Here is a 114,689-nt window from a genome sequence, read left to right as displayed (position 1 = left end):
AGTCACGCGCAGAAACGCCCGCCGGCCATTGCAGGTTCAGCGCCAGGGGTCTTTGCCGTTGTCGGCTGTCGCGCAAAGCACGTAGCAGGTCCAGGGCGCCGACACCGCGGTGAAACTTGCCGATATCCACTTGGCCCTGATCCAGCACGCCTTGGTCACGACGCTGGCGCCACTCGCGGGCGGGATGAATGAGAGTGAGCATGGCAGTCTCCGGGGCTGGCTACGGTGGGTCATTGTCCGGTGCGACCGGACAGCGCACCTTGATATGCATCAAGGCCGAAGGACACCAGGCTTGAAAAAAGCCGGCGGCGACTACCAGGTGAGGTAGAACATGCCCTTGGCCAGCAACACAATGGCGACCATATGGCAAAACAGGCTGAGGTGGACGAAACGCAGGTACGCCGCACTGGCTCGACGACGGCGTATCAAGAGCATTGTCAGGAGGAAGTGCATCAGCACGCTGCCGGCCAGGATCAACTTGAGCGTCAGCAAGGCGCCGAACGCGGAACTGGAAGGCGCTGCCAACGCCGGCAAATAACGTAGCCAGAGCATGCCGATACCCGCGCCGAACAGTACCAGCAGCACCCACGGCATCAAGGCCCTCGCGCGCCGGCCAATGCCCTGCTCCACCAGCAGCATGACCCGCGCCGGCAATTGCTGGTGCAGGCTGGCGAGGATCAGCACTTCGAAGAACACCGTGCCGATGAAGATCAGCGCGGCAAACAGATGGGCCAGCAGGAACAGGAGATAGAGCATTCAAGCCTCACGGAAACGGACCCTGGTACCGTGACTGTGCCTGACAGAGGTGGGGGTTGCCTTGATGCCAATCAATTGAACTTGCCCAGGCAAGTTCAAGACGGTATCTACGGATGTCTGTGGCCTGGACGTGCGACAGCTTGCCACAGACGCAATCACCGCCCCGGCTGGTATGGTATCGACCGCCCCTGTGGCAGGACGTCGCAGATTTTCAAGAGTGTTCGAGGTGATCAGCATGCCTGCCCTTCTCGCTCGCCTCTTTTCAAGGCCTGACTTACCTGTTTTATGCGCAACCGTCAGGCGTTTCACGGGACGCACACGCCATGAGTACGTTATTCACCCGCCGCACAGTTCTCACCGGTATGGGCCTGCTGGGCCTGGGTCTGCTGAGCGGCTGTGACACCGGTCCCAAACTGAACTTCAGGTACGGCAAGGATCTCAGCGACAAGATCATGGGCCGTACCTTCAAGCTCAAGAACACCGCAGGCGAAACCGTGACCCTGAGTTCGTTCCGGGGTTTGATGCCGGTGGTGTTCTTCGGCTTCACTCAATGCCCGGCCGTCTGCCCCACCACGTTGGGGCGTATGGCCCAGGCCAAGAAATTGATGGGTCGCGACGGCGAAATCATGCAGGTGATCTTCATCACGCTGGACCCGGAGCGCGACACGCCCGAAGTGCTCGACGCCTATGTCAAGGCCTTCGACCCCAGCTTCGAAGCACTCTACGGCACACCGGAAGAAATCGCCGTGGCCGCCAAGGAATTCGGGATCTTTTATGAAAAGATCCCCGCCGGCGACACCTACACCCTGTCTCACACATCCACCAGTTTTGTCTTCGACACCCGTGGCAATTTGCGCCTGGGTCTGTCCGCATCCCTTAACGCCAAAGAGTGCGCAGAAGACCTGCTCACCGTCATGGAGGTCTGCTAATGACTGCTGTTCAACACCTCAAGCGCCTTGCCCTCGGTCTTTCCCTGCTGGGTCTCGCCGCCCACGCCAGCGCCCAGGTCCAAGTCAGCGAGGCCTGGGTGCGCGCCACAGTGCCCGGCCAGCAATCGAGCGGTGCCTTCATGAACCTGACCGCCGACAGCGACAGCAAGCTGCTCAGCGTCAAGTCACCGGTGGCCAAGGATGTACAGATTCATGAAATGAGCATGAAGGACGACGTGATGCGCATGGGACCGGTCGACGCCGTGGCGCTGCCGGCCGGCAAGACAGTCAAGCTCGACCCTGAGGGTTACCACGTGATGCTGATGAGCCTGACCGGCCAGATCAAGGAAGGCGACCAGGTGCCACTGACCTTGACCGTGGAAAATGCCAAGGGTGAAAAACAGGACATCGCGGTACAGGCGCCGGTTCGCAGCTTGAACAGCGCCGACGGCCACCACATGCACTGATTTGAGGTCGCTAAGGATCGACTGTAGGCACTGTCGGGCCCCGGCGAGGCAGTGCCTGCAACAATCGGCTTCGTCAGGTGCTCAGTCCACAATAAACAACTTCGCCCCCGTGCTGGTAAACGACCGGTGCCCTTCCATGTCATTGCCCACCTGATAACTCATGCCCGCTGTCAGCGTGAACTGGCGTCCGTCTTCAAGCTCGGTGTGCAGCTCGCCCTCCAGGCACAACAATATGTGCCCGCGCCAACACCAGTGATCGGCCAAGTAGCCTGCGGTGTATTCCACCACGCGTACGCGGGTCGTGCCGAAGTGGCAGGTTCGCCACAGGGCGCTCCCCGTCTCGCCGGGATGCACCTGCGGTTCAATAGCCGACCAATCGGTGGTGCCAAACGGGGTTGCCAATAGATCCATGAGTACCTCGGCGATATCAGCGTAGCGCTGGACGTTAGCCATAAGCCAAGGCATTCGATAGACACAGATTGCATGCTTTTGTGGGATACAGAGAGACTCTCTTGATAGTCTGCGACTTTACTCCGTCTGGACAGGTGCCCGTGAAGATCGACCCATCATTTATCCTCCACGAGACCGAGCACTGGCGGCTTAACCATCACATGCGTTCCTCGCTGCCGGGGTACTTGATGCTGGGCGTAAAAGAGCCTGTCCCTTCGCTGGCGGATCTGCCCGAACCCGCCCTGGCAGAACTGGGCGGCCTGCTGGCCAACACCCAGCGAATCGTCGAGGCGCGACTGCAGCCGAAGTGGCTGTATATCAGCCGCTTCGGGCACATGCCGGACTTCCCGCTGCACTTTCACTTCATCCCGGTGTATGACTGGGTAGAGGCGCTGTTCTGGCAGGATGAACGCTATCGCCTGTTGGAAACCTTCGCCGCGCCCACTGCCGGGCAAACGCTGACGGATGGGGCCGAGTTGACGCTGTTCATCTGGCGTGAGTTTGGGGAAAGCCCTACGCCGCCAGCTCCTCAAGGACCATCGGTACAGGTGGTGATCGAGCGCTTGCGCGAGGCGTTCAAGCCGACAGGCGCTTGATCATTGGAATACACGCCAACTGCAGCCCCGACGGCGAATGGTAGATCGCCTGCTCGCTGCCCACATAACCCTGAGCGCGATAGAAGTCTGCGGCGTTCATTGTCGAGTCCAGCACCACCTCGCGGATGCCCAGCGCCAGGGCCAGGCGTTCAAGGTGCGCGAGGAGCTTTTTGCCGAAGCCGCGACCGGTGAACCCTGGCAGCACAAACAGTGCACCGATTTCCCGCTGATCCGGGTCCAGCATGCCCGTGGCAACCGGTTCGCCGTTGACGCATCCCAGGTAAAACGGCTTATCCAGCAACGTGCCATAGCCGTCCTCGGCCGAGCCTCGAGTCCAGGTCATCATCTGCTCGACGGTGTAGGCGCCGATACACTGGCTGCGAATCGCCTGCAGGCGAATGTCGAATGCGGCCGGGCCGTCGTCGGGGGTAGCTCGTCTGATTTCCAGCATTGTCATCTCCATGAATAAACCGCGTCGCCAATGACCTCAAGGTGCCATTAGCCCATTTGTGCTAATCGACCCTTGCTCAGGCCGGCGCTATATTTCCCGGCAATCCCAATGCTTTCCCCACACACGGCGAACCCGCTGTGAAGGGGATCGTTGCGCGTCGAAAAACCATAACAACCCCAAGGAAGAAGCACCATGAAACTGCACGCCCCTTTTACTCGTCTCGCCTTGCTCGGTGCCTTAGTGATCGGCGTCGCCGGTTGCAGCAACATCAAGCCCAGCGAGGACCACCTCAAGACGCTCTCGGAAACCAACCTGGGCGAGCCGGTCAAGCGCATCTCCAATGTGCGCAGCGACTCTATGCAGACCTATTACGTCGCCAGTACCGCCTCCGGCGACTACAACTGCCAGGTGCCAAGCGGCGCCAGCGGCGGAATAATGGCAGTGGGGAGTTTTGGCCTGATGAAACCCAGCGCCCTTTGCCAGGCCAAGGGTGCCAAGGGCGGCCAGTTGGCGCCGTTCATGCAATAGGCATTCGTGCAGTGGCCGGGCGCTGACTGAGGTCACGCAGGGCGGCCCGCAACTCAGTCGGGCGCACCGGTTTGGAGAGGATCGCAATCTGACGGTCGTGCAACGCCGCCTGGATCTTTTCCACGTCGTGCCCGGTGAGAATCAGCGCCGGTACCGCCTCGCCGCGCATCTGGCGCAGGTGATCAATACACTCGATACCGGTGGCGTGGTTGCCCAGGTCATAGTCGGCAACGATGATGTCGCAATCGCTGACCAGGTCGCGCCCACTCGACTCGGCTTGCACCTCGCACCCCCACCGTTCGAGCAACGCCTGGGTCGCCAGCAGCACGTTATGGTCATCTTCCACCAGGCACACTTTCAACCCGGTCAGCAGTCCGGCCTGGCGCGTCTCGTCGAGCTGGACCGTTTGCCGGGGTGCCATCGCCAGCGTCAAGCCCTGCAGACTGACCGACGTGCCCCGGCCAAGCCGTGAGCGCAACACCGCCTGTATGCCCATCAACTGTCCCAGGCGCTTGACGATGGACAGGCCCAAGCCGACGCCTTCGACATCCTTGTCGCGCAATTGACGCACCCGATAAAACTCTTCGAAAACCTTGGACAGATGCTCCTCTGCAATCCCCCGGCCCTGATCATGAATCTCCAGCACCACACCCTCGCCACGCTTGCGCACGCCGATCAGCACCGGACGTTGCGCGCCGTATTTGAAGCAATTGGAGAGCACGTTCTGCACCATCGTCGACAGCAGTGCCGGGTCCACCTGAACCCAGTGGGGACATGTTCGCAGCCGCAGTTCCACGCCGGCCCAGCGTGCGGCCTCGGCATTCTGGCGCACCAGTTCGGCCAGCAGTTGCCCCAGATGCACCACCTGGTACTTGGGCAACAGCCGACCATTATCCAGGGTGTAAAGGTCGAGAATGGAACGAAACAACTGCGACACGTTGAGCAGCGAGCGGTCGATATTGTCCACCAGCCGCCGCTCCTCATCCCCCAGCCGCGCCTCGCGCAAACAAGCGGTGAACAGGCCAATGGAGTGGATCGGCTGGCGCAAATCATGGCTGGCCTGGGCCAGAAACCGCGATTTTTCCAGGTTCGCGGCGATGGCTTCTTCCGATGCCTTGCGCGTTCGCTCCAGCAGCAAATGGGCGTAGACCGGAATCACCGTGCTGGTGATCATCAACATCAGCACCATGAACGGTTGCGCCTGCCACAGGGGGGTCAGCCGATAAACAATGAGCAATGCCAGCAACGCCAGCGCCGTGGCAATCGCCAGGTAGCGCGAGCCGTAGCGCATGCCGTTGCCCAGATTGACCCAGACCATCACCGCATACAGCGGCAATGCCGCTTCGCCGCCCACGACCAGGCCGAACGAAGTGCCGGTATAGTCATGGATCATCCCGAAAATCCGCCGCGCCGGATAATGGCCGGGCCAGCGAACGATGGCTTGGCGCAGTACAACCGAAGCCAGCAGGAACACGGCGATATAGAAGATGATCGGCAGGTAGCGCTCCGGCGACTGCCCCGGCAAAAAGCCGAGTACCCCGATGTACACAATGGCGCAGGCGGCCACCAGAATACGCAGGTTGGCCTGGTCGAGTTCGGCGTCTTTCTCGAACTTCATGGGTAACATCCTTGTGCGGTAATCGTCATATCCATCACACCCTGCAAGCAGCCGGCGAACGGGATGTTAAAGTAGCACGCAACAGGATCACCTTGCCCAGGGAGGCGCACACCATGACATGCCGGATCATCATAGCCGACGACCATCCGATGTTTCGCGAAGGCATGCTGCGCACCGTGCAACGCCTGTTGCCCGAGGCGACGGTGGAACAGGCCGGCGACCTGGAAACGGTACTCGAGCTGCTCAAGACCGGTCCCGAAATCGACACCCTGATCCTCGACCTGCGCTTCCCGGGCCTGACCGGCATGCACCAGTTGGCCGAGCTGCGCCAGCAACTGCGTCGCACCACGCTGATTATCGTGTCGATGGTCGACGATCCGGGACTGATCGAGCAGGTCATGCAAATCGGCGTCGACGGCTTCATCGGCAAGAACATCGCCCCCGACGACATCGGCCAAGCCTTGCTCGCCATCCGCCAGGGCGAAGTGCTGGTCAAGTTCGAGCCGTCCGGGCTGTTGCCGCTGGACACCAACGGCCTGACGGCCCGCCAGCGGGAAGTGCTGCGGCTGATCGCCCAGGGCAAGACCAACAAGGAAATCGCCAAGGCGCTGGATATCTCGCCGTTCACCGTCAGGATCCACGTGTCGTCGCTGTTACGCAGCTTGAACGTACCTTCACGGGCCGCCGCGGCGGTGAAGTATTCGGGTGAAGTCTAGGCCCACTGCGTTCCCCTACGAGACGCTGGATGTGTGGGTATACACAGAGACATGCATGGAAGGACCTCATGAAAAAAACCGTAAGAATCGCCAACCAGACTGATATCGCCGCAGTATTTGATATTCGCACCAGCGTGAAAGAAAACCACTTGTCCCGCGCGCAGTTGACTGAAATGGGGATTACTGCCGACGCCATACAACAGGCAATGCTGGAAGCGCCCTGTGTGTGGATCGCAGAGGTCGATGGCATCGCGGCAGGCTTTTCCATGGCGAACCGCGAGGACGGGTGCGTATTTGCAGCATTTGTCCGGCCTGAATACGAAGGGTATGGACTGGGGCGCAGCTTGATGGAAAAAGCCGAGGGTTTTCTGTTCCAGTATCATCCAAAGATATGGCTGGAGACTGCAGAAGCAAGCCGTGCCAGCGGTTTCTATCAAAAGCTTGGCTGGCTGTTGGTGCAGCGTTTACCGCAAGGGGATATCCGCATGGAAAAGCGTCCGATCTAGCCAATCGGCGTCGCCCGTGGGTTTTCGCTCATGGGCTGGCACCGCTATCATGCGGACCTTCGTACAACCACCCTGCCCTGGACGTTCTATGCCCGCCCTCACCTTCCGCAACGCCAACCCGCAAGACGCCGCCCGCTGCCATGAGATCGAAATATCCGCCTATGAGGGCGATGAAGCCGCGACCCTGGAGAAGATCGCCACGCGTATCGCGTTGTACCCGCAAGGTTTCCTGATTCTGGAGGCGGATGGCGAAGTGGTGGGCTTTATCAACGCTGGCTGCGCCGATGAAGTGGTGATGTCGGATGAAGCCTTCAAGGAGTTGGTGGGGCATTCCGCGGATGCGCCGAATGTGGTGATCATGTCAGTGGTGGTCGACCCGGCGTATCAGGGCAAGGGCTATTCGACGCGGTTGATGGAGACGTTTGTGCAGCGCATGCGCGAGATGCACAAGAAGACCATTTACCTGATGTGCAAAGAGCAGCACATAGAGCTGTATAAACGCATGGGCTACCTGTACGCACGGCCGTCGGCGTCGGATCATGGCGGAATGGCGTGGCATGAGATGTTGATGGATATCTAGCTTGCCGCCGCTACTGTTGGGGAACGTCAGACCAGTAGCAGACCGGTGAACTCGCATCGCCCCGGCGGTCCAGCTCTTCTTCCAGCCACTCGGCAAGCACCCGCGCATTGTTCGCCTGGGTGTCGTGAGCCGAGTAGACCAGCGTGAGCGTACCGGTCTGGGCAATATCCAGCAGCTTCCACCAGGCCGCGGGCCGTGCGCCCAGTTCCTGGCGATACGCCAAGGCAAATTGCGCGAAGCTCAAGGTGCCGGACTTGAAGGCCTTGCGCAGTGCGGTGGTCGGGGCGACGTCAGGCAGCCACTCGTCCAGCAGCAACGCATCCTTGCGGCAATTGCGCGGCCACAGGCGGTCGACCAGAATGCGTTTGCCGTCATCCGGCCCCGGCGGGGTGTAAGCGCGTTTGCATTGGATCATGACCACAGACTCATGCGTTCAAAAACCCGTTCAGCATACCCCTACCAACTCCCCGACGCACCGCCGCCGCCACTGGAACCGCCACCGCCGGAGAATCCGCCACCGGAGCTGGAACTGGAGCTTGAGCTGGAACTGCCACCGGAGCTGGAGCTTGCACCCCCCGCGCCCTGGCCAAAGATAAACAGCGCAGCGAAGGAGCTGATCGGCACGGCAAACAGCCAACCCTCCATCCCCATCTCCAGTAAATGACCCGCCGCCCCGTACACCCCCAGCACCGCCGCCAACTGAAAGAAAAACCCCATGCGACTCTTTGTCCAGGCGGCTTTCATTATCGCGAACAGAATCAGGTACAGGCCGAGCACCGCCAACCCCGCCAGCGGCAACGCCAGCCAGTTGATAAAGGACACCTCGAACAGATAACGATCGACCAGGCCCAGCCCGACGCTATAGCCGATCACCGCCAATACGAAGTAAAAAGCACCTTTCGCCTGCCACAACGCACCGAAAATCGCGCTGCCAATCAGCATGAAAAATGGCATGGCCACCAAATATATCGGCCAGCTCCGTCCGGTGACGGCAGCGAGTACCGTCAGCAGCACCGTCAAGCCCCCAATGGCGATCAGCGCGCGGCGCCAATGCAGCTTGCCCGAGGCCAGCAGCACGCCGCCAACCGAGCCGGCGAGCAGTGCCAGCAAGACCACGTAGATCTGGATCGTCTCCGTGGTTTCGCTCACTGCCGGTAAATCACCACCCTCTACGAGCAGGATCAGGTCATCCACCGCCAACTGCACACCGCTGGCGTAGTCGCCCTGGCGGAAGGCCGGCGTCATGTGTTCTTCAATGATGCGGTGGGTCAGCAGATCGGTGACCACGCCCTCCAGGCCGTAGCCGACTTCGATCCGCACATGCCGGTCGTCCTTGACCACCAGCAACAGGATGCCGTCGTCGATACCTTTGCGCCCCAGTTTCCAGGCACGAAACAATTGATTGGTGAAGTCTTCAAGCGAGGCATCGCCGATGGTCGGCAGCAGCATCAGCGCAATCTGCGCGCCCTTGCGCTGCTCCAACTCGGCAAGCTGGAGGGTCAAGCGGGCCTTGGTGGCCGTGTCGAGCGTGTTCGTCAGGTCGATCACCCGCTGGTCCAACGGGACAGGCACCCGCTCCGGGGGCAGCGTTTGAGCCTGGGCCAGGGCAGCAAACAGGCTGGCAAGAACCATGACCCACAGGCTCAAACTGGATTGCCGCAACAACGTCCGCATGTTTGTTACCTGAGTTTCATCCTGAATCCGCCGACTTTACCCTATCCGCGCTGTAGCACGTGAGCCTCTCTACACTGGGCCCCACATCGTATTGCACCACGCCCGCCAGAAAGCGCACATGCCGCGTTATTTCGAGCATTTGCGCACTTGGTGGACGTCGGTCTGTTTGACCTCAGTGCTCGTTTGAGGTGGGCCTTGCGGCCCGCGCTCAAGGGTAGGTCAACGTCACCAGGTAAGCCCCGGACTGCAGCGGCTTGCCAGCAGCATCGCTCAACAGGTAATGGCGCTCGAAGTAACGGTCCTGGCCAGCCGTGTCGAGCAACAGCTTCAAGTTCACCGGGGAACCATCCGGCGCGCTGACCTCGCGCGTGGGTTCGACGCTGTTGGCGCTGATGGTGGCAGTACGTGCGAAACCCGGACACTCACTGAACGCCACAGTCGCCCCCGCCCCGCTGGTGGTCTGGCATGCCGGCTCGACGATACTGCCGTGAAACTGGATAACACCCGTGGCGGCCAGGCAACTACCGCTGACGATGGCGAAACACAGACTGATGCCGGCTGCTAGACGTGGACTGCTCATGGTTGACGCTCCTGGGTATGTATTAACCCTGTCGGCACGTCCAGGCAGTTTCTTGAGTCTTTAGGAATTGTCTGATGGCTATTTCTTGAAAATGCCAACCTTGTCGCATCCGGATGCGCCGGGCCTCTGCGCTGCGTTTACACAGCGGTCCGGGACACTCTACAACACCGCCCCCAACGCCTTTAGCAACGCCGGATCTCGTCCGTAAATGTCCGGCGCGTACAACAAGGCGCCCTGGCTATCCACTTGCACCGTCCAATACCCCAGCAATACCGGCACCGGGTTGGCCAACCTGAATTCGTGAGTGACGCCGGTGGCCAACAATTGCTCGGTTCGAGCCTTCTCCGCGGGACTCACCAGCAGGTCGCGCAGCACCATCGGCTGCTCTACCCGCACGCAACCTGAACTGAATGCCCTGGGTCCCCTGCTGAACAAGGGTTGGCTCGGGGTATCGTGCAAGTACACCGAGAACGGATTGGGAAAACGCAAGACGATCCTGCCCAGCGGATTACGCGGACCGGCGTCCTGGCGCAGCAGAATATTGCCGGGGTGCGACCAGTCGACTTGCTCAGGGGACAATGGGCGCCCTTCACTGTCGAGCACGTTCAGATTGTGTTGGCGCAAGTACTCCGGGTTCAGGCGAATGGCCGGGAGCTTGTCCTCGCGCATGATGGTCGGCGGAATCGTCCAGGTGGGATTCAGGGTCAACCGGGTGATTCGCGACTTGAGCAATGGCGTTTGCCGATCGGCACGCCCGACTTGCAGACGCGTCTGCCAGACTGCGACGCCCCCCTGATAAACGCTCAACTGGGCGGCAGCGACGTTGACCAACAGGCCGTTGGGCTCCAAGTCCCGGGACAGCCAACGAAAGCGCTCCAGGTTGACCCGCAGTTGTTCGCGACGCATCGTCGGGCTGACATTGAGCTGCGTCACAGTGTCCGGGCCAATCACACCATCGGCTTGCAAGGAGTGGCTTGCCTGGAAGGCCTTTACCGCCTCCACCAGCTCATCCTCATATTTATCGGCAGCGCCTTGGGGCAGGCTCGTCAAGTAGCCACCGTTGAACAGCCGCCGGGCCAACTCCGGTACCCGAGGATCTGCCCGGCCCGGGCGCAACAACGGCCCACTGGCGACCACGCCCCATTCAGGCAAGGGTTGCCGGCGCTGGGCGGCATACGCATCGCGCAAGCTGCGATACAGCGCGGCACTCGGCCGCGCCTGATCAAACCCCGCCGCCATGTCCACCAGCCCGGCGCTCGCCAGTGCCAGCACCTGGGCGACAGGGTCCTGCTCCGGAGGCCGGGAATGCCAGAGCGGCTCGAACTGCGCTTGCTGCAAGCGGCCGTAATGCAGATCGTGCAGGGCTTGAAGATACGTCTGGCTGGTCGCGAAGTCGGTACAGAGCACATTGTCGGTGGTGACCGCGTCAGGCAGGCGATAATGCGCCGGGGCCAGGCCGTCGTCGGCCAACAGCTGCAACTGTTCCTCCAATGCCGGGCGACGCTGGCCTTGCGACCACACGCCCAGATTGCCCTGCTGCTGATAAAAAGCCTGTAACCGCAACTCGGCTGGCACGTCCAACCGCGCCGCTAAACCCGGGCAAACACTCGACAATTGCGCAAGAGCCAGCTGTACTGGGTTTGGCGGCTCAATCAGGCCCTCGTCGGCTGTGGCGACCAATGGTGCTACGAGCAAGCAAAGGCTCAAGTAACATGCGTGTTTTTTGAACAACGGCTTAGCTCCAATTCACGGCGGAGATGCTTGATAAAATGCTGACTCTTTACTGCCGACCCGGTCTGATCGCCGCTGTCCTGGCTGCGTTCTGCCCGGGTGCCTTCGCAGAAAATGCCCAACCTCACACCTTGTATAACAGCCTGGCGCGCTCGGCTCCAGAACTCAATCCCAGCGTGCTGAAACGCGCCCTGAGTGCGATGCAATGTGCCGTCAATAATGGACAGGAACGTTCCGAACGCCTGGCTGTGATCGATTATTCGCAACCTTCGACCGCCCGTCGGCTGTGGATTTTCGATTTGCGCCAGAAGAAGCTGGTATTGCGCGACCTGGTGGCCCACGGTCAGAACTCCGGGGAAAACTTCGCCACCCAGTTCTCCAACCGTGAAGGCAGTTACCAATCCAGCCTGGGCTTGTTCCGCACTCAGGAAAGCTACAACGGCGCCCATGGCTACTCGCTGCGCATGGACGGCCTGGAGCCGGGGTTCAATGATCTTGCCCGGGATCGCGCCATCGTGATTCACGCTGCCGACTACGTGAACCCGTTGTGGAGCAAGCGCCAGGGCCGCATCGGCCGCAGCCAGGGTTGCCCCGCCGTACGGCCGCAAGTGGCGCGCCAGGTGGTGGACAAGCTCAAGGATGGCCAATTCATGTTTTCCTGGTACCCCGACCAGCGCTGGCTGAAGTCCTCGGCCTACCTCAACTGCAAGCCAAGTCAGATCGCCAGCGCCGGTTGAGGTAGTATCGGGCGAGCCAAGCCTGATCAGAGAGAGAACTTCCCATGCTTTTGCACCAATCCACCTGGATCGAGATTGGACAATTTCTCGAACGCAGCCGCACCGTGGTGATTCCCATCGGTTCCAACGAACAACACGGCCCCACCGGCCTGTTGGGAACCGATTGGATGTGCCCGGAGATCATTGCCCACCAGGCGCAAAAAAATGCCGACATCCTGATTGGCCCGACCTTCAATATCGGCATGGCCCAGCATCATTTAGGTTTTCCCGGCACTATCTCCCTGCGCCCTTCCACCTTTATCGCCGCCATTGGCGACTGGACACGTTCGCTGGCGGCCCACGGCTTCGAGAAAATCCTCTTTCTCAACGGTCATGGCGGCAATATCGCGACCATTGAAGCGGCATTTTCCGAGCTCTACGCCGAGGCCAGCTTTGCCCGGCGGCCGGCCGGATTCGCGTTGAAACTGTGCAACTGGTGGGACCTGGAAGGCGTCGGCGAACTGGCGCGCGCGCAGTTTCCGACAGGGCATGGCACCCACGCCACGCCTTCAGAAATCGCTATCACCCAGTGGGCCTATCCCGATTCGATCAAGACCGCGGATTACTCGCCACAGATCGCGCCCTCCGGCCCGATCCGCGAGGCCCGGGACTTCCGCGCCCGCCATCCGGACGGTCGCATGGGCTCTGACCCGGCGCTGGCGACACCCCAAAAAGGCGCAGAGCTGGTGGCGTTGGCGGCCAACGGGTTGGTGAAGGCGGTAGACGCATTCAGTCGCGAAGCCCTGCCGAGCTGAGGTTTTCCCACAGGATCGGCTTCGTCGACGAGGTCTTTGGAGGAGAAAACGAACTTGCACGCCTTGAAAGTGACTATTTATTGAGGCGCTCGTGTCACGCCGCCTGAGACCCACAAGACTTATAAGGATCAATCCATGAAGCCCCACCAGAAAACCTTCGATCGCATCCGCGAAGCCGTGTTACCGGAGTTCCGCGATCGGGTGGCCGACTATCTGGTCGAGTATGAAACAGTCTTGCAAAACCCCACGGCCGATGCAGAGCGGATAGCGGCTACCGCGCAGCAATTGCGCGGCTACTTGCGCGGCTTGAATACGACCCGGGTGCTGGGCATGGCGGATTGGGAGGACCTGGATCGCCGGGTCGCACAGCTGTAGGGATTACAAGTCAGGCCGTGGCTGGTTGAGCCACGCCTGAACCGATGGCCGCTGCCACACGCGTTGTGCATATTCCACCAAGGGCGTGGGCACCGGATCGCCGTTGAGGATCAGCCGGTTGAGCATCACCGCCAGGTCCACGTCGGCGATTGACCACTGGCCGCACAGGTAGTCGTGCCCTCCAGCCAACAGCAACTGCGCGGCGTCCAACAGCTTGTCGGCCGCCAACTGAGCGGCAGGCGACAACGGCGCGTACTGAACCCCGTAAAACACCACCAAAGTGGAGCGTTCCTGGCGAATCGGCAGCAGATCGCTGCGCAACCACGCCTGGACCTGTCGCGCCCGCGCACGTTGTTGGGCGGCTTGCGGATACACCGGCACCTGCGGGAACACCTCATCCAGGTACTCGGTGATTGCCGAGGATTCGGACAAGGCAAAGTCGCCGTGCTCCAACGTTGGCACCCGCTGGGTCAGAGAAAGCCCGGCGTAGTTTTTCGACTGATTCTCCAGCGCGTTCAGGTCCAGCATGCGGACTTCGAACGGCAGGCCTTTTTCCCGCAGCGTCACAAACACAGACATCGCGTAGGGGCTGGTGAACTGGGTATCGACATACAAGCGCAGCGGATGGTTGCTCACGGCACGATCTCCTTGGGTGAGCAACCACGCTACGAGATGCCGCGCAGTAAATACAATGGCGGTTTTTTATGGGGGCATTCCCGGCGGGAATACCCCAGGCCGCCTAGCCGGAAAAGCCTCCGCCGTTCAAGAACGCCTGCTCTTCCTTGGTTGTCAGCCGTGCCAGTACGCTGTTGCGATGGGGAAACCGGCCGAAGCGCTCAATGATATCGGCGTGTTCCCTGGCCCATTTATAGGTATTGGCATCCAGCTGTCTGTTCAGCGCCAGCGATCGTTGCTGATCCTCGAGGTGTTCTGAATGTTCAAACGGCAAATAGCAAAACGCGCGCAGTGCCGGGTCAATCAACTGATCCAGGCCTGCGTCCACCATGCGGCTCGCATAGGCCCGGGCCAGCGGATCGGTGGCGAACATATGGGCGGTGCCGCGAAATGCATTGCGTGGGTACTGATCAAGCAGGATCAGCAACGCCAGCGCGCCTTCCGGCTCCTCCAGCCAGTGTTCCAGTTCGCCCCGGGCGGCCTGAAAGTGAGTGTCCTGGAAAGTCTCGCGAAACCTTGTGTCGAACGCCTCATTCTTCTTGAACCAGCGTGATGGCCCGGCGGCTTTCCAGAAGGCCACGACCGACTGCGGTGTCTCGCCAGTCGCCGGTGTTTCACGCGCCTCAGACAGGTCGGATTGCGCCACCGCCATGGCACGACTCAAGCCGGCCATGACCGCCCTTTCCAGTCCACCCTCCTGCATCCCGGCAATCCCCGCAGCGCTGACGCCCCGATAACCCTTCAAGGTCTCCAGCCACTCGGCGAACCCACGCTGGTCATCGATCATTTGACTGGCCTGCAGCACGCCATTGACCGCACGCCGTGCCACAGTTTCGGGCAACCCTTGCGCAACCGCGTCGCTGTACAGCGCCTGGGCCATTAGCGCCGGATAGGACGGCCCGGTGCCGGACAAGCCGGTGAGGTAGTCGAGGTGCTGTTCGCTGGCGACTTCATCCGCCTCGCCGCAGGTTTCGAACAGCTGTTGCACCATCGCTTTGGCCGCTTCATCGACAGTCGGACTGGCCAGCCATGGCGTGTAGGAGCGCCGGATCTCCAGGGCCGCATTAGGCATGGCGCGCACTAGCCGGCGAGCGCCCGTCAGGGCCTGAATGTCCTCAAGCGAAACGCCAGCCACCAGGGAAATCAGCAAACCGTCGCCCATCTTGATACGCACCTCACGCACATCCTCGGGGCGAACCGAGAGAATCACCACATCGCTCTGATCCACCAACCGTTGGTTGTCAGTGGTGATATTGACATCGCCCGGCACGCCCCCGGGTTCACCAGGCCGACCCGAACGACGGGAGAGTGTCAGTGAGCCGGCGCGTACAAAACCACTGTCCACCAGCGCAGTCGCGATGGAGCAGCCGAGCCAGCCGGTGCCGCCGATGATGCCGATTGAGCCCTGCATGGGAATCTCCACTGTTACTGAAATCGATGCTCCCTACCCTAGCATCTGCGAACTTGAGCAGCGTAATGCGCCTCGAAAAACCGCTACAACGCATACGCATGCCGCGGCTGCAACCCACCTGTAGAGGGGGCACGCGGGTCTAAAGCACTACCCGGCAGCATTGCTCGACAGGATGTTATAAGATAACCACCCTTACCCACCTCAACCCGGCGATTTCCTTCCATGAGTGATGCTGTTCCCGCTGGCCGCTTGCGCCAACGCCTGTTGTCCATCGATGCCCTGAGAGGCCTGGTGATCCTGTTCATGTTGCTGGACCACGTGCGCGAGACCTTTCTGTTGCACCGCCAGGTCGGTGACCCGATGAACATCGACACCACCGAACCTGCGCTGTTTGTCAGCCGCACCCTCGCCCATTTGTGCGCACCGGTATTCGTGTTGCTGACCGGTCTGTCGGCGTACCTGTATGGCGAGAAATACCAGGGAAGAGCCGATGTTTCAGCGTTCCTGTTCAAGCGTGGAGTGTTCCTGGTGGTGCTGGAGTTCACCTTGGTGAACTTTGCCTGGACCTTTCAGTTGCCGCCCAGCGTTATCTATATGCAAGTGATCTGGGCGATCGGCGTGAGCATGATCGCCCTCGCCGTGCTGGTCTGGCTGCCCCGTCCGCTGCTGATCGGCCTGGCGCTGACGATCATTGCCGGCCATAACCTGCTCGATGGCCTGCACTTCGCCGCCGGTTCGGCGATGCATATTCCGTGGGCGATTCTGCACGACCGCGGCTGGATCGATGTCACTGACAGCCTGCGCTTGCGCACCTCATATCCGCTACTGCCGTGGATCGGTGTGATTGCGCTGGGTTACGGCATCGGCCCGTGGTTTGCCGGGGCCATGCCGGCGTCGCTGCGCCAGCGCTACTTGCTGCTGGCGGGTGCGAGCGCGCTGCTGGGTTTCTTCCTGCTGCGGGTCATGAACGGCTACGGCGAAGCGCCTTGGCAGGCCTACGACAGCGGCGTGCAGACCTTGATGAGTTTTTTCAACGTCACCAAGTACCCGCCTTCGCTGCTGTTCCTGGCGCTGACGCTGGGTGTGGGGCTGTTACTGTTGCTGGCCCTCGAACGCCTCGGGCAGTCGCGCTGGATCAGCACACTGGCAGTGTTTGGCGCCGCGCCGATGTTCTTCTATTTACTGCACCTGTATGTGCTGAAGGTGCTGTATGTACTCGCGGTGGCGCTGTTGGGCCTGAATCAGGGCACTCACTTCGGCTTCGACAGCGTCGGCGCGGTGTGGCTGGTGGCGCTGTTGTTGCCGTTGGCGCTGTACCTGCCGGTGCGCTGGTTCGCCGGGCTTAAAGCCCGTCGACGGGATATTGCGTGGCTTAAATACCTCTGATCCAGGAAGCCCCCCTCACCCTGACCCTCTCCCCCTGGATAGGACTGTTGTGGCGAGCGGGCTTGTCCCGCGCTGGGCTGCGAAGCAGCCCCAAAACCAGCCGCTACGGAGTATCTGATACACCGCATTCGGCTTACTGGGACTGCTTCGCAGTCCAGCGCGGGACAAGCCCGCTCGTCACAGGGAAATCGTCAGTTTCTGAAAGTTGTATAGGTACCTATGCCAGGGAGCGAGGGGACTGAGCGAAGTGTGCTGAGAAAATGGGCGACCTGAAAGACCGTTTTGATTGTGGATTCAAAGCCGATCTTCCAGGTCGCTGTAAACCGCCAATATCCCTCGGTCAGTCCCCTCTCCCTCCGGGAGAGGGGTGGTTCTCAAGCCAGCCACAAAACCCGCGTCCTTTCTGCACTGTTATCAGCCCAGCTCGCTACGCAGTTGACGCGCAGCCGTGACCATGTGGATCAACGCCGCTTCAGTCTCGGGCCAGCCACGGGTTTTCAGGCCGCAGTCAGGGTTGACCCACAACCGTTCGGCTGGGATACGCTTGGCGGCCTTGCGCAGCAGGTTGGCCATTTCCGACGCTGGCGGCACCCGTGGCGAGTGGATGTCGTAGACACCCGGCCCTATATCGTTCGGATAAGCGAAGGCTTCAAATGCATCCAGCAACTGCATGTCCGAACGCGAGGTTTCGATGGTAATCACATCGGCATCCATCGCCGCAATGGACTCGATGACATCGTTGAACTCGCTGTAGCACATATGAGTGTGGATCTGGGTGTGATCCTGCACGCCGCCGGCGCACAGGCGGAACACTTCGGTGGCCCAATCCAGATAGGCCTGCCATTGCGCCTGGCGCAACGGCAAACCCTCGCGGAACGCCGCTTCGTCGATCTGCACGATCTTGATGCCAGACGCTTCCAGATCCAGTACTTCGTCACGGATCGCCAAGGCCAATTGCCGGGCTTGCACCTCGCGGCTCACGTCGTCGCGTGCAAAGGACCACATCAGCATGGTGACCGGGCCGGTGAGCATGCCCTTCATCACCTTGTCGGTCAGGCCTTGGGCGTAGCGGATCCATTCCACAGTCATGGCTTTCGGGCGGCTGAGATCGCCATAAATTACCGCCGGTTTTACACACCGCGATCCGTAGCTCTGGACCCAACCGAAACGGGTAAAGGCGTAGCCGTCCAACTGCTCGGCGAAATACTCGACCATATCGTTACGCTCGGCTTCACCGTGAACCAGTACGTCCAGGCCAAGATTTTCCTGCACTTCAACCGCGTGGCGAATCTCACTCTGCATCGCCTCCACGTATTCCGCCTGGCTCAACCTGCCGGCCTTGCAGGACTGGCGCGCCAAGCGGATCGACGCGGTTTGCGGAAACGAACCGATGGTGGTGGTCGGGAACAGCGGCAGGTTCAGGCGTGTGCGCTGTCGCTCGATACGCTGGGCGAACGGCGACTGACGCTGGCTGTCCTGGGCAGTAAGCGCCGCGACCCGCGCTTGCACGGCGGGTTTGTGAATACGCGGCGACACGGCGCGGGCAGCCTGGACGGCACGGCTTGCGGCGAATTTCGCGAGCACCTTCGGCGCCTGCGGCTGCGTCACTGCCTGGGCCAGGACGGCGACCTCTTCACACTTCTGCACGGCGAACGCCAGCCAGCTTTTCAGTTCGCTGTCGAGCGTGTCCTCGCGGTCCAGGTCCATCGGGCTGTGCAGCAACGAACAGGAAGGTGCGACCCACAGCCGGTCACCCAGGCGTTCATGCGCATGCTGCAAGGTCTGCAAGGCTTTTTCCAGGTCACAGCGCCAGACGTTCCGGCCGTTGACCACGCCCAGGGACAGCACCTTATAGGCCGGCAAGCGATCGAGAATCGTCGGGTACTGCTCGGGAGCGCGCACCAGGTCAATGTGCAAACCATCAACCGGCAGATTGGCCGCCAGGCCGAGGTTCTCTTCCAGGCCACCAAAATAGGTCGCTAGCAGTTTCTTCAGGGGGTCGCGCTGGATCTGGTTGTAGGCGCGCTCAAACGCATTTTTCCAGTCCTGCGGCAAGTCGAGCACCAGAATCGGCTCGTCAATCTGCACCCACTCCACGCCCAGCTCAGCCAGGCGCTGAAAAATCTGCCCGTACAACGGCAGCAAACGGTCCAGCAACTCGAGCTTGTCGAAGTCCGCGCCCTTGACCTTGCCCAACCACAGATACGTCAACGGCCCGAGCACCACCGGCTTGACAGTGTGCCCCAGTTCGCGGGCTTCCTGGACTTCCTCGAAGAGCTGATCCCAGCCTAGGTGGAACTGCTGGTCGGCGCTGAACTCGGGCACCAGGTAGTGATAGTTGGTATCGAACCACTTGGTCATTTCCTGGGCGTGGGCACCGCCGCAGCAACTGTCGCTGACACCCCGCGCCATGGCGAACAGGGTGTGCAACGTGGCATGCCCGTCAGCCGGGCGAAAGCGCTGTGGAATCACACCGAACATCAGCGAGTGCGTCAACACTTGGTCGTACCAGGCAAAGTCCCCCACAGGCAGCAGCTCGATACCCGCCTGTTGTTGCAAGGCCCAATGGGTCTTGCGCAATTCACGGCCCACGGCACGCAGGCCGGCTTCGTCGAGTTCGCCCTTCCAGAACGCTTCCTGCGCTTTTTTCAGTTCACGATCGCGTCCAATGCGCGGAAATCCAAGGGAATGAGCGACAGCCATGACAAGAAACTCCAATGTGTTGATCTGGGCTCATTGTCGGCAGTCACCAATAGTGAAACAAACTCATTTTATTCTAGGTGATCACGAGCTTTACTCATGATGGCGTGACACACCAAGCCTCGGTCTGCCACGCTGTCGCCTTGACCGTCACATTGAGCCACTACCCTCATCTACCGAACGCGCAAAAACCGCTGACTAACCTTTCGATCTGAATCAAGTGCGGGCACAATGCGTGTCCTTTTTTGGCAGGCTCCGCCACAGGCTCTGAAAAATGATCAAGACACCGTATTACCTCATTGATAAGCAGAAGCTGCTGGTCAACATGCAGAAGATTGCCTACGTGCGCGAGCAGTCCGGGGCCAAGGCCCTGCTGGCACTCAAGTGCTTTGGCACCTGGTCGGTGTTTGACCTGATGCAGCAATACATGGACGGTACCACCTCGTCTTCGTTGTATGAGCTCAAGCTCGGTCGCCAGAAGTTCGCAGGCGAGACTCACGCCTACAGCGTCGCCTGGGCCGACGACGAAATCGAAGAGATGCTCGCCAACTGCGACAAGATCATCTTCAACTCCATCGGTCAGTTGCAGCGCTTTGCCCAAGCCTCCGAAGGCAAGGTCCGCGGCCTGCGTGTCAACCCGCAGGTGAGCAGCTCCGATTACCTGCTGGCCGACCCGGCGCGTCCGTTCAGCCGCCTCGGCGAATGGGACCCGGTGAAGGTCGAGCAGGTTATCGAACAGATTTCCGGCTTCATGTTCCACAACAACTGCGAGAACGCTGACTTCGACCTGTTCGACAAGATGCTCGGCACTATCGAGGAGCGTTTTGGCCATCTGTTGCACAAGGTCGAGTGGGTCAGCCTGGGCGGCGGCATTCACTTCACCGGTGAAGGCTATGCCATCGACGCCTTCTGCGCGCGGCTCAAGGCGTTTTCGCAGAAGTACGGCGTGCAGGTCTACCTGGAACCGGGTGAAGCGGCGATCACCAACAGCGCCTCCCTGGAAGTCACCGTGCTCGACACCCTCTACAACGGCAAGCATCTCGCCGTGGTAGACAGCTCCATCGAAGCCCACCTGCTGGACCTGCTGATCTATCGCCTCAACGCCAAACTGGCACCGAGCGACGGTGAACACACTTACATGGTGTGCGGCAAATCCTGCCTGGCCGGGGACATTTTCGGTGAATACCAATTTGATCGTCCGCTGGCCATCGGCGATCGACTGTCGTTCATCGACACGGCAGGCTACACCATGGTCAAGAAAAACTGGTTCAACGGCCTGAAAATGCCGTCCATCGTAGTGAAACAACTCGACGGTACAGTCGAAGTGGTTCGTGAGTTTGGCTTCGAAGACTACCTGTCCAGCCTTTCGTAGGCTGGCGGATAAAGGAGAGATAAAGCAATTGAAAAAGAACGTTCTTATCATTGGTGCAGGAGGTGTCGCCAAGGTGGTGGCCCACAAGTGCGCGCAGCACAACGACGAACTCGGTCGTATTGCCATCGCGTCGCGCAACATCTCCAAATGCCAGGCCATCATCGACAGCGTCAAGGCCAAGGGTAGCCTCAAGCAACCCGCGGATATCAAAGCCTTCACGCTGAACGCCCTGGACGTGGAAGCGACCAAGGCACTGATCCGCGAGACCGAATCGCAGATCGTCATCAACGTCGGCTCCGCCTTCCTCAACATGTCGGTGCTGCGTGCCTGCATCGATACCGGCGTGGCTTACCTGGACACCGCCATCCACGAAGAGCCGGGCAAGGTCTGCGAGACCCCGCCGTGGTACGGCAACTACGAATGGAACCACCTGGAGGAGTGCAAGCAGAAGAACATCACTGCGATCCTCGGCGTGGGTTTTGATCCAGGTGTCGTCAACGCCTATGCGGCGCTGGCGCAACAACAGCATTTCGACCGCATTGATTCGATCGATATTCTCGACGTCAACGCGGGCTCCCATGGCAAATATTTCGCCACCAATTTCGACCCGGAAATCAACTTCCGCGAATTCACCGGACAGGTGTGGAGCTGGCAGAACAGCCAGTGGACCAGCAACACCATGTTCGAAGTCAAACGCACCGACGACCTGCCGGTAGTCGGTTCGCAGAACCTGTACCTGACCGGCCACGATGAAGTGCACTCGCTGTCGAAAAACCTCGACGTGCCCAACGTGCGTTTCTGGATGAGCTTCGGCGAGCACTACATCAATGTGTTCACCGTACTGAAAAACCTCGGCCTGCTTTCCGAGAAACCGGTCACCACCGCCGAAGGCCTGGAAGTCGTGCCGCTGAAACTGGTCAAGGCCGTGCTGCCTGATCCGTCTTCGCTGGCACCGGGCTACACCGGCAAGACCTGCATCGGCGACCTGGTCAAGGGCACCAAGGACGGCCAGCCACGCGAGCTGTTCATCTATAACGTGGCCGACCACGAAGACGCCTACGCCGAGACCGACAGCCAGGGCATTTCCTACACTGCCGGCGTACCGCCGGTCGCCGCCGCGCTGCTGGTCGCCCGTGGCGAATGGGATGTGCAACGCATGGCCAACGTTGAAGAACTGCCGGCCGAGCCGTTCCTCAAGGCGCTGGATGTGATGGGCCTGCCGACTCGGATCAAAGACGAGCACGGCGACCGTCCGTGGGACGCTATCGCCTGATAGTGTGCTGAAAGCAAGCTGCGCCCTGATCGGGCGCAGCTTGTTGTTGAACGTTCATGGGCTGCGCCAGCTCACGCCGGGCTACGATAACGCTCCGCGACTTGCCCTTGACGCAACTGCCCCAGCAAACCCTGACGTGCGCTCTGCAGCGCGTCCCAACGCTGCCCATCGTGCAGCGGTGGAATGGTCACCTGCTCGCGGCGATCAAAGCCCACCAGCGCAGCGTCTACCAGATCACCCACCTCCATCACCTCAGGCAGCGTATTGATGTCGACGCCCGAGCGTTCCCAGATTTCCGTGCGCGTGGCCGCCGGCAGCACCGCTTGCACATACACGCCTTGAGGCGACAGCTCCAGGCTCATGCCTTGAGACAGGAACTGCACAAAAGCCTTGGTCGCTCCGTAGACCGTCATTCCGAGTTCCGGCGCCAGGCCCACGACCGAGCCGATATTGACGATCGCGCCCTCACCCGCCTTCGCCAAGCGGGGTGCGATGGCGCTGGCCAGACGCACCAGCGCGGTGGTGTTGAGGGTGACCAACTGTTCCAGGCTGGCGGGAGTCTGCGCGAGGAAATTCCCGGTCTGAGCCATGCCGGCGTTGTTGATGAGGATGCCGATTTTTGTGTCTTCGCGCAGCCGCGCTTCCACACCGCTCAAGTCATCCGCCAGGGTCAGGTCAGCCTGGATGATATCGATGCTCACGCCGTGTGCCTGGCGTAGACGCGCGGCCAGCACGTCCAGGCGCGCCTTGTCGCGGGCGACCAGCACCAGATCGTGACCACGTGCGGCGAAGCGTTCAGCGTAGACGGCGCCAATGCCGCTGGAAGCGCCGGTGATGAGTACAGCTGCGGAAGTCGTCATATAGGAAGTCTCTTGCTCGGGGTAGGACAGACCGCAACATGCGATCTGTCAGAGGGCGAAATTATGATTACAGTCATAATCTAAACCGTCAAGCATTTTGATGATGAGCATCATCCATGTATAGTGAGCGGCGTATGACCGTATTCAGCGGCAAGAGGTAAAACCCAATGAAAGTCACCAAGGCGCAGGCGCAGGCCAACCGGGCGCACATCGTCGAGACAGCGGCCCGCTTGTTTCGTGAACGGGGTTATGACGGCGTGGGTGTGGCGGACCTGATGGCAGCGGCCGGCTTTACCCATGGCGGGTTCTACAAGCACTTCACGTCCAAGGCCGACCTGATGGCCGAAGCGGCGGCCTTTGGCCTGGCGCAGTCAATCCAGGCGGCCGCGCAGAGCGACGCCGCCGGCTTTATCGCGTACTACCTGTCCCGCGAACACCGCGACGCACCCGGCGCCGGCTGCGCCTTCGCGGCCCTGAGCGGCGATGCCGCGCGGCAATCGGCGGAGCTCAAAGCCACCTTTGCCGACGCGATCGAACGGATGCTGGCGCAGCCGGCACCCGCCGACACTGCACTGGACGAAGCCGCCTTGCGCTGCGTGAACATCCAGCGCATGGCGCAAATGATCGGCACGCTGATACTGTCCCGCGCCTGCCCGGATGACTCGCCGTTGGCGGATGAGATTCTCGAGGTGGGTCGCCACTGGGCGCTGGCGCCCTGCGACGCAGTATAGATATCGAAGAGTTTCAGGAAAAAATACACGCTTGGTTTTTGCCAAACCTGCCTTTGGGGTGATAAAGCGACATATAACGACCTTGTTTTCACTCATCCTGATGCTATTTCTGAACGTCACTCTCTTTACCATGGCAATAAAGAGTCCCGTCGCGGTGATGCGCAAAACTTATCCGGTCTTGGGGATTTTTCCGACAACCCTTTCGGGTTGTCGTTCGGAAGGTGGCCGACTACTCTTCGCGCTGTCGCTGCCAATTCAGCGACCGGATTTGACCGTCCAAGTAAACCAGTGCGCTACAGCGCCCAAGACCTATTTCAGGCGTTTTTTTTACGCCTGAGGTATTGTGTCGCGGCAGTTGTGCGCGGGATACCTTCGGGTATGCCGGATCACTGGTTCCGGTCGGTCAACCCGCGTACAGCTGCCACCCTATTCGTTTGACCGCGAACAGTGGCGGCTCCACCTACCAGGAGCTTCACCATGATCAAAGACAGCCCCAACCCCGCCTCACCCAAGCCACGACACCAGCGGGCTTCACCAAGCGGCTCATCGTGCGATCAACCATTATCTGAAACCTGAAACCGACAAACCCACCGCACCAGCGTGCGATGGCTTATTTACCGTGCGTGGGGATCTGGACGGCGAGACCTTACTGGTCAACGCCGCACAGGACCTGGCATCAATCAACGTGATCGCGGCGCACCTGGCCTTTGAAGTCGACGGCACTCAACGCAACATAGCGCTGGGTATTTGCCGGATGCTGGAAGGTGTACAGATGCTGGTAGACAAGGCGCTCGCCGAATGCGCGCAACGTGGCTGAAGACAGCGTGCCGGATCGCTTCCAGGCACGCGGGAGCGATCCATCCCGTTAAAACACCGACCACCCGATCCGCTCGCTCAACAACTCCAGGGCCTTCATCCCCGCCAACGAATTGCCCGCCGCATTCAACTCCGGCGACCATACGCAGACCGTAAACTGCCCCGGCACCACCGCGACAATGCCGCCACCGACACCGCTTTTGCCCGGCAACCCGACGCGATAAGCAAAATTACCCGCCTCGTCATACAGCCCGCTGGTGGCCATGATCGAGTTGACCTGCTTGGTCTGTCGCGGCGTCAGGATGCGTTCGCCGCTGTGGGTACACACGCCTTCATTGGCCAGGAAACAGAAGGCCTTGGCCAGGTCCAGGCAGCTCATCTGCAGGGCACAATAGTTGAAGTAACTGTGCAGCACCGCGTCCACATCGTTGTGAAAGTTGCCGAAGGATTTCATCAGATAAGCCATGGCCGCGTTGCGCGCACCGTGCTGGGCTTCCGATTCGGCCACCACGCTGTTGACCAGTACTTGCGGGTTGCCCGATAAGCGCCGGACAAAGTCGCGCATGGACAGGATCGGCACGGCAAAGCGCGACTGGTTGATGTCGCAGATCACCAGGGCGCCGGCGTTGATAAAGGGATTGCGCGGGCGACCGCGCTCGAACTCCAGCTGCACCATCGAATTGAACGGCTGCCCGGATGGCTCGTGTCCCAGGCGCTCCCAGATGGCTTCGCCGGAATGCTCGATGGCCTGGACCAGGCTGAAGACCTTGGAAATGCTCTGCACCGAAAACAGCGTATGGGCATCGCCGGCACAGTAGTACTCGCCGTCGTTGCCGTAGACCGCAATCCCCAATTGCTGGGCCGGTACATCGGCAAGGGCGGGAATGTAGTCGGCGACTTTGCCTTGTCCGATCAGCGGACGAACTTCGTCGAGGATCGATTCCAGCAGCGCCTGCATGTGTAGTCCTGTCATGGTTAAAAAGAGCAGTAATGAGCGGGGCGTGGAGGATACCTGAAATACAGGCCGCGCTTGACAGCCGCGCAGCGTACACATAAAGATACAGGTCTAACTCAGGGTGTACGCCGTCATGCCTGCAACGTCCGACTTCGACTTTTCCGTCATTGGCTTGAACGCCAAGGCGCAAGGTTGCGTTGCGCACGCCCTGAAATCGAAGAAACAGTCGCTCATGTGACCGGGGCGCGCTGTCCCGTCAGATGAGCTGACAGGACATCGAGCGCGACGGACCCCACCTCCTCTTGCTTATCCCCTCTGCCCTTCTGACGGTGACTTGATCGGTCAACCATCAGGAGAGTGTGCATGTCAGCGTTTCAAGGTATCTGGGTTCCCGTCGTCACGCCGTTCCATCACGGCGCCATTGATTTCGTCGGGCTGCGGCGGCTGGTCGGCCACCTGCTGGAAAAGGGTGTGCACGGGATCATGGTCTGCACCACCACCGGCGAAGCCGCGGCCCTGGCCAGGCAGGAGCAATTAGCCGTGCTGGATGCGGTGCTCGAGCTCGTGCCGGCACACCGCGTGGTGATGGGGCTGTCGGGCAATAACCTGATTGAACTGCTGCAGTTTCAGCAGCAGCTCCAGACGCGGCCGCTGGCCGGGTTGCTGGTGCCGGCACCGAGCTATATCCGCCCGTCCCAGGCCGGGCTCGAGGCCTTTTTCCAGACCGTGGCGGATGCCTCCAGGGTGCCGATCATTTTGTATGACATCCCGTACCGCACCGGGATTGCCTTCGAACGGGCCACATTGCTGAACATCGTGAGCCATGAGCGGATCGTCGCGATCAAGGATTGCGGCGGCAACCTGGCCACTACTTTGGCGCTGCTGGACAGCGGCCAGGTCGATATCCTGTGTGGTGAGGACGTGCAGATGTTCAGCGCCTTGTGCCTTGGCGCCACGGGGCTGATCGCGGCCTCGGCGCATATTCACAGCGAGAAATTCGTAACCCTCTACCAGCAGATCCGCGACGGCCAACTGGACGCGGGCAGGCAGACTTTCTTCAGGTTGTTGCCGCTGATCAACGGCCTGTTCAGTGAACCCAATCCCGCACCGGTCAAAGCCGCCTTGGCCCTTGAAGGCCTGATCGACAGCGAACTGCGGGCGCCGATGCAAGGTGCCAGCGAAGCATTGAAAGCGCATTTGCGAAGCGTGCTTGGCACCCTGTAAGGCCTACTTGATCCGGTAATGGAAGGTATTGCGCACCGCCGGTACGGCGACCGCCTTGCCAGCAATCACCCGTGGCTGATAACGAAAGGTGCTGGCCGCCGCCAATGAGGGCCGGATAAACAGCGGATGGCAGCCGTCCAGCACCTTGGGGTTTTCCACCCTGCCTTGGGGATTGACGGTGTACTCCACCGAACAATCGCCCTCGAGGTTCTTGTCCAGGGCGCGTTGAGGGTAGTCTGGCGCTTCCTTGCTCAGGGGCAGGTATTGGCGGCTATCGGCAGCCGCTTGGGCGGCGGCTTGTTGCCGGGCGCGGTCCGCGGCCAGTCGCGCTTGCTGCTGTGCCTGTTGTTGCGCCTGTTGTTGCGCCCGTTCCTCGGCCTGGCGCTGCTGTTCCATCTCGCGGTTGTGCCGTGCGGTTTCCTGCTGCTGACGCTGTTGCTGGATTTTCTTGTCCTCGACCCGCTTGCGCGCCAGCGCGGCCTGTTCCATTTTTCGTGCCTGGACGTGCGGGTCGACAACCGGTTTCGGCGGGGCGGCGACCACGGGCTCCGGCGCTGGCGTGGGGGCAATGGCCGCCGGGACCGGAACAGGCGCCGGGGGTGGCGGGGCTGGCGACAACATCACCAACTGCGTATGCAAAACCTGTGGCGACTCGACCGGCGGCGGCTGAAACCCGCCGCGCACCAGCAACCCCAGCACAGCCACGTGCAACACCACGGCGAAACCGGCAGCGAAACCCTGTCGCCAGAAACCGGCACGCTGTGCAACGGCCAAGGTCAGGCTCGGCCCCGGCATGATCATCGAGGTCATTGCGGCGCCTCGGTCACCAGCCCCAGGTTGCTCACGCCACCCTTCTGCAAGACGGCCATGGCGGCCACCACCTGACCGTAACCGGCGCTTTCATCGGCGCGGATATAGACCTGGGTGTCGCTACGCTCGGCAACGATGCGCGCCACCTTGGCGCCCATGTCATCAAGCGTCACGGCGCTGTCGGTCTGGTGCTCAGTGTCCAGTTCGCCGCCCAGGTTCCAGTAGTAACCGCCGTCGGCCTTCACCGACACGGTAAGGATCTGCTGGCGGGTATCCGTGGCCAGGGCCTCGGCGGCGACCTTGGGCAATTCGATTTTCACGCCTTGGGTCAGCATCGGCGCGGTGACCATGAAGATCACCAGCAGCACCAGCATCACATCGATATAGGGCACCACGTTCATTTCCGCCTTGGGCCCGTGCTTGCGTTGCGGCTTGACTAACATGGCAAGGCTCCGGTTCAGGCGGCTGCGGCCAGGTTCGAGGAATGGCCGCGCACGCTGCGATGCAGACGCACCTGCAGTTCGTTGCCGAACGCGTAGTAGCGGGTCAGCAAGGTTTGGCTGCGCGCCGAAAAACGATTGTAGGCAATTACCGCGGGGATCGCCGCGAACAGGCCAATCGCGGTGGCAATCAGTGCTTCGGCAATGCCGGGTGCCACGGTCGACAATGTCGCCTGCTGCACCTGGGACAGGCCGATGAACGAATTCATGATGCCCCACACCGTGCCGAACAATCCGATGTAAGGGCTGACCGAACCCACCGTGGCGAGAAACTGCAAGCCTTTCTCCAGTTCCACTTCCTGCTCGGTGATCGCCACTTGCAGCGCCCGCTCCACACCCTCCAGCACGCCCTCGCCATGGCCTTGCAAATGCTCGAATTCCTGAATCCCGGCAACGAAGATCGGCGCAATCCCACCTTCGCTTTCTTGCACGGTTTCGCGGTACAACGCGTGGACCTCAGCGGTGCCGCGAAAGCGCTGCACGAACTGGTTCATCTGGCGCTCCATGCGCCGCAGTACGCTGGCGCGCTGCACGATCAAGTACCAACTGACCAACGAGGCCGCGAGCAACGTGAGCATCACAGCCTTGACCAACAGGCTGGCGTCACTGATCAGTCCCCAGATCGTCATATGTTCCAATGTGGCGTGCATGAAGAAACTCCTAGAGCGGCTATTCGATAAAAAAACGGTGACCGATTGATGACAGGCTCAAGGCAACTTCAGCGCCTTGGTGACCTCGGCCCAGGGCACGAACTTGAAGTTCTGGGCCTGTTCGGGCATGCGCTTGCGGCCGTCCTGCACCACCAGCATGCCTTGGCTCCACGGCCCGCCGAGGTTGATCGCGGTGACTTCGAGGCCGTCGGTTTCCGAGGCCCCATCGATACCCGCCGAAGCGTTCAGGCCCACGCGAAATGCCCCACGGCTGACAAACGGCGGCTCAGCGTCCAGCACCAGATAGCTGTCATTGCCTTGGCTGGAGATCACCAGGTAGTCGCGACCATTGCTCTGGTACAGCGCCAGGCCTTCGACATCGGCCTGCAGTTGCTCTGCGACCTTGATCACGATGCTCAACCGCGCCGGCTGATCGGCACGGGCATCCACCGCCCAGACCCCAACATCTTCTTCACCAATGAACAGACGCTGGCGCTGGTCGTCGGCCACACAGCCTTCAGGCTGGCTGTCGACCTTGAATTGGCGCACCAGTTGCCCTTCTACCCGACCCTGCGGCGCGCTCAAACGGTATTGCAGGAAGGTGCCGTCCTTATCGTTGGCGATGGCATATACCTCGCCGCTGGCTGGCTGGAACAGGCAGATGCCATAGATCGCTTGCAGCGGTGTCGGAATGTCCCCGGCCTCGCTGATCTGGCCTGTACGCCGGTCAATGCTGAACAGACTGAGGCTGTTGTGATCACGATTGCTCGCCACCGCGAGGTCGACCGTGCGTTGGCCGAGCTTGAAATTCGGGCGCACATCGACGTTATTCAAGCGCCCTACCGCCAGTTCCTGCAACAGCTTGCCATCGAGGTCATAGGCCAACAGGCCTTGCTTCTTGTTGGTGCCCAGCACTCGGCTTTGGGCGGGGTGCTCGGGGTGAATCCAGATCGCCGGGTCATCCGCCGCATCCCCCTGACGCCCCACCGGCGCGCTCTGGCGGATCGCGGCCACTTCCGGCAACACCGGCGGCAATCGCACAGGCTTGGCTTGCCAGTTGAGTGTCGTCTGATAGAGACGCCCGTCCTCGTCATCGCGCAGCAGCACGTGCAGGCCGCTGGCAGTGGCCCGCACGGCAAGGTTTTCCGGTTCTTTCAGTTCTGCAAGGGCAAGGCTCGACGCGAGGCTCCAGCGCGTGCCTTGCTGCTGATAAAGGTGCAACTTGCCGGCCTTGGGGTCCAACGCCACGACGCCTCCGGGCACCACCGCCATGGCGCCGGCGGCATGTTTTTCAGGCGTGTCGAAAATCGCCACGGGACGGCGAGTGGCATCGGCTTCCGGGTGTGCCGGGTAGGCCCACCAACCGACGTTTTCTTCGTTGACCAGCAGTTGCTGGGCGGCGTCGTCCACCTGACAGAACTGCGCCGCTGGCGGCAACGGCAACCCCCGTACGCGCTGTGGTTCGGCCAGCAATGTCGAGCCGTTTCCGACTAGCCATTGCTCGCCCTTGCCTTCTTCACCGACCAGGAACAGAAACAGATTGGCCGCCGAGTCGCGGGACAGGCACACGCCGTTGACCGCATAGTCGCGACTCGGCAAATACAGCGGCGTTCCCCACTCGCCCGTACTCGGATCAAGGCTGATCAGCAGCGCTTGCTGACGATCGTTGTCCAGGCTCGCCAGCAGTACCTGTTGACCAGCGGCGCGGCTGTCGAGGCTACTGAAGTGACCTTTGAAGCGGGCCAGTTCGGCGCCCTTGGCATCCAGCAACAGCAGGCCATCGCGCTCGCTGGCGGCCAGGCGCTGCTCGGCATTCGGCAGGAAGCTCACGGCCTGGGCGTCGAGCGCAGGCGCCCAAGGCGTCAAGGGCACGTCGGCGGCCACAACGTGAGCGCACGTCAGGCTGATCAGGGCGGTTAGCAAGTAAGGCTTGGAAAGTCTCATGAACAGGGAAAATCCTTATCAAATACAACAAGGCGATACCTCGTAGATACCGTCTTGAACTTGGCCGGGCAGGATTCAAGACGCTATCTAAGTGGGCTCACGTCTCGACCTATGGGTGCGACGCACTTCAGAAATGGGTGAAGGTCAGGCCCAGCTTGTAGGTCGGGCCGTACTCTTCGTACTGGGCGTTGTAACTACGGTGGCCGGTGTAGACGAAGTACGATTCGTCCGTGAGGTTCTGCGCCTCGAAGCTCACTTGCAGGTCTTTGGTCAGCGCGTAGCGAGCGCTGAAGTCCACGAACGTCTGGGAGTCGACGTGCAGGTCGTGCGCCTTATCGTTGATGGATGCCAGTTCGTACAGATAGGCCGACTTGTAGTTGGCCGACAGGCGCAGGCTCAATGTGTCGTCCTCCCAACCCAGCATCAGGTTGCCGACCGTGTCCGACTGGTTGGGCAGGTTGATGTTGCGCTTGCGATTGACTCCACTGGCCGCGTCAAAGCCTTCGATATCGGCACTGGAACGACTGAAGGTGGTGTTGGCCCCGACCAGCAAACCGTTCCACGGCGCCGGCAGCCAATCGAATTTCTGCGAGTAGGCCAGTTCCAGGCCATAAAGCTTGGCGCTGTCACCATTGGCAAAGGTATGGGCCTCGGCGAAATCGGCCCAGGCGCCCGTTCCCGCGACGTCGGTGTTGTAGACGAAATTCTGGATGTCCTTGTAGAACACGAATGCCGACACGGTACCCGCGTGGCCCATGTAGTGCTCGATGCCGAGGTCCAGGTTGCTCGACTCCAGCGGCTTGAGGTCCGGGTTGCCGAACGTGGCCTCGTCATCGTCGATGACGAACCCCGGCGCCAGTTGGCCGAATGTCGGACGCACCACGGACTTGGTCCAGGCGGCGCGCACCTGGGTGTTTTTGTCCAACTGGTAACGCGCGTGCAACCCCGGCAGCCAGTGATGGTAGCGACGCTTGGTCTCGGTATCGCTGAACTGGCCATCGGTGGCGCCGGTGCCCTTGGCTTCGAACTCGGTGCCTTCGTAGCGCAGACCGGCGATAAAGCGCCAGTCGTCGATATCAAGGGTGTTCATCAAGTAGCCGGCGTTGATGTCCTCGCGCATGCTGAAGTCGTTAACCCGCGACTCCGTGGCGTCATAGAAGTCCGCCGGATTCAGGCCGCCGATCAGTTGCCGGATGCCGCTGCCACTGATACCGGGGCCGAAGCGGCCAAGGCGATAATCCACGCTGCCTTTCTGCAACTGGCCGAGGTTGAGCTGTTCATCGGTAAACCCCAGGTCATCGAAGTCTTCATAGACCCATGCTTCCAGGTCGTTGTCTTTATTGCGTCGGCTGACCTTGCCGCCGAACTTGAGCTGTGACGCGTAGCCATTGAGGTCGTAATCACGGGCCAGGTCCAGGCGCAGGTTTTTCTCGGTGTCCTTGGTGTTCTGTTTCTCCCAGTCGACCTTGTCCAGGGTGTAATTGTTGGCGTCATAGAAGCCCGCGCCGATGATCGGACGTGGCTTGTCCTTGTCGTAGAAACCGCTGTCGGCAAAATCACCACCGTCGAAGGTCGCACCGGCAATGTGTGCCGGACTGTCTTCGCTGGAACGGCTGTAGCCGGCCTGGCCGCTGAGTGTCCAGAGGCCGAACATGCGCTCGCCACCGAACACGTAGGACTGGATTTCCTGGGTTTCCTCACGCTGCTTGAGCGTGCGCTTGGCTTCGGCGTCGCCCAGCTCTCCGGCGGCCAATGGGTCGGCGAACTCGAGGCTGGCGGCGTTGCGGGTCTCGCTGTCCTTGTAGCGGCTGTACAGCGTGCGCAGGTAGTAGCTGCTCAGATCGTCGGGCTTGTAATCGAAGTTCAGGCCACCGCCGGCGCGCTCGCGGCTGATGTCGTAGTCGCGCATCTCGAATTCATTGAGTCTGGCGCCTTGCTCGAAATCCCAGGCGCCACCGGTCTCGACGTTGTCCGAGCCGAAATCTCGCTTCTGCCAGCTCAAGGCGGCCGCCACGCCAAAGTTATCGATACCCTCGCCAAGGCTGAAGCGATTACTGACCGCACCGGAGAACTTGGGGCTGGTCTGGCGGGTGTTCTTGTCGTAACTGGCCTCGGTGCTGCCGGTGTAGAACAGCCCTGTGTGATCGAACGCCGACAGGCTTTGCACATCGACGGTGCCCCCCAGGGAGTTGGCATCCATGTCCGGGGTCAGGGTCTTGATCACTGACAGCGACTGCACCAGTTCCGACGGCAGCACATCCAGGGCCACGGCGCGGCGCTCGCTTTCCGGCGAGGGCACGAGGGTGCCGTTGATGGTCACGCTGTTGAGATCCGGGCCAAGGCCGCGCACGCTGACAAACCGCCCTTCCCCCTGATCGCGCTCGACACTGATGCCCGGCAGGCGCTGCACGGCTTCGGCCACGTTGTCGTCCGGCAACTGCGCCACGCCGTCGGCATGCACCACGCTTTTGATGCTGTCGGAAACCCGCTGTTCCTTGAGCGCCTGATCGATGCTGGCCGCCTGTCCCACCACGTCGACGTGCTCGGTGTTGGCCACGGCATCGGCGGCACTCAGCCGTTCGCTGGCAACCGCCAGAGCCAGGGCGGTAAGCGTGAAACTGACGAGCCCGCTGCGCTTGTACATGAAGTCTTCCCCAAGAGTCCGTTACGCCAGGCAACAAGCCCGGCAACTGGGAGGGCAAGCTAGGGGTGAGGAATGACGGTTCTGTGACAGAGGTTGCCGGGGTGCTGGAAAAGCCCGGGGTTTGCGGGGATTTCGAGGTGGAATGAGCTGATATGACTCTGGTCAGAGTCCCTCACCCCAACCCTCTCCCAGAGGGCATAGGTATCTACACAACTTTGGTTGGGCCCTGCACCTGTGGCAAAGGAGCGTGCTCCCGTGACGGCTTGACAGTTGTCGGATAGCGGCCTGATGCACCTGGGTAAATGTGGGAGCGGGCTTGCTCGCGAAAGCGGTGTGTCAGAGAAGAATAGGCTGACTGACACTTTGCATTCGCGAGCAAGCCCGCTCCCACATTTACCCAGGTGCATCAGGCCGCTGTACCCAATAGGGGTGTAGATACCTATGCCCTTTGGGGTGAGGGGCTCGGCTGTTGAATCTCCCCTACACTCCCATGAGCTGATTCGACCCCTCCCCATCGTCATCCAACTGTCACATCCATCTGCTGTGCTGGCCTCCATCGCGCGACCGCCCAAGGATCCCGGCCATGTTCTCCGTGCTCAAACCCCACCGCTGGAAACTCACCCTGCTGCTCCTCGCCGCGAACCTCGGCCTGTTGCTGCACCTGGCCTGCGGCGATTTGAAAAGCGTCAGCGAATGGGTCTGGCTGGACATCGTCGGTGAAGGTGGCACGGCCCTGCTGGCGCTGGTCTGGTTGGGGCTGGTGCTGAAAAGTCGTCCGGCGGGACGGGTCACCAACTATCTGGTGCTGGGCCTGAGCTGCATCTTTTTCTCCTGGTGGATCGACAGCCTCGACGAATTCATCCGCCTGCCCGACAGCATCACCTGGGATCACTGGCTGGAGTCCGGGCCAATGCCGGTCGGCATGATTCTGCTGACGTTGGGCATTTATCACTGGCACCGCGAGCAATTGGCGATCAGCGCGCAAATGGAAAAACGCGAACGCTTGTTTCGCGAACATCGCTTGTTCGACAAGCTGACGCCCCTGGGCGGCGCCGATTACCTCAAGCGACAGCTGGCCGAGACCCTCGGCAACAGCCGGGAGCGCCAGCAACCTTTGTCCTTGCTGGCGGTGGACCTGGACCACTTCGCCGCCATCAATCAGGCCTACGGGCATGCCGAGGGTGATGCGGTGCTGCAAGCCCTCAGCCATTTGTTGTTGCTGAACTTGCGGCGCCAGGACCTGCTGTGCCGACTGGCCGGTGATCGATTTGTGGTGCTGTTGCCGCACACCGGTGAGCGCCAGGCACAGTTGCTCGCCGCAGAGCTGCAACACGCGGTGGACAGCCTGGCGCACAAGACCCGGCAACACGGTGAGCGCTTGCAACTGTCGGCCACCACCGCCGTGGTCATGGCGCTGGAGGAGACCCCCGAAGCGTTGCTCAAGCGCTTGAACCTGGCGCTGGCGCGTGCCAAACAGCCCCTGGCAAAAACCGCCTGAGGCCCGGCCATGACCCTGAAAACCACGTGGTACGAGGCCGACAGTCGCTTTATCGCCGGCCATTACCAGCCGGCGATGCTGATCGACCTGGCGCTGTCACGGGACATCGACAGTCACCGTCTGTTGCGCGGCACGGGACTGTTCCATGAGGACATCCTGGCCGGCAGCGCCCGCCTGAGCCCGCAACAGTTTCTGGCGCTGATCGGCAACAGCCGGCGCCTGCTGGATGCCGATGACAGCAGTTTTCTGTTCGGGCAGCGCTTGCTACCGGGGCATTACGGCGCCGCCAGCCATGCCTTGGGTCACGCACAAAACCTGCATCAGGCCATCGATACCTTGCTGGAGCAGCAAATACTGCTCAGCCCTCTGGTAACCCCGCAACTGCTACTGGACGAACACCACGCGTATCTGTTCTGGCGTGACAGTTGCGGGGCCGGCGAACACTGGCGCTTTCTACTCGAAGCCAGCATGACGTCAATGGTCGCGATGAGCCAATGGCTCAGTGGCCAGCGCCTGCCTTGGGAGTGCCACTTCAGCCATGCGCAGCCGCGTTATGTCGAACAGTATTGGGTGCATCTGGGTGAGCAGACGCGCTTCGAGCGACCGCTGGACATGATGTGCATCGAGCGCCGGTTTCTCTCCCAGACCTGGCCCGGCGCATCAGCCACCGCCGGTCAGGTCGCCCGTCAACAGGCGCGCGAACAGATCGAGCAACTGGGCTTCGCCACCAGTTTTCTCGACTGTCTGTACCAGTACCTGCAATCCCATGTGCGCCAGCCACCCAGCCTGGAACAGACAGCCCAGGATTTCGCCATGAGCCCGGCGACCCTCAAGCGCAAACTGCACAAGCACCACACGGGCTACCAACAACAGGTCGACCGGGTGCGCAAACACATGGCGCTGTATCTGTACCAGGTCAAGGGCTTGAACAATGAAGAAGTGGCGACGTACCTGAACTTCAGCGATGCGGCGAATTTCCGGCGTTCATTCAAGCGCTGGACCGGCAGCACGCCGAGCCTGATCCGCCAATTATTGTCCTAGCAGCGGTTCAACCAATTGCTCGCGCAGATACTCCACCAGCGCCTGCACCGGCCGCGAACCTTGACGGTGTTGGGGATACACCGCCGAGAGGGTCAGCGGTTCGGGCGCAAAATCCTCCAGCAGCGTCACCAATTGGCCCGTTTGCAGGGCGTGCGCGACGATAAAGGTCGGCAGATAAGTGACGCCCAGCCCGGCGATGGCCGTGTCGCGCAGCAACTCACCGTTGTTGACCCGCATGCGCCCGCTGACATTCAGGCTCTGCGGCTTGCCCTTGACCTGGAAGCGCCACTGCACCTGGCGGCTGTGGCCGTACGGCAGGCACTGATGATCGACCAGTTCTTCGGGAGTGCGCGGTGTACCCTGTGCGGCCAGGTACGCCGGACTGGCGCAATAGACCCGCTGGATACTGGCGATACGCCGCGCAATCAAGGTCGAGTCTTCCAGAGTGCCGATGCGCAGGACCAGGTCGTAACCCTCGCTGATCAAGTCAACCGGACGATCACTCAAGTCCACTTCCACCGACACCTGCGGGTAACGTTGCAAAAACCGTGGCAGCAGGCAACCGAGGTGCGCCATCGCAAACGACAGCGGCGCGCTCAAGCGAATCGTGCCCCGGGGTTCACTGTTCTGGCCGCTGATGCCCTGCTCCACTTGCTCGACTTCACTGAGCAGGCGCAAGGCGGATTCGTAATAACTCTGGCCCAGAGGCGTCACATCCAGACGGCGTGTGGAGCGATTGAGCAGGCGCACGCCCAGGCGATCTTCCAACTGGATCAGGCGGCGACTGACAAACTGTTTGGACAGGCCCAACTGCTCAGCGGCGGCCGTGAAGCTGCCGGACTCCATGACCTGACAGAACAGGCGCATGTCTTCAAAGGGGTTCATTGTCGCATCTCGGTGGACATTTGGCTGTTTTATAGCCGCTCAGTCATGAAACCACAACCGAACGTTCCCGCGCGGTACGCGGGAACGAGCATCACCGGATGTGCAGCGCCAGGTTACTTGGCGGTAAACGCCGAGTAACTGTTCATCAGGTTGCGGTAGTTGGGAATGCGCGGCGACAACAAGTTAGCCAGGCCTTCCATGTCATTGCGCCAGTCAATTTGCAACTCGCAGGCTACCGAGAACCAGTTGACCATTTGCGCACCGGCTGCGGTCATGCGCGCCCAGGAGGCTTGCTGCACAGTCTCGTTGAAGGTGCCGGAAGCGTCGGTCACGACGAACACTTCGAAACCTTCGGCCAGGGCTGACAGGGTCGGGAATGTCACACAGACATCGGTCACGACGCCGGCGATGATCAGTTGCTTGCGCCCGGTGGCCTTCACGGCCTTGACGAAGTCTTCGTTGTCCCAGGCGTTGATCTGGCCGGGGCGCGGAATGTACGGAGCGTCCGGAAACAGTTCTTTCAACTCGGGCACCAACGGGCCGTTGGGGCCGGTTTCAAAGCTGGTGGTGAGGATGGTCGGCAACTTGAAGAACTTGGCCACATCGGCCAGGGCCAGCACGTTGTTCTTGAATTCGTTGGGTGAGAAATCCTGGACCAGCGAGATCAGCCCGGTCTGGTGATCCACCAGCAATACCACGGCGTCGTCTTTGTTAAGGCGCTTGTAAGTCATCGGTGTAACTCCTTTGTGGTTGATTCAGAAAGCGAAACACGAGCAGCCAAACGCCCCCCAGAAACCCTGGAAGTCGCTGACCGGTACATTGGAAAGACGCGCCCGTTCATGGCTGTGGGCATGCACGCCACAGGGGCCGCTGCATTGGTGGACTTGAGCCTGCAGGGGCGAGCTCGGTCGCCAGTGACCCGGCACCTTGACCACCGGCGACCAGTCCGGCAGGACCGGCACCCGCGGCGGTGCGAAATCCTCAAAGTCACCGGCGCCGTACACCACTTTTCCGCCGACCACGGTCAAGACTGACTCGATCCACTTGATGGCTTCTTCGTCGACACTGAAGAAATCCGCCGACAGCGCCGCCACGTCCGCCAGTTGGCCAACCTTGATCTGGCCCTTCTTGCCCTGTTCGGACGAAAACCAGGCGCTGCCGTGGGTGAACAGTTCCAGGGCAGTGAGACGCGGCAAGCCTTCGGCGTGCAGTTCCAGGCCACCGACGGTGCGCCCGCTGACCATCCAGTACAGCGAAGTCCACGGGTTGTAACTCGACACCCGCGTGGCGTCGGTTCCGGCGCCGACCGGCACGCCTTCAGCGAGCATGCGCTTGATCGGTGGCGTGGCTTCGGCGGCCTTGGCGCCGTAGCGCTCGACGAAGTATTCGCCCTGGAACGCCATGCGATCCTGGATCGCAATCCCGCCGCCCAAGGCCCGTACCCGTTCAATGTTTTTCGCCGTGATGGTTTCGGCGTGATCGAAGAACCACGGCAGCCCATTGAACGGGATATCGCGATTGACCTTTTCGAACACGTCGAGCATCCGCGAGATCGACTCGTCATAGGTCGCGTGCAGGCGGAACGGCCAGCGCTGTTCCACCAAGTGGCGCACCACCGGCTCCAACTCCTGCTCCATGGTCAGCGGCAAGTCCGGGCGCGGCTCCAGGAAATCCTCGAAATCCGCCGCCGAGAACACCAGCATCTCGCCGGCGCCGTTATGCCGCAGGTAGTCGTCACCCTGGTGCAGAGTCACGCTGCCGGTCCAGTTCTTGAAGTCGCTGAGTTCTTCCTTGGGCTTTTGCGTGAACAGGTTGTAGGCGATGCGCACCGTCAGTTGCTGGTCCTTGGCCAACTGCTCGATCACCGCGTAGTCGTCGGGGTAATTCTGGAAGCCGCCGCCCGCGTCGATGGCGCTGGTCAGGCCCAGGCGATTGAGTTCACGCATGAACTGGCGGGTGGAGTTGACCTGGTATTCCAGCGGCAGTTTCGGGCCCTTGGCCAGGGTCGAGTACAGAATCATCGCATTGGGCCGCGCCACCAGCATGCCGGTGGGGTTGCCCTGGCTGTCGCGTACGATCTCGCCGCCAGGTGGATTCGGTGTGTTTTTTGTATAGCCGGCCACGCGTAGCGCAGCACGGTTGAGCAAGGCGCGGTCATACAAATGCAGGACGAAGACCGGCGTGTCGGGAGCGGCCTGGTTCAGTTCCTCCAGGGTCGGCATGCGTTTTTCGGCGAACTGGAATTCATTCCAGCCGCCCACCACTCGCACCCATTGCGGGGTTGGCGTGCGGTCGGCCTGATCCTTGAGCATGCGCAAGGCATCGGCCAGCGACGGCACGCCTTCCCAGCGCAGCTCCAGGTTGTAGTTCAGGCCGCCACGGATCAGGTGCAGGTGCGAGTCGTTGAGACCGGGAATGACGGTGCGGCCCTTGAGGTCGATGACTTGGCTGGCACTGCCGCGCAAGGCCATGGCTTCGCCATCGGTACCGACGGCGACAAACCGCCCCTGGCTGATCGCGACAGCGGTGGCACGGGGGTTCTCACGGTCCACGGTGTGGAACTGGCCGTTGAACAGAATCAGATCAGCGTTCATAGGGTTTCCTTTACAGAAGCTTCAAGCCAAGGGGCGAACAGCCGGGTTGCCGCCGGCATGAACAGGTACACCACCAGCAACACGATGGTCAGGGTCACCAGGAAGGTGGCCACGACGTAGTTGGACAGCAACGGATGCAGACTCAGGATCGGCCCCCATACGATGGGCACCAACAGTGTCAGGGGCAGGATCACCAACAAGGTGACCACGGCCTGCTTCCAGCGCGGTGGTTTGGCGGCGCTGTCGGCCAGGGGCGAGAACCAGAACTCGTTGACCGCGCCGATTTCGGTGCGGTCGCCATCGGCAAGCATCGGCGCGGCTTCGTCGATCAGGGCCTGACGTTGTGGTGAATTCAGCCACAGTTCGAGGTAATGGGTGGAACGGTAGCGCAGTACGCAGGTGAACAGCGCCAGCGCGCCTTGTTTGCTGCGCACTACATCGACGCCCAGGTGGCCCGGGCGCTCACCGGCAATGCGCACGATGCGCCGCAGCCAGGCTTCATAGTCGGTTTCAAGGCCCGGCTTGACCAGGTGTCTGACCACCAGCGTGACCACTTCATCGGGCGTCGGCGTGGCCTGTGATGATGACGCGTCCATTGGTCCCTTCCCCCCTTGCGTGTTTTTAACGAGGGTTGAGTGTGGGGGCAGTCGGGGGCAGAAAAATTGGATGTACGTGCTCTGTTGAGGGGGCGATGGCCAGGTGTGAACCCTGCTCACACCAGCAGCCGTGACATATGCTCGCTGATCCGCGTCCGCAGCCAGCGTTCAGCAGGATCGTTGTCGTGCACGCCGCTCCAGACCATCGACAACTCCGCGGCCTCAATCGCGAATGGCGGGTCTTCGGCGCGCAAAACGCTTCCATCCGTCAGCGCACATGCCGCGTAATCCGGCACGGTCGCGATAATCTCGGTCCCCGCCAACAACGCCCGCAACCCGCTGAATTGCGGCACCGCCAGCACCACCCGCCGCGCCCGGCCGATGCGGGCCAGGTCAAGGTCGATATTGCCGCTCAAGTCCCCCGAGAACGACACCATCGCATGGGGCCGCGTGCAGTACTCATCCAAGGTCAACGGCCCAGGCCGATCGTCACCACGCAAGACCTTGCAGGGGATGTCCCGCAGTTTCTTACGCTTGGCATTAGCCGGTAAGTCAGTGGTGTAACTCACGCCCACGGAAATTTCACCACTGGCCAGCAGCGACGACATCAGCAGGAAATTGGCCCGGCGCACCACCACGATAATTCCCGGGGCTTGCGCGCGCAGTTGACTGAGCAAGGGCGGGAACAAGCCGAACTCGGCGTCGTCGGACAGGCCAATGCGAAACACCGCGCAGCTGGTGCTGGGATCAAACGCCTTGGCGCGGCTGACGGCGCCGGAAATAGTGTCCATCGCCGGTTGCAACTCCTTGAGGATCGCCAAGGCCCGTGGCGTCGGTTCCATGCCGCGCCCGTTGCGCAGCAACAGCGGATCATCGAACAGGTCACGCAAGCGACTCAGGGCCGCGCTGACGGCGGGCTGGCCCATAAAGAGTTTCTCGGCAACCCGGGTCAGGTTCTTCTCGAACATCAGCGCTTCGAAAATCACCAGCAGGTTCATGTCGACGCGACGCAGATCATTACGGTTCATGCGGTCCATCCCGACGCGAAAACCTGAAGCTAAGCACCTATCCAGCGTCCGGCCTTGGATGCCTGTGCTGACATTTCTGCGCCAGCCTTGGACAGAATTAACAACGATTAACTCGTCAAGCCCGTGACCTGGCGCCAAAAATGACTCGGTCCACACTGGACTTCCAGCTCACCGGGAAGGTGTTTTTGAGCACGACAATTGTTGCAGCACCGCGCGCCCCCCAACCACGGATGCTTGTCATGGCCCAGACTGAGCAAGTTGCACAACGGATCAATCCCAGCGGCGGCCTGTGTGCCCGGCGCGAACGCATGGTCAAGCAATTGATCCTGGCCAACCTGGGCGAGAGTCTGGAGGTGAACGAACTGGCACGGGCCTGTGCCTTGTCCAGGAGCCATTTTTCGCGTGCATTCAAGTGCAGCACTGGCCTGTCGCCCCAGGAATGGATACGCCAGCAACGCATCCGCCGTGCCAAGGAACTGATCACCAACTCCGGCCTCAGCCTGACCCAGATCAGTCAGGAATGCGGCTTTTGTGACCAGGCGCACTTCTGCCACATTTTTACCCGTAGCGAGGGCGTCAACCCCATGACCTGGCGCAACCATCAGTTGCGCGGTATGTCGATGGGTTCACAGGCGCTTGCACATTAGTTGCGCGCTGGCACCGACCTCTGGAAGATGCTCGAAGACCCCGTCGTCGAGAGCGAGCATGAGTGAGCTGCACACCCTTCCCGAGCATGAGTGCGCGTTGCGGTTTGGTCCTTATTGCGTCCACCCGCGCCAGCGCCTGGTACTGGAAGCCGGCCGGCCGTTGCGCCTGGGGCGTCGGGCACTGGACATCCTGTTGATCCTGCTGGAACAACCCGGCACGGTGGTCAGCAAGCAAACGTTGATTGCCCGGGTATGGCCCACCAGCGTGGTCGAAGACGGTAACTTGCGCGTACATATGGCCGCCCTGCGCAAAGCCTTGGGCGATGGGCAGGCCGGTCAGCGCTATATCCTGACGGTGGCCCAGCGCGGCTACAGTTTTGTCGCGCCCTTGAGTTTCGACACCGTCGCCCACGCTCCACACGGCGCACCCCATGGCCGAGGTCATAACTTGCCATTGCGGCGCACGCGGTTGATCGGGCGCCAGCCGCTTATCGACTGTCTGATGCAGCATCTGCCGCAACAGCGTTTCATTACCCTGACCGGCGCCGGTGGCATCGGCAAGACCTCCGTGGCGCTGCGGGTCGCGGAATTGCTGATCGGCCATTACCGCGACGGCATTTGTCTGTTGGACCTGGCCCCGCTGAACGCCCCGGCGATGATTCTGCCGAACCTCGCCACGCTACTTGGGCTGGCACTGCAGGATGCCGCGCCTTTAGCCGGAATCGCCCGCTCGCTGCAGGAACGCCAGATGCTGCTGGTGATCGACAATTGCGAACACTTGCTCGATGACATCGCCCTGATCAGCGAAACCTTGCTGCGCACCGCGCCTCGCCTGCATATCCTGACCACCAGCCGCGAAGCCTTGCGGGCCGAAGGTGAATATGTGCAACGCCTCGAACCCCTGGCCTGTCCGCCCGCGACGGGCGACCGGGCCCAGGCCATGGCGTACCCCGCCTTGCAATTGCTGATCGAGCGCACGCGATCGCGACAAGAGACGTTTGAACTCAACGACGCCGAGCTGCCGCTGGCCATTGATATCTGTCAGCGCCTGGAGGGCATTCCTTTGGCGATCGAGCTGGTGGCCGCGCAGATCGAGCATTTCAGCCTGCCCGGCCTGCTGCTGGAGATGGAGGACACCTTCCGCTTGCTGACCCGTGGCCGCCGCAGCGCCCTGCCCCGTCACCAGACACTGCGCGCCACGCTGGACTGGAGCCACGAGCGATTGAGCCGTGGCGAACAGACCACGCTGCGACGCCTCGCGGTGTTCCGTGGCAGTTTCAACCTGGCGTCGGCTTCCGCCGTTGTGGTCGACACACAGCTGCCAGCCGGGGAAGTACTGGGCGCGGTGACGCAACTGGCCGCCAAGTCCCTGCTGAATGTCGAGGTCGGGGATGAAGAAGTGGTTTATCGCCTGCTGGACATTACCCGCACCTACGCCCTGGAAAAACTCGCCGCCGCCGGGGAAGTCCAAGCCTCTCGCGAACGCCACGCCGCGTGCTGCCTGGCGCGGATGGAGCAGGCCCAGGACGCTTGGGAAGGCTTGCCGACCTCGCAGTGGATCGAGCGTTATGCGCCGCTGCGCGAAGACATCCGCGCAGCGCTGGATTGGAGCCTGGGCGACCAGGGCGTGGCGTTGCTGGGAATCCGCCTGACAGTCAGCGCCATGCCGTTGTGGCAGGAGCTGTCGCTGGTCACGGATCACGGCTTGTATGCCCGCAAGGCCTTGGTGCTGCTGGAGCAATCCCCCAGCCCTTGCCCGCGCCTGCGCACACGCCTGCACCTGGCCCTGGGCAGCTTTTCCTATCACTCGCGCGGCGCAACGTCCCAGACCCTTGCCGCGTTTGCCAACGCGCTCACCCTGGCCGAAAGCGTCGCGGACCTTCCCGGTCAACTACGGGCCGTGTCGGGCCATATGGCCGCCAACCTGTGCGATGGCGAATATCGTCAGGCTCTCGAAAAAAGCCAGCACTTCGATCGGATCGGGCTCCACAGCGACCCGGCATGGGCCTTGAGCGCCCAGCGCTTGCGGGTCCTCGCGCTGCACTATACGGGCAACCAGACACTCGCCGCGCACCACGCCGAGCAGGTGATTCAGCGCATGGCTCAAAACGGCCAGCTCAATCGGTTTACCCCGGGCTTTGGCGTGCAGTACGACCAGAGCGTGGCGTCGCTGACGGTCCAGGCGCGAATCCAGTGGCTGCAGGGTTTTCCCGACCGCGCCTGGCGCACGGCCAACCAGGCTCTGGAACTGGCATTGCAAATCAAGCACGGCACGTCGATTTGCTACACCCTCGCCCTGGCCGGTGTAGTGATCGCGCATTACAACGGCGATATCACCTCGGCCCGCGCCTTGCTCGAGCGTTTGCAGCAACAGGCACAGCAGCATTCGGTATTGTTGTTCCAGACGTGGGCCAGCCACTACGCCAGGGCGTTGGGGGATGCCGTTGAAGTGAGCGATCTGCAAGCCTTGGGCCTGGTCCAGGACATTCTGGTCACCTGGGGCAGCGCGACGGTCGACGAGCCAGCGGTCGAGCGGGCCAGGCAAGGCCACGCAGGCTGGTGTGCCGCGGAAATCCTGCGGGTACGGGCCGAGGCGTTGCTGCTTCTGGGCGACCCTTCGCAGGTCCAGGCGGTCGAGGCATTGTTGCTGGAAGCGCTAGACCTTGCCCGTCGACAAGGTGCCTTGGCCTGGGAGCTGCGCAGTGCGATCTCCCTGGCGCGCGTCTGGATCAGCCAGGGCCGTCGTCGACCGGCACGGAAGCTGCTGGCGTCGGTCCATGGCCGTTTCACGGAAGGCTTTACCACCCGCGACCTAGTCTGCGTACGCGAACTGCTCGACGGCTTGCAGGACCACCTGTTGGGTTGAAAACCGCCCAAGGGCCTGACCGTAGCCTTGTTGCAAGCGTGCCACTTGTGCCGGATCCCCCAATTGCGACAGCGCGTAGGCGCGCACGCTGTTGAGCAACCGATAGCGCCGTGGGCCGGGCCCCGGCTCGACGGCCAGCAACGAGGTGTCCACCAGTTTTTTCAGCAAGTGATCGAGGTCGGCGTGTGCAAGTTCGCTGCCCGCGACCATCGCGCTCAAGGTCGGCAAGGTCACGGCCATCCTGAACAGTGCCAACTGCAGGAACAGCCAGCGCTGCGGCAGGCTCAAGCGCTGATAGGTCCAGTGCATGGCCGCCGACAGCGACTGATGACGTTCTACAGCGGTGCGCCGCCCACCGTTCAACACCTGCAGACCGTCGGCCAGTTGCCCAAGCAAACCGCGTACGCCCAGGACAGGCACCTGCGCCGCCGCCAACTCCAGGGCCAGGGGAATGCCGTCAAGGCGTCGACAAATCTCGCGCAGCGCCGGCAAGTCCTGTTCACGCAGGGTAAAACCCTGCTGCGCAGCCTGCGCCCGTTTCACGAACAACTGCATCGCCGGGTATTCCATGGCTTGATCCACACTGGCCAGCGCCGACAGCGGCGGCAGTGACAACCCGCAAATACGTTGCACCCGCTCGCCCGGAATCCGCAGCAACTCGCGGCTGGTCACCAGCACTGTCACGTGCGGCGCAACATCGCGCAGGGCCAGCAACAGGCTGCGGCAGGCGTCGAGCAAGTGGTCGCACCCGTCGAGCACCAACAACACTTGGCGTGACGCCAACCGCTGGCATAACCCACGCAGGGTGCTGCGAGGCTCAACTGGCAACATCAGAATCTCGGCCATGCGTTGGAACATCGCGGCAGGCTGGCTGACGTTGGTCAGATCCACCCACCAGGCGCCGTCGCGATAACGCGGCAACAACCGTTCGGCAAGACTCGAGGCCAGCGTGCTCTTGCCCACACCGGCACCGCCGGTCAGGGTCAGCAGCGCTTGCCCGGACAGTCCCCGCGCCAGGCTGCGGAGCAATTGATCCTGGCCGATCAGCGGACTGAGTCGAGCCGGCAGGTTGTGGCTGGCCAGTGTGGATAGCGTTGCCCGCTCCGGCACGCTGGCGACAAAGCGGTAACCGCGCTGCGGCAGATTGACAATGTAGCGGCGCCCCTCGCGTCCATCCCCCAGGGCCCGGCGCAAGGCCGCGATATGTACTCGCAGGTTGCTCTCCTCCACCACGCTGCACGGCCAGACACGACGGATCAAGACGTCCTTGCCGACGAACTGCCCGGCGTGCTCCACCAACACCGCGAGAATGTCCAGGGCGCGCCCCCCCAGAGACAAGGGTCGGCCCGCTTCGCAGACCAGGCGCTGTTGCCGGTAAAAGATAAACGGGCCGAAATGCACCGCGTCATCGGGTGCCGGGGAGTGGTGACTGTTCATGCACGCTCAAGCACGGAAACCCCCGCTACAGGGCTTCTGCGCATCCTTTTCCATGGGACTCCACGCTATCTTGCCAGCTGGCGATGACAGGGCAATGCTGGCACAGGGAGCCACACGGACATTGGAGTGAGCGAGACGGACATCGCTCCGTCAGTTGAACTGCTGACGGTATTGCGTCGGGTTCAGGCCCAGTTTTTCACTGAACAAAGCACGCATGTGGCGCACGCTGCCAAAGCCTGCGCGAAAGGCCACGGTCTTCAGCGGCAAGTCAGTGCTTTCGAGCAACTGCCGGGCGCGGTCGATACGTGCGCCCTGCAGGAAAGCCATCGGTGTCATCTGCACTTCTTTGACGAACAGCCGCGCAAAATGCCGTGGACTCATGCCCGCCAAAGCCGCCATGGACTCAATGGTGAACGCGTGATCGGGGTGTTCGAGCACCTGCATCTGGACTCGGGTAACCGGCGTTTCCCGCGGCGCCACTGCGGCCACCATGGGGCTGAACTGGGCCTGGCCGCCCTGGCGTTTCATCACCACCAGCAACACCTTGGCCACATCCACCGCCACCTGTTTGCCGTGGTCCTGGGCCACGACGGCCAACGCCAAGTCGATACCGGCGGTGACGCCACCCGAGGTGATCAGCCTGCCGTCTTGCAGGTAGATCCGGTCAGTCTCAACCTGCGCCTTGGGGAACGCCTTGATCAGCCGCTCGGTGTAATGCCAGTGCGTAGTCACCCGATGGCCGTCGAGTAATCCGGCATGCCCCAATATAAAGGCACCGGTGCAAATCGAGCCGAAACGCCGGGCCCGGGGTGCCGCCGAGCGTAACCACGGCAGCAACGTCGCCGGACACTCGTGATAGGCACCCGGGCCACCGGGCACCAGCAGCAAGTCGTAGGCATCGCCGGCCTGGTCCAGCGTCAGGTCGGCCTGGAGCAGGACCCCATTGGATGCGCGCAAGGGGCCGGACTCGGTGCCGAGGGTCAGGATGCGGTAGTGATCGGCGGGTTCAAGGTAGCGATTGGCGATGGAAAACACTTCCAGCGGGCCGGCCATGTCCAGCAAGAGGAAATCGGGAAACAACAGCATGGCCACAGTTTTCATAGGCAAGCACATTCCAGTCCTGGGGAAAGTCAGGTGGACATTATCGCTGACAAACGAGGCGACGGCACGGGATATTGTCAACTAAGAAGAGACAGTAATTCGTCTTTCATCTTCTTAATCAACCCGGCAATAACCATTAATCTTCTTCTCAACCCAGGAGCCCTGCATACCGCAGCCCGCTCCCCTTGAGGAGAAGACACCATGCTGACCCTTCGCAAAGCTCACGAACGCGGCGCCGCCGATCACGGCTGGCTGAAGTCATTCCACACGTTTTCGTTCGCCAACTACTGGAACCCCAATGAGCAGGGTTTTTCCGACCTGCTGGTGATCAACGATGATCGGGTCGCCGCCGGCAAGGGTTTCGGCCAACACCCGCACCGCGACATGGAAATCTTTTCGTATGTGCTCGAAGGTGCGCTGGAACACAAGGACACCCTGGGCACCGGCTCGGTGATCCGTCCCGGCGATGTGCAACTGATGAGCGCCGGCAGCGGCGTGGCCCACAGTGAGTTCAACCACAGCCAGACGCGTGGCGTGCACTTCCTGCAAATCTGGATCGTGCCAGCGGTGGCCGGCGCCGAACCGCGCTATCAACAGGAGCACTTCAGCGAGGCACAGAAACGTGGACGCCTGCAGTTGATTATCTCGCCGGACGGCGCCGCAGGCTCACTCAGTGTGCGCCAGGACGCACGCGTCTACGCCGGACTGTTCAACGGCGCCGAAGCGGCCACGCTGGCCCTGGCAGCGGATCGCCACGCCTACATCCATGTGGCGCGGGGCAGCCTCGAGGTCAACGGCCAGCGCCTGGGCGAAGGCGACGGTGCCCGAGTGCGCGATGAGCAGGAAATCCGCTTGAGCGGCGGCGATAACGCCGAGGTGCTGGTATTCGACTTGCGCCCCAATGAGCTGCCGCGGATGCCGTGATGCGTCTGCGATGACCCGTGATCCGGGTCATCGCTGGCGTCGATAGTCACCATCAGCCCAATGAAGTTCTCATAAAAAAACCACCGCGTAACATTCACTCCATACCCAATCACAACACCCGGAGCACACCACCATGAAACGCCAAATCATCCTCGGCCTGGCTTTTTCGGTATTGGCCGCCAACGCTTTCGCCCACCCTGTTGTCGCGGAAGGCGGCGCGGATCGCCTGATCGACAATCGTGTCGCCGAAGGTGGCTCGGAACGCCTGCTGGAACGTCGTGTTGCCGAAGGCGGCTCGGACCGCCTGCTGGAACGTCGTGTCGCCGAAGGTGGCTCGGACCGCCTGCTGGAACGTCGTGTCGCCGAAGGTGGCTCGGAACGCCTGCTGGAACGTCGTGTTGCCGAAGGTGGCTCGGATCGCCTGCTGGATAGCCGCGTCTGATCCGACGTCGTTCGCGGTACCCCAAACCGGCCTGATCAGCCGGTTTTTTTTCGTCTGCCGCACGGTAAGCCGCTCAAACTGTCCGCAGTCGGTGATCAAGCGTGCCTTTTAATCCCTGCACACCGTTGCAGCGACCCTCGCGCAAAAGGTAGTATTGAGAACGATTCACAATACCACCTGAGAAAGACGATCCGTGCAACCGCCTTCAATCCGTAAGCTGGGCTTCTTTTTCAGCGACCATCACCGTTGGCTGCTGCAACATATACAGCGTCGCGTGCGTAACCATGCGGATGCCGAAGACACCGCCGCCGATACCTTTTGCCAGATGCTGGCCGCACGGGTCGATCCCGACAGCATTGAACAACCCCGGGCCTACCTCTCCACCATTGCCCGCCGCCTGATTTTTGACCGCTATCGCCGCAGTCGCCTGGAAGCTGCGTACCTGGAACGCCTCGCCGCCGCACCCGAGGCCGTGACGCCCTCTCCCGAAGAACAACTGCAGTTGATCCAGACCTTGGTGGCCATTGATCGGGCTCTCGACGGCTTGCCCTTGATCGTCAAGGCCACGTTTCTGTACAGCCAGCTGGACGGCATGAGCTACGTGGCGATCGCACGCAAACTGGGGCTGTCGGAACGTACCGTCAGCCGCTACATGAAACAGGCACTGCGTCAGTGCTATCTCAGCGAACTGGCACCATGAGCAAGGTACGCCTGGATCCGGTCAGCGAGCAGGCCATCGACTGGATGGTGCGCCTGCGCGCCGACCAACCGGATGCGCGTTTGCAACAACGTTTCGATGTGTGGTTGCAGATGGACCCGGCGCATGCCCAAGCCTGGGCCCGGTTGCAGGAGCGATTGGGCGGTTCATGGAACACCCTGCGCACGCTGGATAAGCGCTTGCCCGGTGAGGCACGGCAAGTCTTGTTGCAACCGCAGGGCTCACGACGTGATGTATTGCGCGCCATCGGTAGCCTTGGTCTGTTGGGTGGCGGCCTGTGGCTGGCGGCCCGCAGCCCCGTGGGCGATCGCCTGCTGGCCGACCTGCACACCGCGCGCGGCCAGCGCGAAACCTTCACCCTGCTCGACGGCAGTCGCTTGAGCCTGAACGCCGACACTGCGGTGGATGTGCAATTCGACGCACGCCAACGGCTGGTGATCCTGCGCCACGGTGAACTGGTGATTCAGGTCGCGAGTGAACCCCTGCGGCCATTGCGTGTGCGTACGGCGCAAGGCGAAATCCAGGCCTTGGGCACACGCTTCCTGGTGACTCAAACGCCGGATGCCACGCGTGTGGTGGTGTTGGAGCATTCCGTGCAGGCGAGGTTGCCGGACACTACCCGACGTATCGTGCAAGAAGGCCAATCGGTGCTGCTCTACAGCGACCGTATCGTCCCCGTGGACGGCGATCAGCGCTATCGCAGCGACTGGCTCGCCGGGCACCTCAATGTATTGGACGACTCCCTCGAACAGGTGGTCGCTGCCCTGCGCCCCTACAGCCGTGGTCTTGTGCGGGTCGCACCGCAAGTACGCGACTTGCGCGTGCAGGGCGTTTTCCCGCTCGACGACCCGGATCGCGCCTTCAATGCACTGGCCGAGACCCTGCCGATCCGTGTCGATCGCTACAGCCCGTGGCTGACGCTGATCAGCGCCAAATAGCCGGGCAACAGGTTTTTTATGCAAATCACTCTTATTTGTGTCCGGTTTTTGCTTTTCGGCCCACCTATCTCCTGAAACGTCCACACCTTCAGGAGAATGCTGTGATTAACCCTTGGCCCCACGCCCTTTCTGTCGCCGTTGCCTTGGCAACCCTGGCAAGCCCTGCCCTGGCACAGGCGCAAAGCCTGTCCTTCAACCTGCCGGCGGGCCCGCTGGCCAGTACGCTGAACGCGATTGCCAGCCAAAGTGGCCGGATCGTGTCCCTGGAGCCTGCACTGGTGCAGGGCAAGCGGGCACCCGCGGTGATCGGCCTGATGCCGGTCGAACAAGCCATGGACACCGCACTGCAGGGCAGCGGCTTGCAGTTGCGTATCACCGGGCAAGGCAATTTCAGCGTCGAGCCACGCATCGACAACGGTACGGCGCTGCAGCTGGGTGTCACCTCCATTACTGAACACAGTGTCGACCCCACCACGACCGAAGGTTCCGGTTCCTACGCGGCGCAGGCGGTGAGCATCGGCAAAGGCAGTCACAGCCTCAAGGAGATTCCCCAGTCGGTGACGGTGATGACCCGCAAGCAAATGGACGACCAGGGCTTGGTCGATCTCAAGGATGCGGCCAACCAGACCACCGGCCTGCTCGGCGTACAAGGCGTCGGCAAAGGCATGATCCTCACCTCACGCGGCTTCCAGATTGACGATTGGCAGTACGACGGCGTGCCCATCCCGCGTAACACTTACGCCTTGGGGAACTGGGCGACCCAGGACCTGATCTTCTTCGACCGCCTGGAAGTGCTGCGCGGTGCGTCCGGTTTGCTCCAGGGCACCGGCAGCCCCGGCGGCGCGATCAACCTGGTACGCAAGCGCGGACAGACTCTACCCACCGTCAACCTGACCGCCAAGGCCGGCAGTTGGGATCATTATGGCCTGCAACTGGACGCCGGCGGCCCACTCAATCAAAGCGGCACGATTCGTGGGCGCATGGTGGCGGACGAAGACCAGAGCGATTCGTTTATCGACTATGAATGGAGCAAGACCCACTCGCTGTACGGTGCCCTGGACTTCGACCTGCAGGAAGACACCACCCTGGGCCTGGCCGTCAGCCGCACCAACGCCGAGTCGCGCCCGATGCTGCGGGGTTTGCCGCGTTATGCCAACGGTGATCCGATAGACCTGCCACGCGCAACCTTCACCGGTTCGCGCTGGAATCACTCGCAGATCGATGTCACCACGCTGTACGCCGACTTCGAACACCGCTTCAACGATGACTGGACGTTCAAGGTCGGCGCGATACGCATGACTGAAGAAAACACCGCCACCCATCAACGCGTCCAGAGCACCAACAACGGCCTGAATGCCGACGGCAGCGGCTTGACGTATGCCGACTGGTACACCGATTTCGACTCCACCAAGCTGGGCCTGGACATCAACCTCAATGGGCATTTCGAAGCCCTTTCCATGGCGCATGAAATCACTCTCGGTGGCAACTACTCCAAGTTCACCTCCGACGACATCATTGCGCGCACCTTCAATAACAGCACCGACAACATCTTCGATATCGATCACAACCGCCCCGAGATCAGTTACGACAGCTTGCTCAACACCCCTGGCGGCCGCGCCACGCCAAGCAAATACGACGTCCGCCAGAAAGGCCTGTACGGCAGTTGGCGCGTCAAGCCGATCGACCCGTTGACCCTGGTACTCGGCGCGCGCGTCAGTTGGTATGACTACAGCTATACATCCTCGACCCTCCTGGCGATGACCCACGCCACCACTGTCAATGAGCCAAGTACCCTGAGCGAAACCGGCCAAGTGACTCCGTACGCCGGGATCGTCTACGACTTGAGCCGCGAGTGGGCGGTGTACGCCAGCTACACCGACGTGTTCGAGCCCCAGTCGCAGCGCGACCGCAATGACGCGGTGCTGAAACCGGTGATCGGCAGCAACTATGAAGTCGGCCTCAAAGGTGAGCTGATGGATGGTCGGGTCAACACGTCCCTGGCACTGTTCCGCTACGACCAGAAAAACCGCGCCGTCACCCATTCCGCCCTGGATGATGAATGCGGCGGCGTATCCTGCGCGACGGCCTCGGGCAAAGTGCGCAGCCAGGGGCTGGAAGCGGAAATCAGCGGTGAGGTAGTGAGCGGCCTGCAACTGTTTGCCGGCTACACCTACAACACCACCAAGTTCCTCGAAGACCCGACCAACAAGGGCCGCGTATTCAGCACGTGGACCCCCAAACACATGTTGCGGGTCTGGAGCGACTACCAGCTCAGCGGTGACTGGAGCCAGGTCAGCGCCGGCCTGGGCTTCACCACCCAGAGCCATACCCTGGGTTACGAGCGCACCTATGACGTGCCGGGCTACACCGTCTGGAATGCCCGAGTGGCTTACCAGTTGACCCCCGAAGTGGGGCTGGCCCTGAACGCCAACAACCTGTTCGACAAGACCTACTACGCATCCGGGTACAATCAGTTGAATGGCAACAACTTCTACGGTGACCCACGCAATGTGATGTTCAGCGTGAAGTACACGCCGCAGTTCTGAGGGCTGGGACGCGATTGGCGGACAGCCAGGCAATCACTGTCGACGGCGACAGGTTCATGTCGTAACGGGCGGCGCCGGTTTGCTATCCTCGCCGGCATCGTCCCCGCGCCCGTCACTATGCGTCGTCTGCGTGGCGCCTTTACGAGCGGCCGCGTGGAGCGGGTCACCGACCTGGACACTGCCCAGGCGTTAAACCATTACCCCCTGCTGGAGATTGCTTGCCATGACCTCAAAACTGGAACAACTCAAACAGTTCACCACCGTGGTCTGCGACACCGGTGACCTGGAAGCCATCTCTCGCCTGCGCCCGGTCGACGCCACCACCAACCCTTCCCTGCTGCTCAAGGCCTCGGCCATCGAACATTACGGCGATATCCTGCGCAGCTCCGTCAACCTGGCCAAGGGCGACCTGGGCCTGGCGTGCGATCAATTTTCGGTGGCGGTGGGCTGTGGCATTCTCAAGGTAATTCCGGGGCGCATCTCCACCGAAGTCGACGCACGCCTGTCCTTCGACGAAGACGCGCTGTGGGCCAAGGCCAATCAGTTGATCGAGCTGTATGACAAGGCCGGGGTCGGCCGCGACCGGGTCCTGATCAAACTGGCCTCCACTTGGGAAGGCATCCGTACCGCCGAGCGCCTGGAAAAAGCCGGGATCCAGACCAACCTGACCCTGCTGTTCTCCTTCGCCCAGGCACAAGCCTGTGCCGATGCCGGAGTGTTTCTGATTTCGCCGTTCGTGGGCCGGATCTACGACTGGTACCGCAAGAACACCGGCCTGGACTACACCGGTGCTGAAGACCCCGGCGTGCAGTCGGTGACGCGGATCTACAACTACTACAAGGCCAACGACATTCCTACCGTGGTCATGGGTGCCAGCTTCCGCACCCTGAGCCAGATCGAACAACTGGCCGGTTGTGACCGCCTGACCATCAGCCCCGAGCTGCTGCAACAACTGGATGCTGACCAGGGCACGCTGCAACGCCAACTGCTGCCGGGGGCTGCCGGTGAACCCCGCGCGCACCTCAACGAGGCGCAATTTCGCTGGGCCTCAAATGAAGATGCGATGGCCACCGAAAAGCTTGCCGAAGGTATCCGGCAGTTCGCGCGGGATCAGGAGAAGCTGGAGACGGTGTTGGCCGCGCTATGACAACCGCTGCCAGCACGCCCCCCTCACCCTAACCCTCTCCCGGAGGGAGAGGGGACTGAATGGGGGATATTGGCGATTTACGGCGACCTGAAAGATCGCCGTGGAATCCATAATCAATACACTGTTTCAGGTCGCCCATTTTCGCAGCACACTTCGGTCAGTTCCCTCGCCCCCGTGGGGAGAGGGGACTGAATGGGGATATTGGCGATTTACGGTGACCTGAAAGATCGCCGTGGAATCCATAATCACTAGGCTGTTTCAGGTCGCCCATTTTCGCAGCACACTTCGGTCAGTTCCCTCGCCCCCGTGGGAAGAAGTGACTGAATGGAGGATATTGGCGATTTACGGCGACCTGAAAGATCGCCGTGGAATCCATAATCAATACGCTGTTTCAGGTCGCCCACTTTCTCAGCACACTTCGGTCAGTTCCCTCGCCCCCGTGGGAAGAAGTGACTGAATGGGGGATATTGGCGATTTACGGTGACCTGAAAGATCGCCGTGGAATCCATAATCAATACGCTGTTTCAGGTCGCCCATTTTCTCAGCACACTTCGGTCAGTCCCCTCGCCCCCGTGGGAAGAAGTGACTGAATGGGGGATATTGGCGATTTACGGCGACCTGAAAGATCGCCGTGGAATCCATAATCAATACGCTGTTTCAGGTCGCCCATTTTCGCAGCACACTTCGGTCAGTTCCCTCGCCCCCGTGGGAAGAAGTGACTGAATGGGAGATATTGGCGATTTACGGCGACCTGAAAGATCGCCGTGGAATCCATAATCAACACGCTGTTTCAGGTCGCCCATTTTCGCAGCACACTTCGGTCAGTCCCCTCGCCCCCGTGGGGAGAGGGGACTGAATGGGGGATATTGGCGATTTACGGCGACCTGAAAGATCGCCGTGGAATCCATAATCAATACGCTGTTTCAGGTCGCCCATTTTCTCAGCACACTTCGGTCAGTCCCCTCGCCCCCGTGGGGAGAGGGGACTGAATGGGGGATATTGGCGATTTACGGTGACCTGAAAGATCGCCGTGGAATCCATAATCAATACGCTGTTTCAGGTCGCCCATTTTCTCAGCACACTTCGGTCAGTCCCCTCGCCCCCGTGGGGAGAGGGCTAGGGTGAGGGGAGAGTTCTCAAGCCAACCAAAAATCACCGTGCCCCACCCTGCCCAAACCGATAAATCGCCAAGCAATACCCCCCCAGAGCCATCACCGCCAACCCGCCGCCTGCCGCTCCAATCCAGGCAAACCCGAAGTGTCCCCCCACCCAACTCCCCAACAACGCCCCGCCACCGATCCCGACGTTGTAAATCCCGGAAAACATTGCCATCGCCACATCAGTGGCATCCGGCGCCAGCACCAGCACTTTCGATTGCAAGGCCAGGCCAAACGCCATGATCGCCATGCCCCAGAACACACTCAATCCCACCAGATACGTCACATCACCGCTGAGCGGCAACAGCAGCCCCAGGCACAGCGCCAAGACAGACACGGCGATGACCAGGAATCGATAGGGATTGAAACGATGCAACAGACTGAATAACAGCGAACCGATGATACCCGCACCGCCAAACACCAGCAGCACCAGGGTCACGACACTCCCGCCAAGCCCCGCGACACGCTCGACGAAAGGCTCAATGTAGCTATAGGCGGTGAACTGCGCGGTCACCACCAAGGCGGTCAACATATAGAGCGCCACCAGCGCCGGGCGTTTGAACAGCAGCGGCAGGCTGCGTAACGACCCCGAGTTCTGGCTCGGCAGCAACGGCAAGGTGCGCGCCAGCCAAAACACCAGCGCGGCGGCAAACGCGGCGATCACCAGAAATGTGGTGCGCCAGCCCATGGCTTCACCCAGCAGGCGCCCCAGCGGAATCCCCAACACCATCGCCAGCGATGTACCGGTGGCGAGCAAGCCTAGGGCCTGGACCTGCTTGCCCTCCGGTGCCAGGCGCACGGCCAGGGACGCGGTAATCGACCAGAACAGGGCGTGGGACAGCGCAATACCGATCCGACTGACCATCAACAAGCCAAAGCTATTGGCCACGCTCGACAGTATATGACTGGCGATAAACATGCCGAACAGCACGATCAACAGCTTGCGCCGTTCGACGTTACGGGTCAGCAACATCACCGGCAGCGACGTCAGCGACACCACCCAGGCATAGATGGTCAGCATTAGCCCGACATTGGCAATCGGCATGGCGAAGCTGGCCCCGATGGCACTGAGCAAGCCAACCGGGACAAATTCGGTGGTGTTGAAAACAAAGGCCGCCAGCGCGAGAGCGATGACCGGTTGCCAGTTAGCTTGAGGTGTTGCGGCGCAGGTGCTCATTGACGGGTCGTCTTACTCTGTTGCGCGCCGATCCTTGGGGGCCCGATGCCAGCCCTGGAGCAGCGCGCAAAAATAGTAACACGATGGTTCAGGGATCGACTTGCGCCATCATCTCTGGAATCGTCTCCGGCCGCCGGGCATAACGCTGGGCCAGCGCCGCGCAGACCATCAACTGAATCTGATGGAACAGCATCAGCGGCAGGATCAGTACACCGATGGTGCTGCCGGCAAACAACACCTGGGCCATCGGCACGCCGGTGGCCAGGCTTTTCTTCGAGCCGCAGAACAGGATGGTGATGCGATCTTCCTGGTTAAAACCGAAAACCTTGCCCAACACCATGGAGGCCACCAGCACCAGCGCCAGCACTACACAGCAGGCTACCACCAGGCCGCCCAGCTCCCACAACGGGATCTGGCGCCAGATACCTTCGTTGACCGCTTCACTGAAGGCACCGTAGACCACCAGCAGGATCGAACCCTGATCGACGAACTTCAGCCAGTTCTTGTTGCGCCCCACCCAGGCGCCGATCCAGCGGCGGGCGATTTGCCCGGCAACGAACGGTAGCAACAACTGCACGCTGATTTTAAGGATCGCGTCAACGGTAGAACCGCCATCGCCATGCACGTTGAGCAGCAAGGTCACCAGCAGGGGTGTCAGGAAGATGCCGAACAGGCTGGAAGCCGCCGCGCTGCAAATCGCCGCGGGGATATTGCCGCGGGCCAGGGACGTGAAGGCAATCGCCGACTGCACCGTGGCCGGTAGCGCGCACAGGTAGAGCATGCCCATGTACAAATCTTTGCCGATCATCGGTGACAGCAATGGCTTGAGCGCCAGCCCCAACAGCGGGAACAGCACGAACGTCAGGCTGAACACCAGCAGGTGCAAGCGCCAGTGACCAGCACCCGCGACGATGGCCTGGCGTGAGAGTTTGGCACCGTGGAGGAAGAACAGCAGCGCAATGGCGAGGTTGGTCACCCAGCCGAAGGCCACGGCGGTCTGGCCGCTGGCGGGCAGCAGCGAGGCGAGGATCACCGTGGCAATCAAGGTCAGGGTGAAGTTGTCGGGTAAAAAACGAGGGCGGGTCATGGGCTGTTCTTCCAGGGGTTGCCAAGAGCGTCATGCCGACTCTAACGTAACGGCTTGTTACCGACTAACGCCAACGAGCCAGTAAATGCCGCCTAAAGGACATGAAAAAACCGTCCGCCGCACAATTCCCGGACTGTCCAGCCTGCCACGACCGGTGTACGGCCGCACCGAATCCCTGCCCAATCGCGCCCTCACCCGGCGCCACAGCCACCCGTGGGTGCAGTTGTCGTATGCGATTTCCGGGGTATTGGAGATCCAGACCAGCGCCGGGCGCTTTGTCGCGCCACCCCAGCGCGCGGTATGGATCCCGGCGGGGATGCCGCACAAGGTGTTCAGTTCGCCGCACACGGAGATGCGCAGTCTGTACCTCGATTGCAGCGTGACCGGTTGGGCGGCCGATCGCTGTCAGGTGTTGGCCGTAAGCGATCTGCTGCGCGAATTGATTCGTCGTTTCAGCGAACTGCCGGTGGCGTATGTCGAGGACGGACCGGATGGACGACTGGCCCGGGTGCTGCTGGACCAATTGGCTGCCGCGCCGCAAGTGGATCTGATGCTGCCGCTGCCCCATGACAGTCGCTTGCGGCAGATATACCGTAGCTTGAACCTGCGTCCGGAACAGTCGACCACGCTGGGCCAATGGAGCCAGAAACTCGGGGTCAGCGAAAAAACCCTGAGCCGGTTGTTCTTGAGCGACACCGGCCTGACGTTCCGCGCCTGGCGCCAACGCCTGCGACTACTGGGCGCCCTGCCCGCCCTGGAGCGCGGCGAACGGGTGACGGACGTGGCACTGGGTTGTGGCTACGAATCGATATCGGCGTTTATTGCTGCGTTTCGCCAGCAGTTCGATGCCACGCCGGGGGAGTTTTTCCGTTAATGTCCAAGCGTTCATGGAAAAATCCCCATCGCCGCCGTCCGACTGGTATTGTGCCGCGCTTTGAAAAAACTGCCGTAGACCTGCGAGGAAACGCACCGTGAGTACTGATGCCAAAATGACCGGGGACCTGTTCGAAGTGGACAAGCGCCTGTCGCTCAAGCCCGTGGTGGACTTCAATAGCTACCTGCTTGCCGCTTTCGGTGATGGCCCATGCACCTGCGTACGCTGTGTCGCCAGCGCCGGTGACGAGAGCGGTTACGCGTATCAGCACACCTTCAACTTCCAGGGCCAGGTGAGCAACCGCCGCTTCGCGTCTACCGCCGCCAGCGATGTGTTATTGGCATTGAAGAAGGCCTGGTTGTCCTACACCAAGGCCGAGTTGCCCGGCAGCGGTGATCTGGCGCTGGAAACGCTGAAGGAATTTGTCGAACCGCAGTTGCACAAACGCTTGTTGCCACTGTTGCTGGCCAGTGGCCTGGTCAAGGACGTTGAGGGTGCGTTGCAAATTCAGGCAGTGGTGGCCTGAGCCTCCCTCGCCGAACATCCCGTAGATGACATAGCCAGTGCTCAGTGCTCTGCGCTGAACCACTCCCGCCGCTCCTCAAACGTATTGAGCACCATCGCCACCAGTATCTCCACCTCTTGCGGATGCGCAGTCGCGGCATTGACCGCCATCCACACCTGGCGTTGCATGTCCTCGCTAAACAATCCGGACAAGGCGGTCAAGCCTCGGTCGAAAAAACTCATGTAGCGCGGCAGCAAACCAATACACGCGCTGCATCGAATCATCTCCAGCATCAACGGATACGCCTGCACCTGCACCACTCCCGCCACGCGTTGCTGCACCAGCCGGTTCCACGGCTGCAACGCGTCGACCAGGTGGTCAGGCTGCCATTGCACCAACATATAATCCATCAGGTCATCAATACTGTCCGGACGCGCCGCCAGGCGCGAGTAGCGCTTGGCGATATGCGGCAGGTAGTCCAGGCGCGCCAGGGCTCGCGGTGGATGCGTGACGAAACGCGGTCCCGGTTCCGGCGAGTCGATGGCCCCCAGCCACAGCACCACGTCCGCTTCAACCGCCTGCAATGCCAACGGGCTGTCGATGGACACAATATCCAGGCGCACACGAGCATTGCGGCGCAGCAGCGCGATCAAGTCACGCCCCAAGATGTCGTGCAGGATCGTCTCGGCAACCGCCAGCCGAATCAGTGGTTGCGCCTGCACCGGCAAGCGCCGCTCGTGGGCCAGGGAGATCAGTCGGGCCTGCAACTGCTGGCCGTCGCGACTCAGGGTAAGCACGTTGCCCTGATAGCTGAACAGCGAGCGTTGCATCTGCTCTTCCAACTGAACCAGCCGCTTACGCAACAACGTCGCCTTGATATTCAGACTGCGTGCCGCCTGCATGAAACAGCCACAGCGGGCACTGATCAGGAAGTACCCCGCCACTTCGGGTTCGATCGCGGTCGCCAAGGCCAGCCAAGCCTCGCGTGGTTCGCCGGGCGAGCGGTACGGCAGCATGCCTTGGGGGACGCCGGGCTCTGGATAGTCCATTGGAAACTCCCTGTCTGATGGGTCTGTGCATCCATGCGTACCGCAGCTTCCTACTCCAGCACTTTGTTCAACTCGGCGCCGTCGATGCTCAAGGTCGCGGTATTGAGCATGCCTTCCAGGTAAGCCTTGGCTATCTGTTCCTGACGTTGCGCCCGCAGGGCTTGCGTCAAGCGTTCGCGCAGCTCGTCAAGGCTGGCGGTACGCGCCGGTTGTTGCTCGGTGACTTTGAGTACATGGAATCCGGCCGCACTCTGGACCGCGTCCGAGACGGCGCCTGGCCTGAGACGAGAGACCACGCCACGCACCTCCGGCACCAGTTGCTGCAAGGGTTGCAGACCCGAGTCGCCACCGCGCTTGGCCGTGCCTTCGTCCTGGGAGTACTGGCTGGCCAAGGCGGCGAATTGATCAGGCGCGGCCTGGGCCTGGCGACTCAGTTCCTGGGCCTGGCGGCGTACCGACTCGACACGCTGGGGATCATCGACCGCCAGGAAGATCTGGCTGACCCGGTACAACGCCGGCGTTACCCATTGCGCCTTGCCGCTGTCATAGGCCTGCTGCAATTCGGCGGCGCTGGGGTAATCGGCGGGTACTTGGCTGACCGACAACATGTAGTCGCGAAACACAATCTGCTCGGTGGCGGCACGGGTTTGCTGTTCCACCTCGGGACGCTGGCGCCAGCCCTGGGCGTCGGCCTGTTCCAGCACGGCTTTCTGCGCCAGGCGCGAGCGAATCCAGGTTTCCAGGGCGCCACGGTTACCCCGCAACTGCTCGCGAGATTCGGCCGGCAGGGTCGCCAGCAACGCCTTGAGCTCCGGCAACGCCACCTGTTGATTGCCCAGACGCGCCACTGCGGGGCCTTCCGGGAAAGCGTCAGCGGGCGGTTGCTGGGCGGCCACCGGATCACTGCCTGGGCGCAAACTCAAGCCCACCGCCACCACCAAAAGGACCAGCGCACCGGCGCCGACCACCAGGGTTGGTTTTTTCACAGGGCTGGCGCCTCCTCGCGAGTATCCACGGCAGGCGTTACTTCCGGCGGGCTCTGAAGTTGCGTGGCGGTCTGGCTGTAATCACGCAGATAGACAATAAACTCCTGCAACAGCCGGTCCCACAATTCCAGCTGACTGCGCAGGTGAAGCGCGCCAACGCCGGCCACCACCACATCCATTTCCATCAGCAGGAATTCGCCCTGCAATGACAGGCGGGCAAAACGTCGCGACGCATTCCACACTTGCGCCAGGCCTTCAGGCAACTGGCCCTGCACCCGCAGCGCGCAGCTGTAGGTGAAGTCTACATAGCTGCCCTGCTCCGTCGCCGGGTTACCGAAACGCACAGCAAAGCCGATGCCCTGGCTGGCGCTGAGCAACTGCACGATACCGTTCTGCTCGGTCTGATTGACGCGGTAGCCGGCTTCTTGCAGCAGTTCGGTCAGGCTCTGGGTGGTCACGCTGGTAATCAATTCGTTCATGCTCATCTATTCCTTGTTGATCAGTGGTTGAGCGCCGCCTGGGGCGCATCAAAACGGCTTTTGTACAGCTCGTCGCCAAAGCTTTGGGCCAACTCCTCGAACTTGACCCGCGCGCCGCTGGCGAACGGCTGGCGAATGCTCATCACCTCGGCCACGTCGATTTTTTCGTAGGCTGCCAGCAGTTCCTGGGCGATGCCGTACATCTGTTGATTCTTGGCTGAACATTGCTGCACTTGTGTGTCACGCTCGCTCAATTGCGCTTGCAAACGTGCGCGCTCGGTCTCTTTGCCACGCGCCAGCACCAGCAGCTCGTCATAGGCCTTCTTGAACTTGCCGGTCTGTTCCGCGCTGGCCGCCACCTGCGCTTGAGCCTGGCTGTGCAAGGCTTGTTGTTGACCGAGCAGTTGCTCAGCCGCGCCGCGTGCCTTGTCCAACTCGGCCGTCAATTGCTTGATCTGCGCCTGCGCCTGTTTGGCCTGGTTTTCGGCGGCGATCCTTGCGGCGCTGGCCTGCGCCTGCTCACTTTGCAGGGCCTGCAACTGGGCGGTGGTGCTGCGCAGCTGGGTGCGCAGACGCTCCTCCATGCCTTCGGCCGAAGCGCCCGTGGCGGTCAGGCTGGCGATGACCAACAACAGGCCGCCAATTCGCATGTTCATGGGTGTTCTCCCGGCGCGTCAGAAGCGCGTGTTGAGTTCCAGTTGCATGACGTCGACCTCGAACGGCGCGCCATAGACTTCCGAGGCGCTGAGCCAGCGGGCGCTGGCGTAGATGTTCTTGTCGATGCCGTAGTTGCCGCCGATGAAATAACCCTTGGCGTTGGTGCCACCGAGGTGGAACGACGAATCGTTGAAGCCGTCCGGCAAGGCATCCGGCTGGATGTACTTGTAGCCGGCCAACAGGTTCCAGTCGCCGGCCTTTCTCATCTCCAGCGCGCTGCCGAGGGTGAACTGCACCATCAATGCGTTGGCGCCGCTTTCAAACTCGCCGTTGCGGTTGATGTTGTTGACGATCTGGCCTTCGCTGCGCTTGAGCATTTCGCCCTTGTCGTACGCCAGGTTATGAATGAAATTGGTCTGGCTGCGCAGCTTGAGATCCTCGGGCAACTCGCTATCCCAGACCAGGTTCAGGTCCAGTACATCGAACTTGGACGCCAGGCCCACGTATTGCGGCTGTGGGGTCAGGCCCGGTGTCGCAGGGTTGGCGCTGATGTTGCGCAGCAGGAATACGCTGTTGCCCTTCTGCATGAAGGCCACGCGCGAACCGTCGGTGTCACAGCCTGGTTGGCCGGCCCACGGTGAACACGGGCTGGAGCGCTGGCCTTCGATGTCGTCGAAACGGTAGTAAGCCAATGCACCCTTGAGGCTGTTGCTGCGGTTGATCTTCCAGTTGGCGCCGATCTGCCCGCCGAAGAGCCACTTGTTGTCACTCTCTTCCTTGTCAAAGCCGTTGCTGCTGGCGCTGTCGGAGCTGTACTCGACCGGGAACGCGCCGAGGGTGCCGAACACGCCCCACTCGTTATTGAGGGTGTGGTTGAAGATCGCCGCCACGCCGTCGAAGTTGAGGTCGCCGGAATACATCAAGTCGGTGGAATAGAACGGGTTGGCAATCCGTCCGCCCGTCAAGGTCAAGTCCGGGGAGGCTTTCCAGCTCAGGTAGCCCTGGTCCAGCCAGATGTCTTTTTTGCCAAAACCGCCGCCCAGGGTCTGGGTGGTGGACACCGGGTTGTTGTCGGAGCCGGTGCCGATGCGAATGCCGGCGGTCCATTGCGGCGAGATCAGCGCTTTCATGCCCAGGCGCGCGCGCAGTCGGAACAGATGTTCGCGATCTTCGCGGGTATTGAGCAGCGGAGGCAGCCGGGTGTTGGTGTCTTTGTTGACGTCGTAGGGACCGTTTTCGTTGAGCTTGGCGTAATCGACGATTTCATTGCTGTTGTTACCCGAGAAGTAACGCGACTCATCCCGCAGGCGAATGTCGCCATCGAAACTGATGCGCGATACCCAATCGGGGAACGTATTGGGTTGGGCCCAGTTCTCCTGCTTGGCGGTGGCCATGACCTCGGCCTTGACCTGATCGCGAATCTGCTCGCGTACCGCTGCCGGCACGTACTGCACCCGCACATCCCCCGGCGCCGTAGCTGGGCCGGCGGCAACCGCCGTTGCAGCATTGGCCTGGCGTGCCTGCAACGCCTCTTTTTCGGCCTGGGCGATCAGCCCTTCGGCCTGCTCCTGCTTGAGCACACCTTGCTGCACCAGCAGGCGGATCAGGTTGATCGTGGCGTTTTCCGAAGGCGCGGCCGGAGCGGCCGTTGCCTGGCCGACCAGGGTCGCGATGACCATGCCGACCGCCAGGGTCAATCGATTCACGTGGGAAATCATCTGCACACAACTCCTGTAGAAAACTGCAAAAAGTTTCGATCAATCCGGGCGCCGGCCCTTGAGTGACAGGCGCACCGGCAAGGTCAGCGACGCCGGTGTGCGCTCTTTCAAGCGCGGTGTGGCTCGCAGCGCCGCCAACACCTGCGCGTCGGTGTCGGCATCGCCGCTGGACTTCACCAACTCAGCGCGTGTCACCTCGCCATCGGCGCTCAGCCACAAATCGGCCTGTACCGCGTAGGCTTTCTTGCGCAACTCCGGGTCTTCACGCAGCAGGCGCTGGAAAACCCCGGCCAGGTACTGCTTGAATGTGCCGGTGCCCAGACCGCCACCCCCACCGGCCATGCCACCGCCCTTGCCGGCACCGACGTTGAAGCCGTCGTTACCGGCCTGGGCATCGCCGTCGATCTGCATCGGGTTAGCCAAATCGTCAGCGGGGCTTGGCGGCGCTTCTTCCGCAGGCTTGACCTCTTCGGGCGCGGGCGTCGGTTCAGGTTCGGGAATCTTTTCCTCGACCTGAGGTTCGGGCTCCTTGGGAGGTTCCGGTGGCGGCGGTGGTGGCGGCGGCAACGGGATGATCATCGGCACCTTGGGCGCTTCACGCCGCACGCCACTCATGTCATTGGCCCATTGCCAGAGAAACCAGGCGGCCACGGCCCCCAGTAGCAGGCCCGCGCCCCATTTCAGCGGGCGCAACGGCGACTTCTTCACGGGCGTCGGCGGGTTCGGCATCTGTGCGGTCATGGTCAGCCCTGGCTCGGTTTACCGGTGACCAGCCCCACCTGGGACAGCTCCAGCCGGCGTAGCAAGTCGAGGACTTCGATGACTTTCTGGTACTGCACCAAAGCATCCCCGCGCACGATCACCGGGAATTCCGGGTTCAAGGCTTTCTCGATGCGCAGGCGCTCTTCCAGTTCACCCAGGGTCACCGGGTACGCGTCAAGGAACACCTGGCCGCCATCGTTCACCGAAATGGCCTTGGTCTTGGCCTCGGACAACGACACCGAGGCGCTGGCCTTGGGCAGCTGGATCTGGATTCCCGAGACCTGGGCGGTCGCGGTGAGGATGAACATCACCAACACCACCATCAGCACGTCCACCAGGGGCGTGATGTTGATGCTGTCGACAGCGGCGTCATCGTCATCGTCGTGGGAGGTATTCACTGAAGCCATGACGTTCCTCCTCAGGCCGGTACGTTGGCGTGATGGCCGCGTCGATGGGCCGCTTCACTGGATTGGCTCTCGCCGTGCATTTCCGCCAGGCGAGTGATGAACTCATCGACAAACACTCGCATATCGGCGCTGACTTCCTTGTTGCGGGTGATCAGGCGGTTGTAGCCGAACAGTGCCGGGATCGCCACGAACAGGCCCATGGCCGTCGCCAGCAAGGCCGCCGCCATGCCTGGGGCAATCGCGTTGATGTTGACGTCCCCGGCCATGGCCGTGCCGAGGAACACCACCATGATCCCCAGCACGGTGCCCAGCAGGCCGATGTAGGGACCGCCGGCAATCGCGTTGGACAGGGTCGAGAGTTTGGCGCTGAGCATCTGGTTTTCGCGGGTACGCACGCCGTCCATCGAGCAGCGAATCGCCTCGATGGTCGCCGCCGAGACTGACGAGGTGTCGGCGCCCTGGGCCCGACGGGTGCGAATTTCCTGGACCGCCACCCGATACAGGCGCCACAGCGAAGAGTGGGTCAGGCGCTCGGCCAGCACGGGGTCGTCGTAGTACATTTCCAGGCGCGTACCAATCTGTGCGAACGCCTCGCGGAAGATTTCATTGGCACTGCTGACGCGGCTGACCATGCGGTTTTTGCGGTACATGATGAACCACGACTGGATCATCATGCCCACCAGCACCAGGATGATCACCCAGGCATCCACCGGCACCGCTTTGAGCAGGAAGCCCAGGCTGCCGAAACCGAAGCCCGACTGCTCTTCATCCACACCGTAGGCGACCAATTTCGACTCCGCGCCCTGGGCGTTGGCGTCGGCCTGCAACAGGTTGGCTGAACGCGCCACTTTGGACAGGCGCAGTTCATCCATTGCACCGGAAAACGGCAGATAGCCGCTGGCGGCCTCCGGCAAATCGGCCCCCAACAGCAGCTGCGAATTGAACGCCGGCATCGCCTGCGCCAAGCTCGCGGTCTCGCGGCCGTTGACGTACAGCGTCACGCTGTTGCCGACCGCGGTAAACGCCAGGTGCTGCCATTGACCCGGGTTCAACGGCTGGGTCGAGACCGCGCGCTGACCATCGATTTCCACAAACGGCGTGCCCTCGTTCACGCCCAGCAGCAGGCTGCTGGCACCTTCCCGACGGGCCAGTACGACTTGTTCGCCAGCGGCTTGATCCAGGCGCAACCAGGCACTGAAGGTAAAGGCGCCGGCAGCGCTGTGTTGCAGCGACGGGCTGGCGGGCAGCACCAGCGGCTCGCCGCTGAACTGCAAGGCACGACCGATCACCCCGTCGATGCTCGCGCCGGTCGCGTTCAGTGCGTTATTGCCATAGGCCGTGGTGTCACGTGCTGGCGTACCGTTGGCTGCGTCGAAATGGTAGAGCGCGGTGTAGTCCGGGTCGAAGGTCAGTTGACCATTGGCCGTGGCCGGGGCTTTCTGGTTGCCGTAGTACATCCAGATGTCCTGACGCTGGGCACCTTCAATCTTGGGGATATCGACCCAGATCAAGGCCATGCCCATCAACGGGTCGAAACTCTCGATCTGGTGATTGAACACGGTCTTGTCATCGGCGCTGACAAAGCGCAGGTCAGCGCCGTCGTCCTTGACCCCGTCGAAGGTGAAGTTGCCGGTGTGCAGGCGTATCAGCAGCGCCGTGCGCCCCAGCGCCTGGTTGATCGCCGCGCCTTGGGGCGTGGTGTCCACCGAGATTTGTTTACGGTAGTGCCAATCGTCCTGCCACCAGGCATGGGCGGTGGCCGGGAGCGCGAAGCCCAGGCAAATCAACAGGCTCAGGAATAGGCGTTGCATGTGAAAGGTTCTCCGGAAAAAAGGGTCAGAAAGTCGCCTGCACACTGAAGTGCAGTCGCGAGTCCTGTTTCTGGGTGTTCGGTCCATTGAGCAGCGGGTAGCCCCAATCCAGACTGCCGGACAGCCATTTGCTCAAACTGGCGCGGGTGCCGAGACCAACACTGGCCAGGCTGTATTCGTCTTCCTGCTCGGGCAGCGGATCGTGCAGGCGCAACCGCGCGCCTTCGGCGAACGCGTAAAAGCGCCACTCCTGCACATAGCTGCCGAGAAACTTGGCCAGGGACGGCGTGCGCAGCTCCTGGGACAGCAAGTAGCCTTCATCCCCGGTGCGTTCGGCGGCCAGGTAACCGCGTATCGAAGTGGCGCCACCGGCGGAGTACTGCTCGTTGGAAACCAGCGGCCCGGATGCCAGTTGGAAGCCGGCCTTGGACGCCGACTGCCAGTCGCCCTTGAAGGTGTAGGTGTAATTCAGGTCGCCCTTGAGTGCGGCGAAACTGGCGCTGGCGTTCCAACGCTTGGTGCTGAACGCTTCGTCATCGCTGCCATAGCCGAAAAAGGCACGGGTACCCACCACCAGGTTCAGCCCCAGTCCCAGCTGTGACTGTTCGGTGTAGCGATAGCCGTTGTAGCCAAAGGTCAGCGGGGCGTACTTGAGCGGGACCTGATCGCTGCTGGCGCCGAACTGCAGGGTTTCATCGAAGTCCTTGAAGTCCACGCCGACTGACAACGAGTTGGCCCAGCTGCCGCTGGCCGGCAGGTTGTAGATCGCCGAAACGCCATAGGAATGGCCCTTGCCCAACACGTTGCTGCCGCCGATGGTGGCAATGTTGCTGTCGGACTGGTAACCGGAAAACTGCAAGGTCCAGCGCTCGTTGAGCGGCGCACTGTAGGCGCCCGACCAGACCTTGGCGTTGTCGCTGTCCTGAGGCGCGGTGAAATAAGTCAGAGACACACTGTGGCCCAGTTGCCACAGATTGTCGTAACCCAGGGTGGCGACACTGCGCAGCTTTTCGGTGTCGGCGCTGTAGTCGTTGTTCAGGCCGAGGCTGGCGTGCCAGGGGTTCTGGTCTTCGACTTGCAGGTCGACGTCCATGGTGCCGGGGCGCTGGCCCTCGCGCACCAACGGCGTGACCTGGCGCCCGGCGCCGCGATTGAGGCCGGCGAGCTGGTTTTGCACGCTGGCGAAATCCGGTACCGCGCCCTCTTTCAACGCGGGCACTTCTTCGCGGATTTCCACCGGTGAATAGTGCTTGGCACCCACCACCCGTACGCGGCCGACCTTGGTTTCGCTGACTTGCAGGTAGACGATGCCGTCATCGACCTTCTGCTCTGGCAGCTCGACAAACACCGATTGATAGCCACGCGCCTGGTAGATTTTCTGGAGAGCATCACGCGCACCCTCGATATCACTCAAGGTCTTTTGCGGGCCGAGGAACGGGTACACCGCTTCCTCGATCGCCCGCGCGTCGAGCACGGTATTGCCGCGCACGAAATACTCGTTGACGTCCACCCGCCGCGCCGAGGGCTCGGGCTCCCCGCCCGCCTCCTCGGCCCACACCGGTTGCGCCAGCGCTCCCAGTGTCAACCAGCACAACGCCAGCGTTTGCTTGAACAGATACTCCACACCGCCCCCTGAATTACTGAAAATGTTCGCCTTCACTGTTTGCACAGCGTTCGGCCCACTCAATTGCTGGATGTCGAGGTGTTCGCATGCCGTGCGAGCCAGGTGTGCAGCAAGGCGAAGTTCAACGAAAACTCCGGCATGTGCAGCAAGGCACCACAGAACACTTCACCAATGATTTTCTGGATCAACTGCACCGCCCGCGGGTTGTTCAATAACGTGGCGATATCGCGTTGCAGGACATGGATGCCCCACACACGCTGGTTCAGGTCCAGGCCGACGAACCAGCGGAACAGCAGGTTGTAATTGAGTTGCTCATGTAGTTGCTGCTCGCTGGGGACCGAGTAAAGCAATTGCAGCAAGAGGATTTGCAGCACCGTGCGCGGCGCAATTGACATGCCGGGCTCGGCATCGAAGGCCTGGAGCAGATCGCGATGCTGGTCGAGCACGTCGTCGATTTGCGGGCGCAACAGCATCAGCGAATGACCGGCCGGGATGTAGCTCGACACTTCCTTCAAGGCACCTTGCCAGTCGTCCTGGGAGACAATCCAGACCCAGGGCGCGCCATAGCGATAGACCGAGACCGGCTTTTTGCGAGCGGCTTCGACGATCTTTGACAGGCGCTGGTCGAGTTCCTGCATGCCCACTTTCGAGTAACGTTCCATAGTCCCCATCCGCCCTGACTCCTGGCTCTTGCTATCGGCTGAAAATCGCCTTGCGGCGTCCTTGAGCGCGTTACATAGGCAAGACGGAAAGGGGTGAGGACTACCGAACTTTTGTCACAAAAGCTTCATTCACAAGTTGCTGCCGAACACCATTCTGTGGCGAGGGGGCTTGTCCCCCGTTGGGCTGCGCAGCAGCCCCAATAAAGAGGCATGCGGTGTATCAGGCGCTCCTCGGTGGCTGGTTTGAGGGCTGCTGCGCAGCCCAACGGGGGACAAGCCCCCTCGCCACAAAGGCAGGTTTTTTTGCGGCAGAACACTCATTCGGCTGTCAGGCAGAAAACAAAAAAAGGGGCGATCACTGATCGCCCCAAACTCGGTACAACAAGCCTTGCTCTTGAAGGCTACAAACTGATCTGCCGCCGCTCTTCTTCCGTCAGTTGCGCCTTGGCCTGGTCACTCAACGAGCCCGCCCCCAAGACCTGGACCGGGCTGTCCGGGTCATACGCCGGAGCCCTGCGGGCCTCCTCATGACCGCGCTGCACCGGCTCGGAACCAAACCCCAGCACCTCGACCGTGACAATCGACGCCCTGCCCTGGCGTGCCGCCGCCTGCTGGTTGCGCGCCGCGTCTTCCGCCGCCTGGGACGCCGCCGCCCCCGCCGCGCTGGCTGAACTCATGGCCGCGGTGTTCACCGCCGCCGTCACGGGCACTCCCGAAGATTTGCCCTGGGTCTGGATATTCGCCGCATTCACCACCCGCAACGCAGCAATGTTGATATTGCCCGAGACGCGAATCCCCGCTTCCCCGGCGTCAATCGTGCCCAGCGGCGCGATCAGGTCGATATCGCCCGCCGGCACTTCGGGGATCGGGTTAAGCGTGGCAATACCGGCGCCGGTACTCGGCACCGACGGCGACAACGCCACATTGCCCCAATCGTCGTAGGTACGACGCGGCGGCGAGTACACAACGGTGGTCTTGGAGCCACGACCGGCGTTGATATCGCCCTGCGCCGACCAACCCATGATCGAACCGCCAAAGGTGGTCATGATCCGGCTCTGACCGAGCAAGATACTGCCCATCGAGTACAGCTGGATATCCCCGGCGCCTTGGGTGATCACCCCCGCTGAAGCCGGTGGCGCGTCGCCTTCGATGCCGAAAGTCTGGCCCCCGCCCGGGGTGAGCATCTGGATCGAGCCACCAAAGTTGGTGTGGATCCCGGCCCCGCCAAACAGTGTGATATCGCCCTTGTAGGCAATTGCATTGCCGGCCACATCCTTGTCCGGGAACAACCCCGCCACCGCTGCCCGACCACGCACATAGCTGCCCTGACGCACGCCGCCCTCCTGGTTGTACTCGCGGCCCGCGGCCTTGAGTTCGGCGAAGTACACCTCACGGGCAAACACCCGTTGCTGCTCCGCCGGCAGTGTCGCGTAATACGCCCGTGCCTGTTGGCTGTCACCGACAAAGCCGAAACGCTCGGAAAGCCAGTCGACCAGTTCGTTTTCATAGGTCTTGGCGACTTTTACGCCTTCAAGCTTCAAGGCTTCACCGACCTGCAGCAGGTTGTCGGGATTGAGGTAAGCCTCGACGAAACGCCGGTAGTCAGGACCGTTCGGGCCCACGCCCGCTTGCATGACAATGCCCGCGCCCGAACGGCTATCGCCTGGCACCACCGCGCCGAGGCTGGTGACGCTGACCTGGTCTTCCATGCGGATATCACGTCCGGCGCTCAGTTCAAGCAGGCCGGGACCCGCGACCTGGAAGTTGCTGAAAAGGATGTCGCGTCCGGCGGAGACAATCGAAATATCGTTGGGATTGTTGTGAATGAACAGGTTGCCGTCAGCGGCCAGGTTGTTCTGGAAGTCCTGAGCCCCAAAAATGCGCCCACTGCTGACGATGTCCCGACCCGCCATCATCCATACCGGCCCATTGCCTTCGTACCAGGTCTGCCCCGCATGGCGGACACCCAACGTGTCGTTAAAGGTGATGACACGCCCACTGCTGACACCCAGCAGATCGCCGGTCAAGGCATAGAAGCGTACCGGTTCTGTCGGCACGTGGGCCGCCGACGAGGCGCTGGCTGAACCAAATACAAATAACGGCAGAGGGTTGGCGTTATCCGAGCTGCCATTGGATGACAGGTTGCTGTCTACTATATTGATACTGTCGCCAAGCCTGCCGACGAACGCCGGTTGCCAAGGCGTGGCCATGATCCCGGGATCGGCCGCCGACAACGCGGCGAACATGCCGCCGGCGTAGATCGAATCATGGGCGAGAAACTGCAACTGACTGTTCGCCCCCGGCGCCAGCAACAGCGGGACGCTGAAAGCGGTATCGAATTGAACCGATGCGCCCGCCTTGCCATAGTAAAAGCTGCCACTGGCCGCCGTCGCCCGAAGAATCGACGGATACACCACCGCCAAGTCGGAGGCTCGCGCTTCGGTGTTGGGGGTCAGGTTGCCACCTGCGGAAAACAGATCGATGGCGGTACGCTCGGTCCACAACGAGAACCAACTGGTACCGGGACCGTGTGCTTCGCCGCGCACGAAGGCTGAGCTGTTTGGCATTATCACCCGGCCCGGATCGAGCACGTTTTGCAGCGTCAGGTCACCCAAGGTCGCCAGGCTGAAGGTGGCATCGCCCGGCACCAGCGTCATGCCACCCGCCGCCAGCCCACGGGTGGCTTGCAATGGATCGAGCGCACGGGTTTCGCCAGGGCTATGGGTGCTGATCAGACTGCCGTACTGCAACTCGACCTGGCCAATGGCGCCGCCGAGCACTTGGGCATTGCCGCGCAGGTTCACCAGCGAACCGTTCAGGCTCCCCGTGGAAAGCTTACTCTCAGGGTTCAAGGCCCCCCCGATGCGCACCCGCAAATCGCCGCCGCCCGTCACCTGCAAGCTGCCATCGCTGGCCACCCGGCCTGTACTGCCAACTGCCAACACCAGCCCCTGGCTGCGGGGGTTGGCGATAGGCGACATGATATTCCCGGCCATCGGACGCAGCACTCCTGCGTCACCTGCAACCTGTACATCCAGATCACCACCGCCCAGGGTACCGAAGCCGGTAAAGCCGACTAACTGGTCAGCCGTACTGGTGGCGGTGTAGCTGCCGAAATTGATCCACCAGGCGCTCGGCTGAGGCGCCCCGCCCGTATCGACAGCGCCGCTGCCCTGGCGCCACAGCCAGTTACCCACACTGGCCGAATCCGTTCCGGCATCCAGCGGGTTGGGCCGGCTCAAGGAGGAGGTCAATGCCGCGACAATGTTACCCGTGAGGTCACCGCCGACATTCAGGCTCAGGTTGCCGCCCGCCTCCGGGTACCAGGCGCGATACAGGCTGGTGGTGTCACCGTTCACAAACTGCTCATAGTAGCTGTGGGTGTCATTGAGCACGGTATCGCCGCGTCCCAGGGCCTTGGGTTGATTGTAAGGATCGCCTTCGTGGGTCGTTGTGGAGGACGTACCGGCGGTATAAACCCCATACAGCGAGTCCATGCTCAGGTTGCCGGCGCTCAGCAATTGCAGGTCGCCGGTGCCGGTACGAATCACGCTGAAGCGCGTGCTCGATGGGGCAGGCGCATATTCCTTGGTGTTCTGGGAAAGGCAGTAGTCAGGCGTCTCGGCGCAAAAACCATCGACCGACGGGATGCCAAACTGATCCAGGAACGCCTGATCGATCGGTGTCCCAGCCTCGACGATAATGCCGCTGTTGGCCAGGTCCTGTTGCGCATACTCGGTCCAGACAAAGTTGGATTTGGCGGCGCAGAATTCCGGCGTATCGGCACAGAACGTCTCAATCGGACCGCCACCCAATTCGTCGAGAATCGCTTGCTCAATCGGCGTGCCTGCCTCGACCACCACGCCCAGGCTCAACAGTACTTCAACCGAGGCGGCGGTCCACGTCCATATGGTTTTCGACGGCAATTCCTTGGCATACATGCCGTAATGACTGTCCGCCAGGCGCAGATCGCCGGTGCGCGGATGAGGTTGCAGCAGGCGACTGTCCGCCGCCTCGGTATCGGCGCCCGCCACCAGGCGCAGCGACCAGGATTGCGAACCTTCGGCCAGCATCGGCGCAATCGCCCATTGCTTGCCCTGGCGCCCTGATTCCTCGGGTCGCAGTTGGATCGACTCGGCTCCGTTCTGCAACTTGACATTGGTACCGGAAGGGATCAGCGCGCCCCGTGGCAGCAGCATGTCGCGGTCCAGCGTCACCACGTTGAGTGTGGGATCCAGCGCCTGGAAGTTCTGCGGCAGCGGTACGCCTTTAGGCCAGGTCAGGGCCTTCAACAAAGTGTTCTCGGTCAGCAGGCTGCCCGCTTCCAGTTGCGAACCACTCACCAGGGTCTGCGCCTGGCTCAGTAAGGTGCCCGCGGCGAACAGCAGGTTGCCGGCGCTGTCGAGCACCGCCGCCGCCAGCACCGTACCGGCAGGCAGCACCAGGTCCTGGTTCAGGGTCGCGCGCACCGGCAATCGGGTTCCCGCGCTCACGCCGATGTCGGCGATCGGCAAGTCGTAGTTCAGCACAGCGCCCGCCGGGTAGGCCGTGCCCTGCGCGAGGGTCACACCGTGTCCAGGCACGACGATATCGCCGCCGGTAAAGTCGATACCCGGCAACAGCACCCAGCCTTTGTCATCCACGGTTTCCGGGGGCGGGGCAAAGCCGTCGTTGAGACTGCCGTAGATGTTCAGGTCGCCACCCGCCCGCAGGATCAGGCTGCCGGATTCGCCGGAACCATACACCGAGCTGTCCTGCTGGCTGTGCGGATTGAGGCTGGCGTAACGGAAACCGGAGAGGTCGAGATCACCCTGCACCACCAGATCGCCATCCGCGGTATTGCTGACGATTTCAACGCCGGGACGCAGGTGGAATGCGTCGGCATAAGTCGCGTTGTTCAGGCCGGCAAGCTTGTTCTGCAACAAGTTATTGTTTTGCAGGGCAGCGTTGATGAACAGCACACTGGCCTCATGCTTGCCCTGCAAATAGTCCTGGGTGATTTCCTGATAAGGACGACCGCTGGCGGTAGGATCGTTTTTTACCGGGGCATCGTCGTAGCGGATCATGCCATTAAGGGTGATCGAGCGAGCCCCATCGATAACCAAGCGACCGCTGGCGTCGATGGCAATGTCATTGCTGGAGCCATCGGCATTGATCAAGCGTGGCGCATTCAGTTCCAGAGTACCTCGACTGCGCCCGTCGTTGCCCGTCGCGGCGCTGGTGCCGTGACGCAGGTCGATGCGCACGCCATCGGCCATGGTCAGAAGGCCGTCACCGGAGCCCAGTACCACCATGGCCCGGTTGGGTGAGTCGATGATCTTGCCGTAGCTGTCGACCCGCAGTTTGCTGCCATGGGCGTCGAGCACGGCGCCGCGGTCCAGGGTCAGGCCGTTGCTGGCCGCCAGGTTGATGCTGCCGACCCGCTCGCCGCTGGCATCCACCAGGCCATTGACCCGCAGGCTGCCGTTGTCTATCGACACGCTGATGCTGCTGGCTTTGAGGCCGTTACCGATGGTCAAGTCGCCCTGCTTGAGCTGGAAGCTGCGGGCGCCGTAGACCTGGCCATCGTTGAGACGCTGATTGAGGGCGGCGAACTGCTGATCCAACAAGCCACTGCCGCCCAAACGCTGAGCCTGGATTTCCACGCTGCCCGCCAGGTACGGCATCAAGGTCCCGCCCGCCTCGTAATAGCCGCTGCTGCTGCCGAGGATTTTGCCCTGCAAGTCGACAATCCCGCGCGTCGCGTCCAGCGCCACGGCTCGCAGTTTACCGGCCTGGTTGTTCTTCGCGGAAATATCGATGGTCGAGCCCGCGCCCTGCAGAATGTTGCCGCCGCGGCTATCGAGCAATACTTCGCCGCCCCAGCCGTATTGGGTCACATCGTTGAAGGCAATGGCGCGTCCGGCGACGTCGATCAACGAGGTGTCGGTCAGCACCACGTCACCCCGGGCGCCGAGGCTGACCTTACCGCTGGGCAGCACGACCGCGCTGGCCAGGCGGATACTCTCGCCCTGCAAGGACAATTGCGCCCCATGACCGGTGACGGTGCCACGCGCACCGGCCGAAGCCCGCACATCGATCGCGCCACCTGCGGTCATACGGTTGACCGAGCCACCTTCGCCCGTCATCAACGGCGTGAGGATATTGAGATTGCCACCGCTGTATTGGAAGCCCTTGACCGGGTCATACGCGCCCTGACGCTGATAGACCGACAGGCTGCCCTTGTGGTTGGCGGTAATACGCTGGCTGGCGTTGAGGTTGACGTTGGCAAAGCCCAGGGCCAGACGATCAAAGGTCTTGGTGGTGCTCGGCTGGGCAAAGGCGCCGTAGCCGAACTCGATGCGCTCGGCGTTGATATCCAGGCGACCACTGCCGTTGCCGGCACCACCGGCGATCACCGCGCCGGGCGCACCCTCGGCGCCCTGCCAGATCAAATTGGCGGTGTGGATGGTCGCCACGTCGGCGGCGGTCCCGGAACCGTAAATCGCCGGCGTGGACAGCAACAAATTGCTCAGGCGCGACTTGCCGGTCTGCGCATCGTAGGTATCCAGCGTGCTGCTGCCATAGAAATTGAGTGCTTGGCCGGCGGACAACTGCAGGGTTTCCAGGGCCGGCGCGCCGAACTGGGTATCGCCGCGCAGCAAACGATCCAGCACCTGCTGGTTAAGGGTCAGGCCGGCTGGCAACACACCACCGCTGGCCGCGGCGGCCAGTGCTTCGGCGCTGCCCACATTGATATTGCTCAAGGCCAGGGCCAGATGACGGGTGCCATAGCGCACCTGATCATCGAGTTCCAGGGCCTGGGTGGTGGCCGCGACAATGCTGCCATCGGAATAGATCGAGGTCTGCCCCGAGCATCCGTCGGTGGTGCACTGACCGATCCGGATCGCGCCGAGTTCGACCTCGTTGCGATTGTCGTAAGGCAGTACATTCAGCAGGCCGTTGGACACCGCGAGCATATTCGGCGCGCCGCTGTAGACGAACCCGTCACGCGCATCATAGGCCGCGGCGCCCTGGCCGAGGGTGTTGATGGAGGCGCCCTGCTCGACCACGATATCGCCGCTGCCGGATACCAGGATCACCTCCGGCGCCTTCAGCGTCGCACCCTCGCGCAGCACGATCGAACCGCTGGGCGCGTTGAGCCCCGAGGCGAAGGTCACGATATTGCCGCCCTGACCATAGAGCACCATCGACAGGCCACCCACCAACAGGCGTTTGGCGCCCAACGCATTGAGGCTCTGGGCATCCACGGTCAGGCCAGTGAAGTCTGGATCGAGGGGGCTGCCGGCATTAATGATTTGAGTGGTGGAACCTTCACCGCTTTTTGTCAGATTGATCACTGCCACCGTGCCGCCATACCCTCCGGCAGCGGCCTCGAAGCGCCCCTTGCCCTTGAATGAGAACGTTTCGTTGCCGCCCCCGGCGGACAAGGCCAGCTTCAAGGTCTTGGCGTCCACCGGCAGCAACGGCCGTGGCACGCCGAGCCTGGCGGCGTCCGCCACGGCGAACTGCGCATAACCGGTTTCGTTGTACTGCGAGTAGCGACGCAAGGTGTCGGCCGAGGTCAGGATCACCTGGCTGGCCAGGCTGTTGCGGATGCCGGTATGGATAATCGACAGGCGCCCGGCGGTGGACCAGGAACCGTTGCGCATCGGCGTGGCAGCCGCATCACTGCCGGTTCCGGCCAGGCCATTGAGCTCGACGCGGAACGCCCCCGGCATCAGCGCGTAGGTGGAAGGCAACAAGGTGTAAGTGCCCGCCGGAAGGCCCGGCACGCCGGCCCCGAGGGTGATCTGCTGGCCAACCAGCGGGGTGTTAGCACCGCCTTCACCGGCCACGGGCGCGTACCCCGGCTGGGCGCCCGGCACGATGGCATACACCGGGTTGGTCGCCAGCCCTGGCAGGACAAAGCCACCATTGACGCCAAACTGTACCAAGGGGTTGTAGCGCGCATCGGTGGAGCCACCACGCCCGGCAATAAACCCGGCGCCGAGCAAGTCACCGCCACCCGACAGGTCCAGGGTCGCCTCGGGCAATACCGCCACCGACTTGCCGCCCAGGATCACCCCGACCGTCAAGTCGCCGTTACCGATGACCACGCCGCCCTGGCCGACGAATTTCACGGTCTTGCCGTTGTAGCGATAAACCTGGCCGTCCACCGTGCCACCGTAAGGCAACACCAGGCCCTTGCCACTGACCGACGTGAGGCTGCCGGGTAGCAGTTCGACTTTGGTGCTGCCCAGGTTGCCAATTTCGATCAGCCCCAGCGGCGCCTGCAACACACCCCCCTGTTTGATCGTCGCGGCGCCCAGTTGCAGGCGACCAAATACCGAGCCGGGGGCCACGCCGCTGGGACTGCCGGTTTTTTCGAGGGTCAGGGTGCGGGTCGGGTCGAACTCAATGGCTGAAAGCCCACCGCCGATCCGGCCCGCCAATACTTGGGCGGCGATCTCGCTGCCGGGGTAGATACGCGCAGCGCGCAAGGTCAAGTCACCACCTGTCAGCAGCGTGGTGCTGAACCCCGGAGCGACCGTCACACCGCCATCGCGCCCGGCGAGGAAACGCACATCGCCACGACTGTTGAGATTGACCTGATCGAAGCCTTGATTGAGGGAAAAATCGACCCGGTCGCGAATATCCAGCAGGTCGCTGTCAAGCGTAAACACACCCTGGCCCGGCAACGACGAGGTCGGGATGAGTTCCGGCCTGAGGTAGTTTTCCATGCCGCTGCGGTCCGGTGCGAGCAGGCCGCCGAGTACGACATGCGGCGCAGCCAGGTTGACCCGCGAGGTATTCGAGGCGCCCTCGGCCAGGTTCAGCCTGGCGGAGTACAGCGTCAGGCTTTGTCCCAGGTTCAACGAAACATCGCCAGCGAAGCTCAGCGAACCGTTACTCAGCAGCGCCAGATTGTCGAAGCCACCGGCTGTGACCTGATCGACACCCAGCCGGGCATGACCGTAGACCAACGCGTCTGCGGCGGCGGCGGCATTCTCGGGCAGCGCCTCAGTCTGATGCGACTGGCTGAGGATCAAATCGCGCCCCTGCAACACGCGCTCAGATGCCAGGCCCCTGACGTAGTACGGCGCCTCCAGCGCCACCGCCAGACGCCCACCCGCCGCGCCCGCGCCACCGGCCTTGGCGACAAAGCTGCCATCCAGATACAGGCCGTTATTGGAAGCAAAGGCAATATTGCCGCCATTGCTCGCCACCCGGGTCGAGCCCTGGCCCGGAATATCCAGCAGCGCCTGGCTGCCCGAAGCATCCAGGCGCGCGCCCTCACGCACCACCACAAACAGATCACTGGCCTTGGCAATGCCAGTCGCGGGATCGATATCCCCGCCGATCGTGATCTGACCGCCGTTGCGCACCTGGCCATACACGCGACCTTGGTTGTCGACGGCCGTCACGGCCCGCGCGGCCACATCGATCAGCGCTTGCTCACCGACCCAGATCGAACGGCCATGCCCGATGGCATCGAGTTTCTCGGAGACCAGCGGCACCGTCAGCCCACCGAGACTGACACTGCCACCCCAGGCGTTGAGAGTGCCATTGAGCGTCAGTTGGCCAACACTGCGCAGGTTGATGGCCTGGCCGGGATCAACGTTGATCACCGCGCCTTGACCCACCGTCAATGCGGTGTTGGCCACTTGTTCCTCGGTGTTAAATGTGGTGCCGGCGGTCAGGTTCAAACTGGCGCCACGACGCTGACTCAGCACACCTTGGGCGGCATCCTGCTGATAGAGCTCGGGCAGCCAACGCTCCAGGACAGTCGTCGGTTCGCTGCCGCCCGGGGTCGTCAGCGCCTGTTCGCCGACCCGATAGACCGGCATGTTCACATCGACCTGGGTGCCGTCCGCGACGATCAGCCCTTCATTGCCAGTGATGTCATAGGCCGAGAACCCCTTGTTGAAGAAATCACCGGCCAGTTGCAGGGTGTCGGCGTCTACGGTGTCGGCGCGCTCGCCGATCAGTACTTTCTTGGCCTGCAACGCCAGGGTGCCACCGCCGTTGACGCCATAACCACGAATATCGCCGTGCAGGTCGAGCGCGCCCAGTGCGCTCAAGGTCACGTTGCCGCCCTTGCCGCCGCTGATCTTGCCATCCAGGCCAACGCTGGCCCCGGAAGACGTGTCCACCCGACTGCTGGTCGCCAGGCTGATACTGCCGGTACTGCGCAGCGACACCTTGCCACCGTTGACGTAGGCCAGGCCTTCGCTGATCGCTGGATCAAGCGGGCGGTTGGTCCAGCGCCCGGAAGCGTCAAGCCTGACGCCTTCGGCAACCCCCACGCTGGCAGCGCCCGGCAGGATCACGTCGCCGGTGCCGCTGAGGTTGAGCTGGCTGAGCAGGTTACCGGCGTTGATACTGCCGCCGTGTGCCGTGAGATCCGCATTGATCGCGACCGCCGGGGCGAACAAGGTGATATCCCCGCCATCGGCGACCTTGAGCGCGCCATCCACCTTGATCGCCCCGGTGGCGCTGACTTTAATCGCGCCCAACTGGAAGCTATTGAGTTGAGTGCTGTCGAGCACCAGCTTGCCCTGACGCTCCACAGTCAGGGGGCTGCTCAGGTCCAGGCCGTCGGCAAGTTTCTGCGGTTCAGCGTCGATCAGCACCTGCGTAGCCGTCGGCGTCAGGGAGTAACGCAGCGTGCCGGTGCTCTTGTTGAACACCGGGGTGTACTGGCCAATGATCAACTGCGCACGCCGGGCCAGGGCCTTTTGCGACTGCTGGTAGCCGTCGAGGTTGATGTTCGGCGCCTGGGTCTGGCGATCGCCCTGGAATACGTCGCTGATCAACTGCCCTTCCAGCACCGCGCTGGAGGTGCCGACCACCAGCTTGCCGGCATCGCGCCCCACGGTATAACCGGCCTCGTAGCGGCGTTGCGGAGCGATCAGCGGGTTGTAGTAATAATCGGTGCGACCCCAGCGCTCACTGGTGTCTTCATAACCCTTGTAGAAACCGCTGTAGAGAATATCGCCCGGGGCTTTCGACACCTCGTAGAGGCGCCCGTCCGGGCCCTTGAGCCAGCTCTGGCGGATATAACCGCCCTGCACATCGACGGTGCCGCCGGACAGGTTGATCTGTGCGCCCTGCTGGGTCACCAGGTCCTTGCCGGTAAACGTCACGGTGCCGCCCTGGGCCATCCACTCCCCCACGGAATGACCCTGGGTGCCGAGATAACCACCGACTTCCAGCAGCCCGCCGGCGGTGTACCAGCGATCCGTCGCATAACCGTTGGTGCCTGCCGGGACAAATACCAGTTCGCGCAGATCAACCCACACATCGTTATTGATCAACTGCCCGTCATCCCGGTTGACCGGCGCGTCGCGCTGCTCGTTACCCTGGACATTGATCTTGATGTTGTTGGCTTCCATCGCCACCTTGACGCCAATGGCGCCGGAGACATCGACCATCGCGCCATCGCGCAACAGGCTGCGCTGGCCGGCACTGACCGCGACCTGGCCGCCGGTGGCGAGGGTGACCGAGCCCTTCTGGAAGTCCACCGTGCCACCGCTGACAATCTCGATACGCGACTGATCCGTGCGGTCGGCGACACGGCTCAGGTGATTGAACTGCGCGGTGATCAGGTTGCTCGGCTGGCCATCGAGGTTGACCACGCCGTTGTCGCGCTGGCTGTCGAGGGCGCTGGAGCCGCTGCTGTCGAGCAGGATCGCGGTGGTGCTACCCTCCCCCAGCGTCACGCTGCCGGTGCTGTCGGTGGCCGAGTTAAGCAGGTGAACAGTGCCGCGTGTGTCCACCGACGTGCTGGCCAGCGCTACACCGTTTTGCCGCACGGTATGCCCAGTCAGGGTGATATCGCCGGTCGAGGCCATGATCAGCCCGCTGTTGGTCACGGTACCGGCGGTGCTGCCTGGGTTAAGGCCGGCGGCCACTTCGTTGCCGCGCGTGGTGGATCGTGGATTACCGCTGGTGCCTTGGCCCTTGCGGATATAAAAACTGTCGCCCGCGGCCAGGGTGGTCTGGCCTTTGGCGGTAATGATGGTGCCCGCGTTTTCGACTTCCGTGCCCAGCAGCAAGGCATAGCCACCGGACTCGGTGGACTTGGCCGCCTTGTGGGTCTGGATCACGGCGCCGCGTTGCACCTCGACCTTGCCCACTGCGTCGGTGAAGGTGGGTTGAGTGCCGTTGGCGTCGACATAAATCCCACGCTGCGTGAATTGTTCATCAGTGATGGTCGCCGCCGCGGCGACCAGGTTACGCACGTTGACCTGGCTGCTGCCACTGAACACCACGCCGTTACGGTTCATGATCATCACCGTGCCGGCGCCCTTGATCTGACCCTGGATTTCACTGGGTCGGGCATTCGGGTCGTTGACGCGGTTGAGCACGGCCCAATTGGATTGCTGCTGGAAATCGACAGTGGTATTGCGCCCGACGTTGAAGGTTTCCCAATTGAGGATTGCCTTGTCGGCGGTCTGCTCGATGGAGACAGTGGTCTTGCCGCCGGACTGGCTTTGCTTGGGGCCTTTGGCGTTGGTCCAGCCTTGAGTCAGGCTGTTGTCCACTTGCAAGCCGCCCTTGCCCAGGCCATCGGGAATGGTCGAGACCTGCCCCAGCGCGGCCTGGCGCCCGGCGGCCTGCGCCGCCTGCTGGGCAGCGATCGCGGCGACACTGGTGTTGAGGGTGCTCAAGGAGCGCTGCAGTTGCTGGTTGACTCGGGCCTGCTGGGACAGCGGCGGCGGCATCCCCGGCACGGCGGCGCCAGGACGCGCCGCCGTTGCGGCCTGGGACGCGCCTTTGGCGGCGAACCAACCGGAACTGAACGCCGTGGCCCCATGGGCGCTGCCCGCCACCATCAGCAAGGCGATTGCATGGGCCAGGGGTTTGAGGCGCAGGATCGTCTGGCCGCCTGGGCCCTGGGCATTCAACTTAACCGGTGGTTTGCAGCGGACCATCTGGAGTCATCCTTTTTTGTTGTTGCCGAAAATGCGCTTCAGGTATGGGGGTTAGGCAGTTGGCGAGAGAGCGGACTGAACTTTTGTCACGGAAAATTCATATGAGGAGCTGGGAAGAAACCCTCTTCTGTAGGAGCGAGCCTGCTCGCGAAAAACCTGAGGACGCCTCGGGGCACCAGACTCCCGCGTCATCGTTAACGACTTTCGCGAGCAAGCTCGCTCCTACAGAGAAGATGGAATGCGTGTGCGAAAAACACGCCGCCGTAGTCCGATAGTGACCCCCACAACGAAAAAATCAGCAACGGCAAAAGCCGTTGCTGATCAGGTCTTTCAGCTCAATGACTGCTGAAGTTACAGCGGACGACCAATGCCGTTGCAGACGTCGGACTTGCCGATGCTCAGGGCGTTGGTTGCAGTGAGGAAGGTGTCACGAATAGCGGTTTTCCAGTTGGCTGGCAGCGGCACGAAACGGTTGTTGCGAATGGCATTGTCGTTGTTGGTCAACGCGCTCGAACCGTAGTGACGAGTGAAGAACGTACGCACTTGCGAGGTCTGGCCCGCATCGGCGTAGCACTGGCTGAAGATCAGGTTGGTGAAGCCCAGGATCGGATAACCGGTGGTTGGGTAAGGCACCACGCTTGGGTCGGCAGGGTTGGCGGTCGCCGCGAATACCGGAACCCAGGCGTTCTGGTTGGCACGGTTGGCAACGACCGGCGGAGTGACGGCACTGATCGCGGCGGATACGTTGGCGGGAGCAGGCGAAACGCCGGCGACCCTGGCCACTTTGGTAGCGTCATCCAGACCGGCCAATGTGGTCGCCGCGTAGTCCGGGCTCATGTAGGTGATACGGCCTTGGGCGGCGTTGAGCGTAGTCATCACACCCTCGCTGGTATCCAGCGCACCTTGTTGCAGCGGGTTGATTGCGCCAGCCGGCAAACCACCGGAGAAGCTGGTGTCGAAAGCCTGGGTCACGGCAAAGGTACCGCCTTCCTGGGCCACGCTGCACTTGGCGTTCAGGAAGCGCGTGAACAACTCGGTGGTACCGCTGTTGCCTTTGCGATAAACCACGGTGATGGCGCCGGTACGACCGGAGTTGGTGATCTGGTTCCAGTTGGTCAAGCGACCCGAGAACACGCCGCACAGTTGGTCAACGGTGAGGTTGACCGCATTGGAACCGGTCTTGTTGAACGGAATGGCAACCGAAGTGGCCACCGAAGGAACCTGGATCAACTTGCCCCAAGCGGCGTTATGAGCGCTGGCATAGTTGCTCAGTTCGACGGCGGAGAGCTTCGAATCGCTACCGGCCCAATGCACATTCTTGTTGGTAACGCCGGCCACGAACTTGGTGTAGTCGTTGTTCAGGAAAGCCAGTTTACCGTTGCCGCTGCCGACACCGATGTAAGGCGCGAAACCGGCAGTCAATACACCGGCAGTCTGATACAGCGGCTGTGGCAGGGTCGCACCGCCGCCGTTGACATCAGCCAATGCAGCCTGGGCCGAGCAGAGGGCCGCGAGGGTCATGGATACCGCGAGAACATTGCGCTTAAACATGAAGAAGCTCCTTTCGTCGTGTTCATACGTTGAGGTAGATGGCTCTTGCATGACGCTATGGCGCTCGATTCCCACGCCTTGAACCAGAGGGTTTGCGAGATGAGGCCATGACTAAGAAGTTCGCAGTTCCCGATGACAGATGTAGGAAAAAACCTCGGGAGAAAGCGCTTGATTTTTAAAAAGATTCTCGGGTGTTCTGGCAATATTTCGGGCATTTTTCGGCCCAGGTGACAGCCAGGTTTCAGGTCGGACTCGCATCACCCGCCTGCAGGGGATGCAGGCCGTGTGGCGGGGTCAGGTAAATGACAGAACAAGGAACCCGAGGTCTGGTAGCAGGACGCTCGGGAGCTAAGTGACCAGTTGGTTGATTTCGATAATCGGCAACAGTATCGCCATCACAATCACCAGCACCACGGCGCCCATCACCACGATCATCAGCGGCTCGAGCAAGGCGGTCATGCCCATGGCGCGGCGCTCGATATCTCGCGACAGGGTTTGCGCGGCGCGCTCAAGCATCGGAGGCAGGGAACCGGTCTTTTCGCCGCTGGCAATCAAGTGGATCAATACCGGCGGGAAGACCTTCTCCACCGCCAACGCCGGGGCCAGGTTGACCCCTTCGCGAACCTTGGCGGTGGCATCGTTGACGCACTGGTTCAGGCGATCATTGGAGAGTGTCTGGCGCGCCGCTTCCAGGGCGCGCAGCAACGGCACCCCGGCCCCCCCGAGGATCGCCAATGTCGAGGCAAAACGCGCCGTGTTCAGGCCCAGCACAAAGCGCCCTATCAGCGGCAGGCGCAGCACGCGGCTGTGCCAGTTCAGGCGTGCAACAGGATTGCGCAGGTACAGGCGCCAGCTCCAGAAACCACCGACGATCCCGGCAAAACACAACCAGCCCCAGGTACGGATAAAGTCGCTCGCATTGAGCATTGCCAGGGTCAGCCCCGGCAAGTCCTGGCGTGCCTGGGAAAACGCGCTGACCACCTGGGGCACCACGTAGCTCAACAGGAAAATCACGATCCCGATGGACACCAACCCAACCACACCGGGGTAGATAAACGCGGTGAGGATCTTGCCCCGCAGGTTATTGCGCTCTTCGATATAGTCCGCCAGGCGCTCCATGACCTGGGCCAGGTCGCCGGACTCCTCCCCCGCCGCAATCAGCGCCCGGTAGATCGACGGAAAATCCCGCGGCCGCGCCGCCAGCGCATCGGCCAGGCGCATGCCACCGCGCACATCGGCGCGCACGCCACTCAAGGTCTGGGCGATGTGTTTTTTTTCGGCTTGTTCAACCGTGGCACTCAAGGCCGCCTCCAACGGCAGGCTGGCCCCCAGCAGACTCGCCAACTGTCGCGTGGCCCAGGCCAGGTCGTTGTCCGACAGCTTGGCACTGAACAGACTGCCGCCGGCCACCGTGCTCGGGTTGCCTTCGATTTGCACCAGCAACGCCGTCAGGCCACGACTGCGCAAACTGGCAAACGCCGCGCTCTGGCTATCCGCCTCCAGGTGCCCGGATTCCAGCTTGCCGTTGGCATCGGCGGCTTCATAGCGATAGCGATTCATCAGGCGTCCCGTGTTACGCGCAGGATTTCTTCCGGTGAGGTGGCGCCGCTGCGTACCCAGCGCTCACCGTCCTCACGCATGCTGAACATCCCGGCGCGGCGGGCAGCGAGGCGCAGGTCTTGCTCACCGGCACCCTGGTGAATCAGCCCTCGCAGATCATCGTCGATGCAGAACAACTCATGAATGCCGGTACGCCCGCTGTAACCCACCTGATTGCACTGCTTGCACCCCACCGGCCGCCACGTACCGGGCGCGGCCGGGTCTTGCTGCTTGCAGTGCGGGCACAGGCGCCGCACCAGACGCTGGGCCAATACACCGAGCAAGGACGAGGCCAGCAGGAACGGTTCGACGCCCATGTCGATCAGGCGATTGACCGCCGACACCGCATCGTTGGTGTGCAACGTGGCAAGCACCAGGTGCCCGGTGAGCGAGGCCTGTACGGCGATTTGTGCGGTTTCGAGATCACGGATCTCGCCGATCATGATGATGTCCGGGTCCTGGCGCAGGATGGCCCGCAGCGCCAGGGCGAAGGTCATGTCGATCTTGGCATTCACCTGGATCTGGCTGATGCCCGGCAGGTCGTACTCCACCGGGTCCTCCACGGTGAGGATATTGCTGGTGCTCGCATCCAGTCGCGCGAGGGCCGCGTAGAGGCTGGTGGTCTTGCCGCTGCCGGTGGGCCCGGTGACCAGGACGATGCCGTGGGGCTGGCGGATCAGGCTGTCGAGACGCGCCAGCAGTTGCGGATCCATGCCCAGGGTTTCCAGTTGCAGGCGTCCGGCCTGCTTGTCGAGCAGACGCATCACCACCCGTTCGCCGTGGCCGGTAGGCACCGTGGAAACGCGAATATCAATCGGCCGGCCGGCGACTCGCAGAGCGATACGGCCGTCCTGGGGCAGGCGCTTTTCGGCGATGTCGAGCTGGGCCATGATTTTGATCCGCGACACCAATGCGCCATGCAAGGCTTTGCGCGGCGACACCACATCCCGCAGCGTGCCATCGACCCGATAGCGCACCACGGAATGGGTTTCAAAGGGTTCGATGTGGATATCGCTGGCTTCGTCGCGCGCGGCCTGGGTAAGCAAGGCGTTGATCATACGGATCACCGGGGCGCCGTCCTGGGTGTCGAGCAGGTCGGTGATTTCGGGAATGTCCTGCATCAGACGGTCGAGGTCGACTTCGTTTTCCGCGGCGCCGACGACCGCGGCGGCGCTGCCGGTGTCGGCGTAGGCACTGGCCAGGAGGCCGTCGAGTTCGTCGTCGCGCACCTGTTCGATGCGCGCTTCACCGAACTGGCGAAGCACTTCGCTGATGGACCAGCCTGGGGTGGAGGGGCAGATGGTCAGGGTGCGGCCTTCCTGGCCGGGGTGCAGGAGGATGCGCTGGGATTTGGCCCAGGCGTAGGGGAGCAGGCTCACAGGTAGAGGCCCTTTTTAGCGGGGGCATATCCGTTGCGGCCTACCGGCCGACTTGAGTGGTGTAGAGCAAAAACAAAAACAAACGCAAACGGGGTCAACAGGTGGGAGCGGGCTTGCTCGCGAAGCTCGTTAAAGATGACGCGGGTATCCTGGTTCAACACGGCGCTCTCAGGTTTTTCGCGAGCAAGCTCGCGCCTACAGAAAGGCGCACCGCAGCCACGGACATGCCCCCCATCTCCCTCCCCCATCATTGCGGCACCGCCCGAATCACCGCCCTCGGCATCTGGCCTGTCCCGGGAATCGCCTTCTCCACCGAAGGCAGCTGCGGCGCCTGCACATCCGGCATCGCCCAACTACGCTCCGGTTGCAACCCACCCTGGGCGCGGCGCATGAAGTCATAGCGATTAAGCGTAATACTGCGCCCCGCCTCACTGTCCCGAATGATGTAAGGCCGCAGAAACACCATCAGGTTAGTCTTGCTCACACTGCGCGACTCATTCCTGAACAGCGCCCCCAACCCCGGGATATCCGACAACCACGGCACCGCGTCATTGCTCTGGGTGTAACCGTCCTGCAACAGCCCGCCCAGCACCATGATCTGCCCGTCATCCAGCAGGATGCTGGTATCAATGGCCCGCTTGTTGGTCACCGTTCCCGCATCCCCCGAAGCCCGGGCATCGACGCTGCTGACCTCCTGGTAAATATCCAGCTTCACTGTGCCGCCCTCGGAAATCTGCGGGCGCACGTTGAGCTTGAGCCCGACTTCTTCACGCTGCACCGTCTGGAATGGATTGTTGCTGGTGCCCCCGCCGCCTGTCACATAGCTGCCGGTGACGAAGGGAATGGTCTGCCCGACAAAAATGCTCGCGGCTTCGTTGTCCAGGGTCAGCAGGTTCGGCGTGGACAAGACGTTGGTCCCACCTTTGCTCTTCAACGCCCGCGCCAGCACCTTGAGGTCCAGCACCTTGCCGATGCCCGGAATGTCGACCGTGCCATCCACCAGACCGATATTCAGGCCCTTGGGCAGCACATCGATGCTGGTCTTGCTGGCCGGCGCGGCATTCAGGCCGCTGCCACCGAGGTTGACGCCGCCAAAACCACCCTTGCCACCCAGGTTGCCGGCCTGCCACTGCACACCGAACTCACTGGCATCGTCCTCCGCCACTTCGACGATCAGGCTTTCAATCACCACCTGGGCCCGGCGCTGGTCAAGCATGTCGATGACTTCCCGCAGGTTGCGATACAGCGGCTCCGGCGCGGAAATCAATAAGGTGTTGGTGGTGGCGTCGGCCTGGATCGTCACGCCACCGGCGCTGAACGCGGTGTTCTGGTCGTCGACTGCAGTGTTCCCGCTGCTACTGTTGTCCTGGCCATAGCCGGTGGGCTGTACACCATTGCCGGTAGGCGTACCACTGCTGTTCTGGGAACTGCCTTGCCCGTTGGCGCCCGCTGCGCCCATGGTGCTCAATTTGGAACGGGCGTTGTCACTCACGCCACTCTCGCTTTCGCCGGTCAGCAACCCCCGCAACGACTGGGCCAGCTTGCCGGCCTGGGCGTTGCGCAAGTACACCACATGCATGTTGCTGGGGTTGCTCTGGGCATTGTCGAGCTTGTGGATCAGGTTACGCGCCAGTTCCGTGCGCTCGGGGCTGCCGGCGCGGATGATGATCGAATTGGAGCGCGGGTCGCCGATCACGTTGATCTTCTGAGTCTGGTCGCCGCCCTGGGTTTCCAGGAGTTCACCAACCATCGCGGCGATGTCCACGGCGATACCGTTTTGCACCGGCACCACATCGGTGTCGATCGCGCTCGGCGTGTCGATACCGTCGATGATCTGCGCCACCCGCGCGAGGTTTTCCGCGTAGTCGGTGATGACGATGCTGTTATTGCCAGGGTAGGCGTTGATCGGGTTGTTGGGTGAAACAATCGGGCGCAGCACCGGGATCAGGTTCACCGCATTCTCGTATTGCAGCCGGAAGGTACGGGTCTGCATGCCATTGCCGCTGGGGCTGGCCGCGTTGTAGATCGGTCCACCGAGTAGCTTGGCATCGGCCTCCGGCACCACCTGGGCGACACCGCCAACGTCCACCACGCTGAAGCCCTGCATGCGCAACGCCGCCAGCAACATGTCATAGGCTTGATGCGCCGGGACCTGGCCTTCGCTGACCAGGGTCAAATTGCCTTTTACCCGGGGGTCTACCAGGAACTGTTGGCCGGTGGCACGGGACAAGGCCCGCACTACGGCCTGGATATCGGCCTCGACAAAGTTCAGTTGCACGGGCTGATCACCCAGAGGGTTGCGCACTTTGGCAGGCGCAGCGGCATGACCACGCGCGCTGTGGGTGATCGGTTGCTGCACCCGCGGCCGTTGGACGACTTCGCGCTGGCGGTCCAGCAGCGCATCGCCACTGCGACGGGTATCGGCCAGGGGTTGCCCGAGTTCGCTGTCCACCAGCAATGGCGGCGGTGTCGGCGACTGGGTGTTGCTGCAGGCACTGAGCGCCAGCAACAACAATGGCGCAACCTGCCGAAACGGCGCCGGATTGGGGAGTGACCACTTCATGAAGCTTCCTTAGCGCCAGGCGCCTGATCCATGCGAACGGTCCCGGACACGTTGCCGGCCGGGTTTTCAACGACGTCGCCGGCACGCTGCAAACGTGCCTCGGACACCTCCAGGGAAAATACACGTGGATTGGCCAGTAACCAGCTCACCACGGCATCCGCCGGGGCCTTGTCAAAGGTCAGGCGCCAGCTACCGGATTCCAGCGTCTGCAACTGGTAGCGGTCTTGCAGGCCGGCGCTGTCGAGGGCCTGCCGCAGGGCGGCTTCCAGATCTTGCCCGGCGCGCACGCCGGTACCCGCGGCGGTGCCCTGCAATAACACTCGCAAGGTTTCGGCTTGAGTGCGCAGCTTGGGGGTCTCGGCCTGCCAGTATTCGATCTGTTTCAGCGGCGGCTCAATCAACAGCAACCACACCAGCATCCCTGCCAGTACCGCCACCCCGCCCCCCAGCAGGCGCTTTTCCCGCAGCGCCAAGCCAATCCAGAACCCCCGGAACTGCCCATGCAGGCGCTGATACGTAGCCATTACGCGCTTATTCATTGTCAGTTCCCGAGCTTGATGGGCTGTCGGCAGGCTCGGCGAGCGGCTCAAGGGTCCAACCCTGCTCATCGCGCCGCACCGTGAACCCGGCCTGGGCCAGCGCCGCCTGCCATTCGCCTTCGGCGGCCGGGCTGCCACTGTCGGGCAACAGATTCAGGTGCAAACGGCCTTGCTCGAAATTCAAGGTTTCAACACTACCGACCATGAACGGCAGGTTGCTGCCCGCCAGTTGTAACAAGCTGCTGAAACGCTGACCGGCATCAGCGACACCGTTCTGGCGGGCAGTCAATTGCTGGCGCGCCTGCTGCAACGGGTTGAGAATCACCGGTAATTCGGGAAAGGCTTGTTTGACCTGGGCCACCATCCGCGCCTTGAGTTGCTGACCTTCACCTACCTGATGCGCGGCGTACAGGTTCAGGCCCAGGGTCCAGATCACCACGGCCAACGCCGATAACCCCAGCGCCCTGCCCCATCCGGCGCTGCCCGCACCGCTGCGTTTGAGCCGAGCGTGCAAGCCCCAATTCGGTACCGCCCCCTGCCAACGCTCAGGGGACTCCATCGCAACCTGATGCAGATCAGCGCCGCCGCTCAGCAACGCCTGTAATGCTTGTTCACCCAAAGGGTTCAGCGCCGCTTGCTGGAGGCTGTGGCGCAACAGCAAATGCCCCTCGACACAGGCCGCCGTCAAGCGCCCGGAAGATGGCACAGGCAAAGCATAGGGCGCCGGGTACAGACCACGCAGAGTGATACGCGCCTGGACCATGACCCGATGCAAATGCTCCAGACGGGCTTTAGGCAGCCAGCCCACCTGGACCTGGCCGTTGCTTTCACGGGGACCGTGGGCAACCTGCATCTGCTCCAGTGGACCAAGGATCAACGCCTGGGCTGCACAGGCCACGGCGGCAGCCACCTTGGCCGGCGGCAATTGCGGCAATTGCAGGCTGGTAAGCAGGCTGTCCCGAGGGTGCAGAAAACACTCCGCCGTCAATGTTTTATGGCCCTGGCTTACCTGTATGAGGCTGGCCTGGCCTTCACGGCTGACCTGCCCGGCGCGGTCCAGCCAGGCAAACTGCACCGGGCTTTCGACACTCAAGTGTTCCAGCGGTGGCAAGGCAATCCGCAGGCGTGTCATGCGCCCACCCGCCACCAGATAACCCGGGCTTGCCGGTCTTCGGGGCGATAGAGCAGCGCCTCCGCCCTGACCCGGCGCTGCTCGCGACGGGCCTGGCCCTGCCAGCGAAACCATTCGCTGGTGATGCCCACTTGCACCGTATCCACCGCGACCTGGGGCATACGCAGGCGGTTGACAAAATCCCCGCGATTGATGAACCAGCGGCCGCTGTCACGCTCGATCACCAGTGCCTGGGCCTGGGGCAGACTGAGCCCCGGCACCACCGCGCTAAGCACTTCGGCACTGGCGGTATTGCCGTTGACCCAGGTAGTGTCCGGCAGCACGCTGACGAACTTGGCCATGCGCGTGAGCACGCGCGGCTCCAGGCCCTTGATACCGGACAGATCATCCAGGCTGCGCAGCATCGGATATTTGGCCGGGAGTATTTCGGCGGCGGCGCCAGGCACCGTGCCACGTGGGTTGTTCACATCAGTGTGTGGCGATGAGTCGGCCGGCGGCGTCGTGCGTTGGTCATAGGAGGCAATCACGCGCTGGCTGATGCGCTGGCTGACCACGGAGTCGATACCGATCAACTCGCACAGGCGCTGGAAGTTCTGCAACTGCGTGGCGTCCGGCATCTGTTGAGGCACCAGGTTGCGCAGATTGAACTTGCCTTGCTCGTCATCCAACTGCCCCTCGACAGCACCGCCAAAGGGCCGCGCCCACGGCTGATCGAGACGCGTCAACACGTCCTTCTGCCGCGCTTCCCATAACAGTTGGCGGCTCGCCTGCAGCCCGCCCTGCAACAACCAACTGCCCTGGACGCGCAGTTGCTCGGCCTCAAGGCTACGGGTGAAGACGGTTTGCCGAGTCAACATCGCACCCGCCATCACCGCCACCACGGCGGCGATCAGCAAGGCACTGATAATCGCCATGCCCTGCTGCTTCGCCACTGGGGGCGAATGCCTGTTCATGACGCGCCTTACAACTGCCAGGAGCCGATATCGGCGTTGACGCCGTCGCCATCAGGCTCGCCGTCGGCGCCCAGGGAGAACACATCGACTTCGCCGTTGGCGCCGGGTTGGAGGTAGTGATAAGGACGGCCCCAAGGGTCGTTGGGCAGGCGTTCGAGGTAGGCGCGCCAGTTTGTGTTTTTCGCGTCAGCCGGACGCTCTGCCAGTACCTTCAATCCCTGGGTCATGTTCGGGTAGCTGCCGTGGTCCAGGCGATAGAGCTTGAGCGCCTGCATCAGCCCGCCGATGTCCTGTCTGGCGGCGGTGGCCCGCGCCTGGTCCGGGCGATCGAGCACCTTGGGCACGACCATCGCGGCGAGAATCCCGAGAATGACCACCACCACCATGATTTCGATCAAGGTAAAGCCACGCTGGCCAGCAGGGCCTCGCGACAGGGACTTGAAGTGCGCGATATCCATCTCGACGTTCCTTGGCTTGAGTGCTTTTCGTCGCGCAGTGTTGCAAGACTACATGTCAGGCGTATTGAAAATCCTCGGGAGCTTCGGTAGCCAATCGGTCAACTCCAGAGGCTAGTCTGCGGGCCTGTTTCCCGGCATTGAGTAGACCATGCGCGGCCGTCGCAGAAGCGAAGGTTTCACCCTGATTGAAGTGCTGGTGGCCCTGGCGATTATCGCGGTGGCCATGGCGGCGGCCGTGCGTGTGGCCGGGCTGATGACCCAGAGCAACGGCCTGTTGCGGGACAAGTCGATGGCGTTGCTGGCGGCCCAGAGTCGCCTGGCGGAACTGCGCCTGGACGAACGCCTGAAACCCGGGCGCCGAACCTTCGAGTGCGATCAGGGCCGGCTGAAATTGCGCTGTGAGCAAGTGATTGACGCAACGGCGGACGGGCGCTTGTTCAAGGTCAACGTACGGGTGCTGGACGCCGCCCGTGAGGCGCCGCCCTTGGCACGGCTGGAGACATTAGTCGCGCGTCCGCCAGCGCCCGACAGACAGGCTAGGGTCGAGTGAGCATGGGCAAGACCGGTGCGTCGGGCAACTTGTCCAGGCTTACCCGTTCCTGTTCGCCCCCGCGCTCGATCACCACCGCGTCGCCCTCGATGGCCGCCAGGTGCACGCCGGGACTGAGACGCTCACCGGGCAAGAAACTGCGCGGCGGGCCGTCGTTGAGGCTGAGAATCGCCACCGCTCCCTGCGCGCCGGCCAATACGCCAGACACCTTGATGTGCACAGCCGCCGGGACATTGGAAAACCACTGCAAGGCCGGGTTATCACTGCGGGGGGCCAGTGTCTGGGGCGCCACCGCAGGAGTATGGGATTCGGCGGACGTCAGCAACAACGGCGTCCACACGACAACGCCGGCCAACGTCGCCAACAGTGCCAGGGCCTGGATGCCGTGGGCGGGAGATAAGCGATCGATGAATGCCATGGGTGGGACCTCCTGTTTGTCCGTCCCGACAGCCTACAGGGCAATTCTCACGGTTTTATTTCACCCGCCCGCCTTTCTGGAGCGAGCATGACCCATCGACCACAGCAAGGCTTTACCTTGATCGAGCTGATGGTGGTGCTGGTGATCATCGGCATCGCCAGCGCGGCCATCAGTCTCAGCATCAAGCCGGACCCGCTGCACCTTTTGCGCAAGGACGCCGACCGCTTGAGTCAACTGCTGCAAATAGCCCAGGCCGAAGCCCGCGCCGACGGCCGTGCGATCACCTGGCGCGCCGATGCCAAGGGTTATGGCTTCAGCCGCAATAGCGAGGTCGGTGCGGGCGTCGATGATTTCAACGGTGACCCGCAACTGCACCCGCGCGCCTGGGAAAACACGCCGATGCAAGTGAGCATCGAGCCCAGGCAAACCCTGAGACTGAATGCCGAATGGATCAACCCGCCGCTGCGCGTGATCCTGTCTGACGGACAGCACCGCCTCAGCGTGCAACGCGATGCAGCCGGCGTGCTGCGGGTCGTGAGTCGACCATGAACAGCTCACAGCAAGGCTTTACCCTGATCGAAGTGATGGTCGCAATCATGCTGATGGCGGTCGTCAGTCTGATCGCCTGGCGCGGCCTGGACAGCGTCACGCGTGCCGATGCCCATTTGCAGGCCAGCACCGAACAGACCGAAACGCTGCTGCGCGCGCTCAACCAGTTGCAACTGGACGTCAGCCTGCGGGCGGGGGTTGAACTGACGCCACCGCCTAGAGAGGATCAGCCGCCACCGCCCGACGCGCTGGCCGCCGTCACGGTGCGCAGCTCAGACAGCAAGGGCTTTGGCCTGGAACTGATCCGTAGCGCGCCGATCCCCGGCGATGGCCTGCAACGCGTGCGCTGGTGGCTCAAGGGCACCACCTTATACCGCGCCGCTGCGCCGGCGCGGGATCGCTATCCGCTGCCAGCGCCCAACAACGGGGTCGCAGTGCTTGCCCAGGTCAGCGATCTGCAAGTCCGGGTTTGGGACAAACACAAAGGCTGGCGGCAGTTGAGTGGCAATCGCCAGGAGAACCCGTCAGGGATGGAGATCACCCTGGTGCGCCAGACGCCCCAGGGCATCGAGCGCTATCGGCAGGTGCTGGGGCCGCTGGACTGAGGTCAAGCCTGACGCGACTAGCTGAGCAACACCACCCCGCCCGGTAGCTCGGTGCATTTGGCGCCATAGGCGTCACGGATCAACAGCGCCACGCCCGCCAACTGCTGCAGGCTGAACCGCGCCTGGACCCGCCGCTTGCCCAGTTCACGGTTAAGCAATACCAACATCCCCGGCCGATAGCGGTTGATTTCGTCAATCACCGTCTCGAGGGGCGCATTATTGAACACCAGCACCTGATCACGCCAGGCAATGACCGCTTGGGTGTCGACCGCCATCGGCGTTCCCAGCCCCGCGGCGTCATAGGTCAGTTGGCGACCACTGTCCAGGCGCACGCTCCGCCCGCCGACCTCGACCGCTAGCCATCCTTCAATGCATGTCACACACACGCTGTGATCGGTATTGCGCACATTGAAACGCGCCTGGGTCGCGCTTAACCAGCCGGCACCCGCCTGAACCGTGAGGGGTTGAGCGGTGCGGGCCAGCACTTCGACCTCCCCTTCGAGCAATTCGATTCCCTGCTCGCTCCGGCTGATCCGGGTCTGGGTATTGAGCTCCAGGCGGATCCCGTCCCGCAGCTCGACCCGACGCTGTTCTCCGACTTCAGTGTGGTAATCGGCGCCTAGCCCGGCAACGCCTCCGGGCAGCGAAAACTGCACGACGAACAACGCCGCCGAGGCCGCGATCGCCCCACCCAGTAAGGCTCGTCGGCCAAAATGCCGCGGTGCGCGCATTTGCTCGGCCGCCGGTGCCAGCTGGTGCCAGAGTGCCTTGGCCTGGTCGAACGCCTGGGCATGTTCTGGGCTCTGCGCACACCAATGGCGCAAGGCCTTGGCATCGGCCACTGTGGCCTGGCCGGAAGTCAGCAGCACCAGCCAGTTGCGCGCTTCGCTGCGCAATTGGCTGTCGGGGGTGTCCGGGGCGGTGGGCAAGCTAAAAATGTTCAAGCGCACGGGTACTCACGGATTATCAGGGACTCATCACTAAGACGGTTTTCCGGCCCCGGGACCGAACCGCTGGATGACTTTTCTTTCCAGGCGCAAGGCACAGTGTCCCAGGGCGGCCTTGATTTCCTTCTCGACCATGCGCGTGGAGATGCCGAATCGTTGGCTGATTTCCAGGTGCGGCGCCTCTTCCAGGCGTGCGGCGATGAGGATCTTGCGGCGCCGCGCCGGCAATTCGTAGAGGGCTTTGAGCAAGGATTGGATGTCTTTCTGACCGCCGACCACACGGGACGGGTCCTGGGCTTCGTCGCCGGTTTGCAGCAGCTCTTCGATTTCGCTGCCGGTCAATAGCCGGGCATCGGCCTGGCGCCGGTCGGCGGCGATGTTCAGGGCTATGCGATACAGGTAGGCATTGGGTTGTTGCAGGTTCGGCGGGATGTCCATGCGGTCGACCCGCAGATAGGTTTCGTGCAACACGTCGTTGGCCAGGTCCTCGGAGCCCAGACGCTTGCGCAGACGCACCTTGAAGTCCTCGTAGGAAGCCAGGAACAAGCTGACCATCGGACTGTACCCGCTGTTTTTCATGCCCCGGAAGCTCCTTTCCGCGCTGTACATTCCATGGTTTTTCCTGTGGTATCGCGGATTAAAAGCAAGGTGAACGGCGAACGTAGCGAACTGGGTGCCGGGCGCCCCACCCGGGTAGCGCCCAGACTGCGTATCAGCGCCTCATCGCGCCGTCCATCGCCGGTGGAACTGACCAGGCGGCTGTATTCGATCACTCCGTCGCGGTTGATCCAGACCTGCACCAGCGCGCGAAAACTGCCGGGGCGGGTCAGCGGCGAACCACACAGACTTGATTCAATGGCTTGCTGCAAGGCCATCGCGTAGCTGCGATTGATACGCGCCGCGCCCCGGGCTGTCAGCCCGCGATTGGCAACCGGTCGGCTGACCTCAGGCACCTGCAAGGTGAACGCATCGCTGCGTGCATAACGCGCCATCAGGCCACTCCCTGTGAGTAACAGGCTCAAGGCTTGTTGGGCGCTGTAGCGCCCGTGTACCCCGAACGAACGTCGGCCTCGGGTCAATTCCCGGTCAACCAACACCGCCATGCCGGTTGCACGGCTGAAGGCTTCCAGTGCCGGCGCGAGATTCTGCGCGGGTAGATCCAGCCTGAGGATCGGCCGCTCCTCGGTTTGCGCCGCGGAGGCTGCCCATAACAGGTCCGACACCATCCAGGCCAGCAGCAAGCCGAGGCAGCAGCGCGTGCGCCTCCAGGCCCACTCCTCGACCCCTGCTTTGCATTGCCGCACGGCTGACGTGTCCTGCGAAAACCGTCATCCTGAGGCCAATTTATGAACCTGATGTTACGGTAATAGCAAAAAAAACATCACGCTCCCGCCACTTCCGCTGGGCTAGACTTGAAGCCCATACCGGCCCTCCCTTCGGGCCCGCCAGGAGGCCTGATGAAACGCTTTGCGATTCTTTTTATATGTTTGGGCTTACCATTGGTGGTGCACGCCGAGGAGGCGCCTGCCGGCTGTGTCGAAGCCAATGTCGGCGGCTACAAGGCGCCGGACTATGCCTGTCTGAGCCAGCAAATGGGCAATAACCCGCAGGGGGAAAAGGCCACGCAGAAGAACCGTGAAGCGCAGAACATCGAGATCCACAAGCGAGCGCCACACCAGATCGGACTGTCGACCCCGGCGGCGACCAGCGTGCGGATGGGCAATACGTTCGGGAATTCAGTCAAGCCGCAGCGGCCATGACGTAGGGCAATAAACCGCAAACAATAGGAATATGCCGGGACTTTTGCCAGAATGCGCAACTTGGAAACATTCGCATTCGCAGGAAATTCCCATGTACGCCCTCCACTCCTCTGCCGCTCCACGACGCATTCTGGCTGTCGAGGATGATCCGGTGCTCGCCGCCCATTTGCACAGCCACCTCGGCCAGCGGGGTTTCGAGGTCACCGTGCGCCAGCATGCTGGCGAAATCGCTGACCTGGTTCACCGCCACACCTTCGACCTGATTCTCATGGACATCATGCTGCCCGGCGGCAGCGGCCTGGAAGTGCTGGCACAACTGCGTCGCCATCAACGCGTGCCAGTCATTCTCATGTCGGCGCTGGGTGCCGAGCAGGATCGCATCACCGGCTTCAGCCAGGGCGCCGATGATTACCTGCCCAAGCCGTTCAGCATGCTGGAAATGGATGTGCGCATCGATGCCATCCTGCGTCGCGTGGCCTACGAACATGCAACGCCAGACACCGCCAGCCATGCGGATCCACAACTGGCATTTGACCAGCAACGGGCCGATGTCAGCCTGGACGGTGAATGGGCCGCCCTGACCACCACCGAATATCGGGTATTGGAAACCCTGGTGGCGCATGTCGACGAAGTGTTGAGCAAGGCCTTCCTGTATCAGCAAGTCATGCACCGAGCCTATGCACGGCATGATCGCAGCCTGGACATGCATGTCAGCCGTATTCGGCGCAAGTTGCACGCCATCGGCTACACCGCCGGACGTGTGGAGACGGTCAGGAGCACCGGCTACATATTGACGCGGCTGGCGCCATGAAACTGCCCAATCGGCACTCGTTATTGTGGAAACTGACGGGCGTACTGGCGGTGTTTTGCCTGCTGGTGGTCAGCCTGCAAGTGGACCTGAGCCAGCGTCTTTATCACGCCACGGCGTACTTGCCGGCGCCGTCCCGGCAAATCCTGCTGGATTACGCGCACCAGGCTGAGGCCGCCTGGCGCGAACGCGGCGCCGCGGGTGTCGATGAGTTCCTGCAGTTGTTGCGCGAACGCCAGCAGGTCTGGGCGGTGGTGGTCAACGAACGGCACGCCTCATTGTCTTCCGTGCCATTGAGTGAGGCCGCGCGACTCAAGCTGGATTTCGTGCGCGAGATCACTGGATGGCTGGGACGACCCGATAGCCGACCCACCCTGTATGTGCCGTTCAGCGACAACAGGTCGCGCCTGGTGATGGAGCTGCCGTTGCACCTCGATCCCCGCCGACACCTGGGGCTGTGGAACCTTTTGCTGCAGCAGGTATTGCCAGCGCTCCTGGCCCTGTTATTTGGCGCGCTGCTGTACCGGGTGCTGATCTCGCCGCTGGTGATCCTGCGGCGCCAGGCCAACGCCTTGAGCGCGGGCGACCTGGCCTCGCGAGTGGGCCCCGGCGTGACCCGGCGCGGTGACGAATTGGGTGAGTTGGGCCGCGCCTTCGACCATATGGCCGAACGCCTGGAAAGCACCGTGGCGCTGCAACGCCGCTTGCTGCGCGACGTGTCCCATGAACTGCGCACGCCCTTGAGCCGGCTGCGGGTAGCCGGCGAACGCGAGCCTGACGCGGTGGCCTTGCGTCAACGCCTGGAGCGCGAAGTGCAAGGCATGGAACGGCTGATCGGCAGCACCCTGGAACTGGTGTGGCTGGACACCGAACGCCCGACGCTGCCGGTTGAAGCGGTGGAAATGGAATCCTTGTGGGACCTGTTGCGCGAAGACGCATGCTTTGAAAGTGGCTGGTCGCCCGAGCGCCTGCCCTGCCAATTGCCGGCCGATTGCCGTGTGCTGGGCAACCTCAATGGCCTGGCCCAGGCCCTGGAAAATATCCTGCGCAATGCGATCCGTCATTCACCGGAAGACGGTGTGGTGCGCTTGTCCGGCTCCCGCGACGGCGAATACTGGCACCTGCGCATTGAAGACCAGGGGCCGGGGATCGCAGCCGAGCAACTGGAACAGATCTTCCTGCCGTTCACCCGGCTCAACCTCGCACGACCTGGCGGCGACGGTTACGGTCTCGGCCTGTCAATCGCGCGCAGCATCGTGCACTTGCAAGGCGGCCAAGTGTGGGCAGAAAACGCCCATCCCGGCCTGCGTCTGAATCTGCGGCTGAAAATGTTTGCTGGGTAGACATTGACGCTTGTAAGCGCCACGGCTCAACCGAGCACATCCGTACAAGCTCTGTTCACGGTTAGTGGTGATAGTGCCCTTCGGCTTTTCTGTCCGCCTATCCAAGGAGTCGCCATGAGCACATTCACCACCCAAGACGGTACCGCGATCTATTACAAGGACTGGGGCAGCGGCAAGCCCGTGCTGTTCAGCCACGGCTGGCCACTGGATGCCGATATGTGGGAATACCAGATGGAGTACCTGAGCAGCCGCGGCTACCGTACCATTGCCTTCGACCGCCGCGGATTCGGACGTTCCGATCAGCCATGGACCGGTAACGACTACGACACCTTCGCTGACGATATTGCCCAACTGATCGACCATCTGGACCTCACTGAGGTGACCCTGGTGGGGTTCTCCATGGGCGGTGGCGATGTCGCCCGCTACATCGCGCGCCATGGCAGCGCACGTGTTGCCGGCCTGGTACTGCTGGGCGCCGTAACCCCGCTGTTCGGACAGAAACCGGACTACCCGCAAGGTGTGCCGGCCGAGGTCTTCGATGGCATCAAGGCCGGCCTGCTGAAAGATCGCGCGCAATTTATCGCCGACTTCAATCCAGCGTTCTTTGGCCTCGACAAAGGCCAGCATGTCTCCGAGGGCGTACTGAGCCAAACCTTGCAAATTGCCTTGCTGGCCTCACTCAAATCCACGATGGACTGCGTGACCGCGTTCTCGCAAACCGACTTCCGGCCGGACATGGGCAAAATCGACGTGCCGACCTTGGTGATCCACGGTGACGGCGATCAGATCGTGCCATTCGAGACTACCGGCAAGGCCGCCGCCGCGATGATCAAAGGCGCCGAACTCAAGGTCTACAAGGATGCACCTCACGGGTTTGCCGCGACTCACACCCAGGCCCTGAACGAAGATTTGCTGGCCTTTCTAAGCCGCTAGGTCTTTGCCCGAGCGTCTACACAGGTTTGACGCGCCATCGCGTCACTCAAGCAGTGTAGGCGCCAAGGCTGTATTGCAGGCGCGCGTCACCAGGCCGCTCGACCCGCGCGCTGCACGATCATGCAATACCCGCCGCCAGGTTGCGCTTAACGTCAGGCTTCGACCTATGAACCTGTGAGTGCCTGCAATGCCTGAAGAAACCATTTCCTCACGCTACACCGCTATCAACTTCGCGCAGAAGTACGCGCTGTTCAGCGAACAGTGGACACCCAAGGTCATCGCCCAGATGAACGACTACCAATTCAAGGTGGTAAAGATCGAGGGCGACTTTATCTGGCACAGCCACGCCGATTCCGATGAAACGTTTATCGTCCTGGGTGGCACGCTGCGCATTGATTTTCGTGACGGTGCCGTGACGCTTAACGAAGGCGAGATGTTCGTGGTGCCCAAAGGGGTGGAGCACAAACCCTACGCCGAAACGCCAGTCCGGTTGTTGCTGGTGGAGCCTTGCGGGGTGCTGAACACCGGCGATCAAGGCGGAGAGCGGACCATGCGCAACGATGTCTGGATCTAGATCACCACATTGCGCACAAAGCGTACGGCCACATCGCCCTCGTTGCGATAGACGTGGGGCAGGTGGCTGGCGAACATGAAGAACTCGCCGCTACCGACTATGGTTTCAGCCTCCCCCACCACCAGCGTCAGGCAGCCTTCGAAGACAAACAACTGCACGCTCCAACTTTCCGGGTCGGGGTCCGGGCAATAGCGGTCGCCGGGCTCCAATCGCCACTCCCATAACTCGACTTCGCGCCGAGCGGTGGCCTTGGCCAGCAAGACGGCCTTGCTCCCGGCAATCTCGCCGGCCCATGCCAACTCGTTGATGCGACTATGGTCGAGGATGTCCGGGGCCTGGATCAAGTCACTGAAAGCCACGTCCAGGGCTTCGGCCACACGATCAAGGGTCGACAGGCTGACATTCTTTTCGCCCGCCTCGATCGCCACCAACATCCGCCGGCTGACGCCAGACGTTTCAGACAGTGCGGTCTGGCTCAACCCGGCGGCGTGGCGCAAGCGGCGAACGTTTTGACTGACATGCTGCAAGACGGAAGCCCGGTGCGGATTTTCTTTGTGCACTATATTGCTCACTCGGTGGGTTTGCGCAGTATACTGCCCAGCTGCGACGCATTGTGCGTTCCGCGCCTTCCCCGTGCAAGACCAGAGCCGCCATGACGACCTCGAACACCTCGTTTTTCTTACGCTTCAGCAAGGCCGAATGCGTGCTGGTGCTGATCACCATGATATGGGGCGGCACCTTTATTCTGGTGCAACACGCCATGACCGTCAGCGGACCGATGTTTTTTGTCGGCCTGCGGTTTGCGGCGGCGGCGTTGGTGGTAGGCCTGTTTTCCCTACGCACGTTGCGCAACCTGACCCTGCTCGAACTGAAGGCCGGCTGCTTTATCGGCACGGCAATCATGTTTGGCTATGGCTTGCAGACGATTGGCCTGCAGACAATTCTCAGCAGCCAGTCGGCATTTATTACCGCGCTCTACGTGCCTTTCGTACCGCTGTTGCAGTGGGTGGTGCTGGGGCGGCGTCCGGGCTTGATGCCGAGCATCGGCATCATGCTGGCGTTCGCCGGCCTGATGTTGCTGACCGGACCCGCCGGGGCATCGTTGAATTTCAGCCCTGGCGAAATCGCCACATTGATCGGCGCGATTGCGATTGCCGCCGAGATAATTCTGATCAGCGCGTACGCCGGACACGTGGATATCCGCCGTGTGACCCTGGTGCAACTGAGCACGGCGTCACTGTTGTCGTTCCTGATGGTGGTGCCCATGGGCGAGGCGCTGCCGGGGTTTTCCTGGTTGCTGCTGTTCACCGCCGTGGGGCTCGGGATGAGCAGTGCGGTGATTCAACTGGCGATGAACTGGGCTCAGAAAAGCGTCTCCCCTACCCGCGCGACCCTGATCTATGCCGGTGAGCCGGTGTGGGCCGGGGTCATCGGACGCATTGCCGGCGAGCGATTCCCACCCTTTGCCATGCTCGGAGCGGCGCTGATTGTGCTGGCGGTGATTGTCAGTGAGATCAAGACCCGTGGGCAGAAAGCCGTCTCGCTGGAAAACAAATTGGAACAAGAGCGTCAGGGCTGACGCCTAATTCCTCGTGCAGGTGCAAGGGGAACGCCTCGTCTCTACAGTCTCATATGCGAATCTTCGACTTACTTTGTAGGATCCTGCCACAGGTTGCCGTTTGGTGATCATCAATCCGGCACGTATGATGCATCCCAAATCACTGCAGATTAGAAGCCTATGTCTCTGATAGTTCTACTGCTTCTGCCTTTTATCGGCAGCTGTCTGGCGGCCTTGCTGCCGCACAACGCACGTAACACCGAATCTTTGCTGGCCGGCCTCGTGGCTTTGGTCGGAACAGTGCAAGTCGCCCTGCTCTACCCGCAGATCGCCCACGGTGGCGTGATTCGCGAAGAGTTCTTCTGGTTACCCAGCCTGGGCTTGAACTTCGTGCTGCGCATGGATGGCTTTGCCTGGCTGTTCTCGATGCTGGTCCTGGGCATTGGCAGCCTGGTGTCGCTGTATGCCCGCTATTACATGTCGCCGGACGACCCGGTGCCGCGTTTCTTCGCGTTTTTCCTGGCGTTCATGGGGGCCATGCTGGGCCTGGTGATTTCCGGCAACTTGATCCAGATCGTGTTTTTCTGGGAACTGACCAGCCTGTTCTCGTTCCTGTTGATCGGCTATTGGCACCACCGTTCCGATGCGCGCCGTGGCGCGTATATGGCGTTGATGGTGACCGGCGCGGGCGGCCTGTGCCTGCTCGCGGGGGTGATGCTGCTCGGCCATGTCGTCGGCAGTTATGATCTGGATCAGGTGCTCGCAGCCGGTGACCAGATCCGTGCCCACTCCCTGTACCCCGCCCTGCTGACATTGATTCTGATCGGCGCCTTGAGCAAAAGCGCCCAGTTCCCCTTCCACTTCTGGCTCCCCCATGCCATGGCCGCGCCAACGCCGGTCTCGGCCTATTTGCACTCAGCAACGATGGTGAAGGCCGGCGTGTTTTTGCTGGCCCGCCTGTGGCCCTCGCTGTCGGGCAGTGAAGAATGGTTCTGGATTGTCGGCGGCGCCGGCGCCCTGACCCTGTTGCTCGGCGCGTATTGCGCAATGTTCCAGAACGATCTCAAGGGCCTGCTGGCCTACTCCACCATCAGCCACCTCGGCCTGATTACCCTGCTATTGGGACTCAACAGTCCGCTGGCCGCAGTCGCGGCGGTGTTTCATATCCTCAACCATGCCACCTTCAAGGCCTCGCTGTTCATGGCCGCCGGCATCATCGATCACGAAAGCGGCACGCGGGATATCCGCAAGCTCAGTGGCCTGGTGCGGTTGATTCCGTTTACCGCGACCCTCGCCATGGTCGCCAGCGCGTCCATGGCCGGGGTGCCGTTGCTCAATGGCTTCCTGTCCAAGGAAATGTTTTTCGCCGAAACGGTGTTTATCTCCTCGACCCAGTGGGTGGAAATCGCCTTGCCGGTGGTCGCGACGATCGCGGGTACTTTCAGCGTGGCCTACGCCCTGCGTTTCACCGTGGACGTGTTCTTCGGCCCGGCCGCCAAGGACCTACCGCACACCCCGCACGAACCCCCACGCTGGATGCGCGCACCGGTGGAACTGCTGGTGTTCACCTGCCTGCTGGTAGGGATTTTCCCGGCCCAGGTGGTGGGTTCGATTCTCGCGGCTGCCGCGCTGCCCGTCGTCGGCGGCGTGCTGCCCGCGTACAGCCTGGCGATCTGGCACGGCTGGAACGCACCCATGATCATGAGCATGGTGGCCATGTCCGGCGGCGTGGTGCTTTACCTGCTGCTGCGCAAGCAACTCAAGCGCGGGCGTTTCAAATACCCGCCGATCATCAGCTACTTCAATGGCAAGCGCATGTTCGAGCGCAGCCTTGTGGTAATGATGCGCGGGGCGCGCAGGATCGAAAAGCGCGTCAGCACCAAGCGCTTGCAGGCTCAATTGTTCCTGCTGGTGCTGGTCGCCGTGATCGCCGGGATGATCCCGATGCTGAACGGTGGTCTGACCTGGGGCGAGCGGCCGAAAATTCCCGGCTCTATCGTATTTGTCACCTTGTGGCTGCTGGCAATTGCCTGCGCCCTGGGCGCCGCCTGGCAAGCCAAGTATCACCGCCTGGCGGCCCTGACCATGGTCAGTGTCTGCGGCCTGATGACCTGTGTGACCTTTGTCTGGTTCTCCGCGCCGGATCTGGCGCTGACGCAACTGGCGGTCGAGGTGGTGACCACGGTGCTGATCCTGCTGGGCCTGCGCTGGCTGCCCCGACGGATCGAAGAGGTCGCGCCCTTGCCCAACACCCTGCGCAAGGCACGCATCCGTCGCGTGCGCGACTTTCTGCTGTCCACCGCCGTCGGCGGCGGCATGGCGCTGTTGTCCTACGCGATGCTGACGCGCCAGACGCCCAACGACATCTCCTCGTTCTACCTCAGCCGCGCCCTGCCTGAAGGCGGTGGCAGCAATGTGGTGAATGTGATGCTGGTGGACTTCCGTAGCTTTGACACCTTGGGCGAAATCACCGTGCTGGGCGCCGTGGCGTTGACCGTCTACGCGCTGCTGCGCCGTTTCCGCCCACCGAAGGAGAGTATGCAACTGCCCACGCAACAGCGGCTTTTGGCGCCGGACGTGGCAACCGACCTGGTCAACCCGCGTCAGGCCAGCGACACCGCCCTGGGCTTCATGATGGTACCGGCTGTACTGGTGCGCCTGTTGCTGCCGATTGCCCTGGTGGTCTCGTTCTATCTGTTCATGCGTGGCCACAACCAGCCGGGCGGTGGTTTTGTCGCCGGCCTGGTGATGTCGGTGGCGTTTATCCTGCAATACATGGTCGCCGGCACCCAATGGGTCGAAGCCCAGATGAGTCTGCGACCGATGCGCTGGATGGGTTTCGGCCTGCTGGCGGCGACGTTGACCGGATTGGGCGCCTTGTTCTTCGGCTATCCCTTCCTCACCACACACACCCTGCATCTCACCTTGCCGGTGCTGGGCGACCTGCATATCGCCAGCGCATTGCTCTTCGATGTCGGCGTGTACGCCATGGTGGTCGGTTCGACCCTGCTGATCCTCACCGCGCTGGGTCACCAATCGGTACGTGCGCATAAACCCGGCAGCCAGACGAAAGTCGTTGCCACGCCAGAAGGAGCTGCCTGATGGAAGAAGTCATCGCAATCGCCATCGGGGTCCTGGCGGCCTCCGGGGTATGGCTGGTACTGCGGCCACGGACCTTCCAGGTGGTAATGGGCCTGTGCCTGCTGTCCTATGGCGTCAATCTGTTCATTTTCAGCATGGGCAGCCTGTTTATCGGCAAGGAGCCGATCATCAAGGATGGCGTGCCGCAGGACTTGCTCCACTACACCGATCCCCTGCCCCAGGCGCTGGTGCTGACGGCCATTGTGATCAGCTTCGCCATGACCGCACTGTTCCTGGTGGTGTTGCTGGCGTCCCGGGGCCTGACCGGCACTGACCATGTGGACGGCCGGGAGCCCAAGGAATGAGCTGGATGAACCAACTGATCATCGCGCCGATCCTGCTGCCGTTGCTGACAGCCGCGCTGATGCTGATGCTCAGCGAAAAACACCGTCCGCTCAAGGCCCGGATCAACCTGATCTCGAGCATCATCGGCCTGGGTATCGCGGTGCTGATGCTGTACTGGACACAACAAGGTGGCCCTGGCTCCATCGGCGTCTATCTGCCCGGCAACTGGCAGGTGCCATTCGGTATCGTATTGGTGGTGGATCAACTGTCGGCATTGATGCTGGTGCTGACCGGGATCATCGGAGTCAGCGCGCTGCTGTTTGCCATGGCCCGCTGGGACCGCGCGGGCAGCAGCTTCCATGCGCTGTTCCAGATCCAGTTGATGGGGCTCTATGGCGCATTTCTCACCGCCGACCTGTTCAACCTGTTCGTGTTCTTCGAGGTGCTGCTGGCGGCGTCCTACGGCCTGATGCTGCATGGGTCCGGGCGAGCACGGGTGTCCTCGGGGCTGCACTACATTTCCATCAACCTGCTGGCCTCGTCTCTGTTCCTGATTGGCGCGGCGCTGATCTATGGCGTGACCGGCACGCTGAATTTCGCTGACCTGGCGCTGAAGATCCCATTGGTGTCGGAAGCCGATCGCGGCCTGTTGCACGCGGGCGCGGCGATTCTCGCCACGGCATTCCTGGCCAAGGCCGGGATGTGGCCACTGAACTTCTGGTTGGCGCCGGCCTATTCCTCGGCCAGCGCGCCCGTGGCGGCGATGTTCGCCATCATGACCAAGGTCGGCGTATACACCGTGTTGCGCTTATCGACCTTGCTGTTCTCTGGCCAGGCGGGCGCCTCGGCGTACTTCGGGGGTGACTGGCTGATCTACGGCGGCATGGCGACCATCATCTGCGCGGCCCTGGCGATGCTCGCCGCCCAACGCCTGGAGCGCATGGCCAGCCTGAGCATCCTGGTGTCGGCCGGCATCCTGCTGGCCGCGGTGGGGTTTGCCCAGCCAAGCCTGATCGCCGGGGCGCTGTTTTATCTGGTCAGTTCCACCCTGGCGTTGAGCGCTCTTTTTCTGCTGGCCGAATTGATCGAACGCTCGCGCTCGGCCAACGAACAGCCGTTGGAGGAGGAAATCGAAGCGTTGGCCAAGACGGTGGAGTCCTTGCACCCACCCAAGGGCACCAACCTGGACGATGAGCAAAAAGCCGTGGTCGGTCAGGTGATTCCCTGGACCGTGGCGTTCCTGGGCCTGAGCTTCATTGCCTGTGCGCTGCTGATTATCGGCATGCCGCCGCTATCCGGGTTTATCGGCAAACTCGGCCTGCTCAGCGCCCTGATCAATCCGATGGGGTTGGGCAATTCCGTCGATGCGCCAATCCGCCCCGCCGCCTGGGGGCTGGTGGCGCTGTTGATTCTCTCCGGACTGGCCTCGTTGATCGCGTTTGCGCGGCTCGGCATCCAGCGCTTCTGGACCCCGGAGGAGCGTCCCTCGCCGCTGCTGCGACGCTTCGAGTGCGTGCCGATCTTTATCTTGCTCGGCCTGGCCGTCGGCCTGACCTTCAAGGCCGAGGCGCTGATGCAGTTTACCCAGGACACCGCCATTACTCTCGACAATCCCGAGCACTACGTGATGGCCGTCATGGCCACCCGTCCGGTGCCGAGCCCCGAAGCCAAGGCCACCGCGCTGGAGGTACAACCATGAAGCGCTTGTTCCCGGCCCCGTGGCTGTCACTGGCCTTGGCGGGACTGTGGCTGCTCTTGAACCTGTCCCTCAGCCCCGGAAACCTGCTACTCGGTGTGATCCTGGGGTTTGTGGCGCCGCTGATGATGGCGCCACTGCGACCGTTGCCGATCCGTATCCGCCGCCCCGGGGTGATCATCCGCCTGTTTTTCCTGGTAGGCCGCGACGTGATCGTGTCCAACCTGCAAGTCGCCTGGGGCGTACTGATCTGCGGTTCGCGCCCACCGCGCGGCAGATTCATCAAGATCCCCCTGGATCTGCGGGACGCCAACGGCCTGGCGGCGCTCTCGACGATCACCACGGTGATCCCCGGCACCATCTGGTCGGAATTGGCGCTGGACCGCAGCATCCTGTTGTTGCACGTATTTGACCTGGATGACGAAGTGCAGTTTATCGAACACTTCAAGCGTACCTACGAACGGCCCTTGATGGAGATCTTCGAATGAGTGCCCTGCTCTCCAACGCGATCCTGATCAGCCTGTTTGGGTTTTCCCTGGCGATGATCCTGACCCTGGTGCGCCTGTTCAAGGGCCCATCGGCCCAGGACCGGGTACTGGCGCTGGACTATCTGTACATCCTGGCGATGCTGATGATGCTGGTGCTGGGTATTCGCTACGCCAGTGACACTTACTTTGAAGCGGCGCTGCTGATCGCGCTGTTCGGTTTTGTCGGCTCGTTCGCCCTGGCGAAATTCCTGCTGCGTGGTGAGGTGATCGAATGATCAATGTCAGTGACCTGCCGCTGTGGGTAGAGATCCTGGTGGCAATCCTGCTGGTACTCAGCAGTCTGTTTGCGCTGATTGGCGCGATAGGCTTGTTACGGCTGAAGGACTTTTTCCTGCGCATGCATCCACCTGCACTGGCGTCGACCCTGGGTGCGTGGTGCGTGGCGCTGGCGTCGATTATCTACTTCTCGGCACTCAAGTCCGGGCCGGTACTGCATGGCTGGCTGATTCCGATCCTGCTGTCGATCACCGTACCGGTGACGACGCTGCTGCTGGCGCGCACGGCATTATTCCGCAAGCGCATGGCGGGGGATGACGTGCCGGCGGAGGTCAGCAGCCGCAGGACCGAAGGCGAAGGTTGAGGTCTGTGCTAAGGGGGTGTGGCTCAAGCCCGCCCCCTACGCCCAAGCGACCACCAGCAGCCCTGCCCCCAATACCAGGCACAACGGCGAATAGAAGAACGTATCAAGCCTGGCAAACCGCGACCCACTGACTTTCTTGAAAAAGCCCACCAGTTCCGAATCACCAATCGCCCGCGCAAACATAATCAAGGCAATCGCGCTGATGCCCCATTGCAAGGCTTGATGGCCAACGGGGTCGAAATACAGCCCCGCGCGCAAACACACCAACAGCGCGATCAGCACCAACCCCATAGCCACCAGGAAGCTGGCCAGCGCTGACGGCTTGAACGCCGGGCGCGGCCCACGGGCGAACTCTCCGGGCAGTTGCGGGATCACCGCCGTGCTGCCCCACTTGCCCCCCGCGGCCCAATACACATGCACCATGCTGATAAACGTAAAGACGCCGACAATCCACCTCGCAATAACAAAGCTCATGGCAGGACACCCGTTAAAAAGTCCCAGACAGAATAGTCCCTGTGGAATTTTCTGCAGGCACTTCGTCGGCAGCGAGCCATCTTCTGTGGCAAGGGGGCTTGTCCCCCGCTTGAGCTGCGCAGCAGCCCTCAAACCAGCCGCCGAGGAGCGCCTGATACGCCGCATTCCTCTTTATTGGGGCTGCTGCGCAGCCCAAACGGGGGACAAGCCCCCTCGCCACAGGAGAGTGGTGGGCAGGCGACTTTCTAATAACTGAACGGTATTGGGGCATAGCCCCCATTGGACTGCGCAGCAGTCCTCGTCAACTCATCGTCGCCCATTCAATCGGGCTGTTTCAGGCTGGCCTCGACCTTCTGCGCCACATCTTCGCTCAACCAAGCCTTCCACACCTGCGGATGCTCCTTGAGAAACGCCCGCGCCACTTCACGAGGTGGGGTGTGCTTTTCGCTCATCGTGGCCAACGCCTGATTCAGCGGTTCAATCGGAAAATCGACTTTGGCAAAGAACTCGCTGATCTGCGGATATTGCTGCTGGAACGGCGTGGACACGCCAATGCTCAGTTTCGAGGCCAGGGAGCGCGTCGGTTTCGGGTTGGGGTGATCGGCGTCGGTCAGGGTTTTCCAGGCCTCGGCGTCAAACGGCGGCTCTTCCAGCTGGATCAGTTTGAAGCGTCCCATCAACGGCGTGGGCGACCAGTAGTAAAACAGGATGGGCTTGCCACGACGGATCGATGAGGCAATTTCGGCATCCAGCGCCGCGCCTGAGCCGCTGCGAAAATTCACATAGCTGTCTTCCAGGCCATAGGCCTTGAGCTTCTGCTTGTTGACCACTTCCGAGGTCCAGCCAATGGGACTGTTGAGGAACCGCCCCTTGGTCGGTGCTTCCGGGTCCTTGAACACCTCCTTGTAGCGCTCCAGGTCGTGCACACTGCGCAACTCGGGCGCCAGCGGCTCGATGCCCCTGGCCGGGTCGCCCTTGACTACGTACTCAGGCACCCACCAACCCTCGGTAGCGCCCTTGACCGTATCACCCAGGCCAACCACCTTGCCTTCAGCCTCGGCCTTGACCCACACCGGGCTGCGTCCTGCCCACTCTTCACCGATTACCTGGATATCGTTCTTGGCCAGGGCGGTCTCAAGGGTGATGGTGGTACCTGGCAAGGTGTCGGTGGGCAGGTCGTAGCCCTTCTCGACGATAAATCGCAGAACTTCGGTGATCAGGCTGCCACTTTCCCAGTTCAGGTCGGCAAAATGAATCGGCGCCGGGGCGGCGGATACCGATAATGGCGCGCCCGCCAGTCCCAGGGTCGTCAGGGACGCCAACAACAGCGCTCGAATTCCTTGCATACCTTCACCTCGCGTTCGCATAGCCATGGCGGATGGCTTTGCTGTCACACCGCGAAAGCCTCTGAATACTTGAGTCCACTCAACTGTAGTAGAGGTTCCGAAGAACTTGTTAGAACGCAGTTGTTTACGCCCGATTGTGCAAGCGCTGCAACTCCCGACGCACCATACTGGCGTATTCGGCGGGTCGAAGTTCATACAGTTGGGCGGCCACCCAGCTTAACCAGGCACCCTGCAAGTCGGCTTTACGAGCAAGTAGTTCGGCGGCCTTGGCCTGGGCTTGCGGCAAATTCCGCTGGTGAAATTGCGCCCGGCTTTCACTCATTACTCACTGGCCTTGAACGTTACCAACTCGCCCTTGCGCCATTTGGCAGCCTTGCCGGTCACGGCTTTCAGGGTTTTGCTCAGGCCTTCCTGCAGTTGTTCGCTGGCCGCGAAGACCAGCATGACACTGTGACCCTCCTTGAACACAATCCCCTCACCTTGCGCCGAGGAAACAAAGGCGTAGTCGCCCAAGCCGTAGACGGTCAACTTGATGTCGCGAAACTTGAGTTCGAACTTGCCGCCTTCGCGACTGGGTAATACCGCCGCGCGAAAATGATCGCCCACCTTGAGTTCCAGTCGAGGTTTGTCATCGACCACCAGCGCTGTTTCGGTATCGATTTCGGCAATGTAGATGCCTTCAGGCGTTTGTTCAGTGATGTAAACAAAACGCGATTGAAACTGTTTGACCAACTTTGCGCGCAAATCACCCAGCACGAACAATGCGTGCATATCCAGATTACTGACTGCCAAGGAAACGCCCCCACATCTGAAAAGGCGCTGCCCGCCCAGGCAGGCAGCACGAATAAAGCCACTACGGCACGAAACACCAAACACACTGAAAAAGGTCGCCCCGGCAGCGTCGCAAGACTCAAACAGACGTGCCTGACGGACTTTGTGAAGATCGTCACGCGTTGCAGGAAATCACAGGTTTAACGGCCAGAGAATACTGGACACGCCACTTCAGAGAATAACCCCGTTGAAAACGTATTTTCCGACAGCCAAAACATGCAGAAAACACCTTGGGTGGAACCGGGTGTCGGAGACTGACGACAATATTAAAACAGCAACACGGGTCAAAACCACCCGTAATACTGCAAGCGGATCAGCAAGACAGACCGACAGGAGCTGAACATGCAAAAATTTCAACGCCGACCCGCACCTTGCCACATCCTCTCATCACCGGTGGCTGACGTTGTATTCTACAGCGTGGATATCAACAGCAGGTGCCTGGATTCGGTCTTATATCGAGTTGTTCCGGTGGGCAGAGATTTTTTTCATATCCTGGAAATCCCCAGCGGCCGGATCAAAGGCTTTCGCAGTGGTCACAATCAGGCCTGCGCCCTGGCCAGAGAATTGGAAGCCATTATGTATCGTCCAGTCGACTGAGCCCTGTCAGCAGGACTTTTCGTCACCTTGATCACGTTACTGCGCCCCGCCAAACGCAACAACTGCCATACTGGCCCATCCAATGAAGTTTGCCCCCTCACCGGAGCGGCTTCATCAGCGCAATCATCTCCAAGGGAAGGCCAGACGTGACGGAATTTGATATAGGCGAGTTTTTCATCCATGGCGAGGCCCGGGAAGTAGACGGTGAATTCCAAGCAGTCATCGTGATGCGCGCCAAGCCGCCACTGACCACAGTCACCCTGCATCAGGTAGAAAAAGATCGTTGGTTCAAAACCGTGGAGGCCGCCTCGATCGCGGCAAAAGAAGCCGCCAGCGCACTCAAGGCCGCGGTGGACGCCGGGGCGCTGGCTTCCTGACGATCAAACCGCAACGATTGAGTTGAACTCCGCCGCGCCATAGGTCTCCCAAGCACATCAGTCATCCACTCGTATGGAGAACGCTATGGACACCACCACCCCGACGCTTGAAACCCTGTTCGATCAACTGGGCCTGGATTCCACCCAGGAAGGTATCGAACGGTTTACCGCCGAGCATCGCCTGCCGGATGGCGTAAAACTGATCGAGGCACCCTTCTGGAGCGAGCAACAGGCGAACTTCCTGAAAGAACAGATGCGGGTCGATGCCGAATGGGCGCCGGTGGTCGATGACCTCAACGCACTGCTGCACGACTCCCCCAAACCCTGAGTCAGTCGGCTGCCTGGCCCGCCAGACAGCCTTTAGTCCGTGCTCTTCGCCGCTTGAGGCTTATACCCCAGGCGCAATCCGCCCCAATGCCGGCCGCTGACCATGATCGGTACTGACAGGTCGTGCATCAGTTCGCCGGTGTCGCGGGTATAGGTCTGGAGCAGGACCGCTTGCTGATGGCTGCCACAGCGAATGCCGGTGCGGTCTTCAAACTTGCGCTTGGTTCGGTTGTTCACCGCGTCAACCTGGGCATCCCCAGTCAGCGCCTGGGAAAAGGCTTTGTTGTGGGTCGGCACATACCCCTGCGGCGTACAGGCAATGGCAAAAACCAGGCCTTCATGGCGCGGCAGCAAGGCTTCCTGGATGCCCGGCAACACCTGATCGGTATAAGCGTCGAAACGGCTGTGAAACTTGGCGGGGTGGGTGTCGGGAATCGGTGTGTAGTTGCGGTTGAACAAGTCGTCGAGGCTGATGCGGTTTTGCCGCACATCGGCCTCGAACTGCGCGGCAATCTGGCTGGCTCCTTCACGGGCCAGATCGTAAACACGCTGGTGATACTCATCGAGGCCGACTTCAGCCAGGCGTTCGCTGATGGTTTCGGCCTGTCCCTCCATTTGCACCGCGGCCTGGGCCAACTGCCGGGTTTGCTGGTCGCTGATCGTCAAATCACTGCGCATCTGCTCCACCGCCTGGAACAGGCTGTCGAGCTGGGCACGGTTGGTATCGGTGCCTTGGGCAATCTCGCTGACCTGGCCTTCGACATCAGCCGCCAGCTCAGCGATGCTTTCCAATTGCTCCCCGGCGTGCTCCACCTGCTCTACACCGGCGTGCAAATCCGCCGACAATTGGCGGATTTGCTCGACCACCTGGGCCGTGCGCTGCTGGATATCGGCGACCATGACCCCGACTTCATCCGTCGCGGTGGCCGTGCGTCCGGCCAAGCCCCGTACTTCGTCAGCCACTACCGCAAACCCGCGCCCGTGCTCGCCGGCCCGGGCCGCTTCAATCGCGGCGTTCAAGGCCAACAGGTTGGTTTGGCTGGCGATCGACTGAATCACCAGGGTGACGCGCTGGATTTCTTCGCTGCGCTGGCTCAAAGCCTCGATCAACTGGCGGCTGTCATTGGCACGTTGACTGAGTTGATGCATGCGTGTGATGGATTCACCCAGCACCGTGCGCCCTTCAGTGCTGCGTTGATGGGCTTGAGCCGCGGCATCCAGGGCCTGCCGACTGCGCTCGGCGGTGACCTGCTCGGTGCCGATCATCACTTGCGCGCTGCTGACAATTTGCTGCGCAGCGCCCAACTGCGACTGCAGCCGCGTCGCCAATTGCTTGACCGAAAAGGCCACGCCCGCCGCTGACAACGCATTATGGCTGGTGGTGTAGGACAGATCGCGGGTCAACGTGCCAATGGCATCGTCGGGCACCAGCGGCTTGGCGGCAGGTGCGTGTCTTTTCAGGCGGGGAAGCCAGATCAGCAGCAACGCTACCGGCAGGACTGCATAAATCGATAGGTTGGCAAAGGCCAGGCCCAGCATCAGCAGCACCAAGGCGACACTCTGCAAGAGCGGTGTGAGCCAGCCATGCACGGGGGGCAGCGTTTGCGGCGCCGCCGCGGCGCCCAATAGAGATCCGTCGCCAGCCATGCTTGTCACCCCACTGTTTGTCATTATTGTGCCTGCATTAAACGCCACTACAAGGCCATTATCCATGGTCCTTTAGTGGTAGGGCGTGCAGCCGATCAATAGACGGGGATGACACTAGGAGCGAGCGCGCTCGCTCCTATAGGGATTCAACCGATCAGGCTTGGCGCTGATGCTTGTCGATTTGCTCGTGGCGCTCTTGGGCTTCGATGCAGTACTTGGTGGTCGGGCTGATCAACAGGCGCTTGAGGCCGATCGGCTCGCCACTGTCGTCGCACCAGCCGAAGGAGTCATCACTGATACGACCCAAGGCTTGTTCCAGTTGCGGCAGCATGCGCTGGTCGCGGTCGATGGCATTGACCAGCCAGGTGCGCTCTTCTTCAACCGAAGCCGCGTCAGCCGGGTCAGCCGGGGTATCCAGGCTTTCGATGGCGATGCGGTTCTGCTCAATGCGCTCGTGGTGTTCCACTTTCATGTCTTGCAGCAACTTCTCGAAAAAAGCGTGCTGTTCGGCATTCATGTAGTCATCCGCCGGCATGGCCAGCAACTTTTCCTTTGTCATTGATTTCTCTATAAAAAATACGTGCATTAAGGCTAAAAAGGGAGCGTTCCGGCCGACCCTTGCAGGTCTCGGAAAGGCGCCTTCCATTCCAAGCGCCACCCGGCACTCAATTTACGAGGGGCGGCAGTCTAAGGCCGACTTGAGGGCGCAGCAACTGAAAAGACAGGCAATTTTTTCCAAGATAACCCCCAAAGGCACCAGGACGGGCTTGGCAGATGGTTATCGGAGTGCGTTTATAGCAGGAAATTCCATAAAGCAGCTATAAGCCGCAAGGTGCAAGCGACAAGCTGTAAGGCTCGCCGTACTCACAATGCCGTTCAATTAAGGCTGAAAGTCTCCT

The 114,689-nt window shown here is 61.8% G+C and carries 102 protein-coding genes and 3 pseudogenes (1 of these 105 running past the window's edge); 46 read left to right on the top strand and 59 right to left on the bottom strand.

The features are described 5' to 3' along the window. Both AC6CIA_RS23510 and AC6CIA_RS23505 read right to left on the bottom strand, forming a co-directional pair. Window positions 1-202, bottom strand: partial view of an oxygen-independent coproporphyrinogen III oxidase gene (locus tag AC6CIA_RS23510; protein ID WP_498315533.1) — the start only. 1,124 nt of this gene lie to the left of the window's left edge; only the first 202 of its 1,326 coding nucleotides appear in the window; the start codon lies at window positions 200-202; its stop codon lies beyond the left edge, outside the window. A gap of 110 nt (window positions 203-312) precedes the next feature. After that, a complete protein-coding gene (locus tag AC6CIA_RS23505; protein ID WP_498315532.1) occupies window positions 313-756 on the bottom strand; it encodes a hypothetical protein in 444 nt (147 codons plus the stop codon). Window positions 757-1,079: 323 nt separating this feature from the next. Between AC6CIA_RS23505 and AC6CIA_RS23500 the strand changes: the two genes are divergently transcribed. Both AC6CIA_RS23500 and AC6CIA_RS23495 read left to right on the top strand, forming a co-directional pair. Continuing rightward, window positions 1,080-1,685, top strand: a complete 606-nt coding sequence (locus AC6CIA_RS23500; protein ID WP_498315531.1) for an SCO family protein — start codon at window positions 1,080-1,082, stop codon at window positions 1,683-1,685. Next, window positions 1,685-2,152, top strand: a complete 468-nt coding sequence (locus AC6CIA_RS23495) for a copper chaperone PCu(A)C (RefSeq protein WP_498315530.1) — start codon at window positions 1,685-1,687, stop codon at window positions 2,150-2,152. Before AC6CIA_RS23500 ends, AC6CIA_RS23495 begins: the two co-directional genes overlap by 1 nt. An 81-nt stretch (window positions 2,153-2,233) precedes the next feature. On the opposite strand, the gene AC6CIA_RS23490 is transcribed toward AC6CIA_RS23495, so the two are convergent. Next, window positions 2,234-2,563: a DHCW motif cupin fold protein gene (locus AC6CIA_RS23490; RefSeq protein ID WP_498315551.1), complete on the bottom strand. Its 330-nt coding sequence runs from the start codon at window positions 2,561-2,563 to the stop codon at window positions 2,234-2,236. A gap of 140 nt (window positions 2,564-2,703) precedes the next feature. Here AC6CIA_RS23490 and AC6CIA_RS23485 point away from each other — a divergent pair, with 140 nt between their 5' ends. Continuing rightward, on the top strand, window positions 2,704-3,198 hold the full coding sequence (locus tag AC6CIA_RS23485) for an HIT family protein (protein ID WP_498315529.1): 495 nt from the start codon (window positions 2,704-2,706) through the stop codon (window positions 3,196-3,198). On the opposite strand, the gene AC6CIA_RS23480 is transcribed toward AC6CIA_RS23485, so the two are convergent. After that, the gene (locus AC6CIA_RS23480) at window positions 3,179-3,649 is read right to left on the bottom strand and encodes a GNAT family N-acetyltransferase (protein ID WP_498315528.1); all 471 of its coding nucleotides are present in this window, start codon (window positions 3,647-3,649) and stop codon (window positions 3,179-3,181) included. The two genes, AC6CIA_RS23485 and AC6CIA_RS23480, sit on opposite strands and share 20 nt — an antisense overlap. Before the next feature lie 192 nt (window positions 3,650-3,841). Here AC6CIA_RS23480 and AC6CIA_RS23475 point away from each other — a divergent pair, with 192 nt between their 5' ends. Beyond that, window positions 3,842-4,177, top strand: a complete 336-nt coding sequence (locus AC6CIA_RS23475) for a hypothetical protein (RefSeq protein WP_498315527.1) — start codon at window positions 3,842-3,844, stop codon at window positions 4,175-4,177. On the opposite strand, the gene AC6CIA_RS23470 is transcribed toward AC6CIA_RS23475, so the two are convergent. Further along, window positions 4,167-5,795, bottom strand: a complete 1,629-nt coding sequence (locus AC6CIA_RS23470; RefSeq protein ID WP_498315526.1) for an ATP-binding response regulator — start codon at window positions 5,793-5,795, stop codon at window positions 4,167-4,169. The two genes, AC6CIA_RS23475 and AC6CIA_RS23470, sit on opposite strands and share 11 nt — an antisense overlap. A gap of 113 nt (window positions 5,796-5,908) precedes the next feature. On the opposite strand from AC6CIA_RS23470, the gene AC6CIA_RS23465 reads away from it, so the two are divergent. The 3 genes from AC6CIA_RS23465 to AC6CIA_RS23455 all read left to right on the top strand — a co-directional run bounded on the left by AC6CIA_RS23465 (window position 5,909) and on the right by AC6CIA_RS23455 (window position 7,597). Further along, a complete protein-coding gene (locus tag AC6CIA_RS23465) occupies window positions 5,909-6,511 on the top strand; it encodes a LuxR C-terminal-related transcriptional regulator (RefSeq protein WP_498315525.1) in 603 nt (200 codons plus the stop codon). 68 nt (window positions 6,512-6,579) lie between these two features. Next, window positions 6,580-7,017 carry a GNAT family N-acetyltransferase gene (locus AC6CIA_RS23460; RefSeq protein ID WP_498315524.1) on the top strand — a complete coding sequence of 146 codons (438 nt, stop codon included), beginning with the start codon at window positions 6,580-6,582 and terminating at the stop codon, window positions 7,015-7,017. Between the two features lie 88 nt (window positions 7,018-7,105). After that, entirely contained in the window at window positions 7,106-7,597 is a 492-nt protein-coding gene (locus AC6CIA_RS23455; protein WP_339532693.1) for a GNAT family N-acetyltransferase, read from the top strand. Between the two features lie 10 nt (window positions 7,598-7,607). Here AC6CIA_RS23455 and AC6CIA_RS23450 read toward each other — a convergent pair whose 3' ends face one another. The 4 genes from AC6CIA_RS23450 to AC6CIA_RS23435 all read right to left on the bottom strand — a co-directional run bounded on the left by AC6CIA_RS23450 (window position 7,608) and on the right by AC6CIA_RS23435 (window position 11,582). Further along, window positions 7,608-8,012: a DUF488 domain-containing protein gene (locus tag AC6CIA_RS23450; protein ID WP_498315523.1), complete on the bottom strand. Its 405-nt coding sequence runs from the start codon at window positions 8,010-8,012 to the stop codon at window positions 7,608-7,610. A 41-nt stretch (window positions 8,013-8,053) separates the two neighbouring features. Continuing rightward, on the bottom strand, window positions 8,054-9,271 hold the full coding sequence (locus AC6CIA_RS23445) for a TPM domain-containing protein (protein ID WP_498315522.1): 1,218 nt from the start codon (window positions 9,269-9,271) through the stop codon (window positions 8,054-8,056). A gap of 208 nt (window positions 9,272-9,479) precedes the next feature. Then, a complete protein-coding gene (locus AC6CIA_RS23440; RefSeq protein WP_498315521.1) occupies window positions 9,480-9,851 on the bottom strand; it encodes a type 1 fimbrial protein in 372 nt (123 codons plus the stop codon). A 159-nt stretch (window positions 9,852-10,010) separates the two neighbouring features. Beyond that, entirely contained in the window at window positions 10,011-11,582 is a 1,572-nt protein-coding gene (locus AC6CIA_RS23435) for a L,D-transpeptidase family protein (protein WP_498315520.1), read from the bottom strand. Between the two features lie 38 nt (window positions 11,583-11,620). On the opposite strand from AC6CIA_RS23435, the gene AC6CIA_RS23430 reads away from it, so the two are divergent. From AC6CIA_RS23430 to AC6CIA_RS23420, 3 genes are all read left to right on the top strand, one after another. Then, window positions 11,621-12,319 (top strand): murein L,D-transpeptidase catalytic domain family protein, encoded by a 699-nt coding sequence (locus AC6CIA_RS23430; protein WP_498315519.1) that lies wholly within the window; start codon window positions 11,621-11,623, stop codon window positions 12,317-12,319. A 44-nt stretch (window positions 12,320-12,363) separates the two neighbouring features. Next, a complete protein-coding gene (locus tag AC6CIA_RS23425) occupies window positions 12,364-13,113 on the top strand; it encodes a creatininase family protein (RefSeq protein ID WP_498315518.1) in 750 nt (249 codons plus the stop codon). 135 nt (window positions 13,114-13,248) lie between these two features. After that, entirely contained in the window at window positions 13,249-13,488 is a 240-nt protein-coding gene (locus AC6CIA_RS23420; RefSeq protein ID WP_339532700.1) for a hypothetical protein, read from the top strand. Between the two features lie 3 nt (window positions 13,489-13,491). Here the strand turns inward: AC6CIA_RS23420 and yfcF are convergent, their stop codons facing one another. From yfcF to AC6CIA_RS23405, 3 genes and pseudogenes are all read right to left on the bottom strand, one after another. Beyond that, window positions 13,492-14,124 (bottom strand): glutathione transferase, encoded by a 633-nt coding sequence (yfcF, locus tag AC6CIA_RS23415; RefSeq protein WP_498315517.1) that lies wholly within the window; start codon window positions 14,122-14,124, stop codon window positions 13,492-13,494. Between the two features lie 103 nt (window positions 14,125-14,227). Beyond that, on the bottom strand, window positions 14,228-14,815 hold the full coding sequence (locus AC6CIA_RS23410) for a DUF924 family protein (protein WP_498315550.1): 588 nt from the start codon (window positions 14,813-14,815) through the stop codon (window positions 14,228-14,230). Then, a pseudogene (locus AC6CIA_RS23405) lies at window positions 14,813-15,574 on the bottom strand (pyrroline-5-carboxylate reductase family protein); the annotation flags it as partial. The pseudogene AC6CIA_RS23405 and the gene AC6CIA_RS23410, both read right to left, overlap by 3 nt. A 222-nt stretch (window positions 15,575-15,796) precedes the next feature. On the opposite strand from AC6CIA_RS23405, the gene AC6CIA_RS23400 reads away from it, so the two are divergent. After that, on the top strand, window positions 15,797-16,960 hold the full coding sequence (locus tag AC6CIA_RS23400; RefSeq protein WP_498315516.1) for an acetyltransferase domain-containing protein: 1,164 nt from the start codon (window positions 15,797-15,799) through the stop codon (window positions 16,958-16,960). 414 nt (window positions 16,961-17,374) lie between these two features. On the opposite strand, the gene metE is transcribed toward AC6CIA_RS23400, so the two are convergent. Then, window positions 17,375-19,663 carry a 5-methyltetrahydropteroyltriglutamate--homocysteine S-methyltransferase gene (metE, locus tag AC6CIA_RS23395; protein ID WP_498315515.1) on the bottom strand — a complete coding sequence of 763 codons (2,289 nt, stop codon included), beginning with the start codon at window positions 19,661-19,663 and terminating at the stop codon, window positions 17,375-17,377. Window positions 19,664-19,934: 271 nt separating this feature from the next. Here metE and AC6CIA_RS23390 point away from each other — a divergent pair, with 271 nt between their 5' ends. Further along, window positions 19,935-21,032, top strand: coding sequence for a carboxynorspermidine decarboxylase (locus tag AC6CIA_RS23390; protein ID WP_498315514.1), 1,098 nt, complete (start codon window positions 19,935-19,937; stop codon window positions 21,030-21,032). A gap of 28 nt (window positions 21,033-21,060) precedes the next feature. Beyond that, entirely contained in the window at window positions 21,061-22,305 is a 1,245-nt protein-coding gene (locus AC6CIA_RS23385) for a saccharopine dehydrogenase family protein (protein ID WP_498315513.1), read from the top strand. A 71-nt stretch (window positions 22,306-22,376) separates the two neighbouring features. Here the strand turns inward: AC6CIA_RS23385 and AC6CIA_RS23380 are convergent, their stop codons facing one another. Next, window positions 22,377-23,165, bottom strand: coding sequence for an SDR family NAD(P)-dependent oxidoreductase (locus AC6CIA_RS23380; RefSeq protein ID WP_498315512.1), 789 nt, complete (start codon window positions 23,163-23,165; stop codon window positions 22,377-22,379). 167 nt (window positions 23,166-23,332) lie between these two features. Here AC6CIA_RS23380 and AC6CIA_RS23375 point away from each other — a divergent pair, with 167 nt between their 5' ends. Together AC6CIA_RS23375 and AC6CIA_RS23370 are read left to right on the top strand one after the other, a co-directional pair. Continuing rightward, complete coding sequence (locus tag AC6CIA_RS23375; RefSeq protein WP_498315511.1) at window positions 23,333-23,896, top strand: TetR/AcrR family transcriptional regulator; 564 nt, start codon at window positions 23,333-23,335, stop codon at window positions 23,894-23,896. Window positions 23,897-24,373: 477 nt separating this feature from the next. Beyond that, window positions 24,374-24,713 (top strand): annotated as a pseudogene (locus AC6CIA_RS23370) (DUF6124 family protein). Window positions 24,714-24,761: 48 nt separating this feature from the next. On the opposite strand, the gene glsB reads toward AC6CIA_RS23370, so the two are convergent. Continuing rightward, window positions 24,762-25,670, bottom strand: coding sequence for a glutaminase B (gene glsB, locus AC6CIA_RS23365; protein WP_339532709.1), 909 nt, complete (start codon window positions 25,668-25,670; stop codon window positions 24,762-24,764). 360 nt (window positions 25,671-26,030) lie between these two features. Here glsB and dapA point away from each other — a divergent pair, with 360 nt between their 5' ends. Next, window positions 26,031-26,891, top strand: a complete 861-nt coding sequence (gene dapA, locus AC6CIA_RS23360) for a 4-hydroxy-tetrahydrodipicolinate synthase (protein ID WP_498315510.1) — start codon at window positions 26,031-26,033, stop codon at window positions 26,889-26,891. A 3-nt stretch (window positions 26,892-26,894) separates the two neighbouring features. Here dapA and AC6CIA_RS23355 read toward each other — a convergent pair whose 3' ends face one another. From AC6CIA_RS23355 to AC6CIA_RS23335, 5 genes are all read right to left on the bottom strand, one after another. Then, window positions 26,895-27,701 (bottom strand): energy transducer TonB, encoded by an 807-nt coding sequence (locus AC6CIA_RS23355; RefSeq protein ID WP_498315509.1) that lies wholly within the window; start codon window positions 27,699-27,701, stop codon window positions 26,895-26,897. After that, a complete protein-coding gene (tolR, locus tag AC6CIA_RS23350) occupies window positions 27,698-28,144 on the bottom strand; it encodes a protein TolR (protein ID WP_498315508.1) in 447 nt (148 codons plus the stop codon). Before tolR ends, AC6CIA_RS23355 begins: the two co-directional genes overlap by 4 nt. Window positions 28,145-28,158: 14 nt before the next feature. Next, window positions 28,159-28,851, bottom strand: a complete 693-nt coding sequence (gene tolQ, locus AC6CIA_RS23345) for a protein TolQ (RefSeq protein ID WP_498315507.1) — start codon at window positions 28,849-28,851, stop codon at window positions 28,159-28,161. A gap of 57 nt (window positions 28,852-28,908) precedes the next feature. Next, the gene (locus AC6CIA_RS23340; protein WP_498315506.1) at window positions 28,909-30,795 is read right to left on the bottom strand and encodes a phytase; all 1,887 of its coding nucleotides are present in this window, start codon (window positions 30,793-30,795) and stop codon (window positions 28,909-28,911) included. A gap of 127 nt (window positions 30,796-30,922) precedes the next feature. Continuing rightward, window positions 30,923-33,439, bottom strand: coding sequence for a TonB-dependent receptor (locus AC6CIA_RS23335; RefSeq protein WP_498315505.1), 2,517 nt, complete (start codon window positions 33,437-33,439; stop codon window positions 30,923-30,925). Window positions 33,440-34,022: 583 nt separating this feature from the next. Between AC6CIA_RS23335 and AC6CIA_RS23330 the strand changes: the two genes are divergently transcribed. Together AC6CIA_RS23330 and AC6CIA_RS23325 are read left to right on the top strand one after the other, a co-directional pair. Then, window positions 34,023-34,937 (top strand): GGDEF domain-containing protein, encoded by a 915-nt coding sequence (locus AC6CIA_RS23330; protein ID WP_498315504.1) that lies wholly within the window; start codon window positions 34,023-34,025, stop codon window positions 34,935-34,937. Between the two features lie 9 nt (window positions 34,938-34,946). Further along, on the top strand, window positions 34,947-35,978 hold the full coding sequence (locus AC6CIA_RS23325; RefSeq protein ID WP_498315503.1) for an AraC family transcriptional regulator ligand-binding domain-containing protein: 1,032 nt from the start codon (window positions 34,947-34,949) through the stop codon (window positions 35,976-35,978). Here AC6CIA_RS23325 and AC6CIA_RS23320 read toward each other — a convergent pair. From AC6CIA_RS23320 to AC6CIA_RS23300, 5 genes are all read right to left on the bottom strand, one after another. Further along, complete coding sequence (locus tag AC6CIA_RS23320) at window positions 35,967-36,863, bottom strand: LysR family transcriptional regulator (RefSeq protein WP_498315502.1); 897 nt, start codon at window positions 36,861-36,863, stop codon at window positions 35,967-35,969. The genes AC6CIA_RS23325 and AC6CIA_RS23320 overlap by 12 nt on opposite strands. Before the next feature lie 113 nt (window positions 36,864-36,976). Next, a complete protein-coding gene (gene ycaC, locus AC6CIA_RS23315) occupies window positions 36,977-37,594 on the bottom strand; it encodes an isochorismate family cysteine hydrolase YcaC (protein ID WP_498315501.1) in 618 nt (205 codons plus the stop codon). A gap of 24 nt (window positions 37,595-37,618) precedes the next feature. Next, entirely contained in the window at window positions 37,619-39,457 is a 1,839-nt protein-coding gene (locus tag AC6CIA_RS23310; protein WP_498315500.1) for an amidohydrolase, read from the bottom strand. Then, on the bottom strand, window positions 39,454-40,053 hold the full coding sequence (locus tag AC6CIA_RS23305; protein WP_339532721.1) for an antibiotic biosynthesis monooxygenase: 600 nt from the start codon (window positions 40,051-40,053) through the stop codon (window positions 39,454-39,456). Before AC6CIA_RS23305 ends, AC6CIA_RS23310 begins: the two co-directional genes overlap by 4 nt. Before the next feature lie 116 nt (window positions 40,054-40,169). Further along, window positions 40,170-41,081, bottom strand: coding sequence for a LysR substrate-binding domain-containing protein (locus tag AC6CIA_RS23300; RefSeq protein WP_498315499.1), 912 nt, complete (start codon window positions 41,079-41,081; stop codon window positions 40,170-40,172). Window positions 41,082-41,320: 239 nt separating this feature from the next. On the opposite strand from AC6CIA_RS23300, the gene AC6CIA_RS23295 reads away from it, so the two are divergent. Together AC6CIA_RS23295 and AC6CIA_RS23290 are read left to right on the top strand one after the other, a co-directional pair. Next, window positions 41,321-41,728 carry a helix-turn-helix domain-containing protein gene (locus tag AC6CIA_RS23295; RefSeq protein WP_498315498.1) on the top strand — a complete coding sequence of 136 codons (408 nt, stop codon included), beginning with the start codon at window positions 41,321-41,323 and terminating at the stop codon, window positions 41,726-41,728. 58 nt (window positions 41,729-41,786) lie between these two features. Further along, window positions 41,787-44,594 (top strand): ATP-binding protein, encoded by a 2,808-nt coding sequence (locus AC6CIA_RS23290; protein ID WP_498315497.1) that lies wholly within the window; start codon window positions 41,787-41,789, stop codon window positions 44,592-44,594. Here the strand turns inward: AC6CIA_RS23290 and AC6CIA_RS23285 are convergent. Both AC6CIA_RS23285 and AC6CIA_RS23280 read right to left on the bottom strand, forming a co-directional pair. Beyond that, window positions 44,541-46,031 (bottom strand): ATP-binding protein, encoded by a 1,491-nt coding sequence (locus AC6CIA_RS23285; RefSeq protein WP_498315496.1) that lies wholly within the window; start codon window positions 46,029-46,031, stop codon window positions 44,541-44,543. The genes AC6CIA_RS23290 and AC6CIA_RS23285 overlap by 54 nt on opposite strands. A 150-nt stretch (window positions 46,032-46,181) precedes the next feature. Continuing rightward, window positions 46,182-47,132, bottom strand: a complete 951-nt coding sequence (locus tag AC6CIA_RS23280) for a GlxA family transcriptional regulator (RefSeq protein ID WP_498315495.1) — start codon at window positions 47,130-47,132, stop codon at window positions 46,182-46,184. 201 nt (window positions 47,133-47,333) lie between these two features. On the opposite strand from AC6CIA_RS23280, the gene AC6CIA_RS23275 reads away from it, so the two are divergent. The 6 genes and pseudogenes from AC6CIA_RS23275 to tal all read left to right on the top strand — a co-directional run bounded on the left by AC6CIA_RS23275 (window position 47,334) and on the right by tal (window position 53,847). After that, window positions 47,334-48,056, top strand: coding sequence for a pirin family protein (locus AC6CIA_RS23275; RefSeq protein ID WP_498315494.1), 723 nt, complete (start codon window positions 47,334-47,336; stop codon window positions 48,054-48,056). A 133-nt stretch (window positions 48,057-48,189) separates the two neighbouring features. After that, window positions 48,190-48,495: pseudogene (locus AC6CIA_RS23270) on the top strand (phage infection protein); the annotation flags it as partial. A 196-nt stretch (window positions 48,496-48,691) separates the two neighbouring features. Further along, on the top strand, window positions 48,692-49,198 hold the full coding sequence (locus AC6CIA_RS23265) for a sigma-70 family RNA polymerase sigma factor (RefSeq protein WP_498315493.1): 507 nt from the start codon (window positions 48,692-48,694) through the stop codon (window positions 49,196-49,198). After that, window positions 49,195-50,154: a FecR domain-containing protein gene (locus AC6CIA_RS23260; RefSeq protein WP_498315492.1), complete on the top strand. Its 960-nt coding sequence runs from the start codon at window positions 49,195-49,197 to the stop codon at window positions 50,152-50,154. The genes AC6CIA_RS23265 and AC6CIA_RS23260 overlap by 4 nt, the downstream gene beginning before the upstream one ends. Before the next feature lie 101 nt (window positions 50,155-50,255). Next, on the top strand, window positions 50,256-52,700 hold the full coding sequence (locus AC6CIA_RS23255; RefSeq protein WP_498315491.1) for a TonB-dependent siderophore receptor: 2,445 nt from the start codon (window positions 50,256-50,258) through the stop codon (window positions 52,698-52,700). Between the two features lie 223 nt (window positions 52,701-52,923). Continuing rightward, a complete protein-coding gene (gene tal / locus AC6CIA_RS23250) occupies window positions 52,924-53,847 on the top strand; it encodes a transaldolase (RefSeq protein ID WP_498315490.1) in 924 nt (307 codons plus the stop codon). 1,152 nt (window positions 53,848-54,999) lie between these two features. Here tal and AC6CIA_RS23245 read toward each other — a convergent pair. Further along, window positions 55,000-56,181: a sugar transporter gene (locus AC6CIA_RS23245; protein ID WP_498315489.1), complete on the bottom strand. Its 1,182-nt coding sequence runs from the start codon at window positions 56,179-56,181 to the stop codon at window positions 55,000-55,002. Between the two features lie 88 nt (window positions 56,182-56,269). After that, a complete protein-coding gene (locus AC6CIA_RS23240; RefSeq protein ID WP_498315488.1) occupies window positions 56,270-57,268 on the bottom strand; it encodes a bile acid:sodium symporter family protein in 999 nt (332 codons plus the stop codon). Window positions 57,269-57,353: 85 nt separating this feature from the next. Between AC6CIA_RS23240 and AC6CIA_RS23235 the strand changes: the two genes are divergently transcribed. Together AC6CIA_RS23235 and AC6CIA_RS23230 are read left to right on the top strand one after the other, a co-directional pair. Beyond that, on the top strand, window positions 57,354-58,142 hold the full coding sequence (locus tag AC6CIA_RS23235; RefSeq protein WP_498315487.1) for an AraC family transcriptional regulator: 789 nt from the start codon (window positions 57,354-57,356) through the stop codon (window positions 58,140-58,142). A 97-nt stretch (window positions 58,143-58,239) separates the two neighbouring features. After that, complete coding sequence (locus AC6CIA_RS23230) at window positions 58,240-58,668, top strand: hypothetical protein (protein ID WP_498315486.1); 429 nt, start codon at window positions 58,240-58,242, stop codon at window positions 58,666-58,668. A 41-nt stretch (window positions 58,669-58,709) separates the two neighbouring features. On the opposite strand, the gene AC6CIA_RS23225 is transcribed toward AC6CIA_RS23230, so the two are convergent. The 19 genes from AC6CIA_RS23225 to gspG form a co-directional block, all read right to left on the bottom strand. Next, complete coding sequence (locus AC6CIA_RS23225) at window positions 58,710-59,696, bottom strand: LysR substrate-binding domain-containing protein (protein ID WP_498315485.1); 987 nt, start codon at window positions 59,694-59,696, stop codon at window positions 58,710-58,712. A 50-nt stretch (window positions 59,697-59,746) separates the two neighbouring features. Next, complete coding sequence (locus tag AC6CIA_RS23220; protein WP_498315483.1) at window positions 59,747-60,682, bottom strand: peptidylprolyl isomerase; 936 nt, start codon at window positions 60,680-60,682, stop codon at window positions 59,747-59,749. Beyond that, complete coding sequence (locus AC6CIA_RS23215; protein WP_498315481.1) at window positions 60,679-61,167, bottom strand: YbjN domain-containing protein; 489 nt, start codon at window positions 61,165-61,167, stop codon at window positions 60,679-60,681. Before AC6CIA_RS23215 ends, AC6CIA_RS23220 begins: the two co-directional genes overlap by 4 nt. Before the next feature lie 14 nt (window positions 61,168-61,181). Then, window positions 61,182-61,817 carry a DNA repair protein gene (locus AC6CIA_RS23210; RefSeq protein ID WP_498315479.1) on the bottom strand — a complete coding sequence of 212 codons (636 nt, stop codon included), beginning with the start codon at window positions 61,815-61,817 and terminating at the stop codon, window positions 61,182-61,184. An 18-nt stretch (window positions 61,818-61,835) separates the two neighbouring features. After that, window positions 61,836-63,536, bottom strand: a complete 1,701-nt coding sequence (locus tag AC6CIA_RS23205; protein ID WP_498315477.1) for a putative porin — start codon at window positions 63,534-63,536, stop codon at window positions 61,836-61,838. A gap of 39 nt (window positions 63,537-63,575) precedes the next feature. Beyond that, a complete protein-coding gene (locus AC6CIA_RS23200; protein WP_498315475.1) occupies window positions 63,576-64,277 on the bottom strand; it encodes an energy transducer TonB family protein in 702 nt (233 codons plus the stop codon). Between the two features lie 2 nt (window positions 64,278-64,279). Further along, window positions 64,280-64,705 (bottom strand): ExbD/TolR family protein, encoded by a 426-nt coding sequence (locus AC6CIA_RS23195; protein ID WP_084377935.1) that lies wholly within the window; start codon window positions 64,703-64,705, stop codon window positions 64,280-64,282. An 11-nt stretch (window positions 64,706-64,716) separates the two neighbouring features. Then, a complete protein-coding gene (locus AC6CIA_RS23190; RefSeq protein ID WP_498315473.1) occupies window positions 64,717-66,516 on the bottom strand; it encodes a DUF2341 domain-containing protein in 1,800 nt (599 codons plus the stop codon). A gap of 25 nt (window positions 66,517-66,541) precedes the next feature. Then, a complete protein-coding gene (locus tag AC6CIA_RS23185) occupies window positions 66,542-68,140 on the bottom strand; it encodes a ShlB/FhaC/HecB family hemolysin secretion/activation protein (RefSeq protein ID WP_498315471.1) in 1,599 nt (532 codons plus the stop codon). 59 nt (window positions 68,141-68,199) lie between these two features. Next, window positions 68,200-68,802 (bottom strand): transposase, encoded by a 603-nt coding sequence (locus AC6CIA_RS23180; RefSeq protein ID WP_339532938.1) that lies wholly within the window; start codon window positions 68,800-68,802, stop codon window positions 68,200-68,202. A 401-nt stretch (window positions 68,803-69,203) separates the two neighbouring features. Then, window positions 69,204-81,722, bottom strand: a complete 12,519-nt coding sequence (locus AC6CIA_RS23175; RefSeq protein ID WP_498315469.1) for a filamentous hemagglutinin family protein — start codon at window positions 81,720-81,722, stop codon at window positions 69,204-69,206. Window positions 81,723-82,073: 351 nt separating this feature from the next. Continuing rightward, the gene (locus tag AC6CIA_RS23170) at window positions 82,074-83,273 is read right to left on the bottom strand and encodes a substrate-binding domain-containing protein (protein WP_498315467.1); all 1,200 of its coding nucleotides are present in this window, start codon (window positions 83,271-83,273) and stop codon (window positions 82,074-82,076) included. Between the two features lie 348 nt (window positions 83,274-83,621). Then, window positions 83,622-84,833 carry a type II secretion system inner membrane protein GspF gene (gspF, locus tag AC6CIA_RS23165; RefSeq protein ID WP_498315465.1) on the bottom strand — a complete coding sequence of 404 codons (1,212 nt, stop codon included), beginning with the start codon at window positions 84,831-84,833 and terminating at the stop codon, window positions 83,622-83,624. Beyond that, window positions 84,833-86,251: a type II secretion system ATPase GspE gene (gene gspE / locus AC6CIA_RS23160; RefSeq protein WP_498315463.1), complete on the bottom strand. Its 1,419-nt coding sequence runs from the start codon at window positions 86,249-86,251 to the stop codon at window positions 84,833-84,835. The genes gspF and gspE overlap by 1 nt, the downstream gene beginning before the upstream one ends. 247 nt (window positions 86,252-86,498) lie before the next feature. Beyond that, window positions 86,499-88,814: a type II secretion system secretin GspD gene (gene gspD / locus AC6CIA_RS23155; protein ID WP_498315461.1), complete on the bottom strand. Its 2,316-nt coding sequence runs from the start codon at window positions 88,812-88,814 to the stop codon at window positions 86,499-86,501. Next, on the bottom strand, window positions 88,811-89,353 hold the full coding sequence (locus AC6CIA_RS23150) for a type II secretion system protein M (RefSeq protein ID WP_498315459.1): 543 nt from the start codon (window positions 89,351-89,353) through the stop codon (window positions 88,811-88,813). Before AC6CIA_RS23150 ends, gspD begins: the two co-directional genes overlap by 4 nt. Continuing rightward, complete coding sequence (gene gspL / locus AC6CIA_RS23145; protein WP_498315457.1) at window positions 89,346-90,485, bottom strand: type II secretion system protein GspL; 1,140 nt, start codon at window positions 90,483-90,485, stop codon at window positions 89,346-89,348. Before gspL ends, AC6CIA_RS23150 begins: the two co-directional genes overlap by 8 nt. Continuing rightward, the gene (gspK, locus tag AC6CIA_RS23140; RefSeq protein ID WP_498315455.1) at window positions 90,482-91,438 is read right to left on the bottom strand and encodes a type II secretion system minor pseudopilin GspK; all 957 of its coding nucleotides are present in this window, start codon (window positions 91,436-91,438) and stop codon (window positions 90,482-90,484) included. The genes gspL and gspK overlap by 4 nt, the downstream gene beginning before the upstream one ends. An 8-nt stretch (window positions 91,439-91,446) precedes the next feature. Further along, entirely contained in the window at window positions 91,447-91,896 is a 450-nt protein-coding gene (gspG, locus tag AC6CIA_RS23135; RefSeq protein WP_498315453.1) for a type II secretion system major pseudopilin GspG, read from the bottom strand. 148 nt (window positions 91,897-92,044) lie between these two features. Between gspG and gspI the strand changes: the two genes are divergently transcribed. Further along, on the top strand, window positions 92,045-92,446 hold the full coding sequence (gene gspI / locus AC6CIA_RS23130) for a type II secretion system minor pseudopilin GspI (protein ID WP_498315451.1): 402 nt from the start codon (window positions 92,045-92,047) through the stop codon (window positions 92,444-92,446). Here gspI and AC6CIA_RS23125 read toward each other — a convergent pair. Beyond that, window positions 92,433-92,864 carry a type II secretion system protein N gene (locus AC6CIA_RS23125; protein WP_498315449.1) on the bottom strand — a complete coding sequence of 144 codons (432 nt, stop codon included), beginning with the start codon at window positions 92,862-92,864 and terminating at the stop codon, window positions 92,433-92,435. The two genes, gspI and AC6CIA_RS23125, sit on opposite strands and share 14 nt — an antisense overlap. Before the next feature lie 87 nt (window positions 92,865-92,951). Here AC6CIA_RS23125 and AC6CIA_RS23120 point away from each other — a divergent pair, with 87 nt between their 5' ends. Beyond that, entirely contained in the window at window positions 92,952-93,413 is a 462-nt protein-coding gene (locus tag AC6CIA_RS23120; RefSeq protein WP_498315447.1) for a GspH/FimT family pseudopilin, read from the top strand. Next, on the top strand, window positions 93,410-94,018 hold the full coding sequence (locus AC6CIA_RS23115) for a type II secretion system protein GspJ (protein ID WP_498315445.1): 609 nt from the start codon (window positions 93,410-93,412) through the stop codon (window positions 94,016-94,018). Before AC6CIA_RS23120 ends, AC6CIA_RS23115 begins: the two co-directional genes overlap by 4 nt. Window positions 94,019-94,035: 17 nt before the next feature. Here the strand turns inward: AC6CIA_RS23115 and AC6CIA_RS23110 are convergent, their stop codons facing one another. From AC6CIA_RS23110 to AC6CIA_RS23100, 3 genes are read right to left on the bottom strand one after another with little or no spacing between them, the layout of a single operon-like run. Next, complete coding sequence (locus AC6CIA_RS23110) at window positions 94,036-94,962, bottom strand: FecR family protein (protein ID WP_498315443.1); 927 nt, start codon at window positions 94,960-94,962, stop codon at window positions 94,036-94,038. Window positions 94,963-94,998: 36 nt separating this feature from the next. Further along, window positions 94,999-95,544, bottom strand: coding sequence for a sigma-70 family RNA polymerase sigma factor (locus AC6CIA_RS23105; RefSeq protein ID WP_498315441.1), 546 nt, complete (start codon window positions 95,542-95,544; stop codon window positions 94,999-95,001). Then, window positions 95,541-96,191, bottom strand: coding sequence for a secretin and TonB N-terminal domain-containing protein (locus AC6CIA_RS23100; protein WP_498315549.1), 651 nt, complete (start codon window positions 96,189-96,191; stop codon window positions 95,541-95,543). Before AC6CIA_RS23100 ends, AC6CIA_RS23105 begins: the two co-directional genes overlap by 4 nt. Window positions 96,192-96,422: 231 nt before the next feature. Here AC6CIA_RS23100 and AC6CIA_RS23095 point away from each other — a divergent pair, with 231 nt between their 5' ends. The 5 genes from AC6CIA_RS23095 (at window position 96,423) to AC6CIA_RS23075 (ending at window position 100,383) form a co-directional block, all read left to right on the top strand. Then, window positions 96,423-96,725, top strand: a complete 303-nt coding sequence (locus AC6CIA_RS23095) for a hypothetical protein (protein WP_498315439.1) — start codon at window positions 96,423-96,425, stop codon at window positions 96,723-96,725. A gap of 91 nt (window positions 96,726-96,816) precedes the next feature. Then, on the top strand, window positions 96,817-97,536 hold the full coding sequence (locus tag AC6CIA_RS23090) for a response regulator transcription factor (protein ID WP_498315437.1): 720 nt from the start codon (window positions 96,817-96,819) through the stop codon (window positions 97,534-97,536). Continuing rightward, window positions 97,533-98,876 (top strand): sensor histidine kinase, encoded by a 1,344-nt coding sequence (locus AC6CIA_RS23085; RefSeq protein WP_498315435.1) that lies wholly within the window; start codon window positions 97,533-97,535, stop codon window positions 98,874-98,876. Before AC6CIA_RS23090 ends, AC6CIA_RS23085 begins: the two co-directional genes overlap by 4 nt. 114 nt (window positions 98,877-98,990) lie before the next feature. Further along, on the top strand, window positions 98,991-99,809 hold the full coding sequence (locus AC6CIA_RS23080; protein ID WP_498315433.1) for an alpha/beta fold hydrolase: 819 nt from the start codon (window positions 98,991-98,993) through the stop codon (window positions 99,807-99,809). 187 nt (window positions 99,810-99,996) lie between these two features. Then, window positions 99,997-100,383, top strand: coding sequence for a cupin domain-containing protein (locus AC6CIA_RS23075; RefSeq protein WP_498315431.1), 387 nt, complete (start codon window positions 99,997-99,999; stop codon window positions 100,381-100,383). On the opposite strand, the gene AC6CIA_RS23070 is transcribed toward AC6CIA_RS23075, so the two are convergent. Then, a complete protein-coding gene (locus tag AC6CIA_RS23070; RefSeq protein ID WP_498315429.1) occupies window positions 100,380-100,943 on the bottom strand; it encodes a helix-turn-helix domain-containing protein in 564 nt (187 codons plus the stop codon). The two genes, AC6CIA_RS23075 and AC6CIA_RS23070, sit on opposite strands and share 4 nt — an antisense overlap. Window positions 100,944-101,035: 92 nt before the next feature. On the opposite strand from AC6CIA_RS23070, the gene AC6CIA_RS23065 reads away from it, so the two are divergent. The 7 genes from AC6CIA_RS23065 (at window position 101,036) to AC6CIA_RS23035 (ending at window position 108,191) form a co-directional block, all read left to right on the top strand. Further along, window positions 101,036-101,962: a DMT family transporter gene (locus AC6CIA_RS23065; RefSeq protein WP_339532917.1), complete on the top strand. Its 927-nt coding sequence runs from the start codon at window positions 101,036-101,038 to the stop codon at window positions 101,960-101,962. A 159-nt stretch (window positions 101,963-102,121) separates the two neighbouring features. Further along, the gene (locus AC6CIA_RS23060; RefSeq protein ID WP_498315427.1) at window positions 102,122-105,043 is read left to right on the top strand and encodes a monovalent cation/H+ antiporter subunit A; all 2,922 of its coding nucleotides are present in this window, start codon (window positions 102,122-102,124) and stop codon (window positions 105,041-105,043) included. Continuing rightward, on the top strand, window positions 105,043-105,387 hold the full coding sequence (locus AC6CIA_RS23055) for a Na+/H+ antiporter subunit C (protein ID WP_003202835.1): 345 nt from the start codon (window positions 105,043-105,045) through the stop codon (window positions 105,385-105,387). Before AC6CIA_RS23060 ends, AC6CIA_RS23055 begins: the two co-directional genes overlap by 1 nt. Continuing rightward, entirely contained in the window at window positions 105,384-107,066 is a 1,683-nt protein-coding gene (locus AC6CIA_RS23050) for a monovalent cation/H+ antiporter subunit D (protein ID WP_498315425.1), read from the top strand. The genes AC6CIA_RS23055 and AC6CIA_RS23050 overlap by 4 nt, the downstream gene beginning before the upstream one ends. Then, entirely contained in the window at window positions 107,063-107,551 is a 489-nt protein-coding gene (locus tag AC6CIA_RS23045; protein ID WP_498315423.1) for a Na+/H+ antiporter subunit E, read from the top strand. Before AC6CIA_RS23050 ends, AC6CIA_RS23045 begins: the two co-directional genes overlap by 4 nt. Then, window positions 107,548-107,826, top strand: a complete 279-nt coding sequence (locus AC6CIA_RS23040) for a K+/H+ antiporter subunit F (RefSeq protein ID WP_339532913.1) — start codon at window positions 107,548-107,550, stop codon at window positions 107,824-107,826. The genes AC6CIA_RS23045 and AC6CIA_RS23040 overlap by 4 nt, the downstream gene beginning before the upstream one ends. Beyond that, window positions 107,823-108,191 carry a Na+/H+ antiporter subunit G gene (locus tag AC6CIA_RS23035; RefSeq protein ID WP_498315421.1) on the top strand — a complete coding sequence of 123 codons (369 nt, stop codon included), beginning with the start codon at window positions 107,823-107,825 and terminating at the stop codon, window positions 108,189-108,191. The genes AC6CIA_RS23040 and AC6CIA_RS23035 overlap by 4 nt, the downstream gene beginning before the upstream one ends. A gap of 36 nt (window positions 108,192-108,227) precedes the next feature. Here the strand turns inward: AC6CIA_RS23035 and AC6CIA_RS23030 are convergent, their stop codons facing one another. The 4 genes from AC6CIA_RS23030 to AC6CIA_RS23015 form a co-directional block, all read right to left on the bottom strand. Beyond that, a complete protein-coding gene (locus AC6CIA_RS23030) occupies window positions 108,228-108,665 on the bottom strand; it encodes a DUF3995 domain-containing protein (RefSeq protein WP_498315420.1) in 438 nt (145 codons plus the stop codon). Between the two features lie 320 nt (window positions 108,666-108,985). Further along, window positions 108,986-110,011, bottom strand: a complete 1,026-nt coding sequence (locus AC6CIA_RS23025; RefSeq protein WP_498315418.1) for an ABC transporter substrate-binding protein — start codon at window positions 110,009-110,011, stop codon at window positions 108,986-108,988. A gap of 124 nt (window positions 110,012-110,135) precedes the next feature. Continuing rightward, window positions 110,136-110,333, bottom strand: a complete 198-nt coding sequence (locus AC6CIA_RS23020) for a hypothetical protein (RefSeq protein ID WP_498315416.1) — start codon at window positions 110,331-110,333, stop codon at window positions 110,136-110,138. Beyond that, entirely contained in the window at window positions 110,333-110,803 is a 471-nt protein-coding gene (locus tag AC6CIA_RS23015; RefSeq protein ID WP_498315414.1) for a hypothetical protein, read from the bottom strand. The genes AC6CIA_RS23020 and AC6CIA_RS23015 overlap by 1 nt, the downstream gene beginning before the upstream one ends. Window positions 110,804-111,184: 381 nt before the next feature. Here AC6CIA_RS23015 and AC6CIA_RS23010 point away from each other — a divergent pair, with 381 nt between their 5' ends. The 3 genes from AC6CIA_RS23010 to AC6CIA_RS23000 all read left to right on the top strand — a co-directional run bounded on the left by AC6CIA_RS23010 (window position 111,185) and on the right by AC6CIA_RS23000 (window position 112,144). Next, a complete protein-coding gene (locus AC6CIA_RS23010; RefSeq protein WP_498315412.1) occupies window positions 111,185-111,439 on the top strand; it encodes a hypothetical protein in 255 nt (84 codons plus the stop codon). Between the two features lie 146 nt (window positions 111,440-111,585). Further along, entirely contained in the window at window positions 111,586-111,816 is a 231-nt protein-coding gene (locus AC6CIA_RS23005) for a hypothetical protein (RefSeq protein ID WP_498315410.1), read from the top strand. 85 nt (window positions 111,817-111,901) lie between these two features. After that, entirely contained in the window at window positions 111,902-112,144 is a 243-nt protein-coding gene (locus AC6CIA_RS23000) for a DUF2789 domain-containing protein (protein WP_498315408.1), read from the top strand. 32 nt (window positions 112,145-112,176) lie between these two features. Here AC6CIA_RS23000 and AC6CIA_RS22995 read toward each other — a convergent pair whose 3' ends face one another. Beyond that, window positions 112,177-113,409 (bottom strand): methyl-accepting chemotaxis protein, encoded by a 1,233-nt coding sequence (locus tag AC6CIA_RS22995; protein ID WP_498315548.1) that lies wholly within the window; start codon window positions 113,407-113,409, stop codon window positions 112,177-112,179. Between the two features lie 535 nt (window positions 113,410-113,944). After that, a complete protein-coding gene (locus tag AC6CIA_RS22990) occupies window positions 113,945-114,349 on the bottom strand; it encodes a TraR/DksA family transcriptional regulator (protein ID WP_339528509.1) in 405 nt (134 codons plus the stop codon). Between the last annotated feature and the right edge of the window lie 340 nt (window positions 114,350-114,689).

This window comes from Pseudomonas sp. GQ91, from assembly GCF_059758795.1.
The sequence above is the reverse complement of the archived record's forward strand: the minus strand, read 5'-3'. Positions and strand labels throughout refer to the sequence as shown.

Excerpts from the sequence above, each read along its gene's own strand:
- AC6CIA_RS23505 (WP_498315532.1), bottom strand. The coding sequence starts at position 756 with ATGCTCTATCTCCTGTTCCTGCTGGCCCATCTGTTTGCCGCGCTGATC.
- AC6CIA_RS23500 (WP_498315531.1), top strand. The coding sequence starts at position 1,080 with ATGAGTACGTTATTCACCCGCCGCACAGTTCTCACCGGTATGGGCCTG.
- AC6CIA_RS23495 (WP_498315530.1), top strand. The coding sequence starts at position 1,685 with ATGACTGCTGTTCAACACCTCAAGCGCCTTGCCCTCGGTCTTTCCCTG.
- AC6CIA_RS23490 (WP_498315551.1), bottom strand. The coding sequence starts at position 2,563 with ATGGATCTATTGGCAACCCCGTTTGGCACCACCGATTGGTCGGCTATT.
- AC6CIA_RS23480 (WP_498315528.1), bottom strand. The coding sequence starts at position 3,649 with ATGCTGGAAATCAGACGAGCTACCCCCGACGACGGCCCGGCCGCATTC.
- AC6CIA_RS23475 (WP_498315527.1), top strand. The coding sequence starts at position 3,842 with ATGAAACTGCACGCCCCTTTTACTCGTCTCGCCTTGCTCGGTGCCTTA.
- AC6CIA_RS23470 (WP_498315526.1), bottom strand. The coding sequence starts at position 5,795 with ATGAAGTTCGAGAAAGACGCCGAACTCGACCAGGCCAACCTGCGTATT.
- AC6CIA_RS23465 (WP_498315525.1), top strand. The coding sequence starts at position 5,909 with ATGACATGCCGGATCATCATAGCCGACGACCATCCGATGTTTCGCGAA.
- AC6CIA_RS23460 (WP_498315524.1), top strand. The coding sequence starts at position 6,580 with ATGAAAAAAACCGTAAGAATCGCCAACCAGACTGATATCGCCGCAGTA.
- AC6CIA_RS23455 (WP_339532693.1), top strand. The coding sequence starts at position 7,106 with ATGCCCGCCCTCACCTTCCGCAACGCCAACCCGCAAGACGCCGCCCGC.
- AC6CIA_RS23450 (WP_498315523.1), bottom strand. The coding sequence starts at position 8,012 with ATGATCCAATGCAAACGCGCTTACACCCCGCCGGGGCCGGATGACGGC.
- AC6CIA_RS23445 (WP_498315522.1), bottom strand. The coding sequence starts at position 9,271 with ATGCGGACGTTGTTGCGGCAATCCAGTTTGAGCCTGTGGGTCATGGTT.
- AC6CIA_RS23440 (WP_498315521.1), bottom strand. The coding sequence starts at position 9,851 with ATGAGCAGTCCACGTCTAGCAGCCGGCATCAGTCTGTGTTTCGCCATC.
- AC6CIA_RS23430 (WP_498315519.1), top strand. The coding sequence starts at position 11,621 with ATGCTGACTCTTTACTGCCGACCCGGTCTGATCGCCGCTGTCCTGGCT.
- AC6CIA_RS23425 (WP_498315518.1), top strand. The coding sequence starts at position 12,364 with ATGCTTTTGCACCAATCCACCTGGATCGAGATTGGACAATTTCTCGAA.
- AC6CIA_RS23420 (WP_339532700.1), top strand. The coding sequence starts at position 13,249 with ATGAAGCCCCACCAGAAAACCTTCGATCGCATCCGCGAAGCCGTGTTA.
- AC6CIA_RS23410 (WP_498315550.1), bottom strand. The coding sequence starts at position 14,815 with ATGGCGGTGGCGCAATCCGACCTGTCTGAGGCGCGTGAAACACCGGCG.
- AC6CIA_RS23400 (WP_498315516.1), top strand. The coding sequence starts at position 15,797 with ATGAGTGATGCTGTTCCCGCTGGCCGCTTGCGCCAACGCCTGTTGTCC.
- metE (WP_498315515.1), bottom strand. The coding sequence starts at position 19,663 with ATGGCTGTCGCTCATTCCCTTGGATTTCCGCGCATTGGACGCGATCGT.
- AC6CIA_RS23390 (WP_498315514.1), top strand. The coding sequence starts at position 19,935 with ATGATCAAGACACCGTATTACCTCATTGATAAGCAGAAGCTGCTGGTC.
- AC6CIA_RS23380 (WP_498315512.1), bottom strand. The coding sequence starts at position 23,165 with ATGACGACTTCCGCAGCTGTACTCATCACCGGCGCTTCCAGCGGCATT.
- AC6CIA_RS23375 (WP_498315511.1), top strand. The coding sequence starts at position 23,333 with ATGAAAGTCACCAAGGCGCAGGCGCAGGCCAACCGGGCGCACATCGTC.
- glsB (WP_339532709.1), bottom strand. The coding sequence starts at position 25,670 with ATGCAGGCGCTGCTGGAATCGATCCTCGACGAAGTTCGTCCGCTGATC.
- dapA (WP_498315510.1), top strand. The coding sequence starts at position 26,031 with ATGTCAGCGTTTCAAGGTATCTGGGTTCCCGTCGTCACGCCGTTCCAT.
- AC6CIA_RS23355 (WP_498315509.1), bottom strand. The coding sequence starts at position 27,701 with ATGACCTCGATGATCATGCCGGGGCCGAGCCTGACCTTGGCCGTTGCA.
- tolR (WP_498315508.1), bottom strand. The coding sequence starts at position 28,144 with ATGTTAGTCAAGCCGCAACGCAAGCACGGGCCCAAGGCGGAAATGAAC.
- tolQ (WP_498315507.1), bottom strand. The coding sequence starts at position 28,851 with ATGCACGCCACATTGGAACATATGACGATCTGGGGACTGATCAGTGAC.
- AC6CIA_RS23340 (WP_498315506.1), bottom strand. The coding sequence starts at position 30,795 with ATGAGACTTTCCAAGCCTTACTTGCTAACCGCCCTGATCAGCCTGACG.
- AC6CIA_RS23335 (WP_498315505.1), bottom strand. The coding sequence starts at position 33,439 with ATGTACAAGCGCAGCGGGCTCGTCAGTTTCACGCTTACCGCCCTGGCT.
- AC6CIA_RS23330 (WP_498315504.1), top strand. The coding sequence starts at position 34,023 with ATGTTCTCCGTGCTCAAACCCCACCGCTGGAAACTCACCCTGCTGCTC.
- AC6CIA_RS23325 (WP_498315503.1), top strand. The coding sequence starts at position 34,947 with ATGACCCTGAAAACCACGTGGTACGAGGCCGACAGTCGCTTTATCGCC.
- AC6CIA_RS23320 (WP_498315502.1), bottom strand. The coding sequence starts at position 36,863 with ATGAACCCCTTTGAAGACATGCGCCTGTTCTGTCAGGTCATGGAGTCC.
- ycaC (WP_498315501.1), bottom strand. The coding sequence starts at position 37,594 with ATGACTTACAAGCGCCTTAACAAAGACGACGCCGTGGTATTGCTGGTG.
- AC6CIA_RS23310 (WP_498315500.1), bottom strand. The coding sequence starts at position 39,457 with ATGAACGCTGATCTGATTCTGTTCAACGGCCAGTTCCACACCGTGGAC.
- AC6CIA_RS23305 (WP_339532721.1), bottom strand. The coding sequence starts at position 40,053 with ATGGACGCGTCATCATCACAGGCCACGCCGACGCCCGATGAAGTGGTC.
- AC6CIA_RS23300 (WP_498315499.1), bottom strand. The coding sequence starts at position 41,081 with ATGAACCGTAATGATCTGCGTCGCGTCGACATGAACCTGCTGGTGATT.
- AC6CIA_RS23295 (WP_498315498.1), top strand. The coding sequence starts at position 41,321 with ATGGCCCAGACTGAGCAAGTTGCACAACGGATCAATCCCAGCGGCGGC.
- AC6CIA_RS23290 (WP_498315497.1), top strand. The coding sequence starts at position 41,787 with ATGAGTGAGCTGCACACCCTTCCCGAGCATGAGTGCGCGTTGCGGTTT.
- AC6CIA_RS23285 (WP_498315496.1), bottom strand. The coding sequence starts at position 46,031 with ATGAACAGTCACCACTCCCCGGCACCCGATGACGCGGTGCATTTCGGC.
- AC6CIA_RS23280 (WP_498315495.1), bottom strand. The coding sequence starts at position 47,132 with ATGAAAACTGTGGCCATGCTGTTGTTTCCCGATTTCCTCTTGCTGGAC.
- AC6CIA_RS23275 (WP_498315494.1), top strand. The coding sequence starts at position 47,334 with ATGCTGACCCTTCGCAAAGCTCACGAACGCGGCGCCGCCGATCACGGC.
- AC6CIA_RS23260 (WP_498315492.1), top strand. The coding sequence starts at position 49,195 with ATGAGCAAGGTACGCCTGGATCCGGTCAGCGAGCAGGCCATCGACTGG.
- tal (WP_498315490.1), top strand. The coding sequence starts at position 52,924 with ATGACCTCAAAACTGGAACAACTCAAACAGTTCACCACCGTGGTCTGC.
- AC6CIA_RS23245 (WP_498315489.1), bottom strand. The coding sequence starts at position 56,181 with ATGAGCACCTGCGCCGCAACACCTCAAGCTAACTGGCAACCGGTCATC.
- AC6CIA_RS23240 (WP_498315488.1), bottom strand. The coding sequence starts at position 57,268 with ATGACCCGCCCTCGTTTTTTACCCGACAACTTCACCCTGACCTTGATT.
- AC6CIA_RS23235 (WP_498315487.1), top strand. The coding sequence starts at position 57,354 with ATGCCGCCTAAAGGACATGAAAAAACCGTCCGCCGCACAATTCCCGGA.
- AC6CIA_RS23225 (WP_498315485.1), bottom strand. The coding sequence starts at position 59,696 with ATGGACTATCCAGAGCCCGGCGTCCCCCAAGGCATGCTGCCGTACCGC.
- AC6CIA_RS23215 (WP_498315481.1), bottom strand. The coding sequence starts at position 61,167 with ATGAGCATGAACGAATTGATTACCAGCGTGACCACCCAGAGCCTGACC.
- AC6CIA_RS23210 (WP_498315479.1), bottom strand. The coding sequence starts at position 61,817 with ATGAACATGCGAATTGGCGGCCTGTTGTTGGTCATCGCCAGCCTGACC.
- AC6CIA_RS23205 (WP_498315477.1), bottom strand. The coding sequence starts at position 63,536 with ATGATTTCCCACGTGAATCGATTGACCCTGGCGGTCGGCATGGTCATC.
- AC6CIA_RS23200 (WP_498315475.1), bottom strand. The coding sequence starts at position 64,277 with ATGACCGCACAGATGCCGAACCCGCCGACGCCCGTGAAGAAGTCGCCG.
- AC6CIA_RS23195 (WP_084377935.1), bottom strand. The coding sequence starts at position 64,705 with ATGGCTTCAGTGAATACCTCCCACGACGATGACGATGACGCCGCTGTC.
- AC6CIA_RS23190 (WP_498315473.1), bottom strand. The coding sequence starts at position 66,516 with ATGCAACGCCTATTCCTGAGCCTGTTGATTTGCCTGGGCTTCGCGCTC.
- AC6CIA_RS23180 (WP_339532938.1), bottom strand. The coding sequence starts at position 68,802 with ATGGAACGTTACTCGAAAGTGGGCATGCAGGAACTCGACCAGCGCCTG.
- AC6CIA_RS23175 (WP_498315469.1), bottom strand. The coding sequence starts at position 81,722 with ATGGTCCGCTGCAAACCACCGGTTAAGTTGAATGCCCAGGGCCCAGGC.
- AC6CIA_RS23170 (WP_498315467.1), bottom strand. The coding sequence starts at position 83,273 with ATGTTTAAGCGCAATGTTCTCGCGGTATCCATGACCCTCGCGGCCCTC.
- gspF (WP_498315465.1), bottom strand. The coding sequence starts at position 84,833 with ATGAATCGCTATCGCTATGAAGCCGCCGATGCCAACGGCAAGCTGGAA.
- gspD (WP_498315461.1), bottom strand. The coding sequence starts at position 88,814 with ATGAAGTGGTCACTCCCCAATCCGGCGCCGTTTCGGCAGGTTGCGCCA.
- AC6CIA_RS23150 (WP_498315459.1), bottom strand. The coding sequence starts at position 89,353 with ATGAATAAGCGCGTAATGGCTACGTATCAGCGCCTGCATGGGCAGTTC.
- gspL (WP_498315457.1), bottom strand. The coding sequence starts at position 90,485 with ATGACACGCCTGCGGATTGCCTTGCCACCGCTGGAACACTTGAGTGTC.
- gspK (WP_498315455.1), bottom strand. The coding sequence starts at position 91,438 with ATGAACAGGCATTCGCCCCCAGTGGCGAAGCAGCAGGGCATGGCGATT.
- gspG (WP_498315453.1), bottom strand. The coding sequence starts at position 91,896 with ATGGATATCGCGCACTTCAAGTCCCTGTCGCGAGGCCCTGCTGGCCAG.
- gspI (WP_498315451.1), top strand. The coding sequence starts at position 92,045 with ATGCGCGGCCGTCGCAGAAGCGAAGGTTTCACCCTGATTGAAGTGCTG.
- AC6CIA_RS23125 (WP_498315449.1), bottom strand. The coding sequence starts at position 92,864 with ATGGCATTCATCGATCGCTTATCTCCCGCCCACGGCATCCAGGCCCTG.
- AC6CIA_RS23120 (WP_498315447.1), top strand. The coding sequence starts at position 92,952 with ATGACCCATCGACCACAGCAAGGCTTTACCTTGATCGAGCTGATGGTG.
- AC6CIA_RS23115 (WP_498315445.1), top strand. The coding sequence starts at position 93,410 with ATGAACAGCTCACAGCAAGGCTTTACCCTGATCGAAGTGATGGTCGCA.
- AC6CIA_RS23105 (WP_498315441.1), bottom strand. The coding sequence starts at position 95,544 with ATGAAAAACAGCGGGTACAGTCCGATGGTCAGCTTGTTCCTGGCTTCC.
- AC6CIA_RS23100 (WP_498315549.1), bottom strand. The coding sequence starts at position 96,191 with ATGGTGTCGGACCTGTTATGGGCAGCCTCCGCGGCGCAAACCGAGGAG.
- AC6CIA_RS23095 (WP_498315439.1), top strand. The coding sequence starts at position 96,423 with ATGAAACGCTTTGCGATTCTTTTTATATGTTTGGGCTTACCATTGGTG.
- AC6CIA_RS23090 (WP_498315437.1), top strand. The coding sequence starts at position 96,817 with ATGTACGCCCTCCACTCCTCTGCCGCTCCACGACGCATTCTGGCTGTC.
- AC6CIA_RS23085 (WP_498315435.1), top strand. The coding sequence starts at position 97,533 with ATGAAACTGCCCAATCGGCACTCGTTATTGTGGAAACTGACGGGCGTA.
- AC6CIA_RS23080 (WP_498315433.1), top strand. The coding sequence starts at position 98,991 with ATGAGCACATTCACCACCCAAGACGGTACCGCGATCTATTACAAGGAC.
- AC6CIA_RS23075 (WP_498315431.1), top strand. The coding sequence starts at position 99,997 with ATGCCTGAAGAAACCATTTCCTCACGCTACACCGCTATCAACTTCGCG.
- AC6CIA_RS23065 (WP_339532917.1), top strand. The coding sequence starts at position 101,036 with ATGACGACCTCGAACACCTCGTTTTTCTTACGCTTCAGCAAGGCCGAA.
- AC6CIA_RS23060 (WP_498315427.1), top strand. The coding sequence starts at position 102,122 with ATGTCTCTGATAGTTCTACTGCTTCTGCCTTTTATCGGCAGCTGTCTG.
- AC6CIA_RS23055 (WP_003202835.1), top strand. The coding sequence starts at position 105,043 with ATGGAAGAAGTCATCGCAATCGCCATCGGGGTCCTGGCGGCCTCCGGG.
- AC6CIA_RS23050 (WP_498315425.1), top strand. The coding sequence starts at position 105,384 with ATGAGCTGGATGAACCAACTGATCATCGCGCCGATCCTGCTGCCGTTG.
- AC6CIA_RS23045 (WP_498315423.1), top strand. The coding sequence starts at position 107,063 with ATGAAGCGCTTGTTCCCGGCCCCGTGGCTGTCACTGGCCTTGGCGGGA.
- AC6CIA_RS23040 (WP_339532913.1), top strand. The coding sequence starts at position 107,548 with ATGAGTGCCCTGCTCTCCAACGCGATCCTGATCAGCCTGTTTGGGTTT.
- AC6CIA_RS23035 (WP_498315421.1), top strand. The coding sequence starts at position 107,823 with ATGATCAATGTCAGTGACCTGCCGCTGTGGGTAGAGATCCTGGTGGCA.
- AC6CIA_RS23030 (WP_498315420.1), bottom strand. The coding sequence starts at position 108,665 with ATGAGCTTTGTTATTGCGAGGTGGATTGTCGGCGTCTTTACGTTTATC.
- AC6CIA_RS23025 (WP_498315418.1), bottom strand. The coding sequence starts at position 110,011 with ATGCAAGGAATTCGAGCGCTGTTGTTGGCGTCCCTGACGACCCTGGGA.
- AC6CIA_RS23020 (WP_498315416.1), bottom strand. The coding sequence starts at position 110,333 with ATGAGTGAAAGCCGGGCGCAATTTCACCAGCGGAATTTGCCGCAAGCC.
- AC6CIA_RS23010 (WP_498315412.1), top strand. The coding sequence starts at position 111,185 with ATGCAAAAATTTCAACGCCGACCCGCACCTTGCCACATCCTCTCATCA.
- AC6CIA_RS23000 (WP_498315408.1), top strand. The coding sequence starts at position 111,902 with ATGGACACCACCACCCCGACGCTTGAAACCCTGTTCGATCAACTGGGC.
- AC6CIA_RS22995 (WP_498315548.1), bottom strand. The coding sequence starts at position 113,409 with ATGATCGGCACCGAGCAGGTCACCGCCGAGCGCAGTCGGCAGGCCCTG.
- AC6CIA_RS22990 (WP_339528509.1), bottom strand. The coding sequence starts at position 114,349 with ATGACAAAGGAAAAGTTGCTGGCCATGCCGGCGGATGACTACATGAAT.